The organism is Mycetocola sp. Y719 (assembly GCF_056713205.1).
This window is the reverse complement of sequence record NZ_JBWYGY010000005.1, coordinates 1-113,195: the sequence shown is the minus strand read 5'-3', so window position 1 is coordinate 113,195 and position 113,195 is coordinate 1. Positions and strand designations below refer to the sequence as shown.

Below are 113,195 nucleotides of genomic sequence, written 5' to 3'. Positions count from 1 at the left end.
TCGCTGATGAAGGTGAACCCGTCGTCGAGGAGTTCCTTCTTGAGCGGGGCGAAGTTCTCGATGATGCCGTTGTGGATGAGGGCCAGTTTGCCGTCGTCACCGAGGTGCGGGTGGGCGTTCTGGTCGGTCGGAGCTCCGTGGGTGGCCCAGCGGGTGTGCCCGATTCCCGTGTGGCTGACCTCCATGGCGCTGGCCTTCACGTCGCCGGCGAGGACAGCGAGCTTTCCTGCGCGCTTCCTGGTGCGCATCTCCCCCGCCTCGTCGATGACGGCGACGCCGGCGGAGTCATACCCGCGATACTCCAGACGGCCGAGACCGCTGAGAAGGACATTGATGCTGTCATTGCTGCCGACGTAACCCACGATTCCACACATGGGCTCAAGGATACCGGCAATAGACTGGGAACCTATGTCCGACCCCTCCTCCGGCACCGCGTCGCACTCCCAGTCGACCCCATTCGTCGAAATCGACCGTTCGGACTGGGCCAGGCTCGCACCGTCCACGCAGTCGCCTCTCACGGACGCCGAGGTGTTCCAGCTGCGGGGCCTCGGCGATCGGCTCGACCTCAACGAAGTGGCGGAGGTCTACCTCCCGCTGAGCCGGCTGCTCAGCCTCTATGTGGCGAACGCGAAACGACTGCACGACTCCACCAGCGCTTTCCTCGGCGAGAAGACCGACAGGACGCCGTTCGTGATCGGAGTGGCCGGATCGGTCGCCGTCGGCAAGTCGACGGTCGCGCGGCTCCTCCGCGAACTGATGTCGCGCTGGGCGGACACCCCGAGGGTCGAACTCATCACGACGGACGGTTTCCTCTACCCGAACGCCGAGCTGGAACGCCGGGGCATCATGGGCAGGAAAGGGTTCCCCGAGTCCTACGACCGGCGGGCACTGCTCCGGTTCGTCAGCGCCGTGAAGAGCGGCGCCGGCGAGGTCCGCGCGCCGTTCTACTCGCACCTCAAGTACGACATCGTCCCCGACGCACAGGTCGTCGTCCGTCGCCCCGACGTGCTCATCGTCGAGGGCCTCAACGTCCTGCAGCCGGCCGGGAACGGCCACAGGCTCACCGTGAGCGACCTCTTCGACTTCAGCATCTACGTCGACGCCAGGACGTCGGACATCGCCTCCTGGTACGAAGAACGGTTCATGGCGCTCCAGCGTGGCGCATTCACGAACCCGAACTCGTTCTTCAACGTCTACGCCTCGCTCACCGAGGACGAAGCCAGGGAGAAGGCCAGGTTCTACTGGCGCGAGGTCAACGAACCGAACCTGCTGGAGAACATCCGGCCGACCAGGGCTCGGGCGAAGCTTGTCCTGCGGAAGGCGTCCGACCACACGGTCAGCCAGGTCCTGCTCCGCAAGGTCTGACACGCAGAAGGCCCGGCCTGCCGCGGATGCGACAGCCGGGCCTCCCAGCGGTGTTCTAGACGGCCAGGCGCTCCCGGACGACGTCGGCGAGTGCGTGCGCCAGACGGTCGGCGGTGGGCTGGTCAGCGGCCTCGACCATGACCCGGACGAGCTGCTCGGTGCCGCTCGGGCGGAGCAACACGCGACCGGTGTCTCCCAGCTCGGCTTCGGCAGTGCGGACTGCTTCGGCGAGGACCTCGTCGGTGTGGATGCCTGTGCGATCCACGTCCTTCACGTTCACGAGGATCTGCGGGTAGACGTCCATCACGCTGGCGAGCTCCGCGGCGGTCTTGCCGGTGCGCGCCATCTCGCTGACCAGGTGCAGCCCGGTCAGGATGCCGTCGCCGGTCGTCGCGTACTCGCTCATGATGACGTGGCCGGACTGTTCGCCGCCGAGGGCGAAGCCGCTCTTGTTCATGGCCTCGAGGACGTACCGGTCTCCGACCTTGGTCTGCACCATGGAGATGCCGTGTTCTTCCATCGCGATGCGCAGCCCGAGGTTGCTCATCACCGTCGCCACGAGGGTGTCGTCCGTGAGGTGTCCGCGTTCCTTCATCGAGACGGCCAGGATCGCCATGATCTGGTCGCCGTCGATGATCTTGCCGTTCGCATCGACGGCCAGGCAGCGGTCGGCGTCGCCGTCGTGGGCGATGCCGATGTCCGCCTTGTGCTCGATGACCGCCTTGGCCAGAAGGTCGAGGTGGGTGGAACCGACCCCGTCGTTGATGTTCATGCCGTCAGGGTCGTTGCCGATGACGGTGAGTTTCGCGCCCGCGTCCCTGAACACCTCAGGGGACACTCCTGCCGCTGCACCGTGGGCGCAGTCGAGGACGACGTGCAGGCCGTCGAGCGGGTGAGGCAGGCTGGCGAGGAGGTGGAGGACGTAGCGATCCTCGGCATCGGCGAAACGCCGGATGCGGCCGACCCCTGCACCTGTCGGTGCGAGCTTGGGTTCGGTCAGGTAGGTCTCGATGCGGGCTTCGACCTCGTCGGGCAGCTTGCGTCCGCCGCGGGCGAAGATCTTGATGCCGTTGTCCGGCGCCGGGTTGTGGCTGGCCGAGATCATCACGCCGAAGTCGGCGTCGATGTCCGCGATGAGGAAAGCGGCAGCTGGGGTCGGGATCACGCCGGCGTCGAGCACGTCGACCCCGCTCGAGGCGAGTCCGGCGGCGACGGCGGCCGCGATGAACTCACCGGAGACGCGAGGGTCGCGGGCCAGGACGGCGACGGGGCGCTTTCCGGCGGCTCGGCGGGCCTCAGCACTTCGGCCCTGCCCAAGCACCACAGCGGTGGCTTGGGCAAGGCCGAGAGCGAGGTCTGCCGTCAGGTCGGCGTTCGCGAGACCGCGAACGCCGTCAGTACCAAACAGGCGAGGCATGTAATACAGTCCAGGACCGAGGCGCGATTAGCGCTTCGAGAACTGAGGTGCCTTACGTGCCTTCTTGAGTCCGGCCTTCTTGCGCTCCTTGACGCGAGCGTCACGGGAGAGGAAGCCGGCCTTCTTCAGGGTTGCGCGGTTGTTCTCTTCGTCGATCTGGTTGAGCGCACGCGCGATGCCGAGGCGAAGCGCGCCGGCCTGGCCGGACGGGCCACCACCCGAGATACGGGCGATGACGTCGTAGCCACCAGCGAGGTCGAGGACCGTGAACGGGTCGTTGATCAGCTGCTGGTGCAGCTTGTTCGGGAAGTAGTCGGCGAGCTCACGGCCGTTGACCGTGATCGTGCCGGAGCCGGGGATGAGACGCACGCGGGCGATGGCCTGCTTGCGACGACCGACGGCTGCGCCGGGAACGCTGAGGGCCGGGCGAGCCGCCTTGGGGGCTGCCTCGGTCGGCGTCTCGGTGGAGAAGCTCTCCGGGGTCTCTGCGATGGAATCTGAAATCTTCGCCACTGTAGGAATCCTTATGTCTATCCGGCGCTTACTGGGCGACCTGGTCGAGGGTGTACGTCTTGGGCTGCTGAGCAGCGTGCGGGTGCTCTGCACCGGTGTAGACCTTCAGCTTGCGCAGCTGCGCGGCGCCGAGGGAGTTCTTGGGGAGCATGCCGCGGACAGCCTTCTCCACCGCGCGACCCGGGTTCTTCTCGAGCAGTTCGGCGTAGGTCACTGCCTTGATGCCGCCCGGGTAACCGGAGTGGCGGTAGGCCTTCTTCTGGAGGAGCTTCTGGCCGGTCAGGGCGACCTTGTCGGCGTTGATGATGATGACGAAGTCACCGGTATCCATGTGGTTGGCAAAGGTGGCCTTGTGCTTTCCACGGAGGAGGATGGCGACGTGGCTGGCCAGGCGGCCGAGCACAATGTCGGTGGCGTCGATGATGAACCAGTCACGCTGGATCTCAGATGCCTTGGGGGAATACGTGCGCGTCACAATAGTGCTGCTTTCTTGTCGTAAGTTGGTTGGTCGTGAATCCCGCTCCGTTGGGAGTTCCGGAACCGGAACGCCGCAGGTGGAGGGCTCAACTTCGGATGCCGCGCTGCAGACAGAGCAGACACCAAGGAGCAAGCTTACCCGGCGTCGTCTCCAGGGTCAAACTCCGCGAACGGGCCGGAATCAGCGAACGGATCGGTTCCGTCCTGCAGTGTCCTCCGCGACCGGGTCAGTTCAGCCCGCATCTTCAGCAGGGAGTCGGTCGGGTACCCGACCTCGGCGAGAGTGAGCCCGCGGGCAGGCATCACGGCGAATTCGTTGGATCGGTCGAGCTCGTCGCGCAGCCGTGCGGCATCCTCCACCTCGAGCTTCCCCTCCCCCACCGCGACGCACACGCCGACCAGGGCGCGGACCATGCTGTGGCAGAACGCGTCGGCGCGAACATCGGCCACGAGGACGCCCCTGGCGTCCCTGACCCAGCCGAACCGCTGAAGGGTGCGGATGGTCGTCCTCCCCTCGCGGGGCCTGCAGTATGTGGCGAAGTCGTGGAGTCCGACGAGTGACGCGGCCGCCGCATCCATCCGGTCGACGTCGAGTGGCGAGGGATGCCAGACGGTCTGCGCCCGCTCGAGCGGGTTCCTGAACGAGATGCTGTCGGCGACCCGGTACTCGTACCGTCGCCACACCGCCGAGAACCGCGCGTCGAATCCCTCTGCTGCCGGTGCCGCGTTCGTGATCACGACGTCCGGGTATTGGCCGAGGACGCCGTTCACCTTGCGGCGCAGGGCACTGCCGGTCGGGTGGAGCCCATCCCGCGCAGGGCGGCCACGACGCACCCGCGCGATCCGGTCGGCGTCGAGGTCGAGGTGGGCGACCTGTCCGGTGGCGTGAACGCCGGCATCGGTACGACCGGCGACAGACACGACGATGTGGTCGCCGTGCTTGCCGAGGATCGTCGTGATCGCTTCTTCGAGCACACCCTGGATGGTGCGCAGCCCTGGTTGCTTCGCCCACCCGGCGAAGTTCGAGCCGTCGTATGCGATGTCGAGGCGGAATCGCTGCGGCTGGGTCACCCGCCCAGTTTACGGGGCGGCCAACGACGAAGCCCCCGGTGTCCTGTCGGACACCGGGGGCTTCACCCGAGCGGAATGCTTACTTGTCTTCGGCCTTGTCGGCTTCGACGGCGTCGGTCGACTCAGCGGAATCGGTCGACTCGGCAGCGGGGGTCTCCTCGGCTGCGGCGTCATCTGCCACGACCTCGGTCTCCTCTGCCGGGGCGGCCTCTGCCGGCTTCTCAGCCTTGGCAGCGGTCTTCGACTTCTTCACCTTAGGGGTGACGGGCTCGAGGACCAGTTCGATCTGCACCATGGACGCGTTGTCGCCCTTGCGGAAACCGAGCTTGGTGATGCGGGTGTAGCCGCCCTCGCGCTCGGCGACGAGCGGAGCGATCTCGGTGAAGAGCTCGTGGACGACCGAGGTGTCGCCGATCACGCGCATGACGCGACGACGAGCGTGCAGGTCACCGCGCTTCGCGAACGTGATGAGACGCTCGGCGACCGGACGGAGGCGCTTGGCCTTCGTCTCGGTGGTCTTGATGCTCTTGTGGGTGAACAGGGCAGCGGCCAGGTTGGCGAGCATGAGGCGCTCGTGCGCTGGTCCGCCTCCCAGGCGGGGGCCTTTAGTGGGCTGAGGCATTGTCGTTAATCTCCAGAATCAAAAAGTGAAAAGGCGTCGAGGACGAGCCTTAGTTGCTGGTCTCGTCTTCGTAACCCGAGTAGAAGTGGGCGCCGTCGAATCCGGGAACCGAATCCTTCAGCGAAAGGCCCATCTCCACGAGCTTGTCGCGAACCTCGTCGACCGACTTCTGGCCGAAGTTGCGGATGTTCATCAGCTGCGTCTCGCTCAGGGCGACGAGCTCGGACACCGTGTTGATGCCCTCGCGCTTGAGGCAGTTGTACGAACGAACGGACAGGTCCAGGTCTTCGATCGGGATCGAGAGTTCGCTGGAGAGGACGGCGTCGACCGGCGCCGGGCCGATCTCGATGCCTTCTGCCGCGTTGTTCAGCTCGCGGGCGAGACCGAACAGTTCGACCAGGGTCTTACCGGCTGATGCGATGGCGTCGCGCGGCGTGATGGCCGGCTTCGTCTCGACGTCGACCACGAGGCGGTCGAAGTCGGTGCGCTCACCGGCACGAGTCGCCTCGACACGGTAGGTCACCTTGAGGACGGGCGAGTAGATCGAGTCGATCGGGATCTGGCCCGCCTCGGAGAACTCGTTGCGGTTCTGCGTCGCAGACACGTAGCCACGGCCACGCTCGATGGTGAGTTCGAGTTCGAACTTCGCCTTGTCGTTCAGCGTCGCGATGACGAGGTCGGGGTTGTGCACCTCGACGCCGGCAGGAGCCGAGATGTCTGCAGCGGTGACCTGGCCTGCGCCGGTCTTGCGGAGGTACGCGGTGATCGGCTCGTCGTGCTCGCTCGAGACGACGAGGCCCTTGATGTTCAGGATGATCTCGGTGGCATCCTCTTTCACACCGGGGATGGTGCTGAACTCGTGCAGCACGCCGTCGATGCGAATGCTGGTCACAGCAGCGCCCGGGATCGAGGACAGCAGGGTGCGGCGAAGCGAGTTACCGAGGGTGTAACCGAAGCCAGGCTCCAGGGGCTCAATCACGAACCGGCTGCGGAACTCTGAGATGTTCTCTTCGGTGAGCGTTGGGCGCTGTGCAATAAGCACTATGTATTCCTTTCGGCTAAGTGTCCGCTATATGACACTTGCAATGGCGATGTATTGAGTTGTGTTCGTCAACGGTCGATTGAGCAGTGCCGCCTGGCACTGCTCAATCGACCATGGTGAAAGGCTTAGACGCGGCGACGCTTCGGCGGGCGGCATCCGTTGTGCGCCTGCGGGGTGACGTCGTTGATCGAACCGACCTCGAGGCCAGCGGCCTGGAGCGAACGGATCGCGGTCTCGCGGCCGGAGCCGGGTCCCTTGACGAAGACGTCAACCTTCTTCATACCGTGCTCCTGCGCCTGGCGGGCAGCCGACTCGGCGGCCAGCTGTGCGGCGAACGGGGTCGACTTGCGCGAACCCTTGAAGCCGACTCCACCTGAGGATGCCCAGCTGATGACGGCACCAGTGGTGTCCGTGATCGACACGATCGTGTTGTTGAAGGTGGACTTGATGTGAGCCTGGCCCACAGCAATGTTCTTCTTCTCTTTTTTACGCGGCTTGCGAGTAGCCGACTTGGGTGCTGCCATTGATTTCTCCTAAATCTTCCTGGCGAGACTCGAGGCCGAAGGCCTAGCGAGCCTTCTTCTTGCCGGCTACGGTGCGCTTCGGGCCCTTACGGGTGCGAGCGTTGGTCTTGGTGCGCTGACCACGGACGGGCAGGCCGCGACGGTGGCGGATGCCCTCGTAGCTTCCGATCTCGACCTTGCGGCGGATGTCGGCCTGTACTTCACGGCGGAGGTCACCCTCAACCTTGTAGTTGCCTTCGATGTAGTCACGCAGCTGGATCAACTGATCGTCGCTGAGATCCTTCACGCGGATGTCTCCGCTGATTCCGGTGTCGGCGAGGGTCTTCAGGGCCCTCGTGCGTCCAACACCGTAGATGTACGTCAGTGCGATTTCCACGCGCTTGTCGCGTGGGATATCTACGCCGGCGAGACGTGCCATGGTGGCTTCTCCTAGGAGTTTCGTGGAGGTGTGGAGCAGTTCCTGTGCCCGGGCCTCCGACCCGAGGTGTCACTCGAATGAGATCTGGAACTGCCGATATTTGTGTTGCTGGTTACTGCGGTTGTCCTCGTGAAAACGAAGGACTAACCCTGACGCTGCTTGTGGCGCGGGTTCTCGCAGATGACCATGACGCGTCCGTTGCGACGGATGACCTTGCACTTGTCGCAGATCTTCTTGACGCTGGGGTTGACCTTCATGTGATTCTCTCTTTTCGCTGTCGTCGTGCCTGGGCGCCTGAGAAGACTCAGGTCGAGCCGGGCCGTTACTTACAGCACGTCCTACTTGTAGCGGTAAACGATCCGGCCGCGGGTCAGATCGTATGGGCTGAGCTCAACGATCACGCGGTCCTCAGGAAGGATGCGGATGTAGTGCTGGCGCATCTTGCCGCTAATGGTGGCAAGAACGCGGTGGCCGTTCGTCAACTCAACGCGGAACATCGCGTTGGGCAGAGCTTCGACAACTGCGCCTTCGATCTCAATGACACCGTCTTTTTTGGCCATAGCCTCACTGTCGCTAAAAATAGTTCGCACTGGTCGTGCGGATGGATTATGGTGCTGCAAAGTCCTGTTGGATGACACGCCAGAAGCGTGCACAAAGCACCAACGGACAATCCTATGGTATTCGGCGGCTTTTCGCCAACCGACGACTACGCCGTGCGCGCCGCGACGATGCCGACGAGCTCGGGGAAGAGCGGATGCCCCTCCGTGAGCCCCGTGACCCGCTCCACGAAGCCCTCAACGGGCAGCTCGGCGATCAACTGCAGCATCTCGACACTCTGGTCGTCGTCCGCGACATCGAAGCGCAGGGCCTGCCCGACGGCGTCGACGAGAGCCGTGTGTCCGAGACCGCGTTCGGCCAGTTCGGCCGCAGGAGAGATGAATCGCTCGTTCCTCGAGAGCTTCCGCAGCGGCTGGCGCCCCACCCGCTGCACGGTGTCGGGGAGATGCGGATTGGCGAATCTGACGAGGATCTTTTCACGGTAGGCACGCTGGACCTCCGCGTCGATGCCGTGCTTGGCCACGAGGAGCGATGACGTCTCCTCGAGGACCCGCCTGACGGCATCCGCCACCCCCGCATCGGCGAGGGCGTCCGAGATCCTGTCGATCCCGGCTGCGAACCCGTAGTACGCGGCAGTGGCGTGGCCGGTGTTGACCGTGAAGAGTTTCCGTTCGATGTACGGCCCGAGGGCGTCGACGAATGTCGCACCCGGGATCGCGGGGGTATCGTCGCCGAACGGCCCGGATTCGATCACCCACTCATAGAACGCTTCCACGGTAACGTCGATCCCCGTGGCGGCATCCTGGCCGGGGACGATCCGGTCGACGGCGGTGTTGGCGAAGACGGCGCGGGCCGCGATGACGTCCCACTCGTCGGGGCCGACGCTTGACTGCACTTCGGTCCTGAGCAGGTCGGTGGCGTTGATGGCGTTCTCACACGCCATCACGGCCAGTGGCGCGAGGCCCGGGTCGCGGAGCGCGAGGCCGCGGGCGATCACGGGGGCGACGAACCGCAGGATGTTCGGGCCGACCGCCGTCGTCACGACGTCTGCGGTCTGGATCTCCGCGATGAGCTCGGTCTCGTGCGTCGCACTGTTGACGGCCCTGAAGCCGGTGACGGTGCGTTCGCCGCCGCCGTCACCGACCTCGTGGACCGTGTACGACTCGCTCGAGGCGAGCGCGTCGATCAGGTCGGCGTTCACGTCGGCGAAGACGACCTCGTAGCCGGCGTCGTGGAGGAGGAGCCCGACGAAGCCCCGGCCGATGTTGCCTGCGCCGAAGTGAACAGCCTTCATTCTGCGTTGACCTCCTCGAGAAGCGAGAACAGCTCAGCGGCATCCGTCGCGTCGATGAGCTTCTGTACCTCGTCCTCGTCGGAGAACACGATGGCGATCTTCGAGAGGATCTCGAGGTGCTCGTTGTTCAGCCCGGCGATGCCGACGGCGAACCTGACCTCGTCGCCGTCCCAGTCGATCGGTGTCTCGTAGCGGACCAGGGAGAGAGCCGACCGGGTGATCGCATCCTTCGCCTCGTTCGTTCCGTGAGGGATCGCGAGGTAGTTGCCCATGTAGGTGGACACGGATGACTCGCGTTCGAGCATCGCGTCCACGTATTCGGGCAAGACAGCCCCTGCGGCGACGAGGAGCTCCCCCGCCTCCCTGATGGCCTCGTCCTTCGTGGTGGCCGACCCTGCGGCCACCACGTTCTGCGGCGTGAGGATGTGATCTGTCATTCGGTGCCCCCCTGGCTGTCGTTGCGCTTGACGAGTTCGACCACGTCATCGTACTTCGGGCTGTTCATGAAGTTGTCGACCGAGATGTGCTGCGAGTTCGGGGACTTCTCCCGTGCCCGGTCGGTGAGGTCCTGGTGGGTGATGACGAGGTCGGCATCACCGGTCAGGTTCGCGATCGACTGGTTGGTGACGGTGACGCCGTCGACGCCCGCCTTCTTGATCTTGTTGCGGAGGACCGAAGCGCCCATGGCGCTCGAACCCATCCCGGCGTCGCACGCGAACACGATGTTGCGGACGAGCGTCGCCGTGGCCGTCCCTGTCGCGGTTCCCGTGTCTGCGCTGCCCTCGGCGACGAGGCCGTCGAGCACTGCGCTCCGCTTGCCCTTGTTCGCCTCGGTGGCGGCCACCGCTGCGCTCATGTCGCCGGCGTTGCCCGAAGCCAGGTCACGCTTGCGTGATGCGCGCAGGATGATGGCTGCGATGAGGAACGACGTCGTCGCGGCCAGGATGACCGACAGGATGACGCCGACCATGCTGGAGAACGGCGTCTGGATGAGCACCGCGATGATGCTCCCAGGGGACGCGGGTGCCCGCAGGCCGCTCTGGAAGGCCACGTTGGTGGCGACACCGACCATGCCTCCCGCGATGGCAGCGAAGACGAGCAGCGGCTTCATCAGCACGTACGGGAAGTAGATCTCGTGGATGCCGCCGAAGAACTGGATGATGATCGCACCAGGAGCGCTCGCCTTGGCGATGCCGAGCCCGAAGAACGAGTAGGCCAGCAAAATGCCGAGCCCGGGGCCGGGGTTGGCCTCGATGAGGAACAGGATGCTCTTGCCGCTCTCCTCCACCTGCTGGACGCCGAGAGGAGTGAAGACGCCATGGTTGATGGCGTTGTTGAGGAAGAGGATCTTGCCCGGCTCGACGAAGATGCTGACCAGCGGAAGAAGCGACAGCGCGACGAGCCAGTTGACCACGCTTTCGAGCGCCGCGCTCAGTGCAGTGATGATGGGGGCGATGCCGAAGAACGCCACGATGGCGAGGATCGCGCCGAGGATGCCTGCCGAGAAGTTGTTGACGAGCATCTCGAAGCCGGCCTTGATCTTGCCGTCCCAGATGCTGTCGACCTTCTTCATCAGCCAGGCCGCGAGCGGGCCCATGATCATGGCGCCGATGAACATCGGGATGCTGGATCCGACGATGACACCCATGGTCGCGATCGTGCCGACCACGCCGCCGCGTTCACCGTAGATCATCCGCCCACCGGTGTTGGCGATGAGGAGCGGGAGCAGGTAGGTGATCATCGGGCTGACGAGGCCGACGTACTGGGTGAACGTTGTGCCGTCCTCGGTCTGCGCGAGCGCGGTGGCCGCACCCTGCCAGCCGATGACATCCGCGTCTCCGAAACCGCCGAGGATGCCGTTGGGAAGCCAGCCGGTGGCGATGAAGAACGCGGTGATGAGGCCCCACGCAATGAACGCTGCGATGTTGGGCATCACCATGCCGGAGAGGAAGGTCCCGAACCGCTGGACGCGGACCCGTGCACCTCCCGGCTTTGTTGGGGTAGACGTCGTCGTCATGATTGTGCCTCTTTCAGGGTGAGTGCAGCGGAAGCTACCGCTGCGCGGGATTCGGCCGCCCCATCGGCGGCCAGGGCGATTTCCGCGAGGTGTCGTGCCTCGTCGATGGTGAATTTCAGGAGCGAAGCCCGCACGTCGACGAGCGCCGGGGTGGACATGGAGAGGGTTGTTGCGCCGAGTCCGACGAGGACGACGGCCAGGAGCGGGTCGGCTGCGGCTTCACCGCAGATGCCGACGGGTTTCCCTGCAGCTGCACCTGCCGCGCCGACCTCGCCGACGAGTCGGAGGACGGCCGGGTGCCACGGATCCTGGAAGGCCGCGACGGAGCCGAGCATTCGGTCGGCGGCGAGGGTGTACTGCGTGAGGTCGTTCGTCCCGATCGACGCGAAGTCGGCGGAGCCGAGGATGCGGTCGGCGAGCAGTGCAGCAGAGGGGACCTCCACCATCACACCAGCGGTGCGGATGCCGTATTCGCGGGCGAGCCCGACGAAGTACCTCGTCTCCTCGACGGTGGAGACCATCGGCGCCATCACCCACAGTTCCGCCTCGGTGGCGGCGTCCGCCTCGGCGAGCGCCGTCAGCTGCTCCCGAAGGATGTCTTCGCTGGCGCGGAGCGAGCGGAGTCCGCGGAGTCCGAGCGCCGGGTTCTCCTCGTGTGCGTCGTTGAGGAACTGCAGGGGTTTGTCCGCCCCGGCGTCGAGCACGCGGACGACGACCTTTTTCCCGGGGAACGCCTGGAGCAACCGGACGTAGTGCTCACGCTGCTGTCCGACCGTCGGAGCCGAACCGCCGGCGTCGAGGAAGAGGAACTCCGTGCGGAACAGTCCGACGCCTTCGGCGCCTGCATCTGCTGCGGCCTGTGCGCCCGCTGATGATCCGAGGTTGGCCAGCAGGGGGACGGCGGTGCCGTCGGCGAGTGCGCCAGGGGTGACGGGGGCGACCGACGCCGCCTGCCGTTCGGCGATGCGGCGTTCGGCATCGGCCTTCTGCTCGTCGGTGGGGTTGGCGATCACCGTTCCTGCGGCAGCGTCGACGATGACGACGGTGCCGTCAGCCAGCCCGGCGGCATCCACTGCGCCGACGACGGCGACGATGGACTTCTCCCTGGCGAGGATGGCCGTGTGCGAGGTCGGTCCCCCGTCGCTGGTGACGAGGCCGAGCACCTTGCCGAGGTCGAGCATGGCGGTGTCTGCTGGGGCGAGGTCACGCGCCACGAGTACGAACGGATGGTCGGGGTCAGGTACCCCGGGGGCGCTGACGCCGCCGAGGTGCGCGATGACGCGCTGCGAGACGTCGTCGAGGTCTGTGGCCCGCTCCCCCAGGTAGCCCCCCATGGCGACGAGCTGGTCGCGGAACGAGGCGAACGCCTCGAAGACGGCTCGTTCTGCGGTCTTCCCTGCGGCGAGGGACTCATCGATGGCGTCCGAGAGCATCGGGTCCTCCGCCATCATCGCCTGAGCCTCGAGCACGTCGCGCGCCGCGCCGCCTGCGGTCTGCCCACGATGTTCGAGTTCACGGGCGACGACCCCAAGCGATGCCCGCGCCCTGTCTGTCTCCTCCGCCTGCGTCCTGCTGCTTGCGGTGTCCTCAGGGGCAGGCAGCGGTTCGGCCATACGGGCGACGACGCCGACGGCGACTCCCTGTCCGATCCCGGTTCCGACGACGGCGGTGTCGGCGCTGCTACTCGTCATGGTCGGTCACCAGAAGCTCGACGAGGCCGTCGAGGACCGTTTCGGCGTTGTCCCCGTCGGCGGTGAGGGTGACGTAGTCTCCGTGGTTCACTCCGAGCGAGATGACACCGAGGATGCTCGCCGCATTGACCGGTTTGCCGCTGCCCTTGGCGAGCGTGACCTTGGACCCGGATGCCGTCGCGGCCTGGGTGAAGAGCTTTGCCGGGCGGGCGTGCAGCCCGTGTGACGATCCGATTCGAACGGTGCGTTCAGCCATGGGTGGGTCCTCCGTCGCTGCGTTGTGGTTCCCCCCGTTGAGACGACGCCCCTGCAGCTTCCAGGGCGAGGTCGAGGGCTTCGTCGCCGACCGGCGACGAGAAGACGGTTGCCGGCATGACGGCGACGGCAACGCCGGCCGCATCGGCGATGGCGCGCACGTCGGCGAGGCGGTCGCCGAGGTGGGGCCCGAGCAAGACGACGTGCGCGGTCGGGAGCTGCTGGGCGAGCGTGTCGAGCGGGCAGGCCTCAGCGGTGGCGTCGAGTTCGCGGGCGTCTGCGGTCTTGCGGATGCGCCTGGCGACGAAAGTCGAAGACGCTCCAGCGCCACACACCACGAGGATCCTCATCGATCCGCCTCCGTTGCCGTTCCGTATATCCGTCGGTGCCGCCCGGTTCACACGCGGGCTTGACCGATTCTCCCGCCGGCCCTCTCCTGGGTGCCACCACAAAGCTTTCCGCCCCACCGGAAAAGATCGTTTCCTCCCCCCGCCGCTCGCGCTCAGATGGTTGACTCTGAGAGGACACCGGAGCCCAGAGAACCGTTCTCGCCTGAGGGTGCTCCCGAGGGAGATCGTGACACGCGACAGACAGGACAGGATCCTCACCTACCTCGCTCGCGCGGGCACGTGGGTGACGGCGAGCGAGCTCGCCGACGTCCTCGGCGTCACACCACGCAGCATCCGCAGTTATGTCACGGCGGTTAAAGCCAGGCCCGCGGGCAGCGCCGTCGTCGAAGCGGGACCGAACGGCTACCGGATCAACGCGGATGCCTACGGGGCCTTCCGCGTCGCGGCATCCGCCGAGCAGTCGGAGACGCCGCGCGACCGGCTGTACGGGATCGTCAGACGGCTCGTCGACAGCCCGGACGGGCTCGATGTGTTCGAACTCGCCGAGAGCCTGCACGTGTCTGAGTCGACCATAGAGTCCGACCTCGCCCGCGTGCGCCAGCTCCTCGCCGAAGCGGAACTCTCGCTGTCGAGGAGCGGGAGCACGGTGACCATGTCAGGAACCGAGCTCGCCCGCAGGCGACTGCTCTCGCGGATGTTCCGAGACGAGACGGAACGCGGGCTGATCGAACTCGAGGCGATCCAGCGCGAGTTCTCCTCCGACAGCCTCAGCGAGTTCAAGACCGCGCTGATCGACATGCTCACAGACAGGGGCTACGCCCTCAACGATTATGGGATCGACAACGTCCTCCTGCACATCGCCATCGCCGTGGACCGGGTGTCGAAGAACCGTCTCGTCCCCGAACCTCCCGCCAGACCGGTCGCCCCGCCAGACGGCATCCCCGCTGCCCTCTCCGCGCTCATCACCGCGCACTTCGACACAGCGCTCGGGGAGGCAGACATCGACTACCTCGCCTACCTGCTCTCCACTCGGGCCGTGACGATCGCCGCTGACGCCCCTGACTCGGGCTATCTCAACCAGGCCGACCTCGACATCGTCCGCGGCATCGTGCAGAACGCCGGCGAGGAGTACCTCGTCGACCTGTCGGACGAGGACTTCATCACCCGGCTCACCCTGCATGTGCAGAACCTGCTGAGGCGGGCCCACGACCATTCCTACTCGCGGAACCCGATGGCCAGGTCGATCAAGACCTCGTATCCGATGATCTATGAGCTGGCCGTCTACATCGCCAGCCGGCTGCAGCAGCACGGCGACGTCGAGATCAACGACGACGAGATCGCCTACATCGCCATGCACGTCGGCGCCCACCTGCAGCAGCAGTCGCGATCGGACGACCCGCTTCGCTGCGTGATCGTCTGCCCCAACTACTACGACATGCACCTGATGCTGCGCGACAGGGTCATGCTCATGCTCGGGGACGCGCTCGAGGTGACCCGCGTGGTGACCCGCAGCGACGTCTCCTGGGCGGGTCTCGACGCAGACATCGTCCTGACCACGATCGAGCCTCCTGTGCCAGAAGACGCCGTCCTCGTGATCCAGCCGTTCTTCACCCAGGGCGATGCCGACCGGGTACGCCAGGCGGTCAGCCGGCTCCGCCGGGTGCGCAGGCGGGCGCTGATCAAGGACGAGGTGCTCAAGTACTTCGACGAGTCGCTGTTCCTCCGCAACGTGAGGGCGAGGGACGAGACGAGCATGATCAGGCAGCTCGGCGACCTCATGGTTGCGCGGGGCGTCATCGACGAGAGCTACGTCGACGGGGCGATCGAACGCGAACGGATGTCATCGACGGCGTTCACCGACTCCCTCGCGGTCCCCCACGCCATGGCCATGACCGCTCGGTCGACGTCGATCGCCATCGCCGTCAATGAATCGAGCATGCCCTGGGGAGAGAACCGGGTGAACGTCGTCGCCTTCATCGCGTTCAGCGCGGCGGAGCGGGCCAACTTCCAGAGGGTGTTCGACCAGTTCGTCGAGGTGTTTTCCGAACGGGAAGATGTCCAGCGCATCGTCAAGAAATCCGTCGACTTCGGTGCGTTCATCGACGAGCTCGTCCACACCATGGACTCCTGACCGGGGCCGGGGGCGTTCTCAGGCCAGCAGCGCCGCGTTCATCCGATCGGTGAGGTCGGCGTCCCTGCCGATGGGCGTGCCGTCGACGGCGGTGACAGGGGCGGCGAGCCTCACGCTGGAGACGAGCCAGACGGCATCCGATCGAAGGAGCTCGCCGACCTGGACGGTGCGGTAGACGCAGTCGAACCCCTGTGCCGTGAGGAACGCGAAGAGGTCTGCCTGGGTGGTCCCGGCGAGGATGCCGTGCTGGATCACCGGGGTGACGATGGTGTTGCCTTGCCGGAGCAGCAGAGACGAGGTCGGGCCCTCGAGGGCGAAGCCGTCCGTCGACGTGAACACGGCGTCGTCTGCGCCTCGGCGCCTGGCCTCCCGAAGCGCTGCCATGTTGAGGGCGTACGACAGGGTTTTCGCGCCGACAAGCAGCCAGGGTGAATCGGCGCCGACGTCATTCGCGTACCCGCGACTGAGGGTGACGATGCGGATGCCTTCGGTGCGCTCGGGGACCTCATCGGCAACCGCGCTGCCGGTGAGCCAGCAGGTCGGTGGCCCGTCGACGCCTGTTCCCCGCGTCATCACCAGTCGGATCGAGGCCTGGCCCTTCGATGGCAACGCTTCGAGGATCTCTGCGATCGCGAGCCGCCACTGGCCGAGGTGCGGTGCAGGCAGGTCGAGCTTCCTCGCGGATGCCGTCAGCCGCTCGAGGTGGGCGTCGATCCCCCTGGCGCGCCCGTCATGTGCGCCGAGCGTCTCGAAGATCCCGTCACCGCGTCCTGCGCCGGCGTCGAACGCCGACAGGATCGGTTCGGCGGGCGGTACGAAACTCAGCGTTGCCGCCAGCGCGGCGTCGTTCGCGTCGGAGTCGGCGGCGACGGGGTCGAGGAGCAGCACGAGTGACATCATCGGTGGATCCTCGCGGTCAGGCGATCGGGGTGGGGGTGACGCCGAACGGAGCCAGACCCCGTGCACCGCCGTCTTCAGCGGTCAGGACCCAGATTCCGTCCTTGTGGACGGCGACGCTGTGCTCCCAGTGGGCGGCGGCGAGTCCGTCGTCCGTGGCGACCGTCCAGTCGTCATCCCTGACATGGGTGTCGATGCTGCCGAGGACGACCATCGGTTCGATGGCGACGACGAGACCGGGTTTGACCTCTGGCCCTTTGGGCCTCACCCGGTAGTTGAAGACGGGAGGGGCTTCGTGCATGGAGCGACCGATGCCGTGTCCCACGTAGTCGGTGAGGATTCCGTAGCTGCCGCGATCCTCGATGTAACCCTGCACGGCGTCACCGACCTCGTTGAGGTGGGACGCGGAGGCGAGCCTGGCGATCCCTGCCCAGAGCGACCCTTCGGTCACATCGGACAGCTTCTGCCGTTCGGCGACGAGGTCGGGCCGTGCCGGGTCTGGCAGCACGAGGCTGAATGCGGCATCGCCGTTCCAGCCACCGAGGACGGCGCCGCTGTCGACCGAGACGATGTCCCCAGGCTCGAGCACCCGGTCGTTCGGGATGCCGTGAACCACGTCCTCGTTCACCGAGGCACAGATGGTGTGGAAGTAGCCGGGTTCCAGTTTGAAGTTGGATGCTCCCCCGAGGGCGAGGATCGCAGCTTCGGCGGCGGCGTCGACCTCAGTCGTCGTTCCCCCGACGCGCAGGGCGCCCCTGGCCGCGACGAGCGAGGCGGCTGTCGCCAGACCCGGCTCGACCATCAGACGCAGCTGGGCCGGGGTCTTGTAAATGGATTTACGAAGCATCGACCGGGCTCAGAACGCGATGCCGTGGCCGGCGAGGGCGGCACGGACGCGTGCGCTGACCTCATCGACGGCTCCGAGGCCATCCACCTCGACGACGATGCCGCGATCCTTGTATGCGGCGATCACCGGCTCGGTCTGCTCGTGGTAGACATCCTGGCGGTGACGGATGACCGCTTCAGTGTCGTCGGCGCGGCCCTGCTCGGCTGCACGCTTGAGCAGTCGGGTGACGACCTCGTCCGGGTCTGCGACAAGCTGCACGACAGCTCCGAGCTCCGAACCGGTCTCGGCGAGGATCCTGTCGAGTTCCGCGACCTGTTCCGCTGTACGCGGATACCCGTCGAGGAGGAACCCATCGACGGCGTCCGGCTGGTGGAGCCTGTCCTGCACGATGGCGTTGGTGAGCGAGTCGGGGACGTATCCGCCAGATGACACGATCTCCTGGACTTTGAGTCCGAGTTCCGTGCCTTCCTTGATGTTCGCACGGAAGATGTCTCCGGTGGAGATGGCCGGGATGCCCAGTGCGTCGGCGAGAACAGCGGCCTGCGTTCCCTTGCCAGCACCCGGTGGTCCGACGATCAGCAGTCTGGCGCTCATCGGAGGAGTCCCTCGTAGTGGCGCTGCTGGAGCTGGGCGTCGATCTGCTTCACCGTCTCGAGCCCGACACCCACGATGATGAGGATGCTGGCGCCGCCGAACGGGAAGTTCTGGTTGGCGCCGACGAGCGAGAGAGCAACGAGCGGGATGAGCGCGACGAAGCCGAGGTACAGTGCGCCGGCGAGGGTGACACGGGTGAGAACGAAGTCGAGGTACTCGGCGGTCGGGCGCCCGGCGCGGATACCCGGGATGAAGCCGCCGTACTTCTTCATGTTGTCCGCGACTTCCTCAGGGTTGAAGGTGATCGCCACGTAGAAGTAGGTGAAGCCGACGACGAGCAGGAAGTAGAGCAGCATGTACAACGGGTGGTCGCCACTGGTGAGGTAGGTGGTGATCCAGGTCACCCACGCGGCGGGCTCCTGGCCGGCTGCCGGCTGGTTGAACTGCGCGATCAGGGCGGGCAGGTACAGCAGCGACGACGCGAAGATCACTGGGATGACGCCGGCCATGTTGACCTTGATCGGGATGTAGGTGTTGTTGCCGCCGTAGGTGCGACGGCCGACCATCCGCTTGGCGTACTGCACGGGGATGCGGCGCTGCGACTGTTCGACGAACACGACGAGCATCATGATGACGAGGCCGACCGCGAGGACGAGCAGGAAGGTCTCGAATCCGCGGCTCTGGGCGATTGCAGCGAGCGAGCCCGGGAAGGTTGCGGCGATCGAGGTGAAGATGAGGAGCGACATTCCGTTGCCGATGCCGCGCTCGGTGATCAGCTCGCCGAACCACATGATGAGGCCGGTTCCTGCGGTCATCGTGATGACCATGAGGAGAACGGCATACCAGGTGTCGTTGGTGAGCAGCTGGCTGCATTCCGCGCTGTTGTTGGTACCGAACAGGGCGCCGCTTCGCGCCACGGTGATGAGGGTCGTCGACTGAAGGATGCCGAGGAAGATGGTCAGGTAGCGGGTGTACTGGGTGAGCTTGCCCTGGCCTGACTGGCCCTCCTTGTGGAGGGTTTCGAAGTGTGGGATGACCACGCGCAACAACTGCACGATGATCGAGGCCGTGATGTACGGCATGATCCCCAGCGCGAAGATCGACAGCTGGAGCAATGCGCCACCTGAGAACAGGTTGACGAGGTCGTAGAGGCCGGAGGTGCCCTGGTTCTGGGCCAGGCAGGCCTGGACGTTGCCGAAGTCTACGAACGGTGCCGGGACGAACGACCCGAGTCGGTACAGGGCCATGATGCCCAGTGTGAAACCGATCTTCCGGCGAAGGTCTGGCGTGCGGAAGATCCGCGCAACGGCGCTAAACAAAAAAGGCCTCCTGATTTCGAGCCGGTTTTTCAGCTCTTGATGCCGGTCAGTGGTCCCTGTAGTCGAACAGGCCCGGCAATCGAATCTACTCGATTACCGGGCCTGTCGAACAATCGGTGACCGTTCGCTCACGCGAAGGACAGACCGGCGTCTGTGGAATTACTTGACAGAACCGCCGGCGGCAACGATCTTCTGCTCGGCTGAACCGGAGACCTTGTCCACCGAGATGTTCAGCTTCACGTCGATGTCGCCGTTTCCGAGGACCTTGACCTTCTCGTTCTTGCGAACGGCGCCCTTGGCCACGAGGTCGGAGACGGTGACGTCGCCGCCCTTCGGGTAGAGCTCGGCGAGCTTCTCGAGGTTGACCACCTGGTACTCGACGCGGAACGGGTTCTTGAACCCGCGCAGCTTCGGAGTACGCATGTGCAGCGGAAGCTGTCCACCCTGGAAGCCGGGGCGAACGGTGTAGCGAGCCTTCGTACCCTTGGTACCACGGCCTGCCGTCTTACCCTTCGAGCCTTCACCACGGCCGACACGGGTCCTGGCCTTCTTGGATCCCTCAGCAGGACGGAGGTGGTGAACCTTGAGCACCTGGGCGCGGGGGGTCACTTCCTCTTCCTTCTTGGCGGGAGCCTTCTTGGCCGGGGCCTTCTTTGCCGGAGCCTTCGCCTTGGGAGCGTCGGCTGCTGCGGTGTCAGCCTTGGCGGACTCTGCCTTGGCCGGAGCCTTCTTGGCCGGAGCCTTCTTGGCCGGAGCCTTCTTGGCAGCGGGCGCCTTGGTGTCGGCCGACTTTGCAGCGGCCTTCTTCGCGGGAGCCTTCTTGGCGGTCTCCTCGGTGACGTCCTTCTTGTCGTCAGCCATTAGTCGATCTCCTCAACCTTTACGAGGTGAGCAACAGTGTTGACGTAGCCACGGTTCTGCTTGTTATCCTCACGGATAACAACATCACCGATGCGCTTCAGTCCCAGGCTGCGCAGTGTGTCGCGCTGGTTCTGCTTCTCACTAATTTTGGACTTGGTCTGCGTGACCTTCAGCTGAGCCATCAGGCACCTACCTTTGCGGAGGCCGCAGCCTTCGCGGCGGCCTGTGCCTCGACCTGCAGCAGCTTGGCAGGAGCGATTTCGGAGTACTCCTTGCCACGGCGTGCGGCGACGGCGCGGGGCTCTTCGAGCATCTTCAGCGCCGTAACCGTGGCGTGAACGATGTTGATCGTGTTGGACGAACCGAGCGACTTGCTCAGGACGTCGTGGATGCCGGCGCACTCGAGTACGGCGCGGACAGGACCACCGGCGATAACACCGGTACCTGCAGCGGCCGGACGCAGGAGGACGACTCCGGCAGCAGCCTCACCCTGGACGGGGTGCGGGATCGTCGAACCGACGCGGGGGACGCGGAAGAAGTTCTTCTTCGCCTCCTCGACGCCCTTCGAAATCGCGAGAGGAACTTCGCGTGCCTTGCCGTAGCCGACGCCGACCAGACCGTTGCCGTCTCCGACGACGACGAGAGCGGTGAAGCTAAAGCGACGACCACCCTTGACGACCTTGGACACGCGGTTGATGGTGACGACGCGCTCGAGGAACTGGCTCTTGTCAGCGTCGCGGCTGTTGCGCTCGCGACCCTGGTTACGCTCGCCGCGTCCGCCGCGACGACCGTCGCCACGTGCGTCAGTGCGCCCGGAGCTCTCGGTTCCCGCTGCGGTCTCGACCGGCTTTTCGACTGGCTGGTCCGCGGTAACGGCCTCAACCTTGCTTGCTTCACTCACAGGTTCAACCCACCCTCTCGAGCACCTTCGGCGATGGCCGCGACGCGGCCCGCGTAACGGTTACCACCACGGTCAAAAACGACTTCTTCGATGCCGGCGCTCTTCGCGCGCTCTGCAACGAGTTCGCCGACCTTCCTGGCTTTGGCGGTCTTGTCACCGTCAAAGGTACGGAGGTCAGCTTCGAGGGTGGATGCCGACGCGAGGGTGAAACCCTTGCTGTCGTCAACGACCTGGACGAATACGTGACGAGCCGAACGGGTCACGACGAGACGCGGACGAGCCGCGGTTCCATCGATCTTCTTACGGAGGCGCGCGTGACGACGGTCACGGGCAGCCGACTTGGACTTTACGGCCATGGTTACTTACCAGCCTTTCCGGCCTTGCGGCGAACGATCTCGCCGGCGTAACGCACACCCTTGCCCTTGTAGGGCTCAGGCTTGCGAATCTTACGGATGTTGGCAGCAGCCTCGCCGACGGCCTGCTTGTCGATCCCGGACACCGTGAGCTTGTTGTTGCCCTCGACGGTGAGCGTGATGCCAGCAGGCGGTTCGATCAGGACCGGGTGCGAGAAGCCAAGGGCGAACTCGACCGAGCTGCCCTTCTGGGCGACGCGGTAACCGGTACCGACGACCTCGAGGCCCTTGGTGTAGCCCTGGGTCACACCGATGATCTGGTTGCTGATGAGAGTGCGGGTGAGTCCGTGCAGGGAGCGCGACTCGCGCTCGTCGTCTGGACGGGTGACGAGCACCTGACCGTCTTCGACCTTGGCCTCGATGGGGCTGGCGACGGTGAGCGTCAGCTCGCCCTTCGGGCCCTTGACGGTGACGACGGAGCCGTCGACCGCAACGGTGACCCCTGCGGGGATCTCAATGGGGAGTCTTCCAATACGCGACATGTTGTGGCTACCACACGTAGGCGAGGACTTCCCCACCCACGCCCTTCTTCTCAGCCTGGCGGTCGGTGAGCAGACCGGAGGAGGTGGACAGGATGGCGACGCCGAGGCCACCGAGAACCTTGGGGATCTCAGTCGACTTCGCGTACACGCGCAGTCCAGGCTTCGAAACACGCTTGATGCCCACGATGGAGCGTTCGCGGTTCGGGCCGAACTTGAGGTTCAGGGTCAGGGTCTGGCCGACGCGAGCGTCTGCAACTTCCCAGCCGGAGATGTAGCCCTCAGAGGTGAGGATGTCGGCGATGTGCGACTTGAGCTTCGAGTGCGGCATCGACACGGTTTCGTGGTGTGCCGAGTTCGCGTTGCGCAGTCTGGTCAGCATGTCTGCGACCGGATCTGTCATTGTCATATGATTTTTCCTTCGTTCACCAGGTTTCGTTCACCCGTTACACGAATGACGACCTGTGGTGGTTAGGGGTGAAACGGATGCTCCGCCCCCCTGATCTCGACGCCGCAGTGCGCCGGTCAGGCGATTTCTCGAGGAAATCGACTGACCGGCGCCCCTGGGCGATCAAGTTCTTCAGTTGTGTTGCGGCACGTAAGCCGGCTGCAAGCAACCGACCTAATATACCGTTACTTTGCTGAGTCTGTTGACTGGAACGGGAATCCGAGCGCCTTCAGCAGCGCGCGACCCTGGTCGTCAGTCTTCGCGGTCGTGACGACCGTGATGTCCATACCGCGGACGCGGTCGATCTTGTCCTGGTCGATTTCGTGGAACATCGACTGCTCGGTCAGACCGAAGGTGTAGTTGCCAGTGCCGTCGAACTGCTTCGGGCTCAGACCGCGGAAGTCGCGGATACGAGGAAGCGCGAGGCTCAGCAGGCGGTCGAGGAACTCCCACATGCGGTCGCCACGAAGTGTGACGTGGGCGCCGATGGGCTGTCCCTCGCGCAGCTTGAACTGAGCGATCGACTTGCGGGCCTTGGTGACCTGCGGCTTCTGACCGGTGATCTTCACCAGGTCGGCGACGGCGCCATCGATGATCTTGCCATCGCGGGCTGCCTCGCCGACACCCATGTTCACGACGATCTTGGTGAGCGTCGGGATCTGGTGCACGTTGGTGAGGCCGAGGTCCTTGAGCAGCTGCTCCTGGATCTCTGCCTTGTACTTCTCCTTGAGGCGGGGCTGGATTTTGCCAGCCGCCACAGCCGTGTCAGTCATCAAAGGTCCTTACCTGACTTCTTGGCGTAGCGAACACGGACCGTCTTGCTGACGCCGTTCTTCACTACCTGCTCGTTGCGGTGACCGACGCGAGTCGGCTTCTTGGTCTCGGGGTCGACGATCGCCACGTTCGAGATGTGGATCGGAGCCTCGTGGGTTTCGATCCCACCGGTCTTCGTTCCACGCTGGCTCTGGCCCTGGCGGACGTGCTTGGTGACGTAGTTGACACCCTCGACGATGACGCGGTTCTTCTCCACGAGCACCTCGATGACACGACCCTGCTTGCCGCGTGAACCGCCGCGAGCCTGGGTGGGTCCTGAGATGACCTGGACGAGGTCGCCCTTTTTGATCTTCGCCATGACTAAATAACCTCCGGTGCCAGCGAGACGATCTTCATGAACTTCTTGTCGCGAAGCTCGCGACCGACCGGTCCGAAGATACGGGTACCGCGAGGGTCTCCGTCAGCCTTCAGGATCACTGCTGCGTTCTCATCGAACTTGATGTAGGAGCCATCCGGACGACGGACTTCCTTCTTGGTACGAACGATGACCGCCTTGACGACGTCACCCTTCTTGACGTTTCCGCCCGGGATCGCGTCCTTGACGGTCGCGACGATCGTGTCGCCGAGGCTGGCGTAACGACGGCCTGATCCACCGAGAACGCGGATGGTGAGAAGCTCCTTGGCGCCGGTGTTGTCGGCGACCTTTACTCGGGATTCCTGCTGAAGCATTTTCTAACTCCTTCTGACAAGCAAGCCGCGAGGCTTACTTGGCCTTCTCGAGGATCTCGACCAGGCGCCAGCGCTTCGTGGCGCTGAGCGGACGGGTCTCGCTGATCAGAACGAGGTCGCCGATGCCGGCGGCGTTGAGCTCGTCGTGCACCTTCCTCTTGGAAGTGCGGCGGATGACCTTGCCGTAAAGCGGGTGCTTCACTCGGTCTTCGACCTCAACGACGATGGTCTTGTCCATGCGGTCGCTGATGACGTAGCCACGTGCGGTCTTGCGGTAGCCACGAACAACGGCCTCGGCCTCTACTGCGGCGACCTCGGGTGCTGCGCCCTTAGCGTCAGTCTTAGCCATTACTTGGCCTCCTCAGTCTCGGTGTCGGATGCTGCGTCAGCGGCATCCTTCTTCTTGGTCTTCTTCGCAGCCTTGGCGGGCACCTCTACGGCGACGGGCGTTGCCCGGATGCCGAGCTCGCGCTCACGAATGATCGTGTAGATGCGAGAGATGTCGCGCTTCACGGCACGCAGGCGGCCGTGGGTCTCGAGCTGGCCTGTAGCGGCCTGGAAGCGCAGGTTGAACAGCTCTTCCTTGGCCTTGCGCAGCTCGTCGACAAGACGTTCGTCTTCAAATGTGTCGAGCTCAACGGGGGTGAGCTCCTTGGAACCGATCGCCATTATGCGTCGCCCTCCTCGCGCTTGATGATGCGTGCCTTGAGAGGCAGCTTGTGGATTGCACGGGTGAGTGCCTCGCGGGCCAGTGTCTCGGAGACACCGGCGACCTCGAAGAGCACGCGGCCGGGCTTGACGTTCGCGACCCACCACTCGGGCGAACCCTTACCGGAACCCATGCGGGTTTCGGCCGGCTTCTTGGTGAGCGGACGGTCGGGGTAGATGTTGATCCACACCTTTCCACCACGCTTGATGTGACGCGTCATGGCGATACGAGCGGACTCGATCTGACGGTTGGTCACGTAAGCGGGTGTGAGGGCCTGGATGCCGTACTCACCGAAGCTCACAACGGTTCCACCGGTGGCCTGGCCAGTGCGGTGGGGACGGTGCTGCTTGCGGTGCTTGACACGACGTGGAATAAGCATGATTAAGCCGTTGCCCCTTCTGCGACCGGAGCCTCGGCGCGCGGTGCGCGGCGCGGACGGTCACTGCGCTCTGGGCGGCTCGACTTTGCGTTGGCCTGCTCGCGAGCGAGTTCCTTGTTGGTGATGTCGCCCTTGTAGATCCAGACCTTCACGCCGATGCGGCCGAAGGTGGTCTTTGCCTCGTAGAAGCCGTAGTCGATGTTCGCGCGGAGGGTGTGCAGCGGCACGCGACCTTCGCGGTAGAACTCTGAACGGCTCATCTCGGCGCCGCCGAGGCGGCCGGAGACCTGGATGCGGACACCCTTGACGGTCGACGTGCGCTGGGCGCCCTGCAGGCCCTTACGCATCGCGCGGCGGAATGCCACACGTGCGGAGAGCTGCTCGGCGATACCCTGCGCGACCAGCTGGGCGTCAGCCTCGGGGTTCTTGACCTCGAGGATGTTCAGCTGGATCTGCTTTCCGGTGAGCTTCTCGAGGTCGGTACGGATGCGCTCGGCCTCGGCGCCGCGGCGACCGATCACGATGCCCGGACGGGCGGTGTGGATGTCGACGCGAACGCGGTCACGGGTGCGCTCGATCTCGATGCGGGAGACACCGGCGCGGTCAAGCGACGTGCCCAGCAGTCGACGGATCTTGACGTCCTCAGCGACATAGTCGCTGTAACGCTGACCAGGCTTGGTGCTGTCGGCGAACCAACGCGACACGTGGTCGGTGGTGATGCCGAGACGGAAGCCGTATGGATTTACTTTCTGACCCATTACTTCGTACCCTCCTCAGGAGTGGCGAGCACAACAGTGATGTGGCTGGTGCGCTTCAGAATCTGGAATGCGCGGCCCTGGGCACGCGGCTGGAAACGCTTGAGGGTCGTGCCCTCGTCAACGAATGCCTTGGCGATGTACAGGTCCTGCTCGTCCAGGAACTGGTTGTCTTTGTCTGCCTTGACGCGAGCGTTCGCGATGGCAGAGGCGACCAGCTTGTAGACGGGTTCTGACGCACCCTGCGGTGCGAACTTCAGAATGGCCAGGGCCTCAGCGGCCTGCTTTCCGCGGATCATGTTGACGACGCGGCGGGCCTTCATGGGGGTGACGCGGATGTGACGCACTCGTGCGACTGACTCCACCATTTCTCTCCTCCTTTTCGCCACCGCGTTAGCGGCGACGACCCTTCTTGTCATCCTTCACGTGTCCACGGAAGGTGCGGGTGGGTGCAAACTCGCCGAGCTTGTGCCCGACCATCGTCTCGGTGACGAACACCGGGATGTGCTTGCGACCGTCGTGCACCGCGATGGTGTGCCCAAGCATGGAGGGAACGATCATCGAACGGCGCGACCAGGTCTTGATCACGTTCTTGCTGTTGGCCTCGTTCTGGCGAACCACCTTGCGGAGCAGGTGGTCATCAACGAAGGGGCCCTTCTTAAGACTGCGTGGCATCTTCTACAACTCCTACTTACGCTTCTTGGTGGCGGTACGGCGACGAACGATGAGCTTGTCGCTTTCCTTGTTCGGGTGGCGGGTGCGGCCTTCTTTCTGGCCCCACGGGCTGACCGGGTGACGTCCACCCGAGGTCTTACCCTCACCACCACCGTGTGGGTGGTCGACCGGGTTCATGGCGACACCGCGGACGGTCGGGCGAACGCCCTTCCAGCGCTTGCGGCCGGCCTTTCCCCAGTTGATGTTCGACTGCTCGGCGTTGCCGACCTCGCCGATGGTTGCGCGGCAGCGTGCGTCGACGTTGCGGATTTCACCTGACGGCAGACGGAGCTGCGCGTAGATGCCGTCCTTGGCGACGAGACGAACCGATGCGCCGGCCGAACGTGCCATCTTGGCGCCTCCACCCGGACGCAATTCGATTGCGTGGATGACGGTACCGGTCGGGATGTTCTTCAGCGGCAGGTTGTTGCCCGGCTTGATGTCAGCGCCGGCACCCGACTCGACAACATCGCCCTGTGCGAGCTTGTTGGGAGCGAGGATGTAGCGCTTGGTGCCGTCGACGAAGTGCAGCAGTGCGATGCGCGCCGTGCGGTTGGGGTCGTACTCGATGTGAGCGACACGGGCGTTGACGCCGTCCTTGTCGTTACGACGGAAGTCGATAACGCGGTACTGGCGCTTGTGGCCACCACCGATGTGACGGGTCGTGATGCGGCCCTGGTTGTTGCGACCACCGGTCTTCGAGAGGGGACGCAGAAGCGACTTCTCGGGGGTCGAACGCGTGATTTCTGCGAAATCGGAAACGCTCGATCCACGGCGACCTGGGGTCGTGGGCTTGTACTTACGAATAGCCATAGTTTTTCCTTACGCTCCTAGCCGACAGCCGTGAAGATGTCGATGGAACCGGATTTGAGCGTCACGATGGCGCGCTTGGTGTCCTTGCGCTTGCCGATGCCGAACTTGGTACGACGAGTCTTGCCGGTGCGGTTCAGGGTGTTGACCGAAGCAACCTCGACCTTGAAGATCTTCTCGATGGCGAGCTTGATCTCGGTCTTGTTGGCGCGCGGGTCGACGACGAAGGTGTACTTACCCTCGTCGATCAAGCCGTAGCTCTTCTCTGAAACAACCGGCGAGATGATGATGTCGCGCGGGTCCTTGTTGATGTTGGTCATGGCTAGGCCTCCTCAGTGACGTCAGCAGACGAAGCAACAGCCTTGACCGACTTGCCCTTGGCCGGACCTGCGACGAAAGCGTCGAAAGCAGCCTTGGTGAAGACGATGTCGTCTGACACGAGCACGTCGTAGGCGTTCAGCTGGTCATGGTTGATGACGTGAACGGTTGGGATGTTGCGAACAGCCTTGTAGCTCTCGACGTCGGCGCGTTCGAGAACGACCAGGACGTGGGGAGACGTGGCAATCGTCGCCAGGTAGTCGACAGCGGCCTTCGTGATGCGCTCTTCGGCGATCACGAGGGTCTCGACGACGTGGATCCGCTCGCCGCGGGCCCGGTCGGAGAGTGCACCGCGGAGGGCGGCGGCAATCATCTTCTTGGGGGTGCGCTGCGAGTAGTCACGCGGCTGTGGTCCGTGGACGATGCCACCACCGGTCATCTGGGGTGCACGGATCGATCCCTGACGGGCGCGACCGGTTCCCTTCTGCTTGAACGGCTTGCGGCCTGCACCGGAAACTTCACCACGACGCTTGGTCTTGTGGGTTCCCTGACGTGCTGCAGCGAGCTGGGCAACAACGACCTGGTGAATCAGCGGGACGTTGGTCTGGACGTCGAACAACTCGGCGGGAAGCTCGACGGAGCCGGACTTCTTGCCCTTCGTGTCGAGAACGTCGAGCGTTGCGGTGCTAGTTGCGTTAGGCATCTAACTACGCTCCCTTCACTGCGTTACGGACGAAAACGATGCGGCCACGAGCGCCGGGAACGGCGCCCTTGACGAGCAGCAGGCCCTTTTCGGCGTCAACCGAGTGGACGTGCAGGTTGAGCACGGTGACGCGCTCTCCACCCATACGACCGGCCATGCGCATGCCCTTGAAGACACGGCTCGGGGTCGACGAAGCACCGATGGAACCGGGCTTGCGGTGGTTGCGGTGCGCACCGTGAGATGCGGAGACACCCTTGAAGTTGTGGCGCTTCATCACACCGGCGAAACCCTTACCCTTGCTGGTTCCGACGACGTCGACCTTCTGGCCGGCCTCGAACGTGCCATCAACGGTGAGCTCCTGGCCCGGGGTGTATTCGCCGGCGTCAGCGGTGCGGACCTCGGTGACGTGACGGCGAGGCGTGACGCCTGCCTTGTCGAAGTGTCCTGCGTCCGGCTTGTTCACCTTGCGCGGGTCGATCTGGCCGTAAGCGATCTGAACCGCGTTGTAGCCGTCGACCTCGGGCGTGCGAATCTGCGTCACGACGTTCGGGGTGATTTCGATGACGGTCACGGGTACGAGCTTGTTGTTCTCGTCCCAGACCTGGGTCATGCCCAGCTTCGTGCCGAGCAGACCTTTGCTGGTCTTGTTCTGCGTAGACATGCGTTCCCTTAGAGCTTGATCTCGATGTTGACGTCCGCCGGCAGGTCGAGTCGCATGAGCGAGTCGACGGCCTTGGGCGTCGGGTCAATGATGTCGATCAGACGCTTGTGGGTGCGCATCTCGAAGTGCTCCCGGCTGTCCTTGTACTTGTGGGGAGAACGGATGACACACACCACGTTCTTCTCCGTCGGAAGCGGCACCGGGCCGACAACCGTGGCACCCGCGCGGGTTACCGTATCGACGATCTTGCGCGCCGAGGTGTCAATGACCTCGTGGTCATATGACTTAAGTCGAATGCGGATCTTCTGTCCCGCCATGTTTGACTCACTCTCTGTCTTGCGTCTTACGAATCTCTTCGCATTGGACGCGCTTCTTAGCGTTGAGGACAACGCTGGGCACTACTTGCTGTCGCACCACTGTTTTACTGTCAAGTCTTTGTCTTCCATCCCCCGCCGGCCCTGCAGCACGCGCAGAGATACCCTGCGTTTGCGGCTCACGCCAGTTGTTGGGGATTGTCGACCAAGTCGATGTTCTGCTGCCCGCGGCCTAGGTTTGCTTGCTCGGTTTCGAACGTGACCTATGCACTGCCTGGCAGTGATCCCAGCGCGGCACGGAGGCACGCACAAGAAATGTTGAACTAGATGAGTCTGACAGATGGAGCGGCATTGTGCAACCCGGGCGTGTCGCGCTCGGCGCGTCGTCGCCCCGACAGCCCCGATGGCCCGTTTCTCCGGCGGGAGAACGGCCAGCCGGCGGCCCCTGAGGGGGTGGGGCCGCCGGTGGTCGTGACCGATGAGGTATTTTCACGGCTGACAACCAGACTGCCAGACCTGAGGATTTATCACATCTGTTTTGGCGGACTCCCTGTCCCCCAGTTCGGGTGCCGTCCGATGACACGAAAAAGGGCCCGGCCTTTCGGCCGGACCCTTTTCTCGATCTATCGGTTCAGACTACTTGAGAACCTTGGTGACGGTACCGGCACCGACGGTGCGGCCACCCTCACGGATCGCGTAGCCGAGGCCCTCTTCCATGGCGATGGGCTGGATCAGCTCAACGGTCATTTCGGTGGTGTCGCCAGGCATGACCATCTCGGTGCCCTCAGGCAGCGTGATGACGCCGGTGACGTCCGTGGTGCGGAAGTAGAACTGCGGGCGGTAGTTCGCGTAGAACGGGTTGTGACGCCCACCCTCGTCCTTGGACAGGATGTATGCCGTGCCCTCGAAGTTGGTGTGAGGGGTGACAGAACCCGGCTTGACGACGACCTGGCCGCGCTCGACGTCTTCACGCTTGGTGCCGCGGAGCAGGAGACCACAGTTCTCGCCGGCCCATGCCTCGTCGAGCTGCTTGTGGAACATCTCGATACCCGTGACGATGGTCTTCTGCGTCGGGCGGATGCCGACGATTTCGACCTCGGAGTTCAGGGCGAGGGTTCCGCGCTCTGCACGGCCGGTGACGACGGTTCCACGACCGGTGATCGTGAAGACGTCCTCGATCGGCATGAGGAACGGCTTGTCCTTGTCGCGGATCGGGTCAGGAACGCTGTTGTCGACAGCTTCCATGAGCTCGAGGATCGAAGCGACCCACTTCTCGTCGCCTTCAAGAGCCTTGAGGCCCGAGACGCGGACGACAGGAGCGTCGTCGCCGGGGAAGCCCTGGCTCGAGAGGAGCTCGCGAACCTCGAGCTCGACGAGCTCAAGGATCTCTTCGTCATCGACCATGTCGGACTTGTTCAGTGCGACGAGCAGGTAGGGAACGCCGACCTGCTTTGCGAGCAGAACGTGCTCACGGGTCTGGGCCATCGGACCGTCGGTAGCGGCAACCACGAGGATCGCGCCGTCCATCTGAGCAGCACCGGTGATCATGTTCTTGATGTAGTCGGCGTGGCCGGGTGCATCGACGTGAGCGTAGTGACGCGCAGGCGTCTCGTACTCGACGTGCGAGATGTTGATCGTGATACCGCGCTGGCGCTCTTCGGGAGCCGAGTCGATCGACGCGAAGTCGCGCTGAACGTTCGTTGCCGAAGGGTACTTGTCAGCAAGCACCTTGGAGATGGCGGCGGTAAGGGTGGTCTTGCCGTGGTCGACGTGACCGATCGTACCGATGTTTACGTGCGGCTTGGTCCGCTCGAACTTGGCCTTAGCCACTATGGTCCTCCTCAGGACTGATGTAGCGAAGCCGGGCACTGGTTTGCAACCGGTTTGCTACGGGGATTTGTGTATTTATGTTACTAGGTTGCGGCTGGGGAATGCACAAGAGCTCTCTCGCGCACTCCCCAGACGCAGGGCGATTACTCGCCCTTGCTCTTCTGGATGATTTCCTCGGCGACAGCCTTCGGAACCTCCGCGTAGCTCTCGAATGTCATCGAGTACACGGCGCGGCCAGAGGTCTTCGACCTCAGGTCGCCGATGTAACCGAACATCTCCGACAGCGGGACCTTCGCGGCAATCACCTTGACACCGGACGCGTCCTCCATTGACTGGATCTGGCCGCGGCGGGAGTTGATGTCACCGATGACGTCGCCCATGTACTCCTCAGGGGTACGCACTTCGACGGCCATGAGCGGCTCAAGAAGAACCGGGTCAGCCTTGCGCGCGGCCTCTTTGAAGCCCATCGATCCGGCGATCTTGAACGCCATTTCAGACGAGTCAACATCGTGGGCGGCTCCGTCGAGCAGGATCGCCTTCACACCGACGAGCGGGTATCCGGCGAGGATTCCGACCTGCAGTGCGTCCTGGAATCCGGCATCGATGGAGGGAATGTATTCACGAGGGATACGCCCACCGGTGACCTTGTTGTCGAACTCGTAGGTCTTGTCGGCAGTGATCTCCAGCGGCTCGAGGCCGAACTGGATCTTCGCGAACTGTCCCGATCCACCCGTCTGCTTCTTGTGGGTGTAGTCGTGCTTCGGGACGGCCCGGCGAATCGTCTCGCGGTAGGCGACCTGGGGCTTGCCCACGTTCGCCTCAACCTTGAACTCACGCTTCATGCGGTCGACGAGGATGTCGAGGTGGAGCTCGCCCATACCGTGGATGACGGTCTGGCCGGTCTCCTGGTTCTGCTCGACGCGGAACGTCGGGTCCTCTTCGGCCAGCTTCTGGATCGCTGTTCCGAGCTTCTCCTGGTCCTGCTTCGTCTTCGGCTCGATAGCGACCGAGATGACGGGCTCAGGGAAGGTCATCGACTCGAGGACGACCTGGTCGCTCGGGTCGCTCAGGGTGTCACCGGTGGTGGTGTCCTTGAGGCCGATGACGGCGTAGATGTGACCTGCGGTCACGAAATCGACCGGGTTCTCCTTGTTGGCGTGCATCTGGAAGATCTTCCCGATGCGCTCCTTCTTGCCCTTGGTCGAGTTGATGACCTGGGCGCCGGAGTCCAGACGACCCGAGTACACGCGAATGTAGGTCAGGCGGCCGAAGAACGGGTGGACGGCGACCTTGAACGCCAGAGCAGCGAACGGCTCGGACGCGTCAGGGTGACGCAGGATGATCTTCTCTTCGTCGCGGGGGTCGCGAGCCTCGGTGGCCGGCACGTCGAGCGGGTTCGGCAGGTAGTCGATGACTGCATCGAGCATCGGCTGAACGCCGCGGTTCTTGAACGCAGAGCCACAGAGGACCGGGTAGATCTCGCTGTTGACGGTGAGCTTGCGGATCGCAGCCTTGATCTCGGCGACGGTCAGCTCTTCGCCACCGAAGTACTTCTCGAGCAGCGCGTCGTCGGTCTCGGCGACGGTCTCGAGGAGAAGCTTGCGGTACTCGGCAGCCTTCTCGACGAGGTCGGCGGGGATCTCTTCGATGGCGTACTTGGCGCCCATCTCGACGTCACCCTTCGAGTCGCCGCGCCAGGTCAGCGCACGCATCTCGACGAGGTCGACGACGCCCTCGAACTCGCTCTCAGCGCCGATGGGCAGCTGGATGACGAGGGGCTTGGCGCCGAGGCGCTTGATGATCGTGTCGACGGTGAAGTAGAAGTCGGCGCCGAGCTTGTCCATCTTGTTGACGAAGCAGATGCGCGGCACGTCGTACTTGTCGGCCTGGCGCCAGACGGTCTCGGACTGGGGCTCAACGCCCTCCTTGCCGTCGAACACTGCGACTGCGCCGTCGAGGACGCGGAGCGAACGCTCCACCTCGACGGTGAAGTCGACGTGACCGGGGGTGTCGATGATGTTGATCTGGTTGTCGCCCCAGAAACAGGTGGTGGCGGCAGACGTGATCGTGATGCCGCGTTCCTGCTCCTGCTCCATCCAGTCCATCGTGGAGGCACCGTCGTGGGTCTCACCGATCTTGTGGTTGACACCGGTGTAGAACAGGATGCGCTCGGTGGTGGTTGTCTTACCGGCATCGATGTGGGCCATGATGCCAATGTTGCGGACCTTGTTCAGGTCGGTGAGCACGTCAAGTGCCACTGGGTTCCTCCAGGAAGTTGAATGTGGATAGGTCGAACAGGCGGAACGGATGCCTCAGCGATCGGAATCGCCGAGGCATCCGCGCGCGACTACCAGCGGTAGTGAGCGAAGGCCTTGTTCGACTCGGCCATCTTGTGCGTGTCTTCGCGGCGCTTGACCGCGGCGCCGAGGCCGTTCGATGCGTCGAGGATCTCGTTGGTGAGACGCTCGGTCATGGTCTTCTCCCTGCGGCCCTTGGCGTAGCTGGTGAGCCAGCGAAGCGCGAGGGTGTTCGCACGGTGAGGCTTGACCTCGACGGGCACCTGGTAGGTCGAGCCACCGACGCGGCGTGACCGGACCTCAAGGGTGGGGCGCACGTTGTCGAGCGCCTTCTTGAGGGTGACGACGGCGTCCTGGCCGTTCTTGGAGGACACGCCTTCAAGTGCGTTGTAGACGATGCGCTCGGCGAGCCCCTTCTTGCCGTCAACGAGGATCTTGTTGACGAGCTGGCTGACGATCGGTGCGCCGTAGACGGGGTCTGCGACGACGGGGCGCTTTGGTGCTGGTCCCTTACGAGGCATTACTTCTTCTCCATCTTTGCGCCGTAGCGGCTGCGAGCCTGCTTGCGGTTCTTGACGGCCTGCGTGTCGAGCGCGCCGCGGATGATCTTGTAGCGAACACCGGGGAGGTCCTTCACACGTCCACCACGGACGAGGACCATCGAGTGCTCCTGAAGGTTGTGGCCTTCACCGGGGATGTAGGCGGTGACCTCGGTGCCGTTGGAGAGCTTCACACGAGCGACCTTGCGCATCGCCGAGTTCGGCTTCTTCGGGGTGGTGGTGTACACACGGGTGCATACGCCACGCTGCTGTGGGTTGGCCTTCAGGGCGGGGGCCTTGGTCTTTGTGACCTTCGGCGTGCGACCCTTGCGGACCAACTGCTGAATAGTTGGCACTACTTCTCCTTGTTTTTGCTGCACGGTGACAGCTGCAATGTGTTTGCTAGCATTCGCGCGAGGCGAGTTCATTTGGACCCACCGGCATCGCAGAAGAGCTTTGCTTTGAGGTGGTGGGTATGCCGTGGGGGGTGGCGCATGTGCAATCCGCCCCTGTGGTGTGTCATTCGTCCAGCTTCGCGTCGCACCGTTTCGGGCACGATCAGCTAGCGCGACAAAGCACACACCTCAAGAATAATAGCCTGTCGCGGTATGGCGGTCAAATGACCGCCGGTTCACTCGGCGGGAACGTACGTTGCACCGTCATCCGTGAATCCTTCGATGACGCCTCCGATGTCGAACGAGAACGGATCCGTGAAGATCTGGCCGGTCCCGCCAGTGGAGGGGTCCCTGGCGTCTGCTGTCGCCTTGGCCGATCCAGGGGTCTCGGTGACGATGGCCCAGGTGCCGTCCGAGAACTCCCCGATGGTGAACGTAGGCTTGGTGACGGTCCAGACGAGATTGGAGATCTCATAGTTCTGGGAGTTCGTCGCAGAGAACGGGCATCCGGGCGGGTCGAGCTCGGTCGAGGCGATGCAGTCGTCGAGCCACACATTTACGGCATCCGTCGCCGCCTGGGTGCCTTCCTCGGTGAGGGCGACGACCAGCGGCTCGGCCTCGGCTTCCCCGCCGAATCCGACGACGGATGCCGAGGTGGGCTCGGCGTCGTAGTAGGGGGAATCGCCGCCGAGCGCGACCGTGTAGGTGCCGGGAAGCGCGCGCAAAGCGATGGTGTTCTCACTACGGGCGGCTGTCGCGTCGATACCGCCGACCTCGATGACGGCATCCTCAGGAGCGACGATCTCGACGGACATCGTACCGATGGCCGGTTCCTCCAACGCCCAGTCGTCGAAGATCAGTGCATCTGAGCCCACCTTGTTCAGGGAGAACTCCTGGCCGTACGTTTCGCCACCCTGGGTGAGTGTTGCCGTGACGGTCGCCGAATCGCCTTCGACGGTGGAGTCGTCGATCGTATACTGGGTGATCCTGTCCTCGGCGTTTTCATATGCCTCGTCTGAGAGCAGAAGATCTGCTTCCCCGACGTCAGTGCCGGTGAGGGCCAGTGCCGCTTCAGCGTCACCGGAGGCGAGAGCGTCGAGGTAAGCCTCCACCTGAAGCTCGGGGGCGTGGGCCGCGCGACCGACGCTGATCGCGACGATGCCCCCGACGATGAGCAGAACGAGAATGACGGCGGCCACGATCCATGGCCACACCCTGCGCCTCCTCTTTGGTGGCGCAGGCGGCGGGCCCCAATCTTCGTGGACCTCAGTCGTTTCGGTCATCTCGGCCGTCTGCGGGTAAGCACTCGTCGACTGTGCCTGAGAGTACGGATCCGCCGGCGGCTGACCGTACGGGTTCTGCTCCGGGGGCGTCTGCCCGTATGGGTTGGGCTCGGGCGCGGTCTGGCCGTACGGGTTGGGCTCGGGCGGGGTCTGACCGTACGGGTTGGGCGGGAGCTGCCCATACGGGACGGCGGGCGGCTGCGTGTCCTGCCCTGGCGCCGGGTCACCGGGGAGACCCTGTTCACGGGGCGGCTGGGTGCCCTGGTTGTCGTTGGTCATCGTCTCCCCCGTCGGGTCTTGTCCACCCTCAGCGCCAGCATAGCGAGACGCCGTACACCGCCACAAAGGAAATCTCACGACCGATCGGCCGGGTCGTCACCAGGACGGTGGTGAGTCCAGCTCGAGGGTGAGGTCGGCGAGAAGCGCCTCGACCTGCGGTTCGACGTACAGGGCGACGGCAGCCTGAATGCGTTCGCGGTGCGCCTCGATGGAGATGCAGACGAGCTTGCCTGCATGGATGGCGCACTCGTCCGCGAGGCGGATCTCGGTACGGAGCGCGGCCTTCTCCTCATCGCTGAGAGGGTCAGGCGTGTCTTCTTCCCATGGTTCATCACCGGCGAGGCCCGCAAGGGTGAACAGGTACGGCTCCCCCGGCACTGGCTCGGGGTCGACGGGAAGTCCGTCGTACTCCGGGTCGAGCCCCCTGTCGGGCCGGTACTTGCTCGACCGCCGGAGCTCCGCCTCGCGGAGTTCCCTCTGCAGCAGGGGAAGATTGCGCTGCGTGTAGTCGTCGACGATGTCGTCGACGATGGCCTTCACCCTGGTGGAGAGACCATGCTGCACGGCGTGGGGCACGTCGTGGTCGAGGCCGACTGCCGCCATGATCGGCGACCCGAAGCAACGGCGGCACAGGCGGGTCCTTCCGCGGTGCGTGGACGGTTGCCAGCGCGGCAGCCAGCGCAGCCACGCATCGACTGCCTGACTCACTCGCGTGTCGAGCGACCGGTCCATGACTCCGAGGGTACTCGCCCTAGCGCTCCCACGGCCATAACGGACGCGCCGGATGTTCGCCACCTGTCGCGAGGACGAGCATGTAGACCGCGGACACCACCGAAGCGAGAACCCCGACGGACACGGCGTAACCGCGAAGAGCCGAGTCGGCGGCGAAGAGGACGAAACTGAACGGCTCTCCTGTCGTGATCGCGTAGAGCGCTGCGCCGACGAGAACATAGACCGCATAGGCGACGAAGCCGATCAGGATCGAGCGGCCGAGAGGGATCCTCACCGGATCCCCGGAGAAGGCTGCGATGGCGGCGCGAAGGTCGAGTTCGTAGCGCCTGGCCACGCCGAGGAGGAACAGCAGGACGGTGAGCACGGCGGCGCCGGTTGCCGCAGGTCCGACGAGCGGACCGGCATCCGACTGGCTCACGACGTCGGTGTCGGTGAGCAGGCTGACGAATCCGAAGGCGCAGACCACGAGGGCGAAGTACGCGACGACCGCGAAGACCACGAGCGTGTACGGAAAGGATGCCGGCCGGATCGGCGGAGGCAGCTCCCCGTTGTCTCTGGACACGAGATCAATCGAAGGCGACGCGCACCCGGTATTCGCCGAAACGCACGTCGGTCTTCGCTGGAAGCGGTGTAGCGACCTCGGGAGTGCACAGGGTTTCTGTGCCGTCTGCGGCGATGAGCACGGTACCGTTCGTCGAGTTGAGGTCGATGACCCAGACGCGCCCGTCCGAGATGCCGAGGATCGCGTGGGTCTTGGACACGCTGCGTTCGACGTCGTGAAGCGTGGCACGCTTCCGGACGCCGTAACCTTCCTGCTCCTGGGGATCCCGCCCGACAATGAGCCCCCCGGCCAGGGGAAGGACGGTGCCGTCGGGGAGGACGAGTCGGGGATTGTTGAGAGGAGCGACAGGCGCCGGCGCTGTCACCGGCGCCCCGGTCGCGGCTGCTGCAGCGGGCGCGAACGGCGTCGGCGCAACACCGAACTCCGGCCGGGCAACCGGGACGGGGGCGGCGTGGTCGGACGACGGGACCGTGTCGAGAGACGGTTCCATGCCAGGGGGCATGCCGATCCGGCGCACGGCGGTCGATGCTGCCTCGCCGACGGCAGGAGCGGATGCCGTCTCCGCAGCTGGGACAGGTGGGGCAGGCGGGGCAGGCGGCAGCTCAGGTGGGGCCTGCGGGGCAGGAACAGGGAGCGGCGGACGCGGCGGGATCGGGTGGCCGTTCCATTCGGTGTCGCTCATTTCGTCCCTCCGCCGGGTCGTCGACCGGGTCCGCGCCTCGGCGCTGTGAGGCGTTCCATCACCGAGCGTCCTGAATTGACGCGGAATCGGCTGACCTGTCGACGCCACCAGCCTACCGCCGCGCCGGCGCTCTCACTCGATTCGGCCGTCGTGCGCCAGAGGTCCTCGATCCGGTCGTCAGGCACGTCCCGTCCGGCGAACACCGCCTCGTCCGTGTCGCGCGCGAGCAGGGTCAGGGTGGCGACGCCCCCTGCCCGTTCGCCCGCGGCATCCGCATCGCCTGACGGAGTTGCCGGTGCGGTGGCGTCGAGCTGACCTCCGAGGTCTTCGGCGAACATCCGCCTCGTGCCGACGTCGGGAACGACGAACCCGAACTCCGCGTACCGGTCGAGAAGTTCGTCCCATGCGCCGGCCGCGCGCGCGTCCGAGGTCTCCGCCTCGAGCCGGCGTCGCATCCGCCTGCGCTTGATGGCGGCCACGATGAGAAGGGGTACGAAGTACAGCAGAAGCGGGATGCCGACGATCGCAGCGAGGATCCAGGCCCACATCGGAAGGACGAATGCTCCGTCGTCCTTGTCGTCGTCTTCGCTGTCGTTGATGTCGACCTCGGTGAGCAGGTCGTCGTCCTGCTTCTCCGCGCGCGGAGGCTGCCGGACCTGGGGCTGCGGTTCGGTCTTCGGCTTCGGGTTCTGGTCCTGCGGGATCTCCTTCTCGTCGGGCGTCGGCGAGAAGCTGACCCAGCCGACTCCCTGGAACGGTACCTCGACCCAGGCGGTGACGTCGTCACCGGTCACGGTGATGGTCTCACCGTCCTTGATGTCCTTCGGCGCGAACCCCATGACCACGCGGGCCGGGTAACCGAGAGACCTCGCCATGAGGGCGAACGCCGCAGCGAACTGTTCCTCGTCGCCGATCATCTGGTTCCTGGTGAAGAGTTCCTCGATCCGGTCAGCGCCATGCCCTGCCCGGGACGGGACGCTGTCGGATGCGAGGCCGTGACTGAGGAAGCCGTTGAACTTCACGGCCTGTTCCATCGCACGCAGCTTCTCGATCGGGGTCGTTGCGGTGCCGACGTACTCGGCGGCCTTCGCGGCGACGACATCCGGCACGCGCTCGACGATAGGCAGTTCCACAGCGGCGATCGGGACGTTCTTGAGTGCTTCCTCACTGAACTCGTCCTGCACGTCTGCGGTGAAGCTGTAGCTGTATCCGTCTTCGACGCCTGAGGTGAGCACTGTCGTCGCCGTTGCGGCGTTGTAGCGGAGGTCCTGAGTCTTGTCGACAGGTGCCGTAGGGAGGGAGAGCGTCTCCGGGTAGCCGACGACGGGAAGCCAGACGCCTGAATAGCCGCCCACGGTGATGCTCACGGTGCGCCCCGCCGAGGACTCGATCAGTGGAGGCGCCGGAAGTTCGGAGCCGACGAGACGGAACGAGCCCGAACCGTCGGTCTGGTCTTCGGGACCGGAGACATCCCACAGGCGTCCGTCGTAGCTGTCCATCACGGCGAGCCGGATCCGGTCGGACGCTGTCAGTCCCGTGGCGGTGAACAGTTCGGTCTCGCCGAGGTCCTTCGTGTACTTGCGGAACCCGCTGAGCGGACTCGGGTAGTCCTGCGGGTCGAACGGCGGCACGACCTCTTCGCGCAGGACAAAGCGGGACTCGGGTGCGGGGATGAGGATCGAGCCTGCGAGTGCGGCCACGAGGATGGCGGACACGGCGACGATCGCGCTGCCGAGAAGCTTGGTGCGGTTCAGCCCGCGACGTTCCTGGAGACTCGCGTTCTGCGCGGACCCTCGCCGCCAGCCGAGCCAGAGGAGGGCGAGAACAGCGAAGGCGATTCCGCGGAGGCTGGCGAGGAACGGTGTGGAGGTACCGATGAGGACGCCGAAGGCGTACAGGGCTACCGGTCCGATGAGCAGTGTGGAGAGCCGAGCCGCCGAGCGGTCGTGACGCTGGAGCCAGCGGAGGGCGAGCACTGCGCTGACCAGTCCGACCAGCCAGGCGGCGACGTACGGCAGCACGGTGATGTAGTCAGGTGCTCCTGCGGGCGCGCCGAGGGTGACGATGTCGGTCCAGCCGAACACCGAGCCGAGCGCCAGACCGCGCAGGGTGGTGAGGCTCGGAACGACCGCGAACAGCGCATCCGCCGGCATCGCGAATCCGCTGCCGAACACGAAGTAGAGGGCGATGGCGCCGAGACCTGTGAAGAACGCGTTCAGCCGGAACAGGTGCGAGAGGTACCCTGCTGCGGTGCCGACGGCGAGTCCGCCCAGGCCTGCGAGCAGGTATCCGCTTCCGCCGAACGCCGGCGAGAATCCCCAGATACCGAGCGCGGACAACGTCGAGACGACGGCGAGGTCGCGCCAGGCCGCCGGTGAGACGGTTCCGCGGGGCAGCTTGGGCGTTGGTGGGATCTCGGCTCGCTCCGCCCTGGGCGGTTTCGGTGCTTTCGGTGCCTTTGGGGCCTTCGGTGCTTTCGGGTTCTTCCGAAGCCGGGAAGTCTTCGGCGCCTGTGCTGCGTTGTCCGCTGCTGTCGGGTCGGTCATACGGCCCTCGCCATCACTCGGGGCAGGTCGCCGATGGCGCCGATGGTCACGATGGACAGCCCGGCCATCTCCTGGACACGCGGCCTCGACCCGTGAGCGATCTTCAGGGCGATCACATTCGTCTCGCCGCCGAAGAGCCGTTGAATAGCCCGGTAATCCTGTGCATCCATGCCTGAGCCCGCGACGATGACGACGACACTGGGCGGCGGAAGCCGCTTGGTGGCCTCCCTGGCGAAGTCGCGGGCCGATGCGGTCGAATCGGTGATCTTCTCGATCCGGCAGCTGTCGTCGAGCAGTGAGGTCACCGAGTGGGTCTTGAGGATCCGTCCCTCGGTCACGACGCTGATCTGGGTCCCGTCGCGGATCACCTGGGCGCCGATGGATGCCGACACCGACACCGCGAGCTCGAACTCGTCATCGCTGGCGTAATAGCGCTCGTCGCTCGTGTGGATGATGGTCAGCTGACTGCGCCTGGACTCCTCGAACTGGCGGATCATCAGTTGACCGGTGCGGGCGGAGGTCCTCCAGTGGACGTAGCGGACGTCGTCGCCGGTCACATAGGCACGGAGCGCATGGAACGAGATGTCGTTGTTGGTGATCTTCTTCGTGATCTGACCCTCGAGGTCGCGCACGAGTCCCGCAGCGGTGGGGTGCAGCCGTGTGGTCACCGGGTGGACGAACAGTTCGATGGTGTCTGTCCAGCGCACGGCACGCCGGAACAGTCCGAGCTGGTCACCCCGGACCGAGACGGCAGGCCCTGCGAGGATGACGGCACGCCGGTTGGTGGGCACGGCGAAGAGTTCCTCGGTGTCGGCTCCAGGCTGGAGCGAGCCGATGGCGAACTCGGCCAGGCCTTCGCCGACCGGCACCTCGAGCGTTGTCGCCGCCGCGGTCTTCTTGCCCGTGTTGGTGACGAGGACGCGGCCGATGGCGCGCTCCCCCACGGTCACACGACGCGGGTTGAGGGCGATGTCCACGGCGTAGCTCGCGCGCCCGATGAGGAACAGGGCGGCGACGGCCAGGGCAGCGAACAGGGTCAGGGCGACGACGGTCAGTTCGGCCCAGCCGAGGATCACTCCGACGACCAGCGCAACGACGGCACTGCCGAGGACAAGTGCGCCGAGCCCGCTGATGATGCTGAGGTACGGACGCGCCCCGGCCCAGGCCCATCCGACCCATGACGAGACGATGCGCCAGACGGCCGAGGCCGGCGTGGCGATCGCCCGACCGGCCCGCCGCAGCGGCCCCAGGTCGAGCCTCAGGCGCCGTGCCGGCTTCGCGGCCGGTGGCACGGCTGTGCCGGGCTCCTGGCGTGGCTCGTCGACGACCGGCTCAGGGAGCACGGGCGCTTCAAGGCTTGTCGTCATGGGTGGTTTCCGGGGATTCAGGCGGCGCGGTACGCGGGAACGGGAAGCTCCACGAGGATGCCGGCGATGACGTCCTCGGCTTTGACGCCGGCGAACTCGCTCTCGGCGTCGACGATGAGACGGTGGGCCAGCACGGGGACGGCGAGCCGGTTGACGTCGTCAGGCGTCGCGTAGGCGCGGCCGTGGGCGAGTGCCCAGGTCTTGATCATGCGAGCGAGGGCGAGGCCACCGCGCATGCTCACGCCGAGAGCAACGTCCTTGTGCGACCTGGTCGCGTGCACGATGTCGGTGATGTACTCCATCACCGAACGGTCGACGTGAACGGCGGATGCCAGCTGCGACATGGCGATGAGCGATGGGCCGCCGATGATGGGGCTGATCTGTGACGCCCGGGAACGGTTCGCGGAGTCGAGCAGGAGGTCGACGGCGGTCGCGCGGTCGGGGTAGCCGAGCGACGTCTTGATCAGGAAGCGGTCGAGCTGGGCTTCCGGGAGCTTGTACGTCCCAGCCTGTTCGACCGGGTTCTGAGTCGCGATCACCATGAACGGCTTGCCGACCGGGTAGCTCTCGCCATCGACGGTGACGACACCTTCTTCCATCACCTCGAGGAGCGCTGACTGCGTCTTCGGGGACGCCCGGTTGATCTCATCGGCCAGGACGACGGAGGCGAAGATCGGGCCCTTGTGGAACTCGAACTTGTTCGTCGACTGGTTGTAGATGGTGACACCGGTGACGTCGGACGGCAGCAGGTCAGGGGTGAACTGGATCCGCGAGTTCGTGCCCTCGAGAGTGTTCGCCAGCGCCTTGGCGAGCACTGTCTTGCCGGTGCCGGGGAAGTCCTCCAGGAGCACGTGCCCCTCGGACAGCATGGAGGCGAGCACGAGCTTGATCGTCTCTTCCTTGCCGAGGATCGCCAGGCTCACGTTGGCCACGAGGGACTCGAACGCCCCGGCGAACCACGCCGACTGCTCTGATGTTACTGACACTGTTCTCCCTGGTTTCTGTCTGGATTCGTCACGGCAGGGCGTAGCCCTGGCTGGTGTAGTCGCCGATGATCACGCGGACACCGCAGTCGGACATCGTGCCGGCCTGGACGTATGCGGTCAGGCGGTGGGTGTTGTTGCCGCCCATGGCCACGCTGTAGGTCCGAGAGATGTTCGACCAGGTGCCACCGCGGCAGTACTGCGGGGTGACCTGCTCGGTGCGAGACGGCCAGTTCTCGACCGTGTACTCGATCTTGTACGAGTTGCTCACGCAGCCGTTGGGGTCGCAGTTGGTTCCGCCGTCGTAACCGCCGACGTGCGTGACCTTCTTCTCGGGCGGCGGTTCGTTCTCGACCACGACACTGTTGGACACCTGGCCCCAGGGGCCACAGCCACCTGCACCACAGGCCTGGACGCGGCCCTGGTTGTAGGTTCCTGCGCCGACACTGTTGGTTCGCGCGGAGGTACCGGTCACGTTCCCGTTGCCTGCTCCGTTGACTTCCCAGTTGTAGCTCGTGATGCTGCCACCGGTGTCGCTCGGCCTGTTCCAGTCGATCGTCATCGTGGAGTTCGCCCAGCGCTGGTCCCTGGTCAGTTTCACTCCGGTGGGAGCGCTCGGCTGCCCGTACGACGTCGCCGATGCCGACGGTGACCTCTCGCTGTCCCCGACGTTGTTCGTGGCGAAGACGTTGAACGTGTAGGTTGTGCCGTTCTCGCCGGCGAAGTTCAGTGTGTTGCCTGCCTGGCCGGTCTGCCTGACGCCGTCGTTGCGGATGACCGTGTAGCTGGTGATCTCGGCTCCGTTGTTCGACGGCGACGGGTTGATGTAGACGGCGATGTTCTTCGGGCTTGCTGTGAGCGTCGGAGCCTGCGGCTGGTCAGGGGCACTGGTGACGATGACGTCAGCCCTGCCCTGCGCATGTCTGCTGGGATCCTCGGTGGCATCCTGGACCTTGTAGATGACGCTGACCTGCTGGCTCTTGTCCGGCCCAGGGGTGATGATGAGGTTCGGCCCGCTGATCGACACGGTCGCGTTGCCCGAGTTCACCGTCGCGTCGATGATCTTCAGCGGCTTGTCGGGGAACGGGTTGAAATCGTTGGCGAGCACGTTCATCGTGACGGACTTGCTTGATCGTCCGTTCGGCTCGACGTCGTCGACGGTCGATGGGAGCGGCTGCGATGACGATACGACGCGCACGTGCACGGTGCCCGGGATGGTGAACTTCTTGTAGGTGATGGTGAAGCTCAGAGTCGTCGCCGTACCCGGCTGGACACCGAACGGGGCAGAGACCGTGAGGGTCGAGCCAGACAGCCCTGCCACGATTCCGCCGGTCGCCGGCGAGAGTCCGCTGTAGCTGAGGGCGGCCAGGACCTCGGGGTTCGGGTGGTCGCTTGCCATCCGAAGGTCGAGCGTCTGCGCGGGCTCTCCGGCCTCGATGGTGAGCTCGGGCGGCGTGAACGTCGGAGGGACGTCCTTCATCTCGGGATCGCCGACGGTGATCGGCAGCACGAGGACGGCCACTCCTGTGCTCGACCCGTCCGTCGCCTCGAAGGTGATGCTCGCCGGGCCGCGGTAGTCGAGAGCGGGCGTGAAGGTGAGCGTGTCGTCGTCGACGTAGTTCGGGGTGCCGTCACTCTTGATGGCGCTGACAGTTTTTTCGCCGGTGATGCGGATGTCCTTGCCGGTGGGCGACTCGGCGATGTCGGACAGCTTCCACGACTTCGTCTCGTTCATGTCGACGTACTGGGTCGGCAGGTTGAGCTTGATCCGCGGCGGGAGGCCGTCAGAATACGGCGGCACGACGATGAAGGCGGCAGCGCTGAGATCGTCCGTGGTGTTCGTCAGTCGATAGGCCACTGCCGTCCTGGCGTCCCCAAGGGTGACACGGACCTTGCCATCGGCGAGCAGCTCCGCGCTGTCCTTGTTGGGGCCCTCGATCGAGATCTCCAGGTCCTCGACCCGTCCGCCTGAGTTGTTCGCGCCCTTGGTCACATCGATGTCGACGGTCTTCTTCGCGAGCACGTCTTCGGGCTCGACGATGTGGTCGATCAGGGTCGGCGGCGCGATCGTCGCATCCTTGGTCACCCGCACCTGGACGAACGCGGTGTCGAAGCCGCCCTGCCCGTTCGTGATCTCGTAGCGGACGACGAAGCTCGTCTCCTCATCCGGCGCTTCGATCTCTACCGCACGCTTGTTCTTGACGGTCGCCGTGATGCCCTCAGGCACGTCCTTGAGCTTCTTGCTCACTTCGATCGTGTAGCCGTTGGGGTCGGAGTCGTTGCCGAGCACTGGCACGGTGGCTACGCGGCCCGGTTGGACCTCGATCGTGTCATCCACGGCGATCGGCGGTGAGTCCTGCTCAGGCCGTTCGATGACACCGATCCGCACCACTCCGAGTGCCGTCGCGCCGTAGACGTCCTTGACCTTGTAACTGAACACGTCGGTGCCTGCCGAGCCGGGCGCGGCGGTGTAGGTGAACGACGTGCTGGTGGAGTCGGTGACGCTTCCGTACGCCGGCGCTGTCGCCAACCCGTCGAAGACGACGGAGTCGCCGTTCGGGTCGAGGCCGTCGAGGGGAACGTTCACGGTGACCGAGGAGTCGGCGAAGACCCTGGCGGTCAGTGTCTTCGGCGCCGGTTCCTCATTGACGTTCTTGTCGGCGGCGACGACGTTGAAGGTGACCGTCGCGACGGCCTTCTGCTTGAAGTCGTCTGTGACCGCGTATGTGGCCGTGTAGACACCGGGTTCGCGCGGGGCCTGGTACCTGACCCTGTCACCCGCGACGAAGGCGAGACCGGCCTGCACCGGCTCGGCGAGGTCGGGAGCGAGCGTCATGACGGCGTTGTCCGGGTGGATGTCGTTGTCGAGAACGGGCACGCTCGCGATGTCGCCGGCTCGGACGGTGACGACGTCGTTGGCCGCGATCGGAGCCTGGTGCTTGGTCAGCGGAGGCACGGGGACGATCGCGATGGTGCTGACGGTCTCGTTGACGCCGTCAGAGACGGTGTAGCTGAACTGCAGCTGCTCGGTCACTGCGGCGCTCGACGTCACTCGCACGACGGAAGAGTTGAGGACCTCGATCGACAGGACGCGGGCCTCATCAGGGATGTCGAGGGACCGGAGGGCGAGGACCTTGCCGCTCGGGGAAACATCGTTGGTCAGCACGTTGAGCACGGTGGGCTCGTTCGGGCGGAGGTAGCCCGTGTCGTGGACGGCGATCGGCGGCTGGACCTTCTCCGGGACATCCTTGACGTCGACACGCATCATTCCGATGCTCGTCGCGGCGCCTGCGCCGACCGTGTACTGGATGTAGTAGACCCCGGTCTTGCCGGAGACGATCTGCATCGAGTTGGTGTCGGGCTTGAGCGTGATCGACATCCCGCCCTGCAGGGCCTCGGCTCCGAGGAGCGCCAGCTGCCCACCGTTCGTCGAAAGGTCGTTGGCGATCGGGAAGGCTTCGACGGGCTCACCGACGAAGGTCTCGACGTGGTCGGGGGTGCCGATCGGGTTGAGAGTGCCGGTCGCCTTGACGTCGACGGTGAATGTTCCTGACGCCGTCTCGTTGCCGTCGGAGACGACGTAGACGATGTCACGGGGCCCGATCTGGCCGGAGGTGTGCGTGACGGTGACGAAGCCCTCGTGAGAGAAGCGCACCAGGTCACCGTTGTCCGACACCGCCGACTGGAGGAACACGTCGTCGCCGTCAGGGTCACGCCAGTCGATCAGCGGGTTGTACGTGATGCTCTGGCCTGCTTCGACCGAGACAGCGCCCTTGCGCTGCTCGACGGGAGCCGAGTTGGCCTCCGTCGGCATGATCGTCACGCTGACGTTGGCCTCGGAGACGCCACCGGTGCGCCCGTCGGAGACGGAATATCGGAACGAGATCGTCCCGGCTGCCTGATCCGCGTTCGGCGTGAACTGGAGCGCCCGGCCACCGTCGATGAACTCGACGGTGCCAGATTCGGGCACGAGACCCTGCAGGTTCCTGCCGATGGTGAGCACGTCGCCGTCGGGGTCCGTGTCGTTGTCGAGCACGGGCAGAATGGTGCTCTTCCCCGGCCGCGCACCGAGGACGTCGTCCCTGGCGATCGGCGGCCGGTTCTGTTCGGTGCGGTCGGCGAGGGTGTCCTCGAACGACTGGGTGGAGGCCTTCTCGTCGCCCTCTTCGCCGTCATCCTCCTGCGGGGGTGTGACTTCTTCCCAGTTCTTGACCAGGCGCATGTTGGCGTCGACCAGCCAGACATCTCCGGTCTGCAGGTTGTTGAGCGCGATGACGTTGCGGTTCACCCGGAATTCGAGCTTCGCGCCCTCGGCGAGTGGTTCGATGGCCTGTCGGGACACCGGGGCGTCACCACAGGCGGCGACGTAGACGCTCGCCCCTGACCACGCACCGTGGGCGCAGCCGTTGAGGTTCACCGGCGAACTCACCTCGCCCGGCTTGGTGATCGCGTTCGTGATGTTCGCCTTGATCGTCTGCGGGGTGCTGTCGTTGAGCCTGACGCGGAGGAGCGACGAGCCTGTGGCGACGACGACCTCTCCCCCTGTCGCACTGACTTGCTGGAGCTTGAGCGCCTTGCCGGGGAGATCGATGGATGTCGAGGCATCCGTCACGATGCGGTTTTTCGAGAGGTCGAGGATGACGGCCTGCTCCCCCGCGGCGGTGAGCTGGTAGTCCTTGAGCGCAGGGAGAGCCGTCACGGTGGGTTCTCCACCGGCGAGCGGGTAGGCGTAAAGCTTCTTCTTCTTCGGCGACACCGCGAAGACCGTTCCCTTGCTCGAGACGACGCTCTGGGCGTTCGCGCCGAGCTTGGCGATCGGGTCGGTGTCGATCGTCGAGAAGCGCAGTTCCCCTGCCGTGCTCGTCACCCACAGTTCGCCCGTGTCAGGCTCGAGGATCGACAGCATCGCGTCTCCGAGAGAGAGCGTGGCATTCGGCGGGAGTTCTGCGCGCTGAACGAGGGTGGTGAAGGCGGAGTCGATGCGTTCGACACTCGAAGCGGACCGGTCGTGCAGGAGCACGTTCTCGCCGTTCTGCAGCACGTCGATGTCGTTGGAGACGGTGGAGACGGCCGCGTTGAGCTCCTCGATCTGGCGGTTCAGCCGGCCGGCTTGCAGCTCGGTGCCGTTCGTGACCCAGACGTCCCGCGCGCTGAGGTCGACGTCGGTGACGGGGAAGCCCTCGTGGAGCACCGCGACGGTGACAGGAACAGCGACGAGAAGGGAGAGCGCGACGACGGAGGCAGTGACCTTTCGCGTCTTCAACCACTTCAACACGTTGTCGTCCCCCCACGGCCCATACGGTTGTCGGTTCCCGGAATACTCGGACAGGAACCGGGTCTACGCTAACACGCCGATCACGCCGCAATTTACAGTCATTTGAATGCTTCCAAACGCCCCTCGGACGAGGGTCAGGAGTCGGTGAGCGCGGATGCTTCTGCCGGTTTTTCCCGGTCCAGGAGGACCAGGTCATCGGTGTCGACGAGCCTCGAGGACACGGCGTATTCCACGAGTCTCGCCCGGCGTCCTGTGGCGAGTTTCCCCCGGCCGCCACGCAAGCCGCGAACCCCGATGCGATCGAGCTTGTCGCAGACGTTGTCGAGTTTGCGGTTGAAGGCGGTCTGCGTCCAGCCGAGCCTCGCGGCGGCATCCGACGACGCAGGAATCTCGCCCCTGCCGGGGGAATCCTGCCTGAGCACGTTCTCGGCGAGCGCCACGATGAGCAGGCGCTGGCTGCTCGTCAGATGCACGGGCCCGACGGTCGTCGTTCCTGACTGCAGTGTCGTCATGGCGGTCGTGCCGAAGTACTCCGGCTCCGAGTGGATCGTGAACTCGTACGTCGTCGACCCGGCGCTGAACATCACCTGGAGCTCGGGGAAGACGACCGGCAGTCGGGCACCGGGCGCGAGCCACGCCTGCACCTGGCCAGTGGTGTCCGTGACCGTCGCAGCGAGGAGGTTGCCGACGTTGGTCAGCCACCAGAGATCGTTCTCGTGGCTGATCGAGAGGAAGCGCCGGTGAAGAAACGGGTTCTCGTCGATAATCAGGTCTGACTCACGCCCGACGAAGAATGGTTCGCCAGGGGTGATGTCGTACCACTCCCCACAGAACTCGATGCGTGGCGCTTTCACTTGCTGCACATCTCCAGTGGCTCGGTTGACGTCTTGCCTGTGCTCCGGCGGAGAACGACCTCGATGCAGACCTGGCTGCCGTTCGTGACGCCGTCGATTGTCGCCGACTCGGATGCCGTCGGCACCTGTTCGCCCGCGTTGGGACCGTCACTGCGGTGCCAGATGTACTTGTCGCCGTCCTGCGGGTCAGGGTTGGCCCAGGTGAAGGTGAAGGCCGTGCCGGCGGCATTGGGGGCGACGCTGACCTCGTCAGGGGTCGGGACACCGACCGTCACGATGTCGGACGTCGCGGTCGGGCTCGGCGTGGGGTCCTCAGGCGCGGGCGCGAAGATTACCGCAGCAGCGATTCCGCCCCCGAGAACCAGCACGCCTGCGGCGCCTGCGAGGATCGGCCAGAGCTTCCGGCGACGAACCGGTTCGCTCACCGGCTGCGGCTCGACGACGGCCTCTCCCCGCTGACGGATAACGGTGTGTTCGGGGGCGTCGGCGACCGCTGGGGTCTCGTGAGGCTGCACAGACGGCATCCGGCGGATCACGGTGGGGTCGGCGGCGGAACGGGGCGCTGCGGGCTCGACCGGCGGCTGTACTGCCGGCTGGGCGTGCACGGTGGCCACCCCGCGGATCCTGGTCGCATCCCCGGCGTCTGCGGCGTCCGCGTCGTGGACACGTTCGAGGATGGTCAGATTGGGCACGTCGATGGCGGTCGGAGCGTATGAGAGTTCCATCTCGACGCGCTGCAGGGCGCGGGCGAAGTCCACCGCTGTGGCGAACCTGTTATCTGCGGAGACCGACATCCCCTTGGTGAGGATGGAGACGAGCGACCTCGGGATGTCGTCACGCGTGATCGGGGTGATGCTCCCGCGTTCGATCCGGCCGATCAGGTCGACGGTGCCGTTCGGCTTGCCGGGGACTTCGAACGGGGTGTGGCCGACGAGGAGGGTGTAGAGCGTTGCCGCCAGCGAGAACACGTCGCTGCGGACGTCTGGCTGGGGGTGGTCGTCGAACATCTCGGGCGGGGACCACGGAATGGACATGCCGATGGTGCCTGTGGCCGTGGCCGCGCCTGCCGCGTTCATGGCATCCCGCGTCGTCGTGTTCACGGGCAGTTCGATGTCGACGGCGCTCGAGATGCCGAAATCGGTAAGGGCCGGCCAGCCGTAGTTGTTGGTGAGGACGTTCGCGGGCTTGATGTCGCGGTGCAGGATGCCGGCGGCGTGCGCGGTCGCGACGGCGCTGGAGAGTCGGACACCGGTGCGCAGGGCGTCTGCCACGGCGAACCGGGACCGCTTGTACTGTTCGGCGAGGCTCGGTCCCGAGCAGTACTCCATCACGAAGTACGGGCGTCCGTCTGCGGCGACGGCTGCGTTGTAGATGGTGACGATGTACGGGTGCGCCGACAGCTGCGCCATCAGGTTCGCCTCGGCCACGAAGGCCGTCCGGGAGGTGTCGCTCAGGTCTTCGGACGCGAGGACCTTCACCGCCACGAGCCGCTTGGGCAGTTCCTGCTCGTAGAGGTAGACGTCGCTGAATCCGCCGGAGCCGAGCAGGCGGCTGTACCGCAACCCGGGGAGCTCAGGCGGGGTGGCGACCTGGCGTGCCGCCACGCTATGCCTCGCTCACCCGGAGGACGATGTCGCTGCCGAGGTCGATGGCCGTGCCCGTGATCACCGGCGTCGGCTCGCCCGCGCGCAACAGCTGCGGGAGCTTGCCAGGTGCGATGACGTGTGTTCCGTTGCTGGAGTGCAGGTCGGTCACGACGACGGTGTCGCCTTCGACGGACACCCGGACGTGGCTGCGTGAGATGTCGTCGCCCGTGAGGGTGACGAGGTGCGGAAGAACGGATGCCGGGACGTTGGAGACGCTGGGGGCGCGACCCAGGATGACCGGGGCGGTGAGCGCCTGGGATTCGCCGCCAGGCAGTTCGAGGACGTAGCGATGCCCTGCGGGCCGCTGGGCCGGCGGCTGTGGGGCCGGCACCCGGGGTGCGGCGCCTGCAGCGGTCTTCTGTCGAGCGGCGAGGATGTCTGAGGCGAGCATCGTCCGACCGTCGTGGTCTCCTGGCGCAGAGGTCTTCTCTGCCGCGGGAGCGGCCGACGTCGTCCGGGGCGTGCTGAGGAACGCGGGCTCGGGCATCGACACGGCATCGTCGTCCTCCGACGGCTGCTCGACGGCGGCGGCGCCGACCGGGCGGAAGACCGTCGCTCCGAAGAGGTAGTCGTAGCCGTCAGCATCCGCCTCCGTTGCGGGCGCTTCGGTGGCCGCGACGTCGTCTGACGCACCCCGCGTCGCGGTGTGGAAGACCCGGGTCTCTTCGTGCAGGGAGGCGGCAGGCGCCTCGACCGGCACTTCGTCAGGCGCATCGACAGGTGGCTTCGGCGCGCTGGCGGCGGCCTCAGGCGGCGCGACCGGTGCGGGTGCGGCGGATGCCGGCGCCGACTCCGGTCGTGTCGAGGCCGTCGCGTGGTCGCCGGCGAGGGTCACTCTGCTGACCCAGGCTGCGCCGCTCTGCAGCGGGAGGACGGGCACTGATGACGGTGCCGATGGGTTCAGTTCGACGGTGAACCCGGTCGGCGACTCGATCACCTGTTCCGTCCAGGTCGTGACTCCGCGCGAAGAGACGCTGACGGTTCCGTCTGCGGTGTCAACGGTCACCACGGCGTCGCCGCGCACGATCACCCCGAGCCCTTTGTCTGTCAGCTCTCCGTCGACCCAGAACAACAGGGCGAACGGACCGGTGGCGCGAAGCCCCTGTGCCGTGAGGACTTCGAGTACCTGCTGGACGGACGTTCCCGCATCGCCCGTCGCCGCGAGCAACCCGACCCGGTCGGAGCCGTCGTCGACCCGCGCCACAAGAAGACGGCCGGCCGTCGCGACGGCCAGCCACTCGTGCGTCTGCGCAGGCGCATAGCTGTACCCGGTCATGCCACCCCTCACACTCTCGGCAGGGTCTGCTCGAGATAACCGAGAGACCGATTTTCATGATAGCCCGGGCGCGGCGGAGTCGTGTTGACGGTGCGGGAATCGACGATGAGCACGGTGACGTTGTCGTGGGCGCCTGCTTCGAGGGCGAGCTCGACCAGACGATCGGCCGGATCGGCGACTCCCGAGCGCAGGACCGCCTCGATCTGTTCCGTCGACACCTCCCTGGTGAGACCGTCGGAGCAGATCAGGAAGACCTGGTGGTCGGACGCGGGGAGCAGCCACACGTCGGGGTCGGCATCGACCTCGACCCCGACCGCGCGGGTCACGACGTTGCGCTCCGGGTGCGTGAGCGCCTCGAACGCGGTGATCGACCCGGCGTCGAGGAGTTCCTGGATCGCCGAATGGTCGACAGTGACCTGGCGGAGAACGGTGTTGTCCCAGAGATAGACGCGGGAGTCGCCGATGTTGAACGCCATCCAGTGGCAGTCGGCCTGGCTGGACAGGCTGACGAGGGCGAGACCGGCGACCGTGGTCCCGGCGATCCCGGACTGCTCAGCCCACGACATGATGAAGGAGTTCGCCGCGGTGATTGCGGTGAAGACGGCTTCGGGAGTCGTCGGCTCCCCCGGTCGGATGCTGTGCGACAGCTGGTGGACCATGGCCTGGCTGGCGAGGTCCCCCCTGGAGTGACCTCCCATGCCGTCCGCGACGGCGAAGATCGGGGCCGCGGCCACGAGGCTGTCCTCGTTGTGCTCGCGCACGTGGCCGGTGTCGCTCCGACCGGTCACCGCGACGGTGACGATCGACCGCGAGGTCCTGATGGTCTCGACCCTGGGGGCCATCTCTACTCGATCCTCTGAACGCGCATGGCTCAGGTGTACGACTCGACGCGTTCGACCGGCAGACCGGACCGCCACGAGTTGAGGGCGATCACGACGGAGGCGATGATCAGGCCGGTCCCTGCCGCGGCGAGGGCGAGTCCGTACGTGATGCTGTCGAGGTGGATGCCGAGCGGGCTCAGTCCGAGGGCGGCCCCACCGAGCGCAGCGATCATGAGCTCGCCGCGCCAGATGTGCGAGAACCTGCGCCAGGCGACCTGCGACGGCGATCCGTCGACGATGGTGTCTCGGCCTCGCTGCAGAAGCCGGTTGTAGGTCAGTTTCTTCACCAGGGACACTCCGACGACGGCGGCGATCGCCCCGGTCACGACGCCGTAGACGACGACGGTGAACCAGAACTGTTCAGCGGCCGATGAGCCCTCGTCTGCGCCGATCGTCCCTGCGGACTGCAGCAGAACGGGCAGCGGGAGGACAAGGAGCCACGCGACGACCGCGAGGAGGAAGAACACGACGTGCAGACCGACACTGATCGGACGGAGCACGACGCGGAACGTCCCGCTGCTCCAGGTCGACGTGTTGTCTCCCATCCCCCAGCGACCGCGAGAGGCGAACTGTCCGAAGAAGAATCCGATCATGGACAGCACGAGGAGGAGGAATGGGACGGCGATCGTCATCGTGCCCGAACGGTCGTCTTCGAAGACGTCACCGATCGAGACATCCTGATTCGTGAACCAGAGGAGTGCTGCGACAGCGGCGATCGCGGCCAGCAGGGCGACGGCGCCGACGGTGTTGCCGACGACGGCGATCGTCCTGCGGGTGCGCTCGTGTTTCTGCCTGTCGTCGGCCGACTCGTCGCTCACCGTGGTCTTCGTGCCGGTCTTCGCCTCAGCCAACGATTGCTCCTTCTTCGGCACGGGTGCCATTGAGCCAGCCCAGCGAGCCGACGATGGTGTCGAACAGTTCGAGCCAGAGTGCGGGGGTGTGCGCCATCGGCGCCTTCACATAGACGCGCGCGAGCCGGGTCCCGTCGCCGGCGGGGAGCCAGTAGTTCACCCGCAGGTCGGTGGACGACTGCGTCTCGTATGTGGTCGTGACCAGTTCGTGGCGACGCACGATCGGCCGTTCGCTGCCCTCTTCGACGAGGGTGGATCCGGGGAATGCCGCAAGCAGACGCTGCTCCTCGGTCGGATCCCCGTCGAGCGGCGTTGCCGGCCAGTCGAGAGGGAGGATCACGAGCGATGCGGGGAACGGGATGCCGGGGAGGATCTCGAGGGAGATGGCGAATCCGACTGCGCCGATTGCGATCGCCTCTTCGGCGGACTGGATCAGGCTCGTCTTGAGTTCGCGGCGGACGTGCGCCAGCCTGTCGTTCCTGCCGACCTGCTTCTTGATCAGGGCGGCGATCCTGTGCTGGGCCGCATCCCTGTCGGTGAGCGGGACGACGGCCCATGACCCGGGGAGGATCAGGGAGAGGTCCGCACCGGTGAGGGTGACTTCGCGGGTCATGCGGGCTCCAGTTCCAGCTCCATGTTGCCGACCATCGCGGCGGCTTCGGCGGTGATGTCCTCGAAGATTCCGAGTCGCGCCGAGCGGAACGTGATCTGCACGAGCCGCGTCGTCGACTCGGGGAAGAGCGTGAAGACGACGCGCTCCTCGAGGCTGCTTTCGTCGCTGCCGGGGAGGGTGACCAGGGCGAGGTGGCTGAACGCCACGAACTCACCGAACGGGTGGGTGCCTGTCCAGGACTGGAACGCGCTGATGTCGAGCTCGGGGCTGCGCAGGTCGCTGTGGGTGTTCACGAAGGCGAGGAAACTCTCCGGGGTGTCGTTGGGCCCGCGCTCGAGTAGTTCGAAGAGCATGGCTGCACCGATGATCCCCCGGTTCGGCGAGGCCAGGTGGATGGCGGCAACGTCGACATCGTCGGCGATGAGGGCGTCGCGGAGCGACGTCAGCATGCCCGCGAAGACCTCGCGATCCACGTTGTCGTCGTACGCCACGGGAATCGAGGCGATCCAGTCGCGCGCGTCATCGGCATCCAGATCGACGTCGTACCAGTCGTCGGGCAGGTTGAGCCGTACTCCGACGATTTCCGATGTGGTCACCATTCACGCCACCCTACAGAGTTCTGAGAGCCACTACCGCGCATCGACGACGTCGCCCAGCTTGGAGGTGACCGCGTCGTTGCCCTTGGAGATCAGGGAATCGACCGTCAGGGGCACATCGATGAACGGGGCAGTCAGGGTCTCAGCCGCTCCGCCGAAGACCTTCGATCCTTCGAGGATGACCTCGGCCTTGAGGCTTGCAGGCATGTCGGACCAGTCCATGGAGTTGATCGCCTTGGAGAAGTCGGTGACGTCGCCCTGCTGAAGGAGTTTCGCCAGGGGGCCGTCCTTGCCCTCCGCAAGGGAACGCAGGAATTCGGATGCCTCCGGGGGCGACTTGAAGGCATCCTTCAGGTCCTTGAACGGCTTCACCGCTGAATCGGTCAGCTCCTTGCCGAGCGTCTTCGGGTTGAACGTGTCCTTGAGGTCCTTGACGGCCTCTCGGTGCGCCTTGTCCGCCCGGTTCTTCGCGCTGCGCAGGGGCTTCGAGCGAGTCTGCTTGTTCGCATTCGACATGAGGTTGTCGAGTCGCTTGGTCGCCTTCGCGAGCTTGCTTCCTGTGCGGAGAGCCTTGAGGCCCTTGATGGCGACCACGAGGACCTTGCCGCCGATGAGGCTGAGCACGACGCCGACAGCGGCGCCGATCACTTCGCCGAGCGTCATCTCGCCGTTGGCGAACTTGATGAGCGAGTCGATGAGCTTGATGATGCTGATCAGTGCGGAGACGGCGAGCAGGATCTGGCCGAGCACAGGGACCCAGGACAGCAACAGTGCGGCGATGGCCACCCAGTCGCCGATCTTCTCGCAGAAGTCGACGAGCTTGTCCCACCAGCTGTCGCTGAGGTCGTCCTCTGAGACGACCTGCTCGATGGCATCCGCCGCCGTGTTGCCCGCGGATTCCTTGTCGGCGACGGCTTCGTCGTACTTGGTCTGCGCTGACGACATCGCCGAAGCGAATTGTCCGGCCTGGGTGTCCCAGGTCGTGAACGACTTGGAGTCGGCGGCCTGGGTCGCGCCGGGGACGGCGGCCTTCTCCTCGTACTCCTTCGCCTTGGACTCAGCCGAGGCGTGGCTCCCGCTCGCGGTCTCGTGCTCGGAGCGGGCTTCCGCCGCCTTCTTCTGGGCGTCTTCCAGCGCCGATGCGTACGTGTTCAACGCGGTGGCTGTGGTGCGGTAGCGCTTCTCGGCCTGGCCGATGCTCTCCGCACCCTTCTTCGCCTTGCCTCGGATCTCGTCCACGGCGAGCGACAAGGTCCCGTCGCTGTTGTCTCCGACCGCCTTGAGCGTGGCCGAGGCATTCTGGATGGCGTCTGCGAGGTTCAGGTAACGCGCGGCGTAGACCTTCAGCTGACCCGGATCACCCGTGAGTTCAGGAAAAGACATCGAAGTACGACCTAACTGTCGAGAAAAGAAGCGAGAGTGGTGCTGGCTAAACGGCGTCTGGCACGCCGGGGATCGGGTCGCCCGTCGTCTCGGAGAGCGCCTTGGCCAGGTCGGCGTCGAGGCTGTCGAACGTGTCGGCGATGCCACCCACGGAGTCCTTGAGCGCCTTCACTGATTCGATGACTTCTTCGCGCTTGATGTTCCAGCTCGAGGCGAAGTCCTTCACCCGCCCCTCGAGGCGGTTGTGGCCGGTCAGGTCGGCGACGGTTTCACTGAACTTCTCCGCACCCTCGAACTCGGTGAGGATCGACTGCAGGTTCGTCTGCGTCTGCTTGAGTAGGTCGCCCTTGACGATGAGCTGGTCGCCCATGATGTCCCCCCGGAAAGTTGTGGTGTGAGAAGGATGAAGCGGGGAGGGTCGGCCTGAGCCGGCCCTCCCCGTTCGGTGCGGCTAGCCGCGAATGGCGTTGGCCAGCTCCTGGTCAGCGCTCTCGAGAGAGTCGGCTGCCTTGGTGAGGTAGTCGGCCATGCCCTGGGCGCCGCCGACAGCCTGGGTCGCACCCTGCGTGAAGGTGGTGAACGAGTCGTGGAACGCACCCGATGCCTGGTCGGTCACGAAGCCGCTCGAGACGAGGTCGGTGACGAGACGCTGCAGTTCGTTGATCTTGTCCTCGAGGGCTCCCTTGCCGGTGAGAATCTGGCCGGAAGCGGTCTTGAGGTCCTGGTACGTAACGTTGATGTTTGCCATGGTGATATTCCAATCCGTTTCTGGAGATCCCGTCTGGATCGCCCCCACGTGTACAACCTAACGGACGCATTGCGGGCGGTCGATGGGGAGTGGTCCCCATGCAGCCGTCCCGCTAGCTCTCCTGCACCAGCGGGAGCTGCACACGCGAGAACTTGCCACCGGACACAAGCACGCCCCTGCCCTGCGGGAACTCGGCCCGCTGCATCCTCGGCAGGGTCGTCTTGAGGACGATGTCTCCGTCGATCGTCTCCGGCTGGAGGAGCAGCCCGCGGCGGGCGTTCTTGAACTCACCGAGCAACGGCCAGGAGCTCGACCACGAGCTCGATTCGGCCTCGGCGAGGATGAAGTGATCGCTGCGCTTGATCGCCCGGATCATGTCGACGATCGGGTTGTCCGCCGGCGTCTGGAGGAAGTCGGCGATCTGTTCGACGATCACGGCGATGGTGCCGTCCGTGTCCGGGTCGACGATGGCGGCGAGCAGCTCTTTCGCGAGCGTCGCGGCATCCTCGATGGTGACCGCAGACGAGACGAAACGCGGGTCCCTGCCCACCGGCGACCGCTTGTTGCCGATGTAGTACAGCCGCACTTCGGGGTCGAATCTGCTGATCGACTCGACGAATCCACGGAGGGCGGTCGTCCGGCCGCTCGCGGGTGGACCGGCGATGAGGAACGTCCCGGCGAGCTCGATGCCCACAGGCCCGAGGTCTTCGTCGCCGAGTCCGATCGCGGGGAACGTGCCGACGCGGGTCGGCAGTTCGGTGACCGGGTACTCCTTCGGCAGGGAGCGGATCGGCTGCGCGGGAACGACACCGGCCCGGGTCATGGCCGCTGCGAGCCCCTTGGTCGCCGCCGACTGGTCGGACAGCGACGCCGAACCGCCGAGCACGGCGATCTGGGTCTCCTCACCGTCGACGATGGCGCGGCCGGCCGGTGAAGCGGTGGAGAGGATGTCCCCAGGCACGTCGAGCATGGAGTACGCGGTCTCGTCGGCGAGGCGGAGCACGACCCGGCGCTGGACACTTGACGTGATCGAGCTCGGCACCGAACCGGTGCGGTCCGCCGAGAACACGACGTGCATGCCGACCTGCCTGCCGCCGGAGATGATGTCCTGGAACACGCTGTACCACTGCGCCTTGCCCGCAGGCACTTCGAAGTCCTGGCGGAAGTTCTGGAACCCGTCGATGAGCAGGAGGATCCTGCGCTCATTGGGGCTGTTCGCGAGCTGACGGTAGTCGACGATCGACGACGCGTTGGCTTCGGCATAACGCGGGCCGCGTGACTCGAGTTCCTGCTTGAGCTGGCGCATCAGGCGGATGACCCGCTCGGTGTCGTCGCCGTGGATGATCGATCCGACGTGGGGCAGGTCCTGCAGCATCCGGAGGCTGCCGCCGCCGAAGTCGAGGCCGTAGACCTCGACCGGCCCGCCGCGCGGGGTGATCGCCGCCGCAGTGGCGACGGTCCTGAGCACCGTGCTCTTGCCCGAGCCACCCGTGCCGTAGACGACGAGGTGACCGTCGACATCCGGGTTGAAGTAGACGGGAAGCTGGAGCTGCTGTTCCGGGAGGTCGGAGACGCCGAGGAGGAGCTGGGCGTCGGTGCGCTGGCGGAGCTTGCCGAGGTCGTAGGCGGTCGCGAGTTCGTCCTGCCAGGGGCGCCGGGGCGCTGGGATCTGCGCCGCCGTGGCCGCCGAGATGATGGAGGTCACGAGTCGCTGCTGGTCGGTCGGTCCGAGGTCGCGTGATTCGTCGACGTCTTCGCGGCCGGGCTCTTCCCAGCGCGCTTCGGCACCGAATCGCAGCTCGGTGACGTCGATGCCGGGGCGGTCGGGTTCCCGCGAGGTCCAGCCGCCGGCGTATGCGGACTGGAAGGTCTGGAGCCGCCCTGGACCGGTCTTGGCGAGCCCACGACCGGGGATCGCCGGATCGAAGTGCGCGGCATCCTTCACACCGACCACGTCGGTGCTGTCACTCTCGTCAGCCATCCGGAGTGCGATGCGGAGGTTGGTGTTCGCGCGGAGGTTGTCCTTGATGACGCCTGCAGGGCGCTGGGTCGCCATGATGAGGTGGATGCCGAGCGAGCGTCCGCGCTGGGCGATGTCGACGACACCGTCCACGAACTCAGGGACCTCTCCGGCGAGAGCCGCGAACTCGTCGATGACGAGGACGAGGGCGGGCGGGCTGTCCGGGTCGCCGCGCTTCTCGAGTTCGAGCAGGTCCTTGGCCTTCTTGCGGTTGAGCAGGTGCTCGCGAAAGTGCAGTTCGGCACGGAGGCTGGTGAGCGCCCGCCGGACGAGGTGCGGGCTGAGGTCGGTGACGAGGCCGACGCAGTGCGGAAGGCTCACGCAGTCGGCGAATGCCGAGCCGCCCTTGTAGTCGACGAAGAGGAAGGTGACGCGGTCGGGGCTGTACTCGGCAGCCATGCCGAGCACCCAGGCCTGAAGGAACTCGCTTTTACCCGACCCGGTGGTTCCGCCGACGAGGGCGTGCGGTCCCTGGGTGCGCAGGTCGAGGTGCATGGCGTCGACACCCGCGGATCCGATGGTGGCGCGCAGCTTGCCTGCCCGCCGTTTCTTCGGCTGGATGCCTGGCGTACGGTCGTGGATGGACGTGTTCTGGCGCCACCGGTCGATGACCGCGTCGCTCTGCTCGACGAGGTCGTGACCGAGGAGGGCGACCATCGAGACGGACCGGGGAAGGTCGCTGGAGTCGGACACGACGGCGCCGGCGTCGATGACCGGAGCCATCCGCCTGGCGTAGTCAAGCGCGGTGGGCGGATCGATGAGCTCGGTGACCACGTCGGTGATCGTCTCGCCGATGCGCACGTAGCCGACGGTCGCCTGACCGTCCTCGTCGTCAGGGACCGAGAGCCAGGTGCGGCAGACGGCGGGGAGGGCACTCACGTCGCGAGCCATCCAGATCGGGTAGACACCGGCATCCGCTGCCAGCTCGGCGAGCTGGACGAGACGGGCGCGATCGACGGAGACGTCGTCGGCGATGAGCACGACGATCGCCGGGAGCGGCGCCTGGAAGCCTTCGTCGTGGCTTTCGCCGACATCGGCGCCGCGTTCGAGCGCTGCGCTCTTCTGCTTCATGGCGCCGCGGCGCTGCTGCTTGGCCTTCTTCTCGGCCACGCGGTTCTGGATGATCTCCTCGAGCGCGGACATGAGGTTGGTGGAGCTCGCTGCGCTGTCCGCGAGGTGGATGCCCTCGATCGGCGAGTGCGGCGACGACGTGTGCGGGATCCACTTGAGCCAGCTGAGCTGGTCGGACCACTGCGGGGTGACCATCGCGGCGACGGCGAGTTCGGACGGGGAGTGCAGGGCGGTCAGCTGAACCAGGATCGAGTTGAGCGACCCGATCGCCGCCGCAGGGGAGCCCGCGATACCGAGCGCACCGGAGTCGTAGAGGTTGTCGATGATCGGGACGCCGGCGACGTACTTGTTCTTCTCGACAAGGGCCTCGAGGCGCTCCTGGAACTTCGGCAGCAGGTCGCCCTTGTCGCTCGCCTTGACCGTGTTCCTCGACGTCATCGACCCGACGCCGAGACGGACATTGAGGAACGACCAGTGTTCGGGGCGTCTGGTCCAGAGAAGAGGGCCTCTGCGCATCGCTCCATCGAGCGCCTCGGCCGTCGAGGGCGCTTCGGCGAGCCGCAACCGCTGCTCGGTGACACTCTCCTTCTGCAGCCGTTCGTCGAGATCGGCGAGGTGGGCGTCGAACTTGGCGATCGCCTTCTTGAGGGCGCGCTTGTCGCGCTTCTTGCCGGTGATGAAGTTGCCGATGAGCATCATCGGCGTCATGGCGATGAAGAGCAGCGACATCGGGTTCTTCGTCAGCACGAACATCGCGCCACCCATGAGCATGGGGGTGATCATCGCGAGAAGCGGGAAAGGAGCAGGCTCTTTCTCTGCGGGGACCTCTGGCGCGGCGAACTCCTGGCCTGCATAGCGCTGCTCGACCTTGGGCGACCGGTTGAAGAAGATCGGGCCGGCCTTCGGGGCGACGCCCGCTTCGGCGACGGACTCGTGGAGCGCGATCTTGACGTCGGTGTCTCCCAGCCGGACCGTCTCGGTCTCGGTGATGTGCAATCGGGCGACGATTCCTCCGTCGACTTCGACACCGTTGGCCGAGCCGAGGTCGATGACGTCGACGCCGTCGGCGACCTCGAGGCGTGCGTGCTTCTTGGACACCATCTTGTCATCGACCACGATGTCGCACGCGCCGTCGCGCCCGACCGTATAACTGCCGGCAGTCAGCGGGATGCTGCGTCCCACCTCCGGCCCGTTGAGGACCGTGAGAGTCGCGATCGTCGGGGCGTGTCCGGTCTTCGCCTGCGAGAAGTACCGACCGGCATCCGAGATGTGCACGGTGGCGCCCGAGCCGATCCATGCTTCGCCGACAGGAGCATCCGGTGGGAGGGCGAGCCATTCGGTGTGACCGGGAAGCGCCGCCTGCAGCGTGTAGTTGCCGTCAGGCGAAAGCGCCTGGGCCGGATCGACGCGAGCGATCGTCGACGCCACTTCGGTGATGGTCGCTCCGGCGTCGGTGGTCACGATGATGTCGTCGCGACCGCCCGACGGACGGGCGAGGGTCAGTTTGAGGCGCATGTCCGTCCTTAGTCACAGGCCGGTCCCGGCGAAGTATTCCGCCGGGACCGGGAAGTTCTTCTAACCTACCCGGCGGGAGTGACCGGTGCGATGTGGAGAAGTCCCCATGAGGTACGCCGCCGCCGCGACCGCAGACAGGACGGCGACGAGATAGATTCCCGGGAACCCGAACTGTGCGAGAGCGAAAGCCGGTCCGCGGAGGGGGTCTCCTCCCCCGAGGCCGTGGAGCACTCCCCCGACGAGAAGGAAGCCGGCGACGGCTCCGAGCATCGGGAGGACGACGACCGCCACGCGGCCGGCCGCCGCCTGCATGCTGAGCAGCACGGAGAGGAATCCGGCGACCGCGGCGACCATCATGGCGACGGTGAGCCCGGCCGAGGCGTCGGGACCTGTGACCGACGCCACCGCCGACAACGCCCACGTGATCAGTCCGAGTGCGACGCCGAAGCCCAGCGTCGCCAGGAGAGCGACGCGCAGGCGCCGTGAGTCGGATGCCACGCTAGGAGACGACGGGGCCCTGGTCGAGGATGCGTTCGTATTCCTGGCGCGCCTCGACGTTGCGCTCCCTGACCTTGCGACCGCGGGCGGCGATCCAGGCGCCGAACCAGATCGGTACTTCCCTGGCGATGAGGAACGAGATGACCGCCGCGGGCGAGAAGAGCGAGTCCTGCACGACACCGGCTACCTCGCTCGGGCTGATCCTCGCGGCCACTTCGATGAGCACTCCACCGAGGTACGAACCGTAGACGACCGCCGCCACGGCGAATCCGCCGATGACGTAGGCCCACCAGCCACCGCGGTTGACGATCGAGACAAGAACCACCATCGCGAGAAGGAAGAAAATCACCGGGATCCAGAACGGGGCCTTGACGAGCACGTCGTTGACGGTGTCGACCGAACCGTCGTTCACGACGAAGAGCAGCGCGAGGACCGCGGCGTACAGGGCCGCGAAGACGACCGTGGCGAGGAGGGAGACGAGGATGCCGAATCCGCGGTTCCCCTTCGCCTTGGGCTCGCTGGGGGCCTGGACGTAGACCGGCTGGCGCACCGGGGCAACCGGAGGCGTGGCGGCAGCAGCGGGTGCGACGGCAGCGGGTGCGACCGGCGCCGTGGAATCCGTGTAGACCGGAGCGACGGCGGTGTCACCGTCGCGGGCGGCCTCCTCCGCTCGGATTTCGTCCGCTCGGAGATCGGCCTGGGTGAGCACGGTGGGCTCTGAGGAGGACAGCACGTGGGTGTCTGCCTTCTCGGCGTATGCGTGGTCGGCGACCTCAGGAGTGTGGTGAGGTGCCTGCTCGGCGGAAGGAGTCGCCGGCGTTTCTGCGGCGACGGGAACCTGGTCGACAGGGACCTCCCGGACGGCGCTCTCCTCGGTGGCGGCCTCTCCGCCCGGGACCGAATCGCGGAACGCATCCGGGTTGAATTCGTCCGAGCTCTGCGGGTCGGAGGCGGCATCCTGAGCGGCTGCGTCGTCGCGGCGGGCGTCGAGGTTGTCTGAGGAGACATTCTCGGACGTCTGCTCGCCGTCGTTGGCCGGCTTTCCCTGATCGGGGGTGGTGTTGCTCATGGTGACACTCCTCGTCGATCGGGGCATGATCCGCCCCGTGCGAGTCACTTTACCGGCGAGGGTGCTCTTTTCCGCGGAACCGCGCGGTTCGTCGCCGCGACAGGGTTCAGTCGAGCGGAGAGAGGATGCGGTGAAGGAACTGCTTGGTGCGCTCTTCCTTCGGCGCGGTGAAGATGTCTCGCGGCGCTCCACGTTCGACGATGACGCCGCCGTCCATGAAGAGGACTTCATCGGCGACCTGGCGGGCGAAGGCGAGTTCGTGGGTGACCACGACCATCGTCCAGCCCTCGTCGGCGAGTTCCTTCATCACGGCGAGCACGTCTCCGACGAGTTCGGGGTCGAGGGCGCTGGTCGGCTCGTCGAAGAGAAGGAGCTGCGGTTTGAGGGCGAGGGCACGGACGATTCCGACCCGCTGAGCCTGGCCCCCTGAGAGCTGGAACGGGTAGACGTCGCGCTTCTCGCTGAGACCGACACGGTCGAGGAGCGCGAGCGCGTCCTCGGTGGCGGCGGCCTTCGACACGCCCTGCACCTGGACGGGGCCCTCGATGATGTTCTCGAGCACGGTCATGTGCGGGAACAGGTTGTAGTGCTGGAAAACCATCGCGGTGCGATCGCGCAGGGCGAGGATGTCCTTCTTGGGCGGTTTCGCCGAGTAGTCGACACGGATGCCGTCCGTCGACGTGACGATCCCGGCATCCGGAATCTCCAGGCCGTTGATCGAGCGAAGCACGGTCGTCTTGCCCGACCCGGACGGACCGATGAGAACGAGAACCTTGCCGCGGCGGACGGCCAGGTCGATACCCTTGAGCACCTCGTGGTCGCCGAAGGATTTGTGCAGACCGGTGACGGTGAGCAGGGCGTCTGGGGCGGTTCGGTCAGTGGGCGACATAGCGGTCAAGCCTCTTTTCGAGCACATTCTGCCACGAGGAGAGCACGAGGCAGATCAGCCAGTAGATCAGTGCGGCTTCGAGGTAGATCAACATGAATTCGCTGCTGAACGCCGCGATCTTCTGCGCCTGTTTGAACAGCTCCGTGACGAGGACCAGCGACGCGAGCGACGTGTCCTTGACCAGGCTGATGAAGGTGTTCGACAGCGGCGGCACCGAGACGCGAGCCGCCTGCGGGAGGATGATCCGCCGCAGCGCACGACGGCGTGACATCCCGATCGTGTATGCGGCTTCCCACTGCCCCTGGTGCACCGACAGGATCGACGCGCGGATGACTTCAGCCGCGTACCCGCCGACGTTGAGCGAGAACGCGATGATCGCGCTCGGCCACGGGTCGAGCTTGATCCCGATCGACGGGAGACCGTAGAAGATGACGAACAGCTGCACCAACAGCGGGGTGCCACGGATGATGGAGATGTAGACCCGGGCGATCGCCGAGACGATCCGGTTGCGGGAGAGCCGCATCAGCGCCACGAGGAGCGCGATCACCAGCCCGACGGCGAACGAGATCAGCGACAGCGGAATGGTGCCCAGGATGGCCCCGGAGAGAAGGGGCCAGAGCGAGCTGACGAACAGTTCCCACTCGGTCATGAGGGAAGTATTGCAGTAGCCGGGGCTACTTGCTCACGTCCTCGCCGAAGTACTTCTCGGAGATCTCGGCGAGGGTTCCGTCTTCGCGGAGCTCGTCAAGGGCCGTGTTGATGGCGTCAGCGAGGTCGTCGCTGCCCTTCTTGAGGGCGAAGGCGTTGCGCGAGGGGTCCTCGGTCTCGGCGACGATCTTGATGGCGGCGTCCGGCTTTCCCTTGACGAAGTCGAGGAAGGTCAGCTTGTCGTTGACGGTCGCGTCGACCCGGCCCTGTTCGAGGAGAGCGACAGCCTGTGCCCACCCTTCGACGGTTTCGACGGTGGCACCGGCGTCCTCGGCTACACCGAACCAGTTGCTGGTATTGGACTGCGCGGTGGTCTTGCCCTCGAGGTCCTCGAGGGAGGTGATGTCTGTGTTGTCCTTGGCGACGATGACGACACCTGGCGAGACGGTGTACGGCTCGGTGAGCGTGTACTGCTCTTCGCGCTGGTCGTTGATGGAGACCTGGTTGGCGATGATGTCGAACCGGCCGGCTTCGAGGCCGGCGAAGATGCCGTCCCACTGCGTCTCTTCGAACTGCACGTCGAGGTCGAGCTTCTCGGCGACCGCCGTCACGACCTCGACGTCGTAGCCGGTCAGGTCACCTGCTCCGTCCTCGTGGTAGCTGAACGGCTTGTAGGTTCCTTCGGTACCGACGACGAGAACACCGGCTTCGGTGACGCGGTCGAGTGCGCTCTCGGACTCCGTCGATCCGCCGCCCGATCCTGCCGTGTTCGCGGAGCAAGCCGAGAGAGTGACGGCGAGGCCGGCGACGGCGGCCGCTGCAGCGAGCTTTGACAGAACGGAACGTGAAGACATGGTGGGTTTCCCTTTCGAAGTGGACCGGGGCATCCGGGTCGATCGGACTCTGCGGATGCCTCAGCAAGCGAGCGTAAGCCGCTGTGTGGGTGGCAACAATTCACATGACGCGCTGTTACATCTAGAGACAACGTGGCATTCCCGCCGTTTATGCCCGCCCAGCGCTCGCCTTGGAGCCCCATCCCTCGCTACACTCCACCGCAGCAAGGCATTTCGTCCTCTGATCGGAGGCTCCCGGCTCAGGACACGCCACCTTTCACCGGGAGGATTCCGTGAACGAATCGCCAGACTTCGCGTCTCAGTTGCAGCAGGAGCTGCGGCACCGGATTCGACCGATGCGTGGACGGGATCCGCACGAACGGGGGCGATCCGTGACGCCGCTCGAACTGCTCTATGACCTCACCTACGTCGTGGCGTTCGCCGTGGCAGCGGACCTCCTCGCTGAAGAGCTGAGTATCGGGGTCATCTGGCCGGCTCTGGGGGCATATGCCTTCGCGGTGTGGGCCGTCAGCTGGGCCTGGCTGAACTTCACCTGGTTCGCTTCTGCATTCGGCAACGACGATGTGCTCCTGCGCCTTGCAACGATCGTGCAGATGGTCGGGGTTCTCGTGCTCACGTATGGGCTGCCTGTCAGTTTCGAATCGGCAGCGCATGGTGAAAGCCCGAACAATCTGATGATGGTGATCGGCTACATCATCATGCGCGTGCCGCTCATCGCCCTGTGGCTGCGTGCGTCCAGGCAGGATCCGGAACACCGAAAGAATGCGCTCTCCTATGTGGTGATCATCTCGGCCGCTCAGGTCGGGTGGTTGCTCACGGCGATCCTGCCGCTTCCTGTGATGGCCACGGTAGTCTTCCTCGTCGCACTGGCTCTCGCTGAGATGATCGCGCCGGTCCTCGCCACGAGACGGTACGGGTATGCGCCGTGGAATGCAGGGCATATCGCCGAGCGGTTCGCCCTCCTGACCCTGATCACCATCGGGGAAGTCATCGCGGCGACAACCGCAGCAGTAGGGGCGCTCACCCAGGAGATCGGGTGGTCAGTGGAAGCCGCGCTGATCGCCGTGTCCGGTTTCCTCATAGCGGGAAGCGTCTGGTGGACATACTTCCTCGTGCCGTCGAGGCTCGTGCTCGAGCAACGACCGGAGCGAACGTTCGCATGGCGGTACGCGCACCTGGCGTTGTTCGGGTCCATCGCTGCGATCGGAGCAGGGCTGCACCTGACCACGATCGCTGTCGAGCACGGCGGCGTCTCGCTGCTCGGTATCGCCCTGGCGCTCACCGTGCCTTTCGCGGTGACGATCGTGCTCATCTTCCTGATCTGGAGCGTCCTGATGCGTTCATTCGATCTGACTCACCTGCCGTTGCTGCTCGTAACGTTGACTCCACTTGCGATCGCGGTGCTGATGGGTGCGGTCACGTACCCGAATGAGGCGCTCGATCTCGAGGCTCCCGGTGCGATCACTGCTCTGAGTGCCGTCATCGGTCTCGTCGCGCTCGGGGCGATCATCGAAGTCGTCGGACACGAGATCGTCGGCTACCGCCACACGCTCGCGGCGTGGGAACGCGATCCGGGGGCGCTTCCTGCTGCCGAGACGCCGGAGTCGCCCGCCGCGGGGCGTTGAGGCCACTCCTGGAGCAGCACTCCGGTTTCCGTTGACCAGGGCATCGTCCCTGGCCAGCAGGAGCGCGCTCCTACTCGGCGTCGTTCAGCAGAACGTAGACATAACCCGTGACCGTCGACGTGAACATGCCGGGCTTCTCGTCCAGAGGAAGTATCACTATCTGAGTTGCCATGAACAGCCGCGGACCGTGCTGTAATTTGTCCACGAAACTGCGCGCTCCGTTTCGGTCCCCCTCGACGGAAACCTCAATCGGGATTGCAATGAAGTTTTCTGACGTGATCCGGGAGTCAGTGATCGTTTTCGGGACCTCGGGTACCGGCTCAGCAACGACGTCCACATCTGCGGGATCGGTCTCCGCTTCCCCATCGACCTCGACTGGCGGGACCGAAGTTTCCGGCACCGTGTATTCGACTGCTTCCGAGACGGTCAAGGAAATGACCTTGGTCTTGCTGGCAGCGGCGAGGTTGTCGAGCTGCGTGAGAAAGGCCGGCATCTGTCCAACGGCAGGAATGGAACTACGGAGCCCTGCCAGCTGGGTCTGAAGCTCCTCGATCTTCTCGAAGTCGCTTTTCAGCTTGATGTTCGTCAGTTCGGTTGCCGTGTTCTGCGCCTCAACGGCAACACGCTGCTCATCGGCGGCGGCCTTGGCTTTGAGCTGCGGCTCAACGCCGACGAACCACCCGAGCGCGAGAATGCCAACCATGACGATGGACGACGCCAGGATCCAGATCTTTGTCTTGTCCATGATCAGTCTTCCTCCTTCGCAGTTTGGTCGGACTCGGTGTCGTCCGGGGCTTCTTCGTCGGTCGCCTTCTCGTCCTCTGGGACAAAGCGCTCCGACCAGGCCCCTTCGCCGATGTGCATCGTGACGATGGTTTCGTAGAGCCCGGTTTCGTCATCGAAAGTGATCGAGTCCGGGTTGGCGTCGGTGAAGCCCGGCAGAGCACTGAGGGCAACCAACCAGGCATCGGTGTCTGGGAGAGCCTTCGTGGCGGCACCGAATGTGAGTGTCGCCACACGCATCCCCTGCAACGGCGCGTCCGGTTGGGCGTAGTCGATGAGGGGAGACGCGCCGTCGATCGATACCTGGACGATGGCGACGTTCTTCGGGAGGCTTGCTTCGATCTTGTTCAGATAAGCGTTCCAGTCGATCTCTGTCGCGGCACCTACCTTCTGCCCCGCTTCGACCTCGGCGAGCTCTTCCTTGACCACACGCACTTCCGAGTACTGCTGCTGCTCCGCGAGCAGTTCGTTGGTCTTCGCTTGCGCTGCAAGCAGCTGCAATTGCGAGGTCAGTGAAAAGTAGAAGCTCGTCCCCGTTCCGACGAAGACAAGCAGCACGACAGCGACGATCCCCCACACGAGTTTCCGCCTCGTGCGACGCCCCTTGTGCTCGCGCCGAATTTCCGGCGGAAGGAGGTCCGAGCGCGGTGGCCCACCGACAAGCAGGGTTTCCGTTGTCTTGCTCATGCTGCGCTCCCAAGTGCGAGACCAAGCGCCACGAGGATGGCGGACTGGTTGTTGCGGAGTTCATCCGATTTCAGCGACTTGGCGATCGTGAGGCCTGCGAAGGGATCAACGGCTATCACCGGGGTGCGGGTCAGCTCTGCCAGGGCGTCAGGCAACCCGTCGAGGAGAGAACCACCGCCGGTGAGGAGGACTCGTTCCACCGGCGCATCCGGGCGCGACTGGCTGAAGTAATCAAGGGTGTTTCGCGCGCTGCCGAGGAGCTCACTGGTGACCTCGTTGATGATTTCCATCGGCCTCTGGTATTGCGGGTCTTCGACGCGAGTGCGCAGGCCGACGCCGCGTTTGAGACCCTCAGCCTGCGCGGATTCGATCTCGAGTCGCTGGGCGAGCGCCGTCGTGAGATCGTCACCGCCGGCGGGAATGATCCGGAGGAACCGCGGGACACCGTTGGTAGCGATGACCACTGTCGTCGCGCTTGCGCCGATGTCGACGATCGCAACGGTGCCTGCTGCCTGGCCGTTCCGCAGAAGTACTCGAGAGAGCGCGAAGGGAATGAGATCTACGCCGGTGGTCCTGAGCCCGGACTTCTCGACGGCTCGGACGTTGCCAAGAACCGCTTCCTTGATCGCCGCGATGAGCAATCCATGCACAACCGTCCCGCTGTCCGTCGACTCCTCGGAGACCGGATAGAAGTCGAGCATCGCTTCATTCACAGGCACAGGCAGCAACTCCTGCACCTGATATGGCAAGGACTCGCGGATGCGCGCCTGTGACATCTTCGGCACGGTCAGGTCCCGGGCGAGAACGCGTTGGTTGCCCATCCCGATGACGACATTCTTGGATTTGAAACCTCCGGCAGACCATAGCCGTTTGATGACGGAAGAGACGGTGTTCGGTTCGATCACCTCACCCCGACTGACGGCGCCGGCCGGCAATGGCAGTTCCGAATAGCGCAGCAGCGTCGGTTTCGCCTTGTCCGGGTCCTTGAGCTCGACCGCGCGAATCGCGACACTACCGATGTCGATTCCCACAACACTCGTTGACATCTGTTCTCCTCTTGCTTTCCCGTACCTAGGCCACGCCGAGCAGCGAGAGGTAGGAAGTCCATAGTGTGTTGCCGGCGAAAATGCCGATCCAGGCACCGCCGAGCATCCAGGGTCCAAAGGGAATGCCGCTCTTGCGGCCAGCCTTCTTCAGGATCATCAGCGTGACGGCATAGAGCCCGCCGAGGAAGAATGCCGCGAATGCGCCGACCAACAGCGCTCCCCAGCCGACGAACCCCAGGTAGAGACCGAGCACGCCTGCAAGCTTGACGTCGCCGAAGCCCATACCGCCCGGGTAGAGCATTGCCATCAGGAAATACGCAACCCACAGCGCCGCCATACCGATTCCTGCCCGAACAAGCGCGTCCAGATCCCCGCTGAGGATGCTGGCAGTCGCGAGCAGCACTCCGCCAATCACATAGCTGGGAAGCACGATCGCATTCGGAAGCTTCTGAGTGTCGAGATCGATGAGCGCAAGGGACACACTCACACCCGCGAGCCACAGAAAGGCGACAAGCACGAGCATGTCGCTGACGGTGTCGCCCAACGCGCTGGGCCCGCCGCCGGCGATCGAACTGGCCGCAGGGGTCTGGTTCAGCGAGGCCATCCACCACCAGACCGCGACAACGGCGAAGAAGACACCGACGCCGGCTTCAACCAGCGGGTACCGCGCCGAGATCGGCTCCCTGCATGAACGGCATTTGCCACGCAGTGCCAGCCAGGAGAGCACGGGGACGTTGTCGTATGCCTTGATTCCTGAACCGCAACCGGGACATGCACTCGGTGGCGAGACGACTGACATGCCATTGGGGACCCGATAGATGACGACGTTAAGGAAGGACCCGACGAGCAAGCCGAAGAGGCCTACCGCAGCAGCGCTGGCGATCGCAATGTAAGTGAATGCAGTGTCCATCAGCCGGCCGACCCGTCCGCTTTGAAAGCCGTACCGATGGCGCCGATTTGGCTCACTCCGTACGTCGTCGACGTGGGAGACAGGAACTTCGGAGGTGCGGTGAACGTCAGCCGCTTGTCGTAGTTGTAGCTCTTGTCGTATCCGTGACCACTGGACGTTCCCACCGGACCTCGGAACTTCTGGGCGATGGCGCCATTCACCTTGAGTACGCCGCGTCCGGAGGTGGGCCCGATTCCGTGATTCTGCACGAGGAATGTGTGCGCTACTGAAAGGATCGCCGCGTTGATCTCCCGATCCTTTGCCAACAATGGGGTGTAGATCGTTGAGTACGGCCAGGAGGCAGACGTCGATTTTGTCATGGGGTTCCACACCCATACAGCGTTGTTGCCCACGAGTCCAAGGATGTCGGCACCGGCGTCCGGATAGAGGATGTCGTTCACGACGTAGACGTAATTTTCGGCTGCGATGGTCATCGCGCCCTTCATAGAACCGTTTACGTAGACGTCACCATTTCGGCAGCCGTAGTGGACGGGGGTAGTTATGGGCACGAAGTTCTCACCCGCCATGGGATAGCGCAGGATATCGGCGCCTGTGCCGAATCTCCACCCGCCTGTGTCGGCGTTGGTGCAGGTGAAGTTTGTCGGATATGTGCCCGGAGCCCATGCGTTCTTGTCTGTATCGACCGAAGGCACGTTCTGAACGTAGACGAGGTTCTCATCAATGATCGAAATCGACTGTCCCGTTGGAGACCCAAGACCGGTAACACCCGGCGTGCCACACTCCGAGGGATTTGTTCCAGACGTGGAACCCTCACCCTCGATGTTCGTGAATTTCGTGAATGGTGACTTCACTGTCATCGTGCCGTCGCCTTTGAGCACGATACTTGTGGGTCCTGTATAGAGACAGCCCGGGCGAGTGACCTCGTCGATATCGGTCCGCACTTCGCGCTTCATTTCGGCGTTCGTCTCCGGCATCCCGACGAGCTGGCCGGTGACCGGCTTGCCCGCGTCGAATATGGGCGTCGTGCACGCTGATTCGTAGTTGGGCGAGCCCGTCTTACCGGTGGTCACCTTTCCTTTGAATCGCCCACAGAGGCGCAGCGTGTCGTTCGAGTGCATTGGACCGTTCATGACGTCCGACGAACCGAACTGGATCTTTGTGCACGAGTTCGAGGTCACCCATGAATAGGAAACCGTGCATGCCGCGCCGCCCTGAGTCGGGTCCTGAATCTCGTAGTCCGTGAAATAGAGAAAATCGATGAAGCCGCTCTGCTTGAGGTCTGCGACGACCGTGCGAGTCTCGGCGCCTACTCTGCCCGTCGAGCGGACGGTGAGGACGCCGTTAGAGGTGTACCGGGAGTTGTCGATTTCGTAGCGGAAGGTCGCCTTCCCCGCGCTCCCGGGAACGGAGCCCCAGGAGCCGGCTGTTCCCGCACCGAACGCCGGGTTGTTGGGATCCAGCGCCACAGTGCTGCCAGTCGCGATGCTGTAGGTGGAGGCCGGGTTGCCGTACTTCGTATACGTGCTGTCGTTGGCGAGTCTGTTCTGATATTCCTCAACGCCGGCATAGGCAGCGGCAAGCGCGGCGTTCCAGTCCTCACTCGTCTTCGCGCTGCGAAGACCACTCACCGAAATGGCGACTGCCGTCGTGACGACCATCATCATCACGGCACCCATCACGACCACCATCACAAGCGCAGCGCCAGTTTCGTCGGCCTTCCAGCGGAGAAAGCGGGCGACAGATCGTTTCATGTCATTCTCACTTTCCGAGATTCGGAACACCGACGGTGTTCTTCAGCTCGATGATTCTTCCCGGTGCGCCGGCATCGGCCTCGACCCGAATGGTGATCCTGACTGCCGTGACCAGGGCGAGCTGTTCATCGGTCAGTGATCCGCCCGCTGGAGGGGTGATCACTCCTCCAGCAGCATTCAGGTACGTGAAGAGGGCCACCTCGCTCACAACAAGCGCGCCGCTGAGATTCCGTTTGGTCGGTGCAGACACCCCTGGCCACACCCAGTAGCCACCGACCTCTTTCGGCAAGGAGCGTGTCTCGATCAGTTGCCGTTGCGCGTTCACCGTGAAATTCACCTTCACCGGCGAGAGAATTGCCCCCTCGCCGACTATCGAATAGATGGTGACTTCTTCCGTTCCCGCGAAGCTGAACGCACTTCTGGGCGTGGTGTTGCCCGACTGGGGCACCGTGGTGCCGTTGCGGACGACGAGCGCGAGTTCATTGAGCGCGTTGGACGCGACACGGGTACTTCCGTCAAGGGCACGGCTCAGAGCCGTCGCTCGGCTCAGCCCGACGAAGAGTCCGGCGACGACGGTGAGCAGAATTGCGAAGACGGCCATCGACACGATGAGTTCGCTCATACTCAGGCCCCGCTCGTCCTTCACCGGCGCCAGCTGTCTCCGAAACTTCAGCATCACGGCACCCGCCGCGGGTCGAGGGTGACGATCTTCGTAGAACTGTTCGCGGGAGTACCTGCGGTGAGGATAGTGATGCGATTCGCGTCGACGGCTTGCTTGGTGTCTGAAGCCCCGACCGCCCAGAACAGTTTCCATGACCCATATGGAAGAGCGATGTTGATGCTTGACGAATCACCTTTCGGCAGAATAGCGCCGAACGAGTAGGTCACCGAGTTTGTGCTCGCGGTCACACAACTGGGTTGGCCTGTGGGTGGAACGCCGGGCGGAGTTTCCGTCTGCAGGGTGGCCCACAGTTGTCGGTTCGAGTTACCGGTTCCTGAGTTGTCCGCTTTCACATTGAGCACGCCGACCGGCACGCTGAGATTAGCAGTCCCGCCCGGCGCGGCTGCCGCCGAGGGGAGTCGCGTGCCGATTTTGACGGGAGCGGGTGCAGGAGCAACGAGGTCGTCCCACGCAGCGGGATCTCCCACAGTGCACGGATGCTGAGTGCCCTCGGCAGCATACTTGCCGGCTATGGCCTGATAGCCCGCGGACCAGGGGAAGAGCTTGACGCTCGTGCCCGCTGAAGCCTTTGTGTACGGGGCGTATGTGCTGAGGAATGTGACGTCGAACGCAGTCGGGCGAAGGACCGCTCCTGAGATGGCCACGGCCGGCGTGGGAATCGGCACATAACTCAGGTTCACCGTCGACGGAGTATCGAATGCGAACGAGACGGCAGACGATTTGCCCTTTTCAACCTTGGCCAGGGCGGTCGTCGTGTCGATGGTCTGGGAGGAAGCGATCGCGCCGGTCTCTTCGACCTTCACATTGTATTCACCCTCCGGGACATCAAGGATGTAGCTGCAACCGTCCGCATCTGTGTCCGGCGCAGTCGTGATGGCGGCACCGCCTCCGACCGGAGTAGCGGTGACCGTGGCATCCTTGAACCCAGTACCAGAGGCGCGGGTGACCGAGATTGTGATCGTACCGGTCTGTGGGTCGTTGATGCGCGTTCCTGGTGTGAGGATCGTGTCCGCGTGGACCTCCGCCGTGGAGCCGGTCCATGTGACCGTCACGTTCACTCGCTTGTACTGGAGGGCGCCGCCGCTGCTGCGGCAGCTGAGGTCGGCACCGGTGTCCGAGACCCAAGAGGTGACACGCTTGATCGTGTATGAGCGACCGTTCACCGTTTCGGTTGTTTCTTCATTGAGCACATCAAAGACGTCCTCGATCGAACGAGCCTTGTCGATCGCCGTGGATGCAAGGTTTGATGCTGCGACGCGCGCTTGCGAATCCTCGGTGAGGTTGAGGACGCTGGTCATCGAGAAGGTGACGCCGACGACGAGAATGGCGAAGATCATCATGGCGACAATCACCTCGACGAGAGTCATTCCTCGTTCGGGCTGATCAATCAAGCCACCGCGGTTTCGCATGATGGGATTCACCTCCATCGGTCGGGTCCGTTGGGAAAAACATGGGGCGCCGCCGGAAGGCGACGCCCCAGGATCTAAGGGAGGCTTAGCAGCCGCCTTCTTTCACACCACCGGCGGACGTAATGGAGAACGTGCCCTCGGGCGCAGTCTTCCCATCGCGCTGTCCGACGATGCAGAAGTTCTCCGCCGTTGGGGTGCCACCGAAGACGAGCGTGGCGGTCTCTTTCGACTGTGTCCATCCGAAGGACTTCAGCGCAGCCTGGTCATCAGTGTTCGTCAGATCAGGAAGCGCAGTTTCTTCGGTGTAGAACGCGGCGACGGCGATCTTCGCGTTTGTGAGGTCTGAGCGAACTGCGCTGTCCTTGGCACTTTCCTGGACTCCGATGTAGATCGGGATGGCGATCGCGGCGAGGACGCCGATGATGATCACGACGACCAGGAGCTCGATCAGGGTGAAGCCCTTTTCTTTTTCCTGGATGGCCTTGTAGCGTGCCGCGAGTGCGGCGGTGATGCGAGAAACCATGAGGCTTTCCTTCTGATTGAGGGGTACTGGCTGGTGCGTTTCGGAGGACCGGATTGGCCTGCCGGTCTCCGACTTTAGGGGAGCCAGATCGCGGGTAAAGACACGCCTATGGGGGTGAAATGAGCATTTCTCGCCCCCAGAGCGGGGGCTGATGAGCATTAAGTTGAGTGATCCTCAGATTACTTGACCACAGTGGCAATGCTGAAGATCGGGAGGTACAGCGCGACGATCATGCCACCGACGACGATGCCGAGAAAAGCGATGAGCAACGGCTCGATCAGCGACGTCAACGAGTCGGTCATTGTCTTGACTTCCTGGTCGTAGAAGTCAGCGATCTTGTCGAGCATCTGCTGCAGCGCTCCTGAGTCTTCGCCGACCGCGACCATCTGGATCACCATCGGCGGAAATACGGCCTCTTCGGCCAGTGGCGCGGCAATCGATTTGCCCTGCCTGACTGAGTCGGCGACGCCCTTGAGCGACCGTTCGATCACGTAGTTCCCCGACGTCTCACCCACGATTTGGAGAGCCTGGAGTATGGGCACGCCGGCCCCGATCATGTCCGCGAAGTTGCGCGAGAAGCGGGCGACGGCGAGCTTGGTCATAAGCATGCCGAAGACGGGGATCTTGAGCTTCAGCGGGTCCAGGAACCTTCTCACCGGCTCCGTGTGCTTGTTCTTCTTCCACCAGACCGAACCGACGATTGACACGACGAGGATGAGAGGCCCGAGCCAGATCATTTGCTCAGACAGTGTCACAAGAATCTGGGTCGGAATTGGCAGACTTCCGCCCAGGCCCTCGAACATGGTCTTGAAGACCGGGACGATGAAGATGAGCATGCCGGCGACAGCGATCAGGACCATGCCAACCACGACAACCGGGTAGGTCATCGCGCTCTTGATGGTGTTCCGGAGTTCGGTCTCCTTCTCGAAGTTCTTCGCGACAGTGTCGAGCGCCTTGTCGAGGAATCCACCGGTCTCCCCCGCCTTGACCATATTGATCATGATCGGCGGGAAATCGCGGTCGTGCTTCCGCATAGCCTCAGACAACGACATGCCGGTCTCGACGTCGTCTCGCACGGTCACCAGGATCTTGGCCAGCGGCTTCGACTCGGTCTGTTCGGCGAGAATCGACAGGGTCCGCATGAGCGACAGACCGGCACTCGTCATGGTCGACATCTGCCGGCTCATGATGGCGAGGTCCTTGAGCGTCACACCCTTGGAGAACCCGGGGATCGTGATCTCTTTGCTCAGCCCCGTGCCATCCGGAGCGGCATCGATCGACACAGGAGACAGACCCATCGTGCGAAGTCGGGCCGCGACGGCAGCCTCGCTCGTGGCATCCACCTTGCCCTTGACGATCTTGCCCGCCGCGTCACGGCCCTTGTACGCGTAACCGACTGTGCTGGCCATCTATCGCTCCAATTTCGCCGAGTACGAATCTCCAAAATCGATTCCGCCGGCCTGCATGGCACGCGTCGACTGCTCGGTCGGCGACTGAACGCCATGCAGCATGCGCTGGAAGCCCTCAGGATCGTGCGCCTTGGCCTCAGCGGCCTGCCGGGTCACCCGCCCGCTGTTCACGAGCTCAGCGAGGTGCTGGTCCATCGTGTGCATGCCGAGTTCCTTACCCGCCTGCATGGAGGAAAGGATCTGGTAGGTCTTGCCCTCACGGATGAGGTTCGACAGCGCAGGCGTGATGATCATGACCTCGGTGGCGACGACACGACCCGACCCGCTCGCTTTCGGCACCAGGGTCTGGCTGACGACTCCCTGCAGCGTTCCGGCCAGCTGCGTGCGCACCTGGTCCTGCTGGTGCGACGGGAACACGTCGATGATGCGGTCGATCGTCTGCGCGGCATCCTGCGTGTGCAGTGTGGCGAAGACGAGGTGTCCGGTCTCGGCCGCGGTCAGGGCCACGGAGATCGTCTCGAGGTCGCGAAGCTCACCGATGAGGATGACGTCAGGGTCTTGCCGCAGCACGTGCTTGAGCGCGTTCGCAAAGCTGTGCGTATCTGCCCCGACCTCACGCTGATTGACGATCGACTTCTGGTTCTTGTGCATGAACTCGATCGGGTCCTCGACCGTCACGATGTGGTCGGCACGCGTGCGGTTGACGAGGTCGATCAGGCCGGCCAGGGTCGTCGACTTTCCTGAACCGGTCGGACCGGTCACCAGAACGAGCCCGCGGGGCAGCGTGGCGAACCGGCTGACCGAGTCGGGCACGCCGAGGTCGCTCAGCCGCTTGATCTCGGTCGGGATGAGACGGAATGCAGCGCCGATCGCGGCACGCTGCATGTAGTAGTTCACACGGAACCGGCTCTCCTCCGTCAGCGTGTGCGCGAAGTCCAGCTCGAGGTGCTCCTCGAAGATCGCAAGTTGCTTCTCGTTGGCGATCGCCCGGAGTTCGGCGTTGATCTTCTCGCGGGTCCAGGGCGCAGCGCCCTCGATCGCTTTGAGCCCACCGTTGACACGGATCATGGGCGGCGCATCGGCGGTCACGTGGAGGTCGGATGCGTTAAGGCGAACGACCGTGTGCAGCGCCTCCGCCAGGCTGATGTCGCGCAGTGCAGCCGGCTCAGGTTCGGCCTGTCCGTAGCTGGAACGGCCGGCGGATGCCGCCGCTTCCTGCTGCAGGCGGTTCACCTCGCTCCGGCTCGCCGGCTGGTCGGCCTGCAGCGGGTACGCCGGCGCCGAGTAGTCGGACGGTGTCACCGGGTAGGCCGCGGAGGGCGCTTCGAACGGCGCGGGCGCGAACGACGGCGGCGGTGCCTGCACGAATGACTCAGTCGGCGCCTCGTCCTGCGACGGTTCGACGAAGCCGCTCCGGCGGTAGCTCGGCTCTGCAACCGGCGTCTCGGCCGCGGAGGACGCCTCGAAACCCGTCGGCACGGCTGGGTCGTATGTCGACTCGGGCCTGCGGGCGGGTTCGAGGCCGGAGGCGAACGCTGCGTTGTCCAGATCCTGCAGAGATGGGGATGCTTCTGCCCGGCTGCGACGTCGGATGCCCGGCGTCCAGCCCTCGACGTTGGCCCCAGGGGGCAGGATCGGGATCTCGTAAATTGGGTCGCTCAAGCGTCACTCCCTCTGTGTGCTTTTTGCTGTGTGTGCAGTTGTGCGGTGCGTGATGTGATGGGCAGAAAAATGTGTGGCACTAGACGACGACCCGGAGGATCTCTTCCAGTGAGGTGAGTCCCATGGTCGCCTTTGTGAAGCCGTCCTCGCGGAGTGTGAGCATCCCCTGTTCACGAGCGACTCGGCCGATCTCGGCGCTGGACTTGCGGGCGACGGCGAGACGTTCGATCTCCTCGGTGACCGTCATGACCTCGTGCAGCGCGAGGCGGCCGCGGTAGCCGGTGTTCGAGCATTGCTGGCAGCCGTGCGGAACGAACAGGCCGGGCATCCGCCGTGAGATCTCGGTCTGCGGGAACTTCAACCGGTCGAGGTCCTCCTGCGAGTACTCGGCGGGCACCTTACAGCGGTCGCAGAGCCGTCGGGCGAGTCGCTGGGCGACGACGCAGTCGAGTGCGGACCCGACGAGGAACGGTTCGATGTCCATCTCGGTCAGTCGCACGACGGCACTCGGCGCATCGTTGGTGTGCAGCGTCGACAGCACGAGGTGACCGGTGAGGGAGGCTTCGATCGCGATCTGCGCGGTCTCGTGGTCACGGATCTCACCGAGCAGAACGACATCCGGGTCCGACCGCAGGATCGATCGCAGCGCGCTGGCGAAGGTCAGTCCGGCCTTCGGGTTCACCTGGACCTGGTTGATGCCCTTCATCCGGTACTCGACCGGGTCCTCGACCGTGATGACGTTGATCTCCGGCCGGGCAACCGTGTTGAGCGTCGTGTACAAGGTCGTCGACTTGCCGGACCCCGTCGGTCCTGTCACGAGGATCATCCCGTACGGCTTCGTGTACGACGTCTTGTACGCCTCGAAGTTGCGGTCGAGGAGCTGCAGGTCGCGCAGGTCGAGGCTCGTGTTCGAGTTGTCGAGGATACGCATGACGACCTTTTCGCCCCACACCGTCGGCAGCGTCGCAACACGGAGGTCGATCTTGCGGCCACCGTGCATGACCGACATACGGCCGTCCTGCGGTTTACGGCGTTCAGCGATGTCGATCTCGCTCATGATCTTGAGCCGGGAGATGACACCGTTCTGGATGCTCTTGGGAGCGCTCTGCATTTCGTGGAGCACGCCGTCGATGCGGTACCGCACCCTGAGCTCGTACTCACCGGGCTCGATGTGGATGTCGGACGCGTTGTCCTGGATGGCCTGTGAGACGAGGAGGTTCACGAAGCGGACGATCGGCGCCTCGTCGTCATGGACGTCGCCGATGCCGAGGTCGGTCTCCTGGGGCGCGTTCTCTTCCTCGAGGGTCGTGGTGAGGTCGCTGAGTTCGCCGTCTGCGCGGAGGTACCTGTCGATGGCGGCGAGCAGGTCGGCGCGTTCGGCGAGCACCGGCTCGACCTGGAGGTGGGTGGCGGCACGCACGTCGTCGATCGCGAAGACGTTGCCGGGGTCGACCATGGCGAGCTTGAGCACTTTGCCGTCGAGGCCGATCGGCAGCACGTCGTGCCTGCGGCAGAGCACGGACGGCACAAGAGTGACGGCGGTGCGGTCGACCGGGTACTCGAGGAGTTCGACGAATCCGATCCCGGCCTGTGTCGCCCTGGCGCGGGCGAGCTGCACCGGGGTGACGAGACCCTGAGTGACAAGACCGGTGATGGCCGACTCGTCGTCCGCCTGGTTCCTGGACACCCGTTCGAGCTGGTCGAACGGCAGAATGCCCTGAAGAATCAGGGTTTCCATGATGGATGCCATTTCGATCACCTCCGGGTACAGGCAGCTTTGCAACGGTATCCGCGGGGCGAACAAGCGGCACAGTCCCCCGTTGGGGATTTGGCAGCCCCCATTCGCGTGACGCATGGTCGGAACGACGGATGCCACGGCATCCGTTCTCGGGGAAATCAGCCCCAGAGCGTGGCGACCATATCCGCGGTGTACCCCGTCGGCGTGAAGTTCGACCAGAAGGTGCAGAGCCAGATGTTGCCGCGCAGGAAGTGCGATTCACCCCAGGCCTCGCCGTCGCCCAGGTTCTTCATCGTGCAACGCGTGCCGAGGGTCTGCTCGTAGCAGTTGTAGCCAGCCGACCTGAGTGCTTCCAACGCCGCAGCGGATTGCGCCGTCGTGACCTCGTTGGCTTGGGTGAGCAGGCCGAAATGACCTGCGCTCCCCCAGGTGCAGACGAGTCCCGGCAGCCCGGCTTGGCGTGCTGCGACCGTCTCGGTCTTCGAGAACGGGGGTTCCAGAGTCGTTCCGTCGTTGAGCGGGAGCTCTTCGTCGACAGACAGGTACGTGTACATCGAATCGCTGTAGAGACCGGTGCAGTCGCCGGGCAGGACTGCGGCATCCGGGTCCGGCGGAACGACCGGCGGTGGAGTCGTCGGGGGCGGTGTCGGCGTCGCTGGTGGTGTCGAGGGGTCGGGGGTCGGTGACCGATCGGGCGACCACGGAGTGGGCCGTGCAGTGGACGTCGGACCGGCAGAAGGCGTCGGGGAGGGCTGCGAGATCGGCAGCCCACTCACGGCGACGGCGGTCACGGCCGAGACGGCCACAATTCCGACCACCGCGAGCACGAGCCAGACGGTCGTCATCCGCTTTCGCGGAGCCCCATTCGTCTCGGACTCTGGGGTGAGCGGGCCAGACGCCAGGCCCCGATCGTCGTCGGACATGGCTCCCCCCTTCGCTCAGCGTGTGCTCAAGCTAGCGAAAGTCGCGATCAGGCGACAGCCGCCGAGATCACGATTGGGCGTCAGGTCCGGCTAGGGCCAGAGCGCGTCGACCATGTTCTCGGTGTAGCCCCGCACCGGCGCGTTCAGCCAGAACGTCGACAGCCAGATGTCGTCCCGCAGAAAGTGGGATTCACCGAGCACGTTGCCGTCGGTCTCCTCGCGGGTCACGCAGCGCGTGCCCTCCTGCTGGTCATAGCAGTCGAAGTCGGCGTTCTCCATGATCGCGAGCGCCTGCTCTGACTGTTCCTCGGTCACGTGAGCGACGGCTGTCACGATGCCGGACTCACTTGCACCGCCCCAGGTGCACTGCAGGTACTCGAGCGACCGGAGGAGTTCTTCGAGCTCGTCGGTGTTCGAGAAGTTGGGATCCGTCATGGTCGGGTCGTTGAGCGGAGGGTGGTCCTCCTGTAACCGCTCGAGCATCTCAGGAAGGTACATCTGTTCGCAGCTCGCCGGGATGACCGTCCCGACCGGCTGCGCCGTTGCGCCGGTCGACGGGGTCGGCCGCGGCGCGGTGGTCTCGGTGGTCGGATCGCCTGAGCTGTCGGGAGTCGGGGCTCCTGAACATCCGGAGAGGATGCCCGCCGTCAGGAGGGAGACGGCGCCGAGCACCGCGAGCCGACCGATCACACGACTGCGCCGTGTGCCCGCACGTTGAGCGGATGTGAGCATGAGGTCCCCGTTTCGAAACTGTCCTTCGACACGCGAGCCTACCGGCGCATCCGGAGAACGAGAAAGCGACCACGCGTGATGACGACGCGACAGCGAACGGATGCCGTGCCACGGCATCCGTCTGTCGTCGCTACGGTGCCGGCGTCACTCGCCCCAGAGCACGCCGATGATGTCGTCGTTGTAACCCTCGATGTCGATGTTGAGCCAGAACGTGCTGATCCAGATGTTGTCGCGGAGAAAGTGCTCCTCACCCATGATCGTGGCGCCGTTCTCCTCGTTGATGGCGAGGCCTTTCGAGCAGGCAGTTCCACCGCGGTGGTCGACGCACTCGAAGCCCGCCTCCTTGAGCAGCAGAAGGGCCTGTCCGGCCTGGGCGGAGGTGACATCGTTGATCGACCCGAGGATTCCTTCCTCGCCCGCACCAGCCCACGTGCATCTCAGTTGCGGCAAACCGGCGCGGATCGTCTCGAGCGCCTCGTCCTTGAGCACGGATGAGTCAGCAACGGTTTCGTCGTTCAGCGGGTTCCACGGGTACTCCGTCCTCAGGGCGAAGTACTCAGGACTGAAGGCATCCTCACACTCGGCGGGGAGCGCGACTGCCGGTGGTGACGGCGTTGCTGTCGGGGTGGGCGACGGGTCCTCCACGACGGGTTCAGCCGGCGTCGACGTGGGTGACGCAACCGGGTCCGCGCCTGCACCGCCGGTGAAGACGAACACTGCGACAACGGCAAGGGCGACGACCAGCACCACCGCGGCGACGATCGCGAGAACGCGCCCCCGGCGTGGCGGGCCGATCGGGTCGGCGCTGATGGGGTTCTGGTCTGACGTGGTCATTCTGCGCCTTCGATCGAGGGGTGTGGCCCAACACTAATGGCGGCTCTGGCCCGAAAGACCGCTGGTCAGATCACGATTCCGCATCGCCGTTCCCTCGCAAACGCCAAAGGGCCCCGGCGCAATGCCGGGGCCCTTCAACTCTTACCGATCAGTACAAGCTAGTTGTACGTTCCCGGGGTGAAATCGTCGTTCGAGAAGGTGTCGAAGTCGACGAAACCGAGATCGGACTCGTCGAATACACCATCCGTTGCGAAGATGCGGTTCGGGTAACGCTCAGCCTTGGCCTCTTCCGTCGCCTCAACGGTGACGTTGCGGTACTTGCCGAGGCCAGTACCAGCCGGGATGAGCTTTCCGATGATGACGTTCTCCTTGAGGCCGAGAAGCGGGTCGCTCTTGCCCTCCATGGCGGCCTGCGTGAGAACGCGGGTCGTCTCCTGGAACGAGGCGGCAGACAGCCACGACTCGGTCGCAAGAGAAGCCTTGGTGATACCCATGACTTCCTGGCGGGCGGATGCGGTCTTCTTGCCCTCGGTGAGCGCAGCGCGGTTCAGCTCGTTGTACTTCATCCGGTCGACGAGCTCGCCGGGCAGGAGCCCGGTGTCACCGTGGTCAACCACGGTCACCTTGCGAAGCATCTGACGGACGATGACCTCGATGTGCTTGTCGTGGATCGGCACACCCTGCGAGCGGTAGACGCCCTGGACGCCACCGACGAGGTGCTTCTGCACTTCGCGGACACCGAGAACCCGGAGAACTTCCTTCGGGTCGACGGCACCGAGGTGCAGCGGCTGGCCGAGCTCGACGTGCTGGCCATCCTCGATGAGGAGGGTCGCACGCTTGAGAACCGGGTAGATCACGGGCTCGTCGCCGTTGTCAGGCGTGAGGATGATCTTCCGGCTGCGGTCGGTGTCTTCGATGTTGACACGGCCGGCAGCCTCGACGATCGGCGTCGCACCCTTGGGGGTACGGGCCTCGAAGAGCTCCTGGACGCGAGGAAGACCCTGCGTGATGTCGTCAGCGGATGCCGAACCACCGGTGTGGAAGGTACGCATCGTGAGCTGGGTTCCCGGCTCACCGATCGACTGGGCCGCGATGATGCCGACGGCCTCTCCGATGTCGACGAGCTTTCCGGTGGCGAGCGAGCGGCCGTAGCAGGCAGCACACACACCGACGGCGGACTCACAGGTCAGGACCGAGCGCACCTTGATGTTCTCGACACCTGCCTCGACGAGCTTGTCGATGAGGACGTCGCCCACGTCGGAGCCGGCTTCGGCAACGACGGTGCCCTTGGGGTCGATGGCGTCTGCGGCGAGTGAACGGGCGAACACGGAGTTCTCCACGTTGGCGTCACGCACAAGCGTTCCGGTCGAATCCAGTGCGGCGATCGTGAGCTCGAGACCCTTGGTCGTTCCACAGTCGTCTTCGCGGATGATGACATCCTGCGAGACGTCCACGAGACGACGCGTGAGGTACCCGGAGTCAGCGGTACGCAGAGCCGTGTCAGCAAGTCCCTTACGAGCACCGTGGGTTGCGATGAAGTACTCCGCAACGGACAGGCCCTCGCGGTAGGACGAGATGATCGGGCGAGGGATGATCTCACCCTTCGGGTTGTTCACCAGGCCTCGCATACCCGCGATGTTGCGGATCTGCAGCCAGTTACCACGAGCACCCGATGTCACCATGCGGTTGATCGTGTTGTCCTCGGGGAAGTTCGCCCGCATGGCCTCTGCGACCTTTTCGGTCGCTTCGGTCCAGATCTTGATGAGCTCCTGGCGACGCTCGGCATCGGTCGTCAGACCCTTGTCGAACTGACCCTGGACCTTCGCGGCCAGCTTCTCGTAGCCCTGGACGATCTCGCGCTTGTTCGGCGGGGTGAGAACGTCGCTCAGTGCGACGGTGACGCCGGAGCGGGTTGCCCAGTGGAAACCGGCATCCTTGATGTTGTCCAGTGTTGCTGCGACGACGGTCTTCGGGTACCGCTCGGCGAGGTCGTTGACGATCGACGAGAGCTTGCCCTTGTCGGCCACATCTTCCACGTACGGGTAGTCAGCGGGGAGCGCCTCGTTGAAGAGGGCGCGACCGAGGGTCGTCGTCACGAGGGAGACGCCGCTGCCGTCATAGCCTTCGGGGGCGAGGCCCTTACCGAAGGTGATGTCGTGCAGGCGGATCCGCACCTTGGCGTTGAGGTCGAGCGACTTCTGGTCGAACGCGAGAATTGCTTCCGCGATCGAGGAGAAGGCACGGCCTTCGCCCTCGACACCCTCCTTGAGGGTGGTGAGGTGGTGCAGGCCGATGATCATGTCCTGCGTGGGCAGGGTGACCGGGCGGCCGTCGGACGGCTTGAGGATGTTGTTCGAGGCAAGCATCAGGATGCGAGCCTCGGCCTGGGCCTCAACCGACAGCGGAAGGTGCACAGCCATCTGGTCACCGTCGAAGTCAGCGTTGAACGCAGCACAGACGAGCGGGTGCAGCTGGATGGCCTTACCCTCGACGAGCTGAGGTTCGAACGCCTGGATTCCGAGGCGGTGGAGCGTAGGTGCACGGTTCAGCATGACCGGACGCTCGCGGATGATCTCTTCGAGAACGTCCCAGACCTCTGGGCGGCTGCGCTCGACCATACGCTTCGCGGCCTTGATGTTCTGAGCGTGGCTCAGGTCGATCAGGCGCTTGATGACGAACGGCTTGAACAGCTCCAGGGCCATCTGCTTGGGCAGACCGCACTGGTGCAGCTTGAGCTGAGGACCGACGATGATGACCGAACGGCCCGAGTAGTCGACGCGCTTTCCGAGCAGGTTCTGGCGGAAGCGACCCTGCTTGCCCTTGAGCATGTCGCTCAGGGACTTGAGGGCGCGGTTACCCGTTCCGGTGACCGGACGACCACGGCGACCGTTGTCGAACAGAGCGTCGACGGCCTCCTGAAGCATGCGCTTCTCGTTGTTGACGATGATCTCGGGGGCACCGAGGTCAAGAAGTCGACGCAGACGGTTGTTGCGGTTGATCACACGACGGTAGAGGTCGTTGAGGTCGGAGGTCGCAAAGCGGCCACCGTCGAGCTGGACCATCGGGCGCAGCTCCGGCGGGATCACCGGAACGACGTCGAGGACCATGGCGGCCGGCGAGTTGCCGGTCGACAGGAACGAGTTGACGACACGGAGGCGCTTGATGGCGCGGATCTTCTTCTGACCCTTGCCTTCGGCGATCTGCGTGTGCAGCAGCTCGGACTCGGCGGCCAGGTCGAAGCTGAGGAGGCGCTTCTTGATCGCCTCTGCACCCATGAACGCCTCGAAGTACAGGCCGAAACGGTCCTGCAGTTCGTGGAAGACGGCATCCTCAGGCTTGAGGTCGCCGACCTTGAGTCCACGGAAGTCGTCCCAGACGCGCTCGAGGTGAGCGATCTGCTCGTCGTAAGACTTGCGGGCCTGGCTCATCTCCTTCTCAGCGGCGTCCTTGGTGCGACGCTTCTGGTCAGCCTTGGCGCCTTCTGCCTCGAGGGCAGCGAGGTCGTCTTCGAGCTTCTTCAGACGGTCGGCGATGCGGGAGTCCCGCTGGTCGCCGAGGGTCTTGATCTCGAGGCGGATCTCGTTCTCGAGTCCGGGCATGTCCTGGTGACGAGCATCCTCATCGACCGAGATGACCATGTACGCGGCGAAGTAGATGACCTTTTCGAGGTCCTTCGGCGCCATGTCGAGCAGGTAGCCCAAGCGCGAAGGAACGCCCTTGAAGTACCAGATGTGGGTGACGGGGGCAGCCAGCTCAATGTGACCCATGCGCTCACGGCGCACGGACGACTTGGTGACTTCCACTCCACAGCGCTCACAGACGATGCCCTTGAAGCGGACACGCTTGTACTTGCCACAGGAGCATTCCCAGTCACGGCTCGGGCCGAAGATCTGTTCGCCGAACAGACCGTCCTTCTCGGGCTTCAGGGTGCGGTAGTTGATGGTCTCGGGCTTCTTGACCTCACCATACGACCAACGACGGATGTCGTCGGCGGTAGCCAGGCCAATGCGAAGCTCGTCAAAAGTTGTTACGTCGAGCAATTTCTCTCCTAAAGAAAGGTCTCTGAAATCTTCTGTCGGCCAGGCTTAGATCTCGTCGATTGACGAGGACTCGAACCTGGAGGAAATGTTGATGCCGAGCTCTTCCGCAGCGCGGAAGGCGTCGTCATCCGTGTCTTTCAGGCTGACCGCGGTGCCGTCGGCAGACAGCACTTCCACGTTCAGGCAGAGAGACTGCATTTCCTTGATCAGAACCTTGAAGGACTCGGGGATACCGGGCTCCTGGATGTTCTCACCCTTGACGATGGCCTCGTACACCTTCACGCGGCCGAGGATGTCGTCCGACTTGATGGTGAGGAGTTCCTGGAGCGCGTATGCGGCGCCGTAGGCCTCGAGGGCCCACACTTCCATTTCACCGAATCGCTGGCCACCGAACTGAGCCTTACCACCGAGCGGCTGCTGGGTGATCATGGAGTACGGTCCGGTCGAACGAGCGTGGATCTTGTCGTCGACGAGGTGGTGCAGCTTCAGGATGTACATGTATCCGACCGAGATCGGTGCCGGGAACGGCTCACCGGAACGGCCGTCGAACAGGTTGGCCTTTCCGCTGGAGCCGATGAGGCGGTCGCCGTCACGGGTGACGGTCGTCGAGTCGAGAAGACCCGCGATCTCTTCCTCGGATGCACCGTCGAACACGGGCGTCGCAACCTTGGTTCCTGCAGGTGCACTGTGTGCCTCCGCCGGAAGGTTCTTCGCCCACGTCGGCTTGCCTTCGACCTTCCATCCCTGCTGAGCGATCCAGCCGAGGTGGAGTTCGAGGACCTGGCCGAAGTTCATTCGACCCGGGATACCGAGCGGGTTGAGGATGATGTCGACAGGGGTTCCGTCTTCGAGGAACGGCATGTCTTCGACAGGCAGGATCTTCGAGATGACGCCCTTGTTGCCGTGACGACCGGAGAGCTTGTCACCCTCAGTGATCTTGCGCTTCTGGGCGATGTAGACGACGACGCGGCGGTTGACGCCCGAGCCGAGCTCGTCGTCACCGTCTTCGGCGTTGAACTCCTTGACGGCGATGATCGTGCCGCGCTCACCGTGGGGAACCTTCAGCGAGGTGTCGCGAACTTCGCGGCTCTTCTCGTTGAAGATCGCGCGGAGCAGACGCTCTTCGGCCGAAAGCTCGGTCTCGCCCTTGGGCGTGACCTTTCCGACGAGGATGTCGCCTGGGCGGACTTCGGCGCCGATGCGGATGATGCCGCGCTCGTCGAGGTCCTTCAGGAGCTCCGGGCTGACGTTCGGAAGGTCACGGGTGATCTCTTCCTTGCCCAGCTTGGTGTCGCGCGAGTCGACCTCATACTCCTCGATGTGAATCGAGGAGAGGGTGTCGTCCTTCACCAGGTTCTGGCTCAGGATGATCGCGTCCTCGAAGTTGTGGCCTTCCCATGACATGAATGCCACGAGGAGGTTCTTTCCGAGGGCGAGCTCGCCGTTCTCCGTTGCGGGGCCGTCAGCGATGACCTCGCCGACCTCGACACGGTCACCGGCGGAGACGATCACGCGGTTGTTGAAGCTCGTCCCCTGGTTGGAGCGGTCGAACTTGCGGAGGTAGTACTCCTGTGTTCCGCCTTCGTCGAGCTGGATTGTGACGACCTCGGCTGAGACCTCGGCGACCACACCGGCCTTGTCGGCTGTGATCACGTCGCCGGCGTCGATGGCTGCGTAGCCCTCCATACCGGTTCCGACGATCGGCGACTCCGAGCGGAGCAGTGGGACAGCCTGACGCTGCATGTTGGCACCCATGAGCGCGCGGTTTGCATCGTCGTGCTCGAGGAACGGGATGAGGCTCGTCGCGACAGACACCATCTGGCGAGGCGAAACATCCATGTAGCCGATCTCACCTGCGGGGAAGAGGTCGACCTCTCCACCCTTGCGGCGAGCGAGGACGCGGTCCTCGGTGAAGCGGCCGTCTGCCTTCAGCGGCGCGTTGGCCTGGGCGACGATGAAGTCGTCCTCTTCCATTGCCGTGAGGTAGTCGATGTCCTTCGTGACCAGTCCGTCGACCACGCGACGGTACGGGGTCTCGATGAAACCGAACGCGTTGATGCGGGCGAAGGACGCGAGCGAACCGATCAGGCCGATGTTCGGGCCTTCAGGGGTTTCGATCGGGCACATGCGGCCGTAGTGGGACGGGTGAACGTCTCGCACCTCGACGCCTGCACGCTCACGGGACAGACCACCTGGGCCAAGAGCCGACAGGCGGCGCTTGTGGGTGAGGCCCGCGAGCGGGTTGTTCTGGTCCATGAACTGCGACAGCTGGCTCGTTCCGAAGAACTCCTTGATCGCGGCGACGACGGGGCGCACGTTGATCAGGGTCTGCGGGGTGATCGCTTCGATGTCCTGCGTGGTCATGCGCTCGCGGACGACGCGCTCCATGCGGGACAGACCGGTGCGGACCTGGTTCTGGATGAGCTCGCCGACGGCGCGGATACGACGGTTACCGAAGTTGTCGATGTCGTCGATGTCGAGGCGGATCTCCGCCTTCTTGCCGTCACGGAGACCGGTGAAGCTGGTCTCGCCCGAGTGCAGGCGTACCAGGTACTTGATCGTCTCGACGATGTCGTCGACGGTCAGGACCGAGTCGCTGAGCGGGGCGTCGAGCCCGAGCTTCTTGTTGATCTTGTAACGGCCGACCTTCGCGAGGTCGTAGCGCTTGGAGTTGAAGTAGAAGTTGTCGAGAAGCGCGCGAGCGGCCTCAGCGGCAACCTGCTCTCCCGGACGGAGCTTGCGGTAGATGTCGCGGAGCGCATCTTCCTTGGTGAGGATCGTGTCCTTCTCGAGGGTCAGCTCGATCGACTCGAAGCCCTTGAACTTCTCCATGATGTCTTCGCTGGTCAGGCCGAGGGCCTTGAGGAAGACGGTGACCGACTGCTTGCGCTTGCGGTCGATGCGAACGCCGACCTGGTCACGCTTGTCGATCTCGAACTCGAGCCATGCTCCGCGGCTCGGGATGATGCGGGCAGAGAAGATGTCCTTGTCGGACGTCTTCTCCTGGTTGCGGTCGAAGTAGACACCGGGGCTGCGGACGAGCTGCGACACGACGACACGCTCGGTGCCGTTGATGATGAACGTGCCCTTTTCGGTCATGAGCGGGAAGTCGCCCATGAACACGGTCTGAGTCTTGATCTCACCGGTGAGGTGGTTCATGAACTCGGCCTCGACGTAGAGAGGAGCGGCGTAGGTCTTGCCACGCTCCTTGCACTCGTCGATCGAATACTTCTCCGGCTCCAGGAAGGGGCTGGTGAAGCTCAGCTGCATCGTCTCGCCGAGGTCCTCGATGGGTGAGATCTCCTCGAAGATCTCGTCGAGGCCGGAGTGAGTCGGCAGGTCCTGGCGGCCGGCCTTCGTGGCTTCATCGACGCGTGACTTCCACACGTCGTTGCCCACGAGCCAGTCAAAGCTCTCGGTCTGCAAAGCAAGCAGATCCGGAACCGTCAGGGTGTCGGTGATCTTCGCGAACGACAGACGCGATGCGTCGCGGCCGTTCTTGGGTGAGTTGGTGGATGCGTTGCGCGCAGCAGCCAAGGAAATAACCTCCGTGGGCCCTCGTACAGGCTCTAGTTACTGGTAGTAATGGAGAACTCGTCAAACGCCATCAAAAATGGTGCGTCTTTCTTGAGAAAGAAACACTGGGCCGACCGCAATATGAAGGCATGGGGAACGTCTGGGAGCGCAAAGATCAACTATAGGCCTTCTGACGCGCCGTGTCCAGCAGAATCCTTGACGGAGATGGATCACTGCGGTATAACGCCCCGCGAGTTGCTGACTTTGCGGTAGTCGCGGGCACCCGAAACCCCTGCAAACCCAGCAATTCGCGGGCAGTGAGGGTCCTCCCCAGAGTCCGTTTGCAGAACGGTTGATTCACAGAAACCGCTCAGCCCGGTCGTCCGGTGGCGCATCCGGTGACGCTGTCGGCATGACCGCACGAAACCCACTCCCTGACGCTCTCGGCCGGGGCCCGTTCACTGTCGCCGATGCGCTATCCCTCGGGGTAACGCGGGACCGCCTGGCCGCCACCGACCTCATGAAGCCCTTCGCAGGCATCCGTATGCCTTCCCGCGCACCCGTTCCTCGCCCACAATCGGTCGCTGACTGGATGACGGTCTTCTCCCGGCATCAGGACGAAAATCGATTCCTGTGCAATGCCTACCGGCTTCGGATGCCCGACGGCGCTTTTTATTGTGGACCTACCGCAGCACTTCTCCAGGGGATTCCGCTCCCCTACTGGCTCTCTGCTGATCGCCGACTTCACATCGGGCTGCCGGGTGATTGCCGCGCCGTGCAGGTCGTCGGTGCGATAGGCCACAGCTATCGCATCGACCCTGCGCAGGTCACGAACAGCGACGCCGGGCGCCTGACGACGCCGGAACGAACCTGGTGTGACCTCGGGCGGATGCTTCGCCTTCCCGATCTCGTAGCCGCCGGCGATCACCTCATCCGCCGCGACAATCCGTTGACGACAATCAGTCGGCTTGCGGACGCGGTTGCGGGAAACAAGGGCCAGCGGGGCGTCAAGAACCTGCGTGTGGCCCTGTCTCTTCTCAACGACAGGGCGGAGTCACCAAAGGAGTCCATCCTTCGGGTCGAACTCGTCCTCGCCGGGCTTCCTCAACCAGAGGTCAATGTGGACGTCTTCGACGAGTTCGGGCGGTTCATTGCGCGCGCCGACCTGCTGTACCGCCAGTACGGCCTGATTCTTGAATACGAGGGTCTCCAGCACCTCCTGGATCCGAATCAGTGGCAGCACGATATCGAGCGCATCCGAAAGCTCGAGGACGCGGGGTGGAGGGTGATCCGCGTGACGCAGGCGGACCTGAAGGACCCCCGCGGCTTGATCGTGCGTATCAACACCCATATCCGCACCCGGGGCCTCTGACCCCGCGAGTTGCTGAGTTTGAGGTGGTGCGGGTGCCGCGGGACCCCCTCAAACCCAGCAACTCGCGTGGAAGTTGGGGCTCAGCGCGCGTGCCTGAAGCGCACCTGCTGCCCAGGACGCAGCTGCGCGAAGACATCGAGAGCGTCGGATGCCACGACCGCGATCACCGGATAGCCCCCGGTCACCGGGTGGTCGGCGAGGAGCACGGTGGGCTGCCCCGACGGCGGCACCTGTATCCCGCCGGCCACCATTCCCTCGCTCGGCAGCTCTCCCCGGTCGAGGCGAGGGAGCTGCGGGCCATCGAGTCGCGCACCGACCCGGTTCGACGCGCCGCTCAGCGCCCATGTCGAGGAGAACAGAAGGTCGAGCGCGGAAGCGGGAAACCAGTCGTCCCGCGGCCCGACGACGAGCGCGACCTCGACGGCGCCGGATAGCGGCGGGCTCCACGGGGCGACATCCAGCGTCGGCACCGGCACGGTCGCCGCACCGCCGATCGGCAGCATGTCGCCCTCTGCGATCGGGGCCGGCCCGATCCCGGAGAGGATGTCACGCGAGCGCGACCCGAGGACGGCGGGCACGTCGATCCCGCCGCGGACGGCGACGTAGTACCGCAGGCCTGAGTCTGCGGGCCCGATCTCGAGAACACTTCCGGCCGGAACGGCCACCGGATGATTCGGGTCGATCGGCTCCCCGGCCACGCGTGCAGCTCCCCACGCGCCGGTGACGGCGATCCAGGCATCCGTCTCGAACACCGCCGAGAAACCGCCGACGGTGATCTCCAGCCCTGCAGCGTCTTCCGCGTTGCCGACGAGGCGGTTGGCCAGTCGAAGCGCACCCCGGTCGAGCGCACCGGACCCGCTCACACCGATCGCGGCATGCCCTGGCCTGCCGAGGTCCTGCACAGTGGTGAGCGGTCCTGCGGCCAGCACCCTGATCCCGGTCACGACGCCTCCCGGAACCGAACCACTCGCCCGGGGGAGAGAAGCGCGGGCTCTGCCTCCGCCTCGTCCCACACCGTCGTGCCCGTCCGTCCGATGAGCTGCCACCCACCGGGCGACGAACGCGGGTAGATCCCGGTGAACTCGCCGGCGAGCCCGACCGACCCGGCCGGCACGCTCGTGCGCGGACTGCTGCGCCGCGGCACGGCGAGCACTGAGGAGTCGGTCACGAGGTATCCGAACCCCGGCGCGAATCCGACGAAGGCCACTCGCCAGACGGATGCCGTGTGCACGTCGACGACCTCCCGTTCGCTCAACCCGACGAGAGCGGCGACCTCGGCGAGGTCCTCCCCCGCGTACTCCACGTCGATGGTCAACTGCTCGTCGTCGGCGATGGCCAGTGGCGGGGCGGGCGGGGTCGTGCGGATCCAGCCCGCCACTCGGTCGGCCGCGACCACGTCAGGGTCGAAAGTGACGAGAACGGTGCGGGCAGCCGGGACGATGTCGACGATGCCGTCGGGGCGGGCCCCGGCGAGCGCCACGTGAAGGCCGACGACCGCATCGAGGTCGTCGCAGTCCACGAGGATCGCCCTGTCGCCGACGGCATGCATCGCCCTCATACGACCGCCCTCACCTCGACGCCTGCCCTGGCGAGCGCCCTCCGGACCGCCGACGCCACAGCGACGGAGTCCGGGGTGTCTCCGTGGACGCAGAGCGAATCGACGGCGACAGACAGCACAGTGCCGTCGAGCGAACGCACGGTGCCGTCGGTCACCATGGTGGCCGCCCGTCCGGCGATCTCGTCCTCGCCACGCAGCACGGCACCCGGCCACTTCCGCGGGGCGAGGGCTCCGTTCCGCTGATATGCGCGGTCTACGAACGCCTCACGGATGAACGGCAGGCCGTGAGCTTCGGCAGCGACCTCGATCCGGGACCCAGGCAGTCCCATGAGCGGAAGGCCCGGCGAGAATCGGGCGACCGCCGTCGCGACGGCATCCGCCCTGCGTTCGTCGTGAACGATCCGGTTATAGAGGGCCCCGTGCGGTTTGACGTAACGGATGCCGGTGCCCGCCCGCTCCGCGTGTCCGGCGAGCGCCGTCAGCTGCTCGAGAATCTCGTCGATGAGCACGGCGGGGAGGACCTCGATGTCGGCACGGCCGAAGTGCGCCCGGTCGCGGTACGAGACGTGGGCGCCGACACTGACGGAGTGTTCGACGGCGAGTAGGCAGGACCTGAACATCGACTCCGCATCACCAGCGTGAAAACCGCAGGCGATGTTCGCACTGGTCACGAGCGCGAACAGGGCGGCGTCATCGGCCGTCGGCTGACCGTCGACGGTCTCGCCCAGGTCGCTGTTCAGGTCGACGCGCATGACTTCAGGCTAGCCCCGCCCTGCCCGCCCGTCAGGATGTGTTGCAGACCGCACGGATCCGGTCCTTCGCCGGGAGATGTTCACCGGCATCTCCAGTCCGCCGCCCTCTGGAGGTCGCGAAGGTAGGCTCGACGCATGGCGCAGCGACAGATCGACAACCCCAGCATCCGACTGGCGGCGAGCGGTCACACGGCGGTCATCGAGTCCGACCGGTTCGTCCCTGGCAGCTTCCAGCTCGTCGTCGACGGCACACCGCAGTCACACGTCAACCTCGACGATCCGACGAGCCTGTTCTTCGAGTACATCCAGCGCATCGGCCACGTGATCGACGAGGTCAGGGCTCCAGGCGAGCCGATCACGGCCGTGCACCTCGGCGCAGGCGCGCTCACCCTCCCCCGATACGTCGAGGCGACGAGGCCGGGCAGCAGACAGCAGGTCGTCGAGTTGGAGCAGGATCTGGTCGACTTCGTCCGCGAACACCTCCCCTGGCCGAAGCGTGCAGCCATCCGGGTGCGCTACGGCGATGCGCGTGAGGTGCTCGGCCGGTTCCCCAGCGGACTCTCCGGCAGCGTCGACCTCGTCGTCTCAGACATCTTCTCGGGCGCACGGACCCCGGCGCACGTCACGAGTATCGAGTTCTACAAAGAGGTCGTCGCGCTCCTCAAGCCCGACGGCATCCTCGTGGTGAACGTCGCGGACGGGCCAGGGCTCGGCTACGCGCGCCGGCAGGCGGCCACGATCAGCGAGGCCGTCAGCCACGTCGCGTTGCTCGCCGAAACCCAGATCCTCAAGGGCAGGAGATTCGGCAACGTCGTCATGGTCGGGTCGAACACCGAGCTGCCGATGGACTTCATTCCCCGGCTCCTCGCCGGCGGTCCCCACCCGGCCAAGGCGGTCGCAGGCGACGAGCTCCGGCAGTTCATCTCCGGGGCTCAGGTGGTGACCGACAGCACAGCGGTGCCGTCACCGCCTCCTGCGCAGAGCATCTTCCAGGTCAAAGGGGGGAACTGAGATGCCGAGGTACCTCGCGGCGATCGCCGTCCTGGCCGCAACAGTGCTCGTCGCCGGCTGCACGACCTCTCAACCGCGCCAGGAGACTCCGACGGGTCCTGACACCCCGGCCCCTGCACAGACCGGCGCCCCTCCCGTCTATCCGACGGGCGAATCGACGGTGCTGGCCACAGGACTCGACGTTCCGTGGTCGATCCTGCGGCTCGGCGAAAGCACCCTGCTCAGTTACCGGGACAGCGGCCAGATCATGGAACTCACCCCGTCTGGCGACCTTCGCGAGGTGGCGGTGGTCGCCGGCGTGAGCGCAGGCGGCGAAGGCGGGCTGCTCGGACTGGCGGCGCGGACCCAGGACGAACAGCACTGGATTTACGCCTACTTCACCTCGAACGACGACAACCGCATCGTGCGGATGCCGCTCACCGGCTCCCCCGGCAGTCTCGGCCTCGGGACCGCCGACGTCGTCCTCGACTCACTCGAAAAGGCCGGCAACCACAACGGCGGACGGATCGCCTTCGGCCCTGACGGGATGCTCTACGTCACGGTCGGCGACGCCGGAAACGCCGAATCCGCCCAGGACCCTGAGTCGCTCAACGGCAAGATCCTCCGCGTGACTCCGACAGGCGATGTTCCCCAGGACAACCCGTTCGACGGGTCGGAGGTCTGGTCGCTCGGTCACCGCAACCCGCAGGGCCTGGCCTGGGACGAGGACGGGCGGCTCTGGGCGAGCGAGTTCGGCCAGAACACGTGGGACGAGCTCAACCTCATCGAACCGGGCGAGAACTACGGCTGGCCCGTCGTCGAAGGACAGGCGGGCAACGCCGAGTTCGTCGATCCCGCCTACCAGTGGTCGACAGACGAGGCCAGTCCGAGCGGATTGACCATCGTCGACAACACCCTGTTCATGGCCGCCCTTCGCGGCGCCCGCCTGTGGGGCATCCTCGACGGCATCCATGTGCCTGAAGGCAGCCACGGCCTCGAGGGCATCGTCACCGCATCCTCCTATTTCGACGGTGAGTTCGGCCGCATCCGTGATGTGGCACCTGGCCCGGACGGCACGCTGTGGCTGATCACGAACAACACAGACGGCAGGGGCAGCCCCGGCCCGGACGACGACCGCCTGATCGAGGTGACGCTCGCACCGCTCGTCGAGGGATGACCCGCCCTGCGCCCGCAGAGAATTTTCACCCGAATGACGACAGGCGGATGCCGGTGAGCACCGCATCGGGAACCGCGGGTTAAAGTCGGAAGGAACCCGGGTCGAACACCTCCCGGACTTCGGACATCGTTGGAGTACACCCTGAGCATCATCCTTGGCTATGACGCCGGAACACTGCGTGAGAAAGTCGACCTCAAGGCTGTTGGGGATCGACTGCTCGAACTCGGCGACATGCGGAGCCTCAACGCCCTCTGCGAGAAAGCCTGGCTGCTCAAGGTCGCCGGTCAGCTCGATGAAGCCCTCGAGGTGGCCAACCAGTGCGTGCGACTCGCCCGCTTCACCGGCGACCGCAAGGGCCTGATGCAGCCCAGGATGCTCCGCGCCCAGGTCCTGCAGTTCCGCGGCGCATACGAAGAGGCGCTCCACGAGCTGTCGTCGCTCATCAACGAGGCACACACCCACGACTGGACGCTGCTCGAGGCGCTCGCCCTGCAGCACAGGGGCAAGGTCTATTTCGACCAGGACGAGTTCGCGCTCGCCCTCGCCGACTTCAAGGCAGCGGTCCGCCTGCGAACCGATCTGGGAGCGTCAGACGACCAGCTCGAGTCCGCGCTGATCGCCGTCGCCATCACGGAGTCGTTCCTCGGGCGCTGAACCCGACGAGCAAATGTCGGCCGGGCGCGCTACCGTATTCCCATGTCCGATCTGGCGAGAGTACGGTTGTGGGCCGATGCTCTGATCAAGCTGCATCTGGATCCGGCCGTCTGGACGTTCGGATTCGACAATGCCAAGCGTCGCGCCGGCCTGTGCAATTTCTCGACGAAGCGCATCACGGTCTCCCGCTACCTCGCCAGCCGGTTCGACGACGACGAGATCCACCAGATCCTCCTCCACGAGGTGGCGCATGCCCTCGCCGGTCCTCGCGCAGGGCACGGCCAGTCGTGGAAGCGGATCGCCGCTGAGCTCGGCTACGAGGGTTCACGGGTGCACCACGGAGAGACGGCTGACGAACTCGCACCGTGGGTGGGCTCCTGCCCGAACGGTCACACGCTGTACCGGTACCGGCAGCCCAAGCGCCACACCTCCTGCGGGGTGTGCTCCCGCCGGTTCGACCCGCTCTTCGAGATCAGCTGGGTACACCGGGCCATCACTCCGGCCATGCGCCAGCGCGCCGCAGCGCAGGCATCGTGAGCGCGGCACGCCGGATCGCCCTGCTGCGCGGGGTGAACGTCGGCGGAGTCACCGTGAAATCCGCCCAGCTGGCCGACGTCTTCCGCGGCCTGGGCTTCAGCGATGTCCGCACTGTCCTCGCCAGCGGCAACGTGCTCTTCGCCGGAGCGGGCAGCCACGCCGAGCAGGCAGCGGCCATCGAGCGCGGACTCTCCGAGGAGTTCGGCTACCCGGCGCGGGTGATCGTCACCGATCAGCCGGCCGTCGCATCGATCGTCGACGCGTATCCGTTCCCCGAGGTCGACGACAGGCAGCCGTATGTCATCTTCACCGGCGAGCCGACGGATGTCGCGGCGCTCACCGACGCAGCGGCGGGCCTCGATGACGAGATCGAACGGGTGCAGCCGGGCGACGGGGTCCTCTACTGGGAGGTTCGCAAGGGAATGTCGACCGACAGCACGTTCTCGAAGCGCACCGCGAAGACCCCCGGCATCCTGACCACGACGAGGAACCTGCGCACACTGCGCAAGCTGCTCTGACCAGTCGGGTCAGGCGATGCAGAACTCGTTGCCCTCGGGGTCCTGCATCGTGTACGTCACCGGGCCACGATCGCTCGTGACCCACAACCGTGTCGCGCCGAGCGCCTCGACCCTCGCCACCTCCGCGAGCACGTTCTCCTCACCGACGTTGAGGTCGAGGTGAACGCGGTTCTTCGCGACCTTGCCCTCCGGCACCTGCTGGAAGTAGAGCCGTGGTCTCTTCCCTGACGGGTCATGTGCAGCAGCCGCGACCTTGAACAGGGACCGGCCGTTGCGGTAGATCCGCTCGTCAGGCGGGAGACGGCCCGATTCGACGAGCGAGTCGACGAACTCGGAGACTTCAGGCCCGTTCTCGACCTCGTAGCCGAGCACGGCCGCCCAGAAGTCGGCCTGGGCGTGCGGGTCGGCTGTGTCGAAGGTCACCTGGATCGACGCATCCATGTAACCGAATATATTGGTTACATGAACGAAGTGGCAACGACTGTTCCCGTCACCGGCCAGTGGTTTCCCACTCCTGAAGGAACCAGATGGTGGTTCGATTCCGGGTCCCTCGCGCTGGACTTCGCGTACACCGGGAGCGTGACCGCCGACGGAACTCTCGAGGACCAGCCCGGCGAGACCCTCCATTCCCCGGCGGATCTCACGGCATGGCTCAGCGGACGGCTCCCCAGCGCAGCTGCAGGAAGCAGGGACCTCGCCGATGCGATTCGGCTGCGCGGGGCGATCAGCGGCCTCGCCCGTGCGGCGAGCGCCGGGAGAGCCGGCGACTCGGCCGAGATCGACCTGCTCAACCTCTATGCGGCCGCCCCGGACATCCCACCGAGACTCGCAGGTGGAGCGATGCAGGCCGGGCGCACCGAGCCGAGGGCGGCCCAGGCACTGTCGACCGTGGCCCGGGATGCCGTCTCGCTGTTCTCAGGGACGACCGCAGGCCGCATCCGTACGTGTGACGCAGACGATTGCGGACTGATCTACCTCGACACCTCGCGCGCCGGCAACCGCCGCTGGTGTTCGATGCAGCGGTGCGGCAACCGGAACAAGGTCCGCGCCCACAGGGCCCGCGCCCTCCCGCGCGATGCGGCCGTCACCCGGTGATCCTCACCGCGCTCAGGACTTCAGCACACGGACGTCGTCCGACGCATCGACCATGGCCGCTGCGACGACGCGGTCGCGCTCCCCGGCAGCGATAAGGGACTGACCGTCGACGGATGCCGTGAAGAGATGGGCGACGGCGTTCTTCAGGTTCACGAACGACGCGCACGCGACGGCCGCTTCAGGTGAGGTGAAGTCGATGCCGATGGTGACGAGGGCGTCGACGACCGCGCCGGAGGCGAGCACGTCAGCGGCGGAGAACGATCCGTCCCTTCCCGCTGCGACGACGGCGATCGAGACCCGGCGGCCGAGCCGCATCTGATGGGCGAGGACCCAGGCGGCTGCTGCGCTGCGGTTCGTCAGGTCGGCGGCGATCACAGCGTCGGCAGGCGAGGCTGCGGGGATGTCGTGGTCGGCCAGGCCCAGCGAGTCGACCCAGACGAGGACGTCCGTGTGACCGATGCGCTCGACGCCGCCGACGCCGATGTCGAACCGGACCTGGTACTTCGCCTGGCTCTGTGCAGGGTTCACGGTGACGGTGTTCGGGGATTCGAGGCGATCAGACATGTCCCTCAGAATAACCGCGGGAGGATGCCGCTCCGCGTTCCGTTACGCCCAGCGGCGCTCCTCCGGGTACCGCCGGTCGTCGGGGGACGGACGCTGCATCGCCTGGCGGATCGTCTCGAAGTCGTGTCGCGAGATCTCGATCAGCCCTGCCCGCAACTGATACCCCCAGTTGGGTGAGTTGCGCGTGAAGTCCAGCGCACCGAGCAGGGGCCTGATCGGAGCCGACTCAGCCGCCAGGTCCCAGTCGACCCGCCTGCGCCATGGCCTCCAGTCCAGGGAGAGCGCCTGGTACACGCTGTCGTCTGAGACCCGGCCGATGGCGGTGAAATGCCTGAGTACGTCGCCGTCCGGATGCTCGGTTCTCGGGGAGTAGTAGACGATGCCGTCGGATTCGCCCATCGAGTCAAGTCCGGCACGAGCACCGTGGTTCGTCTGCGCGAACCCGACGTCGACGGCGGTGCGCACATGGTCACGTGAAGCCACCGCCAGCCAGTATCGAATCGCCATGCTCCCTGTCTAGCGCATGCCCGGTCGCTAACTTCGGAGATTCCCTTCGCACCGCTCCGATCCTGGCCCCTGACGGGGAATTCGGTCTGAATCTCCGCAATTCGGAACGGAGCCGGCCGATGACGGCGAGACTGGGAGCATGCGCGTGCAACTGAAACTCATCCTTGACTGCGAGCCGGACGACGCGTGGCGCGCACTCCGCTCGCCCGCCGTCTTGCGGGAGTTGTATTCGCCGCTGCTCGAGCTCGACCCCGGCGGCCCTGTGCCGACCCTGTGGGAGCCCGGCAGCATGGACGTCTCCGTGCGCGGCGCAGGCGTGGTCCCGGTCGGGCGCCAGCGGATCGACCTCGATTTCGACCTCACCCGGGTGCAGGGAGTCAGGATCCTCGTCGACTCCGGCCGGCCGCTCACCGGCCCGCTCGCCCTGCTCGACGGCTGGCGCCACCAGATGGCCGTCGCTCCAGCGCCGGGCCAGGAGGGGAAGACGCTCTACCGCGACCGGCTCGACTTCGGCGGCCCCGCCGCCGCGGCGCTGTGGATGCCGATGTGGACGATGTGGCAGTGGCGTGGCATCCGCCTGACCCAGATGGCACCGAACTGGGCGTTCGAGCCGGTGCAGCCGCCAGAGGCCGAACCCGCAGACGCCTGAGCCCACGGATAGCAGTTCAGACCCGTCGAATGTTACGGCTGACCGGCGGTTCAGGGCGGCCTGTCAGCCAACAGGCGACTCGACCCGCTAAGCTAGAGGTACTTGCGGGCCCACCATTGTGCCCCTTGCGTCGTAGAACGCTTCCTCTCTCCCCGAGAAATCCGTCAAGGATTCCGGGTCGATGACTCTTCATACGGCGAACGGATGTGGCCTTCGCCACCTTCGCCACTCTCTCCCGCTCCAGCGATTTCGCCTGTCGAGATCCGTACGGGATGCTGATGCCCCGAAAGGCACCACTTTGTCAGAAACTGTCCCAGAAACCACCTTCGCCGAACTCGGCGTCCCCGCAGCACTCGTCTCGGCACTCGCCGCAGACGGCAAGACCCTCGCCTTCCCGATCCAGGTCGACACCCTCCCGGACACCCTCGGTGGCCGCGACGTCCTCGGCCGCGGAAAGACGGGCTCGGGCAAGACCCTCGCGTTCAGCATCCCGATGGCGGCACGCCTCGGGGGCAAGCTCGCCGGCGGCAAGCGCCGCCCCGGCCGGCCGCTCGGACTCGTCCTCGCTCCGACCCGTGAGCTCGCCACGCAGATCTCCGCGGTGCTCACCCCGCTCGCGGCGGCATACGGCCTCAACACCACGACGATCTTCGGCGGCGTCAACCAGACCCGCCAGGTCACCGCGCTGAAGGCGGGCGTCGACATCGTCGTGGCCTGCCCCGGCCGTCTCGAGGACCTGATGAAGCAGGGCTTCGTCAGCCTCGACGCCGTCGAGATCACCGTGCTCGACGAGGCCGACCACATGGCCGACCTCGGCTTCCTGCCGGTCGTCACCCGCATCCTCGACAAGACGCCGTCCAACGGACAGCGCCTGCTCTTCTCGGCCACGCTCGACAACGGTGTGGACAAGCTCGTCCGCCGCTTCCTGCACAACGAGGTCCTCCACTCCGTCGACGAGGCCACCAGCCACGTCTCGGCGATGACCCACCACGTGTTCGAGGTGTCAGGTCCCGACTCCAAGAAGGACCTCATCGAGACCCTCGCGTCCGGCACCGGCCGCCGCATCCTCTTCATGCGCACCAAGCACCACGCCAAGAAGCTGGCCAAGCAGCTCACCGACGCGGGCATCCCCTCCGTCGACCTGCACGGCAACCTCTCGCAGCCACAGCGTGACCGCAACCTCGCCGCGTTCAGCGACGGCAGCGCCCGCGTCCTGGTCGCAACGGATGTCGCGGCGCGCGGCGTGCACGTGGACGACGTCGAACTCGTCATCCACGTCGACCCGCCGATGGAGCACAAGGCATACCTGCACCGCTCGGGCCGCACCGCCCGCGCAGGCAGCGCAGGAGACGTCGTCACCATCTGCCTCCCGACCCAGAAGAAGGACCTCGCGCAGCTGCTGCGCAAGGCCGCCATCACCGTCACGCCAGTCGGCGTCACGGCGAAGTCGGCCGAGGTCACCGCGCTCGTCGGTGAGGTCGCCGCATACGTCAAGCCGGCACCGCGCCAGGCAGCACCGCAGGGCGGTGGACGCTCACAGGGCGCCAACGCCCAGCGCAAGCGCTCGGCTCGTGAGGGCCAGGGCGGCGGACGCTCACGTTCGGGTTCGTCTCGCGACTACTCCACGTCGACGGCAGGCACCACCGGCCGTCGCCACGAGGGTGCGTCCTCCGCGCGTCCCGCCCAGGCACGTCCTGAGCGGTCAGCCCGCCCGTCCACCTCTGGTGGCGCGGCGACCGGCGGCCAGCGTACGCACCGCCGGGTCTCCAGCGGCCGCTAGACAGCACCTTCTCCGGAAGCCATCGCGCCCGGTTCTCGCATCTCCGATGCGTCGACCGGCCGCGGTGGCTTTCGCCGTTAAGTCGTGGGCCATGTCGACGATAATCTGATCCGGGTCACCGCACCCACCCTCGGACTCGTCGAGGTGAAGGTCTCGCTGCGGTCACCGACGGCTGGTCCGGATCGAAGCTCGACTGGCGTCTCGAAACCCGTGACCACCCCTGGCCCGCCGCCCGATTTTGTCAACCGGGGGTTCCGCCGATTTCTCACCGCGCCGGACGCGGGGGTATGGTCACGGTATGGACACCGACGTTGTTGTTTCCCCCGTTCACGAGATCATCGTCCGCCCGGTGCGGGACGTCGACGCAGAGTCGCTCGGACGCGTTCACGCCCAGTGCTGGCACGAGGCGTACGACGAAGTGATCAGCAAGGCCGCCCTCGAACGGCTGTCCCCCCGCCGCATGGCCGAGCTGTGGACGCACTGGATGAACCAGGGTGACGGGTACCACCAGTTCGCTGCCGTCCATGACGGCGAGGTCGTCGGTTTCTCCGGATCAGGACCGGCAAGGGACGACGACGCACCCAGGCCGCTCGAGCTGTACTTCATCAACATGCTCGCTGAATTCCGCAGCACCGGCACCGGCCAGAAGCTGTTCGACGCGGCGATCGGCGACCAGCCGGCCTACCTGTGGGTCCTGTCGACGAACATGCGCGCCCGCCACTTCTACGAGAAGAACGGTTTCGTCGCCGACGGCGCCGAGCACACCGAGCCGTTCCTCGGCGAAGAGATCCACGAAGTCAGGTACGTCCGTTAGGACAGACGCCCCACCGACGCGAGAGCGAGCCGGAGGAGCGTTCCGCGGCCACCTTCCATCTCGGCGCTGACGGCATCCGTCTGGGCTTCCTCCGGTGTCATCCAGGTCAGTTCCAGTGCGTCCTGGCGCGGGTCGCAGGTGCCTGTGACCGGAACGACGTAGGCGAGAGAGACCGCGTGCTGCCTGTCGTCGGTGTAGGCGGAGATGCCAGGCATCGGGAAGTACTCGGCCACATGGAACGGGGTCGGCGACGCCGGGAGCAGCGGGAACGCCATCGGCCCGAGGTCCTTCTCGAGGTGGCGGAAGAGCGCGTCACGCAGCGTCTCGCCGTACATCACCCGACCGGAGACAAGGGTCCTGGTCATCTGGCCGGTGGCCGTCGCGCGCAGCAGGATGCCGACCTCTGTGACCACGCCGAGGCCGTCGACCCGCACAGGGATCGCCTCGACATAGAGGAGAGGGAGTCGACGTCGAACCTCTTCCAGCTCGATGTCACTGAGCCAGCCAGGAGTCGGGCTCGCGGATGGATCCTGCGGCTGGTCGGGGTCTGGGGTGCGAACGCTCATGGTCCATTCTTACCCGGTTTGCCGGATCCGCCGACCGCCACCACCAGGTTCGGGGTCGGTAGGCTGGATCCGCAGCCCGAACAAGGAGAATCCGATGGCCACCCACACGATCGATCCGGAGGCCGTTCTCTGGTCGGCAGGCGAGGAGGACCGCGAGGACCGCTCGTTGCTCATCGTCCTCCACGGATACGGATCGAACGAAGCCGACCTGTTCCAGCTCGCTCCGTTCCTGCCGCTCGAACCGGTGATCGCCGCCCTCCGCGCTCCGCTGGTCGCCCCGTTCCCCATCGACGGGTGGTCCTGGTATCCGATCGACAAGCCGGGAAGCCCCGACGAGGCCGGGCTGGCCGAGTCGACCGCCGCCGTGCTCGAGTGGATCGACGGGCTGCCGTATTCGCCGGAGTCGATCGGGCTGCTCGGTTTCTCGCAGGGAGGCGCGATGTCGATCGAACTGCTGCGCGCGGCGCCCGAGCGGTTCTCGTTCGCGGTCAACCTCTCCGGGTACGCGTCCCCGGCACCACAGCCAGGAGACGCCGCCCTCGCCGAACGGCGTCCACCGGTGTTCTGGGGACGGGGCACACTCGACGACGTGATCCCCGCTGCCGCCGTCGAGCACACCACCGACTGGCTCCCGGGACACACCCGACTCGTCGGCCGGATCTACGACGGGCTCACCCACGCCATCTCGCAGCAGGAACTCGCGGACGTCCGCGGCTTCATCGAACGACAGCTCTGACGACCGTTCACGAGCGCTTCCCCGGATGCTGTCAGTGGTGTCAGGCAGGATGGAACCGTGAGCGACGTGCTTGAGCGATTCTCCCCGGCCACCCGCGCCTGGTTCAGCGGCGCGTTCGCCGCGCCCACAGACGCCCAGGTCGGTGCTTGGGATGCGATCTCCCGCGGCTCGCACGCCCTCGTCGTCGCGCCGACCGGTTCGGGCAAGACGCTCTCCGCCTTTCTCTGGTCGATCGACAGGCTCATGGCCGAACCGCGCAGAACCGAGCCAGGCACGCGTGTGCTGTACATCTCCCCGCTCAAGGCGCTCGGTGTCGACGTCGAGCGCAACCTGCGCGCCCCCCTGACCGGCATCACCCAGACCGCGATCCGACTCGGCGCCGAGGTCCCGCACGTCACGGTCGGTGTGCGTTCGGGCGACACCCCGGCCGCCGACAGGCGTGCGCTGGCCAAGACACCGCCTGACATCCTCATCACGACGCCCGAGTCGCTGTTCCTCATGCTCACTTCAGCCGCACGCGAGACCCTGAAGTCGGTCGAGACGGTGATCATCGACGAGGTCCACGCCGTCGCCGCGACCAAGCGCGGGGCGCACCTCGCCCTCTCGCTCGAACGGCTCGACGCCCTGCTCGAGAAGCCCGCCCAGCGGATCGGCCTCTCCGCTACCGTGAGGCCGCGCGAAGAGGTGGCGCGATTCCTCGGCGGCACCGCCCCTGTCGAGATCGTCGCCCCTCCGGCGTCCAAGCGATTCGACCTCCGGGTCGTCGTGCCCGTCGACGACATGACCGACCTCCCGGCCGCAGCACAGCAGACGCCGGAGGGCTCAGCGGCCGGTGCGATCCTGCCGGACGGCGAGCGCGCCGGATCGATCTGGCCGCACGTCGAAGAAGCCATCGTCGACCGCATCCTCGAGCACCGGTCGACGATCGTGTTCGCCAACTCGCGGCGCCTCGCCGAGCGTCTCACCGCCCGGTTCAACGAGATCTACGACATCCGGTCTGCCGAATCCGTCCCCGACGAGCTCCTCGTCGACGCTGTCGCCGGTGCCCGTGCCCCTGCTGCCCTGATGGGCGGAAGCGGGCAGACGGCTGCACGCGACGAGGCCGCTCCCCAGCTGGCACGCGCCCACCACGGTTCCGTCTCGAAAGAGCAGCGGGCGTTCATCGAGGACGACCTCAAGTCGGGCAGGCTCCGCTGCGTCGTGGCGACGTCGAGCCTCGAGCTGGGCATCGACATGGGCGAGGTCGACCTCGTCGTGCAGGTCGAGTCGCCTCCCTCGGTCGCGAGCGGGCTGCAGCGGGTCGGCCGGGCGGGCCACCAGGTGGGTGAGATCTCCCGCGGGGTGTTGTTCCCCAAGCATCGTGCAGACCTCGTCAATTCGGCGGTGGCATCCGAACGCATGGTGTCGGGTCAGATCGAGTCGCTCGCCGTCCCGTCGAACCCCCTCGACATCCTCGCCCAGCAGACCGTCGCCGCGACGGCACTCGAGCCGCTCGACGTCGAGACCTGGTTCGAGCAGGTGAAACGCAGCGCGCCTTTCGCGCGGCTCCCCCGGTCGGCGTTCGAGGCGACCCTCGACCTGCTCGCCGGTCGCTATCCGAGCGATGAGTTCGCCGAACTGCGACCCCGGATCGTCTGGGACCGCGACGCGGGAACGATCACCGGGCGGCCGGGTGCGCAGAGACTCGCGGTGACGAGCGGGGGCACGATTCCCGACCGCGGTCTGTTCGCCGTCTACATGGCATCAGGCGACGCGTCCGGTGCAGGCTCCCGCGTGGGCGAGCTCGACGAGGAGATGGTCTACGAGTCGCGGGTCGGCGACATCTTCGCCCTCGGGGCGACGAGCTGGAAGATCCAGGAGATCACACACGACCGGGTGATCGTCACGCCCGCGTACGGCCAACCAGGTCGACTTCCGTTCTGGAAGGGCGACGGACTCGGCCGGCCCGCTGAGCTCGGCGAAGCCGTCGGCGCGTTCATGCGTGACATCGATGCAGCAAGCGAGACGGATGCCGCCGAGCGGCTGGCAGGGGCGGGTCTCGATTCGCGGGCCGCAACCAACCTCGTCGCGTACCTCACCGACCAGCGCACGGCCACCGGGCATATTCCGAGCGACAAGACGCTCGTCGTCGAGCGCTCCCGCGATGAACTCGGCGACTGGAGGGTCATTCTCCACTCTCCATACGGCATGCAGGTGCACGCTCCGTGGGCGCTGGCCGTCGGGGCGCGAGTGCAGGAGAGGTTCGGCATCGACGGAGCCTCGATCGCCAGCGACGACGGCATCATCGTGCGCATCCCTGACACCGAACTCGAGCCGCCGGGCGCCGAGCTGTTCGTGTTCGACGCCGACGAGCTCGAGGCCGTCGTGACCGAGCAGGTCGGCGGTTCGGCACTGTTCGCCTCACGGTTCAGGGAGTGCGCAGCGCGGGCTTTGCTGCTGCCGAACTACTCGCCGGGCAAGCGGGCGCCGCTGTGGCAGCAACGGCAGCGATCGGCGCAGCTGCTCGATGTCGCTCGCAAGTACCCGGCGTTCCCGATCATCCTCGAGACCGTCCGCGAGTGCCTGCAGGATGCATACGACCTGCCTGCCCTCCTGGGTATCGCGAAAAAGCTGGCCAGCCGGGGCATCCGGATCGTGGAGACCACGACGGACACCCCGTCGCCCTTCGCCAAATCGCTGTTGTTCGGCTACGTCGGCGCGTTCATGTACGAGGGCGACAGCCCGATCGCCGAACGCAAGGCGGCTGCACTCACCATCGACTCGGCCCTGCTGGCGGAGCTCCTCGGTCAGGTCGAGCTGCGCGAACTGCTCGACCCGGGCGTCATCGCACAGACCGAACTTGAGCTGCAGCGTCTCGCCGAGTCGCGGAAGGCACGGGGCGTCGAGGGTGTCGCCGACCTGCTGCGGATGCTCGGGCCTCTGACACTCGACGAGGTGAGCGCCCGGCTGGAGTCGGAGCATCCGCTCGAGGACGCAACGGTGCACCTCGCCGAACTGTCCCGCGCCAAGCGCGCCATCGCCGTCACGTTCGCCGGCGCATCCTGGTGGGCGGCCATCGAGGACTCGGCCCGGTTGAGGGATGCCCTCGGCGTGCCCCTGCCGATCGGCGTACCCGTCGCTTTCATCGAACCCGTCGCCGACCCGGTCGGCGACCTGATCGCGCGCTTCGCCAGGACGCACGGGCCGTTCACCACCCAGGAGGCCGCAGACCGTTTCGGCCTCGGCAGCGCCGTCGCCCAGCACACCCTCGTCAGGCTTGCCGATCAGCGCCGGGTGATGCGTGGCGAGTTCCTCGCTACCGGCCGGGAATCCATCGGAGACAACACCGAGTGGTGTGACTCCGAGGTGCTCCGTCGCCTCCGCGTCCGCTCCCTCGCCGCGCTGAGGCACGAAGTCGAACCGGTCGACCAGCACGCCTTCGCCCGGTTCCTTCCGCACTGGCAGCACGTCGGCGGCCGCCTCACAGGTATCGACGGCGTCGCAGCGGTCATCGACCAGCTCGCCGGGGCTCACATCCCGGCGTCCGCGTGGGAATCCCTGATCCTTCCGCAGCGGGTGACGGACTACTCCCCCGCCATGCTCGACGAACTCACCGCCACCGGTGAGGTCCTCTGGTCTGGGGCAGGCGCGCTCCCCGGGAACGACGGCTGGGTGTCGCTGCACCTGGCCGAGACCGCCAACCTCACCCTCCCTCTCGTCCCCGAACACCAGCCAGATGCGCTGCAACGTGAGGTGCTCCTTGCGCTCGGCGGCGGCGGCGCGTTCTTCTTCCCTCAGCTCGCCGAGACCACTGGAGCGACAGACGACTCCGCGCTGGTCACCGCCCTCTGGGAACTGGTGTGGGCTGGGCTCATCACCAATGACACGCTCGCCCCGCTCCGGACCCTCACCGGGCACGGCGGCGGCGCGCATCGGACCCAGCGGGCGGCACCGCGGTCACGGATGTACCGCGGCCGCCCTCTCGCCCGCCCGTCGATGTCGACGCGGGTCGCCCCGACGCTCGGCGGTCGCTGGTCGATCCTCCCCCTGCCTGAACAGGATGCGACGATCCGCACCGCGGCGACGGCGGAGACCCTGCTCGAGCGTTACGGCGTCGTCACCAGGGGGTCCGTGATGGGTGAGGGCGTGCCGGGCGGTTTCGCACTCACCTACCGGGTCCTCAGTACTTTCGAAGACACCGGCAGGGCCCGACGCGGATACTTCATCGACGGACTCGGCGCGGCACAGTTCTCGACCGCCGGCACCGTCGACCGGTTGCGGACGTTCGCCAGGTCGGATTCGAACGACGTTCCGGATGCCGCCGATCGCGAGGTCGTGACGCTCGCGGCCACCGATCCCGCGAACCCGTACGGAGCCGCACTCCCCTGGCCGGCTCTCGACAGCGCGGGAACAAAACACCGGCCGGGCCGGAAGGCCGGAAGCCTCGTCACCCTGGTCGACGGCGCTCTCACCCTGTACGTCGAACGCGGCGGGAAGACGCTGCTGACGTTCACGGACGACGAGGCCGTGCTCACCGTCGCCGCGGCATCCGTCGCCGACCTTGTGCGCCGCGGCCGCATCGACAAGCTGGCTGTCGAAAAGGCCAACGGTGACTTCGTCCTCGGCACAGCCGTCGCTGCCGCCCTGCGCGAGGCCGGCTTCACCGAAACCCCGCGCGGGCTCAGGATCCGGCATGCCTGAGGGCGACACCGTCTTCCGCGCCGCGCAGCACCTCAACGAGCGACTGCAGGGAGCGACCGTCGCGACCTGGGACCTCCGTGTGCCCACCTTCGCCACGAGCGACCTCACCGGTGAGCGGATCGAGGGCGTTGTCAGCCGCGGCAAGCACCTGCTGCATCGCGTCGGCGATTACAGCCTGCACAGCCATCTGAAGATGGAGGGGTCGTGGCACCTCTACCGGCCCGGGTCGACGTGGAAGCGGCCCGCGTTCCAGGCACGGGCGATCGTGGGGTCGGCCGAATGGCTCAGTGTCGGATTCGATCTCGGAATCGTCGAACTCATCCACCGCGACGACGAAGACAGTGTCGTCGGACACCTCGGGCCCGACCTTCTCGGCGAGTCCTGGAACGCCGATGTCGCGCTCGCCCACCTCACGGCCGCGCCGGAGCGCCCGACGGCCGTCGCGCTCCTCGACCAGCGCAACCTCGCAGGGCTCGGCAACGTGTACGCCAACGAACTCTGCTTCCTGCGCGGCGTGCTTCCTACCCGCCCGATCGGAGAAACGGATGCCGCGGCGCTCGTCGCCCTGGCGTCGCGCCTGATCCTGGCGAACCGCGACCGGGTGGAACGGACAACGACAGGGGACACCAGGCCAGGGCGCCAGACCTGGGTCTACGGCCGGAACGGCCAGGCCTGCCGACGCTGCGGGACCCGGATCAAAAAGGGCCCTCTCGGCGCGCGTGAAACCGAGGAACGTGACAGCTACTGGTGCCCACGCTGCCAGACCTAGAACCGCTCAGCTCGAACGATCGACATCGGCGAGGAAGCGGTCGACGCGCTCAAGCAGGCGGCTCCGGTTCGAGCGCACCAGGGAGTACGGACCGGCCTGGTGAGGCGACACCGGTGAACCCATCCGGGCCTGGGCCGAGCAGGTGAGTTCGGCGCAGATGTAGGTACCGACCGTGCTGCCGTTCCGCCCGGCCTCACCGGCGAGCGGTGCGACGAACAGGGCGACGTCGTCTCCGGGCTGCGCCGTGTGGCAGAGGCTGCACATGTGGAAGCGGTAGCGGGTCTTCGCCTGGTCGGCCCGGCGAAGGACGATGCCGACCGGCTCTTCACCGCGCCAATAGACGAGGTGGTATCGCCCGGGGGAGCCCGGATCGCGCCAGCCGAAGTAGTCGAGTTCGTCCCACGGCGCATAGCCGAGACCCGACGGAACGAACAGCCGCGAGGCGTCCTCCTGGGAACAGTTCACGAACGATTCCCTGATCTGCTTCTCCGTCAGTTCTTCCATCGGTCCTCCTCGTGCGGACAGCGCCATCATAAGGTCCGCCTGATGACGCTTCAAGCGCCACGCGCCTACACGTCCGCCTTCACGAGCGCCAGCAGCTGGGACAGCGTCGCCTTGGCATCACCGAGCGCGATCGATACCTTCGGGTCGTAGAACAGCTCATTCTCGATTCCGGCGAAGCCAGGGCTCAGGCTTCTCTTGAGGAAGACCACCTGCTTCGCTTCCGCCACGTGGAGGATCGGCATGCCGAAGATCGGCGATCCGGGCGAAGACTTGGCCGCCGGATTGACGACATCGTTGGCCCCGATGACGAGCACGAGGTCCGTCGACTTGAACTGGCCGTTCACTACGTCCATCTCGACGAGCGATTCGTACGGCACGTTCGCCTCTGCCAGCAGAACGTTCATGTGACCGGGCATCCGCCCGGCGACGGGGTGGATGCCGAACACCACATCGGCCCCGCGTTCCCTGAGATGGTCGGCGAGCTCGGCTGCGGCATGGTGGGCCTGGGCAACCGCGAGCCCGTAGCCGGGCACGATGACGATCCTCGAGGAGTACTCGAGGAGGATGGCCACGTCCTCTGGCGTCACTGTCCGGACGGCGCGGTCGGCGTCTCCGGCATCGCCTCCGCCTTTCACCGAGCGCCTGAACGCGCCGAACACGATCCCGGTCACGCTCCTGCCCATGGCCGTCGCCATGGAGATGGTGAGGATCGTTCCGCTCGCGCCGACGAGAGTGCCGGCAATCAGAAGCAGGATGTTCGAGAGCACGAGACCTGAGCCCGCGACGGCGAGACCGGTGAACGCGTTCAGCAGCGAGATGACGATGGGAACGTCCGCTCCCCCGATCGGCAAGACGAAGAACACGCCGATCACGAGTCCGAGCGCGAAAAGCACAGCGGCGAGGATGAGGTTCCCGGTGATGGCCATGGCGACCGCGGTGCCGACCGCAGCCACCGTCAGGACAGCCAGGATCAGACCGAGCCCGGGGAACACCACCGCTCGGGACGTGATGATCCCCTGCAGCTTCGCGAAGGTGACGAACGACCCGGTCAACGAGACACCGCCGATGAACACCGTGAACGCGATGACCGCGCCGCTCCAGGCATCCGGGCCGTGGGTGAACTCGACGATGGCGACGAGGGCGGCTGCACCGCCGCCGACTCCGTTGAAGGCGGCGACGAGTTGCGGCATCTGGGTCATCCGCACCTGTCGGGCCGCAGGCACGGCGATGGCCGCACCCACGACGACGGCCAGCGCGATCCACATGCCGTTCCTGATCTCATGGCCGAGCACGTATGCCATGATCGCGATCACCGCACCGGCGGCACCGAGGCGGTTGGCACGTCGGGCGGTGCGCGGGGAGCTCAGCCCCTTCAGGGCGAGGATGAAGAGTACCGCTGCGATCAGGTAGCAGACGAGCACCACGTTCTCGTTGAGGAGGTTCACGACGGATCCTTCCTCGGCGCTGACCGGCGCGGTTTGGACGCGAACATGACCAGCATCCTGTCGGTCACCACGAACCCTCCGACGATGTTGATCGTCGCAAGCAGAACGGCGAGGAGGGAGAGGACGAGGGTCACCGGGTCGGCTGCCTGCCCGGCCACCATGATCGCTCCGAGGAGGATGATCCCGTGGATGGCGTTGGCCTCGGACATCAGCGGTGTGTGGAGCGTGCTCGAGACCTTCGAGACGACTTCGAAGCCGAGGAAGACCGCCAGGACGGTGATCGTGACGAGGGCGAAAGCATCCATCAGCGCCTCGCCTCGTCGGAGATCAGGTCGGAAAGTCGCGGGTGGACGACAGCGCCACCGTGGGTGAGGCACGATCCGCTCACCAGTTCGTCGGTGAAGTCGGGAACGACGACACCGTCCACGGTCAGGGCGGCGAGGAAGTTGGCGAAGTTCATCGCGAGCAGTTTCGATGCGTCGACGGCGAGTTCCGAGTGGATGTCCTTCACGCCGATCACCGTCACGGTTCCGGCCTCTGCGGCGAACGGGATCCGTTCCCCCGCGACGGATGCCTCGACGTTTCCACCGGACTCGGCGGCGAGGTCCACGACCACGGATCCTGCCTTCATCCCCGCCATCATCGCAGAGGTGACCAGCAGCGGCGCCGGGCGGCCGGGCACGGCAGCGGTCGTGATGATGATATCCGCGGCGACGACGTGTGGGGTCAGGAGGTCCCGTTGTCGCTGGGCCCGTGCCTCTCCGAGTTCCTGCGCGTAGCCGCCACCGGCATCTGCCGCTTCGAGGTCCAGCGAGATGAAGGTGGCCCCGACCGAGCGGACTTCTTCCGATGACGAGGAGCGGACGTCGTATGCACTGACCACACCGCCCAGCCGCCTGGCTGTCGCGATCGCCTGCAGGCCCGCCACCCCGGCCCCGAGCACGAGGACCCGAGTCGGCGCGAGGGTCCCCGCAGCGGTCATGGTCATCGGGAACATCCGCCCGAAGGTGTCTGCTGCGACCAGTGCGCTCTTGTACCCGGCGATCAGCGCCTGCGACGAGAGCACGTCCATCGACTGCGCCCGTGAGATCCGCGGGAGGAAGTCGAGCGCGAACATCGTCACGCCGGCCGATGCTGCCGCTGTGACGGCCGCGACGTTGTTGAAGGGATCGACCGTACCGACGGTGATGGTCCCCGGCGCCAGTGCGGTGATGTCGGATGCCGTCAATGGACGCACATGGAAGAGGACGTCGCCGCTGATCGGGCCAGGAGTGACGTCAGCGCCTGCTGCCGCAACGGCGTCATCGGGGACGCCGGCGAATCGCCCGGCTCCTGATTCGAATGCCACCTCGAGGCCGGCAGCCCTCAGCCTCCTGATGCTGTCCGGTGTCGCCGCGACGCGTCTCTCACCGATCACGCTCTCGGCTCGAATGACAACCCTGCTGGACACGGAACTCCTTCGTTCGTGCCTTCGAGAGTAGCCGGTCAACTGCCCGATCACGGAGAAGTTCGGGGAGCTCACCGGGCAAACGGATCGTTAACGCAGAAAAGCCACCCCGTGGGGTGGCTTTTCTGTTTAATTAAGTTAAGTCCGGCGGTGTCCTACTCTCCCACAGGGTCCCCCCTGCAGTACCATCGGCGCAAAGAGTCTTAGCTTCCGGGTTCGGAATGTGACCGGGCGTTTCCCTCTTGCTATGGCCGCCGAA

Annotated in this window: 112 protein-coding genes and 1 rRNA gene (1 of these 113 running past the window's edge); 16 read left to right on the top strand and 97 right to left on the bottom strand. The window is 65.3% G+C overall.

The genetic code is table 11. The annotated features are described in order from the left end of the window. Positions 1–374 carry the 5' portion of a glutamine--fructose-6-phosphate transaminase (isomerizing) gene (gene glmS / locus AC1M0F_RS16050; protein ID WP_480239266.1) on the bottom strand. Its footprint begins 1,477 nt before the window's first position, so 374 of the gene's 1,851 nt are visible here — the first part of the coding sequence; the start codon lies at positions 372–374; its stop codon lies beyond the left edge, outside the window. Positions 375–408: 34 nt separating this feature from the next. Here glmS and coaA point away from each other — a divergent pair, with 34 nt between their 5' ends. After that, positions 409–1,365, top strand: coding sequence for a type I pantothenate kinase (gene coaA / locus AC1M0F_RS16045; protein WP_480239265.1), 957 nt, complete (start codon positions 409–411; stop codon positions 1,363–1,365). Between the two features lie 55 nt (positions 1,366–1,420). On the opposite strand, the gene glmM is transcribed toward coaA, so the two are convergent. The 16 genes from glmM to AC1M0F_RS15965 all read right to left on the bottom strand — a co-directional run bounded on the left by glmM (position 1,421) and on the right by AC1M0F_RS15965 (position 13,614). Then, on the bottom strand, positions 1,421–2,782 hold the full coding sequence (gene glmM / locus AC1M0F_RS16040) for a phosphoglucosamine mutase (RefSeq protein ID WP_480239264.1): 1,362 nt from the start codon (positions 2,780–2,782) through the stop codon (positions 1,421–1,423). 27 nt (positions 2,783–2,809) lie between these two features. Then, positions 2,810–3,295, bottom strand: a complete 486-nt coding sequence (gene rpsI, locus AC1M0F_RS16035; protein WP_480239263.1) for a 30S ribosomal protein S9 — start codon at positions 3,293–3,295, stop codon at positions 2,810–2,812. 28 nt (positions 3,296–3,323) lie between these two features. Further along, a complete protein-coding gene (rplM, locus tag AC1M0F_RS16030; RefSeq protein WP_480239262.1) occupies positions 3,324–3,770 on the bottom strand; it encodes a 50S ribosomal protein L13 in 447 nt (148 codons plus the stop codon). A 137-nt stretch (positions 3,771–3,907) separates the two neighbouring features. Further along, positions 3,908–4,843 (bottom strand): tRNA pseudouridine(38-40) synthase TruA, encoded by a 936-nt coding sequence (gene truA / locus AC1M0F_RS16025; protein WP_480239261.1) that lies wholly within the window; start codon positions 4,841–4,843, stop codon positions 3,908–3,910. 79 nt (positions 4,844–4,922) lie between these two features. After that, on the bottom strand, positions 4,923–5,465 hold the full coding sequence (rplQ, locus tag AC1M0F_RS16020; RefSeq protein ID WP_480239260.1) for a 50S ribosomal protein L17: 543 nt from the start codon (positions 5,463–5,465) through the stop codon (positions 4,923–4,925). 49 nt (positions 5,466–5,514) lie between these two features. Beyond that, positions 5,515–6,507, bottom strand: a complete 993-nt coding sequence (locus AC1M0F_RS16015) for a DNA-directed RNA polymerase subunit alpha (RefSeq protein WP_480239259.1) — start codon at positions 6,505–6,507, stop codon at positions 5,515–5,517. Positions 6,508–6,632: 125 nt separating this feature from the next. Next, positions 6,633–7,031 carry a 30S ribosomal protein S11 gene (gene rpsK / locus AC1M0F_RS16010; RefSeq protein ID WP_090712357.1) on the bottom strand — a complete coding sequence of 133 codons (399 nt, stop codon included), beginning with the start codon at positions 7,029–7,031 and terminating at the stop codon, positions 6,633–6,635. Between the two features lie 43 nt (positions 7,032–7,074). After that, positions 7,075–7,449, bottom strand: a complete 375-nt coding sequence (gene rpsM, locus AC1M0F_RS16005) for a 30S ribosomal protein S13 (RefSeq protein ID WP_480239258.1) — start codon at positions 7,447–7,449, stop codon at positions 7,075–7,077. A gap of 143 nt (positions 7,450–7,592) precedes the next feature. Continuing rightward, entirely contained in the window at positions 7,593–7,706 is a 114-nt protein-coding gene (gene rpmJ, locus AC1M0F_RS16000; protein WP_011186712.1) for a 50S ribosomal protein L36, read from the bottom strand. Positions 7,707–7,787: 81 nt separating this feature from the next. Continuing rightward, positions 7,788–8,009, bottom strand: coding sequence for a translation initiation factor IF-1 (gene infA / locus AC1M0F_RS15995; RefSeq protein WP_111720612.1), 222 nt, complete (start codon positions 8,007–8,009; stop codon positions 7,788–7,790). A 146-nt stretch (positions 8,010–8,155) separates the two neighbouring features. Continuing rightward, on the bottom strand, positions 8,156–9,301 hold the full coding sequence (locus tag AC1M0F_RS15990; protein WP_480239257.1) for a mannitol-1-phosphate 5-dehydrogenase: 1,146 nt from the start codon (positions 9,299–9,301) through the stop codon (positions 8,156–8,158). After that, positions 9,298–9,738, bottom strand: coding sequence for a PTS mannitol transporter subunit IIA (locus AC1M0F_RS15985; RefSeq protein WP_480239256.1), 441 nt, complete (start codon positions 9,736–9,738; stop codon positions 9,298–9,300). The genes AC1M0F_RS15990 and AC1M0F_RS15985 overlap by 4 nt, the downstream gene beginning before the upstream one ends. Beyond that, a complete protein-coding gene (locus AC1M0F_RS15980; RefSeq protein ID WP_480239255.1) occupies positions 9,735–11,318 on the bottom strand; it encodes a PTS mannitol transporter subunit IIBC in 1,584 nt (527 codons plus the stop codon). Before AC1M0F_RS15980 ends, AC1M0F_RS15985 begins: the two co-directional genes overlap by 4 nt. Then, positions 11,315–13,009 (bottom strand): phosphoenolpyruvate--protein phosphotransferase, encoded by a 1,695-nt coding sequence (gene ptsP, locus AC1M0F_RS15975; protein ID WP_480239254.1) that lies wholly within the window; start codon positions 13,007–13,009, stop codon positions 11,315–11,317. Before ptsP ends, AC1M0F_RS15980 begins: the two co-directional genes overlap by 4 nt. Next, a complete protein-coding gene (locus tag AC1M0F_RS15970; RefSeq protein WP_480239253.1) occupies positions 12,999–13,265 on the bottom strand; it encodes an HPr family phosphocarrier protein in 267 nt (88 codons plus the stop codon). Before AC1M0F_RS15970 ends, ptsP begins: the two co-directional genes overlap by 11 nt. Beyond that, positions 13,258–13,614 (bottom strand): PTS sugar transporter, encoded by a 357-nt coding sequence (locus AC1M0F_RS15965; protein WP_480239252.1) that lies wholly within the window; start codon positions 13,612–13,614, stop codon positions 13,258–13,260. Before AC1M0F_RS15965 ends, AC1M0F_RS15970 begins: the two co-directional genes overlap by 8 nt. A 226-nt stretch (positions 13,615–13,840) precedes the next feature. Here AC1M0F_RS15965 and AC1M0F_RS15960 point away from each other — a divergent pair, with 226 nt between their 5' ends. Then, the gene (locus AC1M0F_RS15960; RefSeq protein ID WP_480239251.1) at positions 13,841–15,745 is read left to right on the top strand and encodes a BglG family transcription antiterminator; all 1,905 of its coding nucleotides are present in this window, start codon (positions 13,841–13,843) and stop codon (positions 15,743–15,745) included. A gap of 18 nt (positions 15,746–15,763) precedes the next feature. Here the strand turns inward: AC1M0F_RS15960 and AC1M0F_RS15955 are convergent, their stop codons facing one another. From AC1M0F_RS15955 to AC1M0F_RS15700, 52 genes are all read right to left on the bottom strand, one after another. Beyond that, positions 15,764–16,645, bottom strand: a complete 882-nt coding sequence (locus AC1M0F_RS15955; protein WP_480239250.1) for an aminodeoxychorismate lyase — start codon at positions 16,643–16,645, stop codon at positions 15,764–15,766. A 16-nt stretch (positions 16,646–16,661) separates the two neighbouring features. After that, positions 16,662–17,489: a type I methionyl aminopeptidase gene (gene map, locus AC1M0F_RS15950; protein ID WP_480239249.1), complete on the bottom strand. Its 828-nt coding sequence runs from the start codon at positions 17,487–17,489 to the stop codon at positions 16,662–16,664. A 9-nt stretch (positions 17,490–17,498) separates the two neighbouring features. Beyond that, positions 17,499–18,083: an adenylate kinase gene (locus AC1M0F_RS15945; protein ID WP_480239248.1), complete on the bottom strand. Its 585-nt coding sequence runs from the start codon at positions 18,081–18,083 to the stop codon at positions 17,499–17,501. Beyond that, a complete protein-coding gene (gene secY, locus AC1M0F_RS15940) occupies positions 18,080–19,402 on the bottom strand; it encodes a preprotein translocase subunit SecY (protein ID WP_480239247.1) in 1,323 nt (440 codons plus the stop codon). Before secY ends, AC1M0F_RS15945 begins: the two co-directional genes overlap by 4 nt. Positions 19,403–19,561: 159 nt before the next feature. Continuing rightward, a complete protein-coding gene (rplO, locus tag AC1M0F_RS15935) occupies positions 19,562–20,263 on the bottom strand; it encodes a 50S ribosomal protein L15 (RefSeq protein ID WP_480239246.1) in 702 nt (233 codons plus the stop codon). Further along, the gene (gene rpmD / locus AC1M0F_RS15930; RefSeq protein WP_196833377.1) at positions 20,263–20,445 is read right to left on the bottom strand and encodes a 50S ribosomal protein L30; all 183 of its coding nucleotides are present in this window, start codon (positions 20,443–20,445) and stop codon (positions 20,263–20,265) included. The genes rplO and rpmD overlap by 1 nt, the downstream gene beginning before the upstream one ends. After that, complete coding sequence (rpsE, locus tag AC1M0F_RS15925; protein ID WP_480239245.1) at positions 20,445–21,164, bottom strand: 30S ribosomal protein S5; 720 nt, start codon at positions 21,162–21,164, stop codon at positions 20,445–20,447. Before rpsE ends, rpmD begins: the two co-directional genes overlap by 1 nt. Continuing rightward, a complete protein-coding gene (gene rplR, locus AC1M0F_RS15920; protein ID WP_090712305.1) occupies positions 21,161–21,520 on the bottom strand; it encodes a 50S ribosomal protein L18 in 360 nt (119 codons plus the stop codon). The genes rpsE and rplR overlap by 4 nt, the downstream gene beginning before the upstream one ends. Before the next feature lie 2 nt (positions 21,521–21,522). Continuing rightward, positions 21,523–22,059 carry a 50S ribosomal protein L6 gene (gene rplF / locus AC1M0F_RS15915; protein WP_480239244.1) on the bottom strand — a complete coding sequence of 179 codons (537 nt, stop codon included), beginning with the start codon at positions 22,057–22,059 and terminating at the stop codon, positions 21,523–21,525. A gap of 7 nt (positions 22,060–22,066) precedes the next feature. After that, positions 22,067–22,465: a 30S ribosomal protein S8 gene (gene rpsH, locus AC1M0F_RS15910; RefSeq protein WP_196833374.1), complete on the bottom strand. Its 399-nt coding sequence runs from the start codon at positions 22,463–22,465 to the stop codon at positions 22,067–22,069. Positions 22,466–22,689: 224 nt separating this feature from the next. Beyond that, the gene (gene rplE / locus AC1M0F_RS15905; protein ID WP_480239243.1) at positions 22,690–23,277 is read right to left on the bottom strand and encodes a 50S ribosomal protein L5; all 588 of its coding nucleotides are present in this window, start codon (positions 23,275–23,277) and stop codon (positions 22,690–22,692) included. Beyond that, a complete protein-coding gene (gene rplX / locus AC1M0F_RS15900; RefSeq protein ID WP_480239242.1) occupies positions 23,277–23,636 on the bottom strand; it encodes a 50S ribosomal protein L24 in 360 nt (119 codons plus the stop codon). The genes rplE and rplX overlap by 1 nt, the downstream gene beginning before the upstream one ends. Positions 23,637–23,638: 2 nt before the next feature. Further along, positions 23,639–24,007 carry a 50S ribosomal protein L14 gene (rplN, locus tag AC1M0F_RS15895; protein WP_480239241.1) on the bottom strand — a complete coding sequence of 123 codons (369 nt, stop codon included), beginning with the start codon at positions 24,005–24,007 and terminating at the stop codon, positions 23,639–23,641. Positions 24,008–24,041: 34 nt separating this feature from the next. After that, positions 24,042–24,356, bottom strand: coding sequence for a 30S ribosomal protein S17 (rpsQ, locus tag AC1M0F_RS15890; RefSeq protein WP_480239240.1), 315 nt, complete (start codon positions 24,354–24,356; stop codon positions 24,042–24,044). Next, complete coding sequence (rpmC, locus tag AC1M0F_RS15885) at positions 24,356–24,676, bottom strand: 50S ribosomal protein L29 (protein WP_480239239.1); 321 nt, start codon at positions 24,674–24,676, stop codon at positions 24,356–24,358. The genes rpsQ and rpmC overlap by 1 nt, the downstream gene beginning before the upstream one ends. Beyond that, positions 24,676–25,095 carry a 50S ribosomal protein L16 gene (gene rplP, locus AC1M0F_RS15880; protein ID WP_090712289.1) on the bottom strand — a complete coding sequence of 140 codons (420 nt, stop codon included), beginning with the start codon at positions 25,093–25,095 and terminating at the stop codon, positions 24,676–24,678. The genes rpmC and rplP overlap by 1 nt, the downstream gene beginning before the upstream one ends. Before the next feature lie 2 nt (positions 25,096–25,097). Then, positions 25,098–25,853 (bottom strand): 30S ribosomal protein S3, encoded by a 756-nt coding sequence (gene rpsC / locus AC1M0F_RS15875; RefSeq protein ID WP_480239238.1) that lies wholly within the window; start codon positions 25,851–25,853, stop codon positions 25,098–25,100. Then, positions 25,853–26,218: a 50S ribosomal protein L22 gene (rplV, locus tag AC1M0F_RS15870; protein ID WP_480239237.1), complete on the bottom strand. Its 366-nt coding sequence runs from the start codon at positions 26,216–26,218 to the stop codon at positions 25,853–25,855. Before rplV ends, rpsC begins: the two co-directional genes overlap by 1 nt. Positions 26,219–26,243: 25 nt before the next feature. Next, a complete protein-coding gene (gene rpsS / locus AC1M0F_RS15865; RefSeq protein ID WP_480239236.1) occupies positions 26,244–26,525 on the bottom strand; it encodes a 30S ribosomal protein S19 in 282 nt (93 codons plus the stop codon). 12 nt (positions 26,526–26,537) lie between these two features. Next, the gene (gene rplB, locus AC1M0F_RS15860; protein WP_480239235.1) at positions 26,538–27,377 is read right to left on the bottom strand and encodes a 50S ribosomal protein L2; all 840 of its coding nucleotides are present in this window, start codon (positions 27,375–27,377) and stop codon (positions 26,538–26,540) included. 17 nt (positions 27,378–27,394) lie between these two features. Further along, positions 27,395–27,694, bottom strand: a complete 300-nt coding sequence (gene rplW / locus AC1M0F_RS15855) for a 50S ribosomal protein L23 (RefSeq protein WP_480239234.1) — start codon at positions 27,692–27,694, stop codon at positions 27,395–27,397. A 2-nt stretch (positions 27,695–27,696) separates the two neighbouring features. Then, complete coding sequence (rplD, locus tag AC1M0F_RS15850) at positions 27,697–28,395, bottom strand: 50S ribosomal protein L4 (RefSeq protein WP_480239233.1); 699 nt, start codon at positions 28,393–28,395, stop codon at positions 27,697–27,699. 4 nt (positions 28,396–28,399) lie between these two features. Beyond that, positions 28,400–29,056 (bottom strand): 50S ribosomal protein L3, encoded by a 657-nt coding sequence (rplC, locus tag AC1M0F_RS15845; RefSeq protein ID WP_480239232.1) that lies wholly within the window; start codon positions 29,054–29,056, stop codon positions 28,400–28,402. An 8-nt stretch (positions 29,057–29,064) separates the two neighbouring features. Further along, positions 29,065–29,373, bottom strand: a complete 309-nt coding sequence (gene rpsJ / locus AC1M0F_RS15840; protein ID WP_005050520.1) for a 30S ribosomal protein S10 — start codon at positions 29,371–29,373, stop codon at positions 29,065–29,067. A gap of 633 nt (positions 29,374–30,006) precedes the next feature. Then, positions 30,007–31,200 carry an elongation factor Tu gene (gene tuf, locus AC1M0F_RS15835; protein WP_480239231.1) on the bottom strand — a complete coding sequence of 398 codons (1,194 nt, stop codon included), beginning with the start codon at positions 31,198–31,200 and terminating at the stop codon, positions 30,007–30,009. Positions 31,201–31,343: 143 nt separating this feature from the next. After that, positions 31,344–33,458, bottom strand: a complete 2,115-nt coding sequence (gene fusA, locus AC1M0F_RS15830) for an elongation factor G (protein WP_480239230.1) — start codon at positions 33,456–33,458, stop codon at positions 31,344–31,346. Between the two features lie 89 nt (positions 33,459–33,547). Beyond that, on the bottom strand, positions 33,548–34,018 hold the full coding sequence (gene rpsG, locus AC1M0F_RS15825) for a 30S ribosomal protein S7 (RefSeq protein WP_480239229.1): 471 nt from the start codon (positions 34,016–34,018) through the stop codon (positions 33,548–33,550). Then, positions 34,018–34,392: a 30S ribosomal protein S12 gene (rpsL, locus tag AC1M0F_RS15820; RefSeq protein WP_108391783.1), complete on the bottom strand. Its 375-nt coding sequence runs from the start codon at positions 34,390–34,392 to the stop codon at positions 34,018–34,020. Before rpsL ends, rpsG begins: the two co-directional genes overlap by 1 nt. A 275-nt stretch (positions 34,393–34,667) precedes the next feature. Next, positions 34,668–35,993: a zinc ribbon domain-containing protein gene (locus AC1M0F_RS15815; RefSeq protein WP_480239228.1), complete on the bottom strand. Its 1,326-nt coding sequence runs from the start codon at positions 35,991–35,993 to the stop codon at positions 34,668–34,670. A gap of 96 nt (positions 35,994–36,089) precedes the next feature. Next, positions 36,090–36,725, bottom strand: coding sequence for a spermidine/putrescine ABC transporter substrate-binding protein (locus AC1M0F_RS15810; protein WP_480239227.1), 636 nt, complete (start codon positions 36,723–36,725; stop codon positions 36,090–36,092). A gap of 19 nt (positions 36,726–36,744) precedes the next feature. Further along, positions 36,745–37,287, bottom strand: coding sequence for a DUF6121 family protein (locus AC1M0F_RS15805; protein ID WP_480239226.1), 543 nt, complete (start codon positions 37,285–37,287; stop codon positions 36,745–36,747). A gap of 4 nt (positions 37,288–37,291) precedes the next feature. Then, entirely contained in the window at positions 37,292–37,969 is a 678-nt protein-coding gene (locus AC1M0F_RS15800) for an FHA domain-containing protein (protein ID WP_480239225.1), read from the bottom strand. After that, positions 37,966–40,515, bottom strand: a complete 2,550-nt coding sequence (locus AC1M0F_RS15795; RefSeq protein ID WP_480239224.1) for a transglutaminase TgpA family protein — start codon at positions 40,513–40,515, stop codon at positions 37,966–37,968. The genes AC1M0F_RS15800 and AC1M0F_RS15795 overlap by 4 nt, the downstream gene beginning before the upstream one ends. Then, complete coding sequence (locus AC1M0F_RS15790) at positions 40,512–41,882, bottom strand: DUF58 domain-containing protein (RefSeq protein ID WP_480239223.1); 1,371 nt, start codon at positions 41,880–41,882, stop codon at positions 40,512–40,514. The genes AC1M0F_RS15795 and AC1M0F_RS15790 overlap by 4 nt, the downstream gene beginning before the upstream one ends. Before the next feature lie 17 nt (positions 41,883–41,899). Then, positions 41,900–42,868 (bottom strand): AAA family ATPase, encoded by a 969-nt coding sequence (locus AC1M0F_RS15785; RefSeq protein ID WP_480239222.1) that lies wholly within the window; start codon positions 42,866–42,868, stop codon positions 41,900–41,902. A 28-nt stretch (positions 42,869–42,896) separates the two neighbouring features. Further along, positions 42,897–48,140 (bottom strand): Ig-like domain-containing protein, encoded by a 5,244-nt coding sequence (locus AC1M0F_RS15780; RefSeq protein WP_480239221.1) that lies wholly within the window; start codon positions 48,138–48,140, stop codon positions 42,897–42,899. A 134-nt stretch (positions 48,141–48,274) separates the two neighbouring features. Then, on the bottom strand, positions 48,275–48,994 hold the full coding sequence (locus AC1M0F_RS15775) for a hypothetical protein (protein ID WP_480239220.1): 720 nt from the start codon (positions 48,992–48,994) through the stop codon (positions 48,275–48,277). Beyond that, complete coding sequence (locus AC1M0F_RS15770; protein ID WP_480239219.1) at positions 48,991–50,598, bottom strand: serine/threonine-protein kinase; 1,608 nt, start codon at positions 50,596–50,598, stop codon at positions 48,991–48,993. The genes AC1M0F_RS15775 and AC1M0F_RS15770 overlap by 4 nt, the downstream gene beginning before the upstream one ends. A 1-nt stretch (position 50,599) precedes the next feature. Further along, positions 50,600–51,916 carry an FHA domain-containing protein gene (locus AC1M0F_RS15765; protein WP_480239218.1) on the bottom strand — a complete coding sequence of 439 codons (1,317 nt, stop codon included), beginning with the start codon at positions 51,914–51,916 and terminating at the stop codon, positions 50,600–50,602. 8 nt (positions 51,917–51,924) lie between these two features. Beyond that, entirely contained in the window at positions 51,925–52,758 is an 834-nt protein-coding gene (locus AC1M0F_RS15760) for a PP2C family protein-serine/threonine phosphatase (protein ID WP_480239217.1), read from the bottom strand. Positions 52,759–52,787: 29 nt separating this feature from the next. Then, a complete protein-coding gene (locus AC1M0F_RS15755) occupies positions 52,788–53,648 on the bottom strand; it encodes a hypothetical protein (RefSeq protein WP_480239216.1) in 861 nt (286 codons plus the stop codon). Continuing rightward, entirely contained in the window at positions 53,641–54,261 is a 621-nt protein-coding gene (locus tag AC1M0F_RS15750) for a hypothetical protein (protein ID WP_480239215.1), read from the bottom strand. Before AC1M0F_RS15750 ends, AC1M0F_RS15755 begins: the two co-directional genes overlap by 8 nt. Beyond that, the gene (locus AC1M0F_RS15745; protein ID WP_480239214.1) at positions 54,258–54,860 is read right to left on the bottom strand and encodes a hypothetical protein; all 603 of its coding nucleotides are present in this window, start codon (positions 54,858–54,860) and stop codon (positions 54,258–54,260) included. The genes AC1M0F_RS15750 and AC1M0F_RS15745 overlap by 4 nt, the downstream gene beginning before the upstream one ends. Positions 54,861–54,890: 30 nt before the next feature. Further along, positions 54,891–56,387: a putative T7SS-secreted protein gene (locus AC1M0F_RS15740; protein ID WP_480239213.1), complete on the bottom strand. Its 1,497-nt coding sequence runs from the start codon at positions 56,385–56,387 to the stop codon at positions 54,891–54,893. Next, positions 56,287–56,610, bottom strand: coding sequence for a hypothetical protein (locus AC1M0F_RS15735; RefSeq protein ID WP_480239212.1), 324 nt, complete (start codon positions 56,608–56,610; stop codon positions 56,287–56,289). The genes AC1M0F_RS15740 and AC1M0F_RS15735 overlap by 101 nt, the downstream gene beginning before the upstream one ends. An 81-nt stretch (positions 56,611–56,691) precedes the next feature. Next, positions 56,692–56,988: a WXG100 family type VII secretion target gene (locus tag AC1M0F_RS15730; protein WP_480239211.1), complete on the bottom strand. Its 297-nt coding sequence runs from the start codon at positions 56,986–56,988 to the stop codon at positions 56,692–56,694. Positions 56,989–57,100: 112 nt separating this feature from the next. After that, on the bottom strand, positions 57,101–61,594 hold the full coding sequence (locus AC1M0F_RS15725; protein ID WP_480239210.1) for an FtsK/SpoIIIE domain-containing protein: 4,494 nt from the start codon (positions 61,592–61,594) through the stop codon (positions 57,101–57,103). A 60-nt stretch (positions 61,595–61,654) separates the two neighbouring features. Beyond that, entirely contained in the window at positions 61,655–62,092 is a 438-nt protein-coding gene (locus tag AC1M0F_RS15720; RefSeq protein ID WP_480239209.1) for a hypothetical protein, read from the bottom strand. Between the two features lies 1 nt (position 62,093). Beyond that, complete coding sequence (locus tag AC1M0F_RS15715; protein WP_480239208.1) at positions 62,094–63,161, bottom strand: hypothetical protein; 1,068 nt, start codon at positions 63,159–63,161, stop codon at positions 62,094–62,096. A 106-nt stretch (positions 63,162–63,267) separates the two neighbouring features. Next, a complete protein-coding gene (locus AC1M0F_RS15710) occupies positions 63,268–64,050 on the bottom strand; it encodes an amino acid ABC transporter ATP-binding protein (RefSeq protein WP_480239207.1) in 783 nt (260 codons plus the stop codon). After that, the gene (locus AC1M0F_RS15705; RefSeq protein ID WP_480239206.1) at positions 64,037–64,699 is read right to left on the bottom strand and encodes an amino acid ABC transporter permease; all 663 of its coding nucleotides are present in this window, start codon (positions 64,697–64,699) and stop codon (positions 64,037–64,039) included. The genes AC1M0F_RS15710 and AC1M0F_RS15705 overlap by 14 nt, the downstream gene beginning before the upstream one ends. Positions 64,700–64,724: 25 nt before the next feature. Then, positions 64,725–65,552, bottom strand: a complete 828-nt coding sequence (locus AC1M0F_RS15700; protein WP_480239205.1) for an amino acid ABC transporter substrate-binding protein — start codon at positions 65,550–65,552, stop codon at positions 64,725–64,727. 272 nt (positions 65,553–65,824) lie between these two features. Between AC1M0F_RS15700 and AC1M0F_RS15695 the strand changes: the two genes are divergently transcribed. Continuing rightward, positions 65,825–67,177: a low temperature requirement protein A gene (locus tag AC1M0F_RS15695; RefSeq protein ID WP_480239204.1), complete on the top strand. Its 1,353-nt coding sequence runs from the start codon at positions 65,825–65,827 to the stop codon at positions 67,175–67,177. 70 nt (positions 67,178–67,247) lie between these two features. Here AC1M0F_RS15695 and AC1M0F_RS15690 read toward each other — a convergent pair whose 3' ends face one another. The 16 genes from AC1M0F_RS15690 to rpoB form a co-directional block, all read right to left on the bottom strand. Then, on the bottom strand, positions 67,248–67,922 hold the full coding sequence (locus AC1M0F_RS15690; protein ID WP_480239203.1) for a hypothetical protein: 675 nt from the start codon (positions 67,920–67,922) through the stop codon (positions 67,248–67,250). 2 nt (positions 67,923–67,924) lie between these two features. Continuing rightward, on the bottom strand, positions 67,925–68,647 hold the full coding sequence (locus AC1M0F_RS15685; RefSeq protein WP_480239202.1) for a hypothetical protein: 723 nt from the start codon (positions 68,645–68,647) through the stop codon (positions 67,925–67,927). Continuing rightward, positions 68,644–69,693 (bottom strand): type IV pilus assembly protein PilM, encoded by a 1,050-nt coding sequence (gene pilM / locus AC1M0F_RS15680; RefSeq protein ID WP_480239201.1) that lies wholly within the window; start codon positions 69,691–69,693, stop codon positions 68,644–68,646. The genes AC1M0F_RS15685 and pilM overlap by 4 nt, the downstream gene beginning before the upstream one ends. A 25-nt stretch (positions 69,694–69,718) precedes the next feature. Continuing rightward, entirely contained in the window at positions 69,719–70,603 is an 885-nt protein-coding gene (locus tag AC1M0F_RS15675) for a prepilin peptidase (RefSeq protein WP_480239200.1), read from the bottom strand. Beyond that, positions 70,603–72,354, bottom strand: a complete 1,752-nt coding sequence (locus AC1M0F_RS15670; RefSeq protein ID WP_480239199.1) for a hypothetical protein — start codon at positions 72,352–72,354, stop codon at positions 70,603–70,605. Before AC1M0F_RS15670 ends, AC1M0F_RS15675 begins: the two co-directional genes overlap by 1 nt. A 7-nt stretch (positions 72,355–72,361) precedes the next feature. Continuing rightward, on the bottom strand, positions 72,362–73,030 hold the full coding sequence (locus AC1M0F_RS15665; RefSeq protein ID WP_480239198.1) for a type IV pilus modification PilV family protein: 669 nt from the start codon (positions 73,028–73,030) through the stop codon (positions 72,362–72,364). Further along, the gene (locus AC1M0F_RS15660; protein WP_480239197.1) at positions 73,030–74,445 is read right to left on the bottom strand and encodes a prepilin-type N-terminal cleavage/methylation domain-containing protein; all 1,416 of its coding nucleotides are present in this window, start codon (positions 74,443–74,445) and stop codon (positions 73,030–73,032) included. The genes AC1M0F_RS15665 and AC1M0F_RS15660 overlap by 1 nt, the downstream gene beginning before the upstream one ends. Positions 74,446–74,530: 85 nt before the next feature. Beyond that, entirely contained in the window at positions 74,531–74,968 is a 438-nt protein-coding gene (locus tag AC1M0F_RS15655) for a type IV pilin protein (protein WP_480239196.1), read from the bottom strand. 179 nt (positions 74,969–75,147) lie between these two features. After that, positions 75,148–76,377, bottom strand: a complete 1,230-nt coding sequence (locus tag AC1M0F_RS15650) for a type II secretion system F family protein (protein ID WP_480239195.1) — start codon at positions 76,375–76,377, stop codon at positions 75,148–75,150. Continuing rightward, complete coding sequence (locus tag AC1M0F_RS15645) at positions 76,378–78,039, bottom strand: type IV pilus twitching motility protein PilT (protein ID WP_480239194.1); 1,662 nt, start codon at positions 78,037–78,039, stop codon at positions 76,378–76,380. It lies immediately after the preceding gene. A gap of 79 nt (positions 78,040–78,118) precedes the next feature. Further along, a complete protein-coding gene (locus tag AC1M0F_RS15640) occupies positions 78,119–79,789 on the bottom strand; it encodes a GspE/PulE family protein (RefSeq protein ID WP_480239193.1) in 1,671 nt (556 codons plus the stop codon). 146 nt (positions 79,790–79,935) lie between these two features. Next, the gene (locus AC1M0F_RS15635; protein ID WP_480239192.1) at positions 79,936–80,700 is read right to left on the bottom strand and encodes a hypothetical protein; all 765 of its coding nucleotides are present in this window, start codon (positions 80,698–80,700) and stop codon (positions 79,936–79,938) included. A 90-nt stretch (positions 80,701–80,790) separates the two neighbouring features. Next, on the bottom strand, positions 80,791–81,432 hold the full coding sequence (locus tag AC1M0F_RS15630) for a hypothetical protein (RefSeq protein WP_480239191.1): 642 nt from the start codon (positions 81,430–81,432) through the stop codon (positions 80,791–80,793). 144 nt (positions 81,433–81,576) lie between these two features. Beyond that, positions 81,577–82,266, bottom strand: coding sequence for a hypothetical protein (locus tag AC1M0F_RS15625; protein ID WP_480239190.1), 690 nt, complete (start codon positions 82,264–82,266; stop codon positions 81,577–81,579). A 158-nt stretch (positions 82,267–82,424) separates the two neighbouring features. After that, positions 82,425–86,306 carry a DNA-directed RNA polymerase subunit beta' gene (locus AC1M0F_RS15620; RefSeq protein ID WP_480239189.1) on the bottom strand — a complete coding sequence of 1,294 codons (3,882 nt, stop codon included), beginning with the start codon at positions 86,304–86,306 and terminating at the stop codon, positions 82,425–82,427. 45 nt (positions 86,307–86,351) lie between these two features. Then, positions 86,352–89,843, bottom strand: a complete 3,492-nt coding sequence (gene rpoB, locus AC1M0F_RS15615; RefSeq protein ID WP_480239188.1) for a DNA-directed RNA polymerase subunit beta — start codon at positions 89,841–89,843, stop codon at positions 86,352–86,354. Positions 89,844–90,414: 571 nt separating this feature from the next. Between rpoB and AC1M0F_RS15610 the strand changes: the two genes are divergently transcribed. Then, on the top strand, positions 90,415–91,194 hold the full coding sequence (locus tag AC1M0F_RS15610; RefSeq protein ID WP_480239187.1) for an endonuclease domain-containing protein: 780 nt from the start codon (positions 90,415–90,417) through the stop codon (positions 91,192–91,194). A gap of 80 nt (positions 91,195–91,274) precedes the next feature. Here the strand turns inward: AC1M0F_RS15610 and AC1M0F_RS15605 are convergent, their stop codons facing one another. Genes AC1M0F_RS15605 through AC1M0F_RS15595 form a run of 3 tightly spaced genes read right to left on the bottom strand, consistent with a single transcriptional unit; the run spans position 91,275 to position 93,504 of the window. Then, the gene (locus AC1M0F_RS15605) at positions 91,275–92,138 is read right to left on the bottom strand and encodes a 5-oxoprolinase subunit C family protein (RefSeq protein ID WP_480239186.1); all 864 of its coding nucleotides are present in this window, start codon (positions 92,136–92,138) and stop codon (positions 91,275–91,277) included. After that, positions 92,135–92,752, bottom strand: a complete 618-nt coding sequence (gene pxpB / locus AC1M0F_RS15600) for a 5-oxoprolinase subunit PxpB (RefSeq protein ID WP_480239185.1) — start codon at positions 92,750–92,752, stop codon at positions 92,135–92,137. Before pxpB ends, AC1M0F_RS15605 begins: the two co-directional genes overlap by 4 nt. Continuing rightward, positions 92,749–93,504 (bottom strand): LamB/YcsF family protein, encoded by a 756-nt coding sequence (locus tag AC1M0F_RS15595; RefSeq protein ID WP_480239184.1) that lies wholly within the window; start codon positions 93,502–93,504, stop codon positions 92,749–92,751. Before AC1M0F_RS15595 ends, pxpB begins: the two co-directional genes overlap by 4 nt. Positions 93,505–93,639: 135 nt before the next feature. Between AC1M0F_RS15595 and AC1M0F_RS15590 the strand changes: the two genes are divergently transcribed. From AC1M0F_RS15590 to AC1M0F_RS15570, 5 genes are all read left to right on the top strand, one after another. After that, positions 93,640–94,515 (top strand): spermidine synthase, encoded by an 876-nt coding sequence (locus AC1M0F_RS15590; protein WP_480239183.1) that lies wholly within the window; start codon positions 93,640–93,642, stop codon positions 94,513–94,515. A 1-nt stretch (position 94,516) separates the two neighbouring features. After that, a complete protein-coding gene (locus AC1M0F_RS15585; protein WP_480239182.1) occupies positions 94,517–95,671 on the top strand; it encodes a PQQ-dependent sugar dehydrogenase in 1,155 nt (384 codons plus the stop codon). Between the two features lie 129 nt (positions 95,672–95,800). Continuing rightward, on the top strand, positions 95,801–96,325 hold the full coding sequence (locus tag AC1M0F_RS15580; RefSeq protein ID WP_480239181.1) for a hypothetical protein: 525 nt from the start codon (positions 95,801–95,803) through the stop codon (positions 96,323–96,325). A gap of 42 nt (positions 96,326–96,367) precedes the next feature. After that, on the top strand, positions 96,368–96,862 hold the full coding sequence (locus tag AC1M0F_RS15575; RefSeq protein ID WP_480239180.1) for a SprT-like domain-containing protein: 495 nt from the start codon (positions 96,368–96,370) through the stop codon (positions 96,860–96,862). Then, complete coding sequence (locus tag AC1M0F_RS15570; RefSeq protein WP_480239179.1) at positions 96,859–97,380, top strand: DUF1697 domain-containing protein; 522 nt, start codon at positions 96,859–96,861, stop codon at positions 97,378–97,380. The genes AC1M0F_RS15575 and AC1M0F_RS15570 overlap by 4 nt, the downstream gene beginning before the upstream one ends. Positions 97,381–97,389: 9 nt before the next feature. Here the strand turns inward: AC1M0F_RS15570 and AC1M0F_RS15565 are convergent, their stop codons facing one another. Further along, positions 97,390–97,821, bottom strand: a complete 432-nt coding sequence (locus tag AC1M0F_RS15565; protein WP_480239178.1) for a VOC family protein — start codon at positions 97,819–97,821, stop codon at positions 97,390–97,392. A 21-nt stretch (positions 97,822–97,842) separates the two neighbouring features. Between AC1M0F_RS15565 and AC1M0F_RS15560 the strand changes: the two genes are divergently transcribed. Next, entirely contained in the window at positions 97,843–98,475 is a 633-nt protein-coding gene (locus tag AC1M0F_RS15560) for a CGNR zinc finger domain-containing protein (protein ID WP_480239177.1), read from the top strand. A gap of 12 nt (positions 98,476–98,487) precedes the next feature. Here AC1M0F_RS15560 and AC1M0F_RS15555 read toward each other — a convergent pair whose 3' ends face one another. Both AC1M0F_RS15555 and AC1M0F_RS15550 read right to left on the bottom strand, forming a co-directional pair. Beyond that, the gene (locus AC1M0F_RS15555; RefSeq protein ID WP_480239176.1) at positions 98,488–99,039 is read right to left on the bottom strand and encodes a 2-phosphosulfolactate phosphatase; all 552 of its coding nucleotides are present in this window, start codon (positions 99,037–99,039) and stop codon (positions 98,488–98,490) included. 42 nt (positions 99,040–99,081) lie between these two features. Then, positions 99,082–99,546, bottom strand: a complete 465-nt coding sequence (locus tag AC1M0F_RS15550; RefSeq protein WP_480239175.1) for an EVE domain-containing protein — start codon at positions 99,544–99,546, stop codon at positions 99,082–99,084. A 139-nt stretch (positions 99,547–99,685) separates the two neighbouring features. Between AC1M0F_RS15550 and AC1M0F_RS15545 the strand changes: the two genes are divergently transcribed. The 3 genes from AC1M0F_RS15545 (at position 99,686) to AC1M0F_RS15535 (ending at position 102,789) form a co-directional block, all read left to right on the top strand. Continuing rightward, positions 99,686–100,195 (top strand): hypothetical protein, encoded by a 510-nt coding sequence (locus tag AC1M0F_RS15545; RefSeq protein ID WP_480239174.1) that lies wholly within the window; start codon positions 99,686–99,688, stop codon positions 100,193–100,195. 181 nt (positions 100,196–100,376) lie between these two features. Beyond that, complete coding sequence (locus tag AC1M0F_RS15540; RefSeq protein WP_480239173.1) at positions 100,377–101,975, top strand: DEAD/DEAH box helicase; 1,599 nt, start codon at positions 100,377–100,379, stop codon at positions 101,973–101,975. A gap of 298 nt (positions 101,976–102,273) precedes the next feature. Continuing rightward, a complete protein-coding gene (locus tag AC1M0F_RS15535; RefSeq protein WP_480239172.1) occupies positions 102,274–102,789 on the top strand; it encodes an N-acetyltransferase family protein in 516 nt (171 codons plus the stop codon). On the opposite strand, the gene AC1M0F_RS15530 is transcribed toward AC1M0F_RS15535, so the two are convergent. Then, complete coding sequence (locus AC1M0F_RS15530) at positions 102,786–103,355, bottom strand: NUDIX hydrolase family protein (protein ID WP_480239171.1); 570 nt, start codon at positions 103,353–103,355, stop codon at positions 102,786–102,788. The two genes, AC1M0F_RS15535 and AC1M0F_RS15530, sit on opposite strands and share 4 nt — an antisense overlap. Before the next feature lie 94 nt (positions 103,356–103,449). Between AC1M0F_RS15530 and AC1M0F_RS15525 the strand changes: the two genes are divergently transcribed. From AC1M0F_RS15525 to AC1M0F_RS15515, 3 genes are read left to right on the top strand one after another with little or no spacing between them, the layout of a single operon-like run. Continuing rightward, positions 103,450–104,091: an alpha/beta hydrolase gene (locus AC1M0F_RS15525; protein WP_480239170.1), complete on the top strand. Its 642-nt coding sequence runs from the start codon at positions 103,450–103,452 to the stop codon at positions 104,089–104,091. Positions 104,092–104,148: 57 nt separating this feature from the next. After that, on the top strand, positions 104,149–108,771 hold the full coding sequence (locus tag AC1M0F_RS15520; RefSeq protein WP_480239169.1) for an ATP-dependent helicase: 4,623 nt from the start codon (positions 104,149–104,151) through the stop codon (positions 108,769–108,771). Then, positions 108,764–109,540: a DNA-formamidopyrimidine glycosylase family protein gene (locus AC1M0F_RS15515; RefSeq protein ID WP_480239168.1), complete on the top strand. Its 777-nt coding sequence runs from the start codon at positions 108,764–108,766 to the stop codon at positions 109,538–109,540. The genes AC1M0F_RS15520 and AC1M0F_RS15515 overlap by 8 nt, the downstream gene beginning before the upstream one ends. Positions 109,541–109,546: 6 nt before the next feature. Here AC1M0F_RS15515 and AC1M0F_RS15510 read toward each other — a convergent pair whose 3' ends face one another. The 5 genes from AC1M0F_RS15510 to rrf form a co-directional block, all read right to left on the bottom strand. Beyond that, a complete protein-coding gene (locus AC1M0F_RS15510; protein ID WP_480239167.1) occupies positions 109,547–110,044 on the bottom strand; it encodes an FBP domain-containing protein in 498 nt (165 codons plus the stop codon). 65 nt (positions 110,045–110,109) lie between these two features. Further along, a complete protein-coding gene (locus tag AC1M0F_RS15505) occupies positions 110,110–111,489 on the bottom strand; it encodes an NAD(P)(+) transhydrogenase (Re/Si-specific) subunit beta (RefSeq protein ID WP_480239166.1) in 1,380 nt (459 codons plus the stop codon). Then, the gene (locus tag AC1M0F_RS15500) at positions 111,486–111,794 is read right to left on the bottom strand and encodes an NAD(P) transhydrogenase subunit alpha part 2 (RefSeq protein WP_480239165.1); all 309 of its coding nucleotides are present in this window, start codon (positions 111,792–111,794) and stop codon (positions 111,486–111,488) included. Before AC1M0F_RS15500 ends, AC1M0F_RS15505 begins: the two co-directional genes overlap by 4 nt. After that, entirely contained in the window at positions 111,794–112,939 is a 1,146-nt protein-coding gene (locus tag AC1M0F_RS15495) for a Rossmann-fold NAD(P)-binding domain-containing protein (protein ID WP_480239164.1), read from the bottom strand. The genes AC1M0F_RS15500 and AC1M0F_RS15495 overlap by 1 nt, the downstream gene beginning before the upstream one ends. Before the next feature lie 139 nt (positions 112,940–113,078). Then, positions 113,079–113,195: ribosomal RNA gene (gene rrf, locus AC1M0F_RS15490) — 5S ribosomal RNA — on the bottom strand.

Bases quoted from the DNA above. Each gene is read 5' to 3' on its own strand.
- coaA (WP_480239265.1), top strand. From the start codon at position 409: ATGTCCGACCCCTCCTCCGGCACCGCGTCGCACTCCCAGTCGACCCCA.
- glmM (WP_480239264.1), bottom strand. From the start codon at position 2,782: ATGCCTCGCCTGTTTGGTACTGACGGCGTTCGCGGTCTCGCGAACGCC.
- rplQ (WP_480239260.1), bottom strand. From the start codon at position 5,465: ATGCCTCAGCCCACTAAAGGCCCCCGCCTGGGAGGCGGACCAGCGCAC.
- rpsK (WP_090712357.1), bottom strand. From the start codon at position 7,031: ATGGCAGCACCCAAGTCGGCTACTCGCAAGCCGCGTAAAAAAGAGAAG.
- rpsM (WP_480239258.1), bottom strand. From the start codon at position 7,449: ATGGCACGTCTCGCCGGCGTAGATATCCCACGCGACAAGCGCGTGGAA.
- rpmJ (WP_011186712.1), bottom strand. From the start codon at position 7,706: ATGAAGGTCAACCCCAGCGTCAAGAAGATCTGCGACAAGTGCAAGGTC.
- infA (WP_111720612.1), bottom strand. From the start codon at position 8,009: ATGGCCAAAAAAGACGGTGTCATTGAGATCGAAGGCGCAGTTGTCGAA.
- AC1M0F_RS15990 (WP_480239257.1), bottom strand. From the start codon at position 9,301: ATGAAGGCTGTTCACTTCGGCGCAGGCAACATCGGCCGGGGCTTCGTC.
- AC1M0F_RS15985 (WP_480239256.1), bottom strand. From the start codon at position 9,738: ATGACAGATCACATCCTCACGCCGCAGAACGTGGTGGCCGCAGGGTCG.
- AC1M0F_RS15980 (WP_480239255.1), bottom strand. From the start codon at position 11,318: ATGACGACGACGTCTACCCCAACAAAGCCGGGAGGTGCACGGGTCCGC.
- ptsP (WP_480239254.1), bottom strand. From the start codon at position 13,009: ATGACGAGTAGCAGCGCCGACACCGCCGTCGTCGGAACCGGGATCGGA.
- AC1M0F_RS15970 (WP_480239253.1), bottom strand. From the start codon at position 13,265: ATGGCTGAACGCACCGTTCGAATCGGATCGTCACACGGGCTGCACGCC.
- AC1M0F_RS15965 (WP_480239252.1), bottom strand. From the start codon at position 13,614: ATGAGGATCCTCGTGGTGTGTGGCGCTGGAGCGTCTTCGACTTTCGTC.
- AC1M0F_RS15955 (WP_480239250.1), bottom strand. From the start codon at position 16,645: ATGATGTCACTCGTGCTGCTCCTCGACCCCGTCGCCGCCGACTCCGAC.
- map (WP_480239249.1), bottom strand. From the start codon at position 17,489: ATGCTTCGTAAATCCATTTACAAGACCCCGGCCCAGCTGCGTCTGATG.
- AC1M0F_RS15945 (WP_480239248.1), bottom strand. From the start codon at position 18,083: ATGAGCGCCAGACTGCTGATCGTCGGACCACCGGGTGCTGGCAAGGGA.
- rplO (WP_480239246.1), bottom strand. From the start codon at position 20,263: ATGGCTGACGACAAGAAGGACGTCACCGAGGAGACCGCCAAGAAGGCT.
- rpmD (WP_196833377.1), bottom strand. From the start codon at position 20,445: ATGGCTCAGCTGAAGGTCACGCAGACCAAGTCCAAAATTAGTGAGAAG.
- rplR (WP_090712305.1), bottom strand. From the start codon at position 21,520: ATGGCCGTAAAGTCCAAGTCGGCTGCCCGTGACCGTCGTCACGCGCGC.
- rplF (WP_480239244.1), bottom strand. From the start codon at position 22,059: ATGTCGCGTATTGGAAGACTCCCCATTGAGATCCCCGCAGGGGTCACC.
- rpsH (WP_196833374.1), bottom strand. From the start codon at position 22,465: ATGACAATGACAGATCCGGTCGCAGACATGCTGACCAGACTGCGCAAC.
- rplE (WP_480239243.1), bottom strand. From the start codon at position 23,277: ATGACTGACACGGCTGTGGCGGCTGGCAAAATCCAGCCCCGCCTCAAG.
- rplX (WP_480239242.1), bottom strand. From the start codon at position 23,636: ATGGCGAAGATCAAAAAGGGCGACCTCGTCCAGGTCATCTCAGGACCC.
- rplN (WP_480239241.1), bottom strand. From the start codon at position 24,007: ATGCTTCAGCAGGAATCCCGAGTAAAGGTCGCCGACAACACCGGCGCC.
- rpsQ (WP_480239240.1), bottom strand. From the start codon at position 24,356: ATGGCTAAGACTGACGCTAAGGGCGCAGCACCCGAGGTCGCCGCAGTA.
- rpmC (WP_480239239.1), bottom strand. From the start codon at position 24,676: ATGGCGATCGGTTCCAAGGAGCTCACCCCCGTTGAGCTCGACACATTT.
- rplP (WP_090712289.1), bottom strand. From the start codon at position 25,095: ATGCTTATTCCACGTCGTGTCAAGCACCGCAAGCAGCACCGTCCCCAC.
- rpsC (WP_480239238.1), bottom strand. From the start codon at position 25,853: ATGGGTCAGAAAGTAAATCCATACGGCTTCCGTCTCGGCATCACCACC.
- rplV (WP_480239237.1), bottom strand. From the start codon at position 26,218: ATGGTGGAGTCAGTCGCACGAGTGCGTCACATCCGCGTCACCCCCATG.
- rpsS (WP_480239236.1), bottom strand. From the start codon at position 26,525: ATGCCACGCAGTCTTAAGAAGGGCCCCTTCGTTGATGACCACCTGCTC.
- rplB (WP_480239235.1), bottom strand. From the start codon at position 27,377: ATGGCTATTCGTAAGTACAAGCCCACGACCCCAGGTCGCCGTGGATCG.
- rplW (WP_480239234.1), bottom strand. From the start codon at position 27,694: ATGACCAACATCAACAAGGACCCGCGCGACATCATCATCTCGCCGGTT.
- rplD (WP_480239233.1), bottom strand. From the start codon at position 28,395: ATGCCTAACGCAACTAGCACCGCAACGCTCGACGTTCTCGACACGAAG.
- rplC (WP_480239232.1), bottom strand. From the start codon at position 29,056: ATGTCTACGCAGAACAAGACCAGCAAAGGTCTGCTCGGCACGAAGCTG.
- rpsJ (WP_005050520.1), bottom strand. From the start codon at position 29,373: ATGGCGGGACAGAAGATCCGCATTCGACTTAAGTCATATGACCACGAG.
- rpsG (WP_480239229.1), bottom strand. From the start codon at position 34,018: ATGCCTCGTAAGGGACCAGCACCAAAGCGCCCCGTCGTCGCAGACCCC.
- AC1M0F_RS15815 (WP_480239228.1), bottom strand. From the start codon at position 35,993: ATGACCAACGACAACCAGGGCACCCAGCCGCCCCGTGAACAGGGTCTC.
- AC1M0F_RS15810 (WP_480239227.1), bottom strand. From the start codon at position 36,725: ATGGACCGGTCGCTCGACACGCGAGTGAGTCAGGCAGTCGATGCGTGG.
- AC1M0F_RS15800 (WP_480239225.1), bottom strand. From the start codon at position 37,969: ATGAGCGACACCGAATGGAACGGCCACCCGATCCCGCCGCGTCCGCCG.
- AC1M0F_RS15795 (WP_480239224.1), bottom strand. From the start codon at position 40,515: ATGACCGACCCGACAGCAGCGGACAACGCAGCACAGGCGCCGAAGACT.
- AC1M0F_RS15790 (WP_480239223.1), bottom strand. From the start codon at position 41,882: ATGACGACAAGCCTTGAAGCGCCCGTGCTCCCTGAGCCGGTCGTCGAC.
- AC1M0F_RS15765 (WP_480239218.1), bottom strand. From the start codon at position 51,916: ATGACCGGGTACAGCTATGCGCCTGCGCAGACGCACGAGTGGCTGGCC.
- AC1M0F_RS15760 (WP_480239217.1), bottom strand. From the start codon at position 52,758: ATGGCCCCCAGGGTCGAGACCATCAGGACCTCGCGGTCGATCGTCACC.
- AC1M0F_RS15750 (WP_480239215.1), bottom strand. From the start codon at position 54,261: ATGACCCGCGAAGTCACCCTCACCGGTGCGGACCTCTCCCTGATCCTC.
- AC1M0F_RS15745 (WP_480239214.1), bottom strand. From the start codon at position 54,860: ATGGTGACCACATCGGAAATCGTCGGAGTACGGCTCAACCTGCCCGAC.
- AC1M0F_RS15735 (WP_480239212.1), bottom strand. From the start codon at position 56,610: ATGGGCGACCAGCTCATCGTCAAGGGCGACCTACTCAAGCAGACGCAG.
- AC1M0F_RS15730 (WP_480239211.1), bottom strand. From the start codon at position 56,988: ATGGCAAACATCAACGTTACGTACCAGGACCTCAAGACCGCTTCCGGC.
- AC1M0F_RS15725 (WP_480239210.1), bottom strand. From the start codon at position 61,594: ATGCGCCTCAAACTGACCCTCGCCCGTCCGTCGGGCGGTCGCGACGAC.
- AC1M0F_RS15715 (WP_480239208.1), bottom strand. From the start codon at position 63,161: ATGAGCAACACCACCCCCGATCAGGGAAAGCCGGCCAACGACGGCGAG.
- AC1M0F_RS15710 (WP_480239207.1), bottom strand. From the start codon at position 64,050: ATGTCGCCCACTGACCGAACCGCCCCAGACGCCCTGCTCACCGTCACC.
- AC1M0F_RS15705 (WP_480239206.1), bottom strand. From the start codon at position 64,699: ATGACCGAGTGGGAACTGTTCGTCAGCTCGCTCTGGCCCCTTCTCTCC.
- AC1M0F_RS15700 (WP_480239205.1), bottom strand. From the start codon at position 65,552: ATGTCTTCACGTTCCGTTCTGTCAAAGCTCGCTGCAGCGGCCGCCGTC.
- AC1M0F_RS15690 (WP_480239203.1), bottom strand. From the start codon at position 67,922: ATGGACAAGACAAAGATCTGGATCCTGGCGTCGTCCATCGTCATGGTT.
- AC1M0F_RS15685 (WP_480239202.1), bottom strand. From the start codon at position 68,647: ATGAGCAAGACAACGGAAACCCTGCTTGTCGGTGGGCCACCGCGCTCG.
- pilM (WP_480239201.1), bottom strand. From the start codon at position 69,693: ATGTCAACGAGTGTTGTGGGAATCGACATCGGTAGTGTCGCGATTCGC.
- AC1M0F_RS15675 (WP_480239200.1), bottom strand. From the start codon at position 70,603: ATGGACACTGCATTCACTTACATTGCGATCGCCAGCGCTGCTGCGGTA.
- AC1M0F_RS15670 (WP_480239199.1), bottom strand. From the start codon at position 72,354: ATGAAACGATCTGTCGCCCGCTTTCTCCGCTGGAAGGCCGACGAAACT.
- AC1M0F_RS15665 (WP_480239198.1), bottom strand. From the start codon at position 73,030: ATGCTGAAGTTTCGGAGACAGCTGGCGCCGGTGAAGGACGAGCGGGGC.
- AC1M0F_RS15660 (WP_480239197.1), bottom strand. From the start codon at position 74,445: ATGCGAAACCGCGGTGGCTTGATTGATCAGCCCGAACGAGGAATGACT.
- AC1M0F_RS15655 (WP_480239196.1), bottom strand. From the start codon at position 74,968: ATGGTTTCTCGCATCACCGCCGCACTCGCGGCACGCTACAAGGCCATC.
- AC1M0F_RS15650 (WP_480239195.1), bottom strand. From the start codon at position 76,377: ATGGCCAGCACAGTCGGTTACGCGTACAAGGGCCGTGACGCGGCGGGC.
- AC1M0F_RS15640 (WP_480239193.1), bottom strand. From the start codon at position 79,789: ATGGCATCCATCATGGAAACCCTGATTCTTCAGGGCATTCTGCCGTTC.
- AC1M0F_RS15635 (WP_480239192.1), bottom strand. From the start codon at position 80,700: ATGTCCGACGACGATCGGGGCCTGGCGTCTGGCCCGCTCACCCCAGAG.
- AC1M0F_RS15630 (WP_480239191.1), bottom strand. From the start codon at position 81,432: ATGCTCACATCCGCTCAACGTGCGGGCACACGGCGCAGTCGTGTGATC.
- AC1M0F_RS15625 (WP_480239190.1), bottom strand. From the start codon at position 82,266: ATGACCACGTCAGACCAGAACCCCATCAGCGCCGACCCGATCGGCCCG.
- AC1M0F_RS15610 (WP_480239187.1), top strand. From the start codon at position 90,415: ATGACGGTCTTCTCCCGGCATCAGGACGAAAATCGATTCCTGTGCAAT.
- pxpB (WP_480239185.1), bottom strand. From the start codon at position 92,752: ATGAGGGCGATGCATGCCGTCGGCGACAGGGCGATCCTCGTGGACTGC.
- AC1M0F_RS15595 (WP_480239184.1), bottom strand. From the start codon at position 93,504: ATGCGCGTCGACCTGAACAGCGACCTGGGCGAGACCGTCGACGGTCAG.
- AC1M0F_RS15590 (WP_480239183.1), top strand. From the start codon at position 93,640: ATGGCGCAGCGACAGATCGACAACCCCAGCATCCGACTGGCGGCGAGC.
- AC1M0F_RS15585 (WP_480239182.1), top strand. From the start codon at position 94,517: ATGCCGAGGTACCTCGCGGCGATCGCCGTCCTGGCCGCAACAGTGCTC.
- AC1M0F_RS15575 (WP_480239180.1), top strand. From the start codon at position 96,368: ATGTCCGATCTGGCGAGAGTACGGTTGTGGGCCGATGCTCTGATCAAG.
- AC1M0F_RS15565 (WP_480239178.1), bottom strand. From the start codon at position 97,821: ATGGATGCGTCGATCCAGGTGACCTTCGACACAGCCGACCCGCACGCC.
- AC1M0F_RS15560 (WP_480239177.1), top strand. From the start codon at position 97,843: ATGAACGAAGTGGCAACGACTGTTCCCGTCACCGGCCAGTGGTTTCCC.
- AC1M0F_RS15555 (WP_480239176.1), bottom strand. From the start codon at position 99,039: ATGTCTGATCGCCTCGAATCCCCGAACACCGTCACCGTGAACCCTGCA.
- AC1M0F_RS15550 (WP_480239175.1), bottom strand. From the start codon at position 99,546: ATGGCGATTCGATACTGGCTGGCGGTGGCTTCACGTGACCATGTGCGC.
- AC1M0F_RS15545 (WP_480239174.1), top strand. From the start codon at position 99,686: ATGCGCGTGCAACTGAAACTCATCCTTGACTGCGAGCCGGACGACGCG.
- AC1M0F_RS15540 (WP_480239173.1), top strand. From the start codon at position 100,377: ATGACTCTTCATACGGCGAACGGATGTGGCCTTCGCCACCTTCGCCAC.
- AC1M0F_RS15535 (WP_480239172.1), top strand. From the start codon at position 102,274: ATGGACACCGACGTTGTTGTTTCCCCCGTTCACGAGATCATCGTCCGC.
- AC1M0F_RS15530 (WP_480239171.1), bottom strand. From the start codon at position 103,355: ATGAGCGTTCGCACCCCAGACCCCGACCAGCCGCAGGATCCATCCGCG.
- AC1M0F_RS15525 (WP_480239170.1), top strand. From the start codon at position 103,450: ATGGCCACCCACACGATCGATCCGGAGGCCGTTCTCTGGTCGGCAGGC.
- AC1M0F_RS15515 (WP_480239168.1), top strand. From the start codon at position 108,764: ATGCCTGAGGGCGACACCGTCTTCCGCGCCGCGCAGCACCTCAACGAG.
- AC1M0F_RS15510 (WP_480239167.1), bottom strand. From the start codon at position 110,044: ATGGAAGAACTGACGGAGAAGCAGATCAGGGAATCGTTCGTGAACTGT.
- AC1M0F_RS15500 (WP_480239165.1), bottom strand. From the start codon at position 111,794: ATGGATGCTTTCGCCCTCGTCACGATCACCGTCCTGGCGGTCTTCCTC.